Raw genomic sequence first — 111887 nt, 5'->3', positions numbered from 1 at the left:
TGAAGGAGCTCTCCTCATGACCGACTTGGCTATCGCGGCGCACGGGTTGCGCAAGTCCTACGGTGACAAGACCGTCCTCGACGGGATCGACCTGACCGTCCCGGAAGGCACGGTCTTCGCGCTGCTCGGCCCGAACGGCGCCGGCAAGACCACCGCCGTGAAGATCCTGTCCACCCTCGTCTCCGCCGACGCCGGCGACCTGCACGTCGGCGGTCACGACTTGGCCGCCGAACCGCAGGCCGTACGTGCCGCGATCGGTGTCACGGGGCAGTTCTCCGCCGTCGACGGCCTGATCACCGGCGAGGAGAACATGCTCCTCATGGCCGACCTGCACCACCTCTCCCGCAGCGAGGGCCGCCGGGTGGCCGCCGAGTTGCTGGAGCGCTTCGACCTGGTCGAGGCGGCGAAGAAGCCGGCCTCCACCTACTCCGGCGGCATGAAACGCCGCCTCGACATCGCCATGACCCTCGTCGGCAACCCCCGGATCATCTTCCTGGACGAGCCGACCACCGGCCTCGACCCGCGCTCGCGGCACACCATGTGGGGCATCATCCGCGAACTGGTCACCGATGGCGTCACCGTCTTCCTCACCACCCAGTACCTGGACGAGGCCGACGAACTCGCGGACCGGATCGCTGTGCTGAACAACGGGAAGACTGCCGCGGAGGGCACGGCCGAGGAGCTGAAGCGGCTCATCCCCGGCGGACACGTCCGCCTGCGCTTCACCGACCCCGCCGCCTACCAGAACGCAGCCGGCACCCTCGACGAGGCGACCCGCAACGACGAGGCGCTGTCGCTGCAGATCCCCAGCGACGGCAGCCAGCGCGAGCTGCGCTCCATCCTCGACTGGCTGGACTCGGCCGGTATCGAGGCCGACGAACTGACCGTGCACACCCCCGACCTCGACGACGTCTTCTTCGCCCTCACCGCCACCACCGTGCCCACCCAGCCCAAGGAGACTGTCCGATGAGCTCCCTCTCCCTCGCCGTGCGCGACTCGTCCACGATGCTGCGCCGCAACCTCCTGCACGCCCGCCGCTATCCCTCGCTCACCCTGAACCTGCTGCTGACCCCGGTCATGCTGCTCCTGCTGTTCGTCTACATCTTCGGCGACACCATGAGCGGGGGCGCGGGCCGCTCCGCCTACATCGCCTACATCGTCCCGGGCATCCTGCTGATGACCATCGGCTCCACCACCATCGGCACCGCCGTGTCGGTCTCCACCGACATGAACGAAGGCATCATCGCCCGCTTCCGCACCATGGCCATCCACCGCAGCTCCATCCTCTTCGGCCACGTCGTCGGCAGCGTCCTGCAGACCGTCATCAGCGTGATCCTCGTCGGCGCCATCGGTGTGGCCATGGGCTTCCGCTCCACCGATGCCAGCGTCCTGGAATGGCTGGCAGCCTTCGGCCTGCTCGCTTTCTTCGCCCTGGCCTTCACCTGGATCGCGGTCGGCATGGGCCTGGGCAGCCCCAACGCGGAGGCGGCCAGCAACAACGCCATGCCGCTGATCCTGCTGCCCCTCATCTCCAGTGCCTTCGTCCCCCTGAACAGCATGCCGGGCTGGTTCCAGCCGATCGCCGAGTACCAGCCCTTCACCCCCGCCATCGAGACCCTGCGCGGACTTCTCCTCGGGACCGAGATCGGCAACAACTGGTGGATCGCCCTCGCCTGGTGCCTGGGCCTGACCATCCTCGGCTACCGCTGGTCCAAGGCACAGTTCAACCGCGACCCCAAGTAACCGCCATGACAGTGCGGGCCACCCCCGCCACCCGAACCGCTCCAGGGCGGCGTACACCGACACCGCGTCGGTCGTGCGCCGCCCCTTTCGCGTCCACGAACGACGTGGATGCACCCCTGGCCATTGACGCCTACCTGCTCACTTGAGTTGGCCACTGTCAGCGGCTACCGCGTGGGTGGCGAAGGTGGTCAGGTCCTGGACAGAGAAGCGAAGTGCAGCACCTTGGGAACCCGCTGCGATTCAGGCGGTGTCGGGATCAAAGGTCCCCGATGCGTTTGCTTGCCGGGCCTGACGGTAGCGCTCCCCGGCCTCGTTGAGTCGCCGGAAGTCATCAGCGGAGAACTGTCGGACACGGGCGCGGTGCCGCCGGGCATTGGCGATCACCTGAGTGATTACTCGGACTACGCCTTCGCATACGAGGATTACGACGGCCCCAGAAGCAATGTAGAAGGCCGTCTTCGCCAGGTGGGGGTCCTGGGCGGGAGTGTGTGTTGCAGACCACTTGAGCACCTTGATCTGGGTGATCACCAGCACGCAGCAGATGGCAACCCACGCCGCGCTCGCAAGGTAGGTGCCCCACCTTCGGTTCCTCCCGACCACGCGCGCGAACAGGTCCGTGAAGTACTGGTCGAGCGCAGCCAGGTCCTCAGCTCTCGGATCTCGGTTGCCGTGAAGTGCCTGTGCCACCCTTTCGAGCAGAGCAGCATGTGAGTCGTCAGCCTGGGGCATGGCATCCGCGTAGGACTTGATCAGCGTGTACAGCTGGACCGTCCCGATCAGCAGAACGGCCAGAATCACGGTCGTGATGAGAGCGGCGTAGTCGTCGCTCATGGCCCATTTCATGTGTCCCCCATCGATCAACCAGCAGCGGTTGAAGTTACCGGCTGCCACGGGGACCCAGCATCTGGATCCATGGCCCCCAGGCGCTCAACGGTGCCTGGTCCGACGTCCTGGACCAGGCCGGCCGCGTGCTGCTTGCCCGGGTCGAGGAAGCCGCCGCCGGCGGCGAGGACAGTCCGCTGCAGAACATGCTGGCGATGTTGGCCGTGGCCTGTCGGTCCGCAGCCAACGGCAAACCCGGGGTGGCGGCAACAGCCCTGGGCTACTGCGAGACGATCGCCCTGAACCTGCAGCCGCTGCTGCTCGCTGCACCCGGCGACTGCCCGGCGCTGCTGCTCGTCCTCCTGGTCCTGCCGCACGGTGGGTCTCGCGTGCAGCGCAGCATTCGCACGAACCAGACGGCACACGGCTGCTGCTCGTGCAGCAGGCCGGCCCCGGCCGGGGCAGCGGCGGGCAACTGCTGCTCGCTGCACGGGTGCCCTGCTGCTTGCCGCGAGCACAGCTCGCAGGGCGGCAGCACGGCTGCTGCATGCAGCGCCCGCACCCATGCTGCTCACCTGCGCGTTTCCCTGTGAGTTCTCATTGATGTTGTGGTCAGTGCGAGGCTCTGACCTGTACTCCCGTAGACGTAGTGAGACGTCTGTGAAGGGTGGAAGGGGGGTATGAGGGCCTGTGACCTGGGGTGCCTCGTGGGGCCTCGACCACTGCGACGTCCTGGCGGCTCGCTTCGGCATCGACGTCATGGATCTGCCGGCCGGCCCCGCGCCCGCGTTCCAGGCCTTGCAGCTGGGTCGCGCGCAGAACGCGAACTGCTGAACAATCGCTCCTCCTCGGCTGGCAACGGACGATACCTACGTATCCCGCAGACCGGTGGCTACCACCGTTCAGACGGCACTGGTCCGCACCTGCGGTGCCAAGTGGTTGGCCCGTAGCGTTTAGCCTGGTGTCCTGGCGTGTGCTCCAGTGGTGGTGCCTTGCTCACGAAGCAAGGAAGAAACACCGGAGTGCCCACGTCAATCCGCTCCAGCAGCGCCGCGCGCAACCTTTGCCTCAAGCTGCTCATGAAGGGTCGAGACGGTCTGCCGCACGGGCGCGTCCGACCGTGGGAATAGGGCCGGGCGGCCTCGCGGGCGCCACTGCGCGAACGAGGCGGTTCTGTCGGACTCGGCGTTGAGCCGGGCCCCTTCAAGGATGGCGTCGAGCAGCCCCGGGTAGCGGGTCGATGACCGCCTTCGGGCGGTCTCCCTTCCGGGAGCCGGCCACCCCCTCCGGCATGCCGGAGGGGGTGGTGGTGGAGCCGGGCGAACAGCCGGGCGTTGCCCCGGTCGGACAGTGAGGTGGGCACGGAGGCCCTCGTCGAGGGGACCGGCACGGCGCCGGTCATGAGGTACTCCTGTCGGTTCCCCGGAACGGAAGAGGAGGCGCGTGGGCGCCGCCTCTCTGCTTCGTGCGGGTGCGGTGCCTGCGACGCGTCAGCGCGAGAGGATCAGTGAGGTCACTGTCGCGGTGAACGGTGCATGGTCGCCCTGGCGGGCGGTGATGCGTACGGTCTCGTGACCGGGCGTGGAGGCGGCGTTCGGCTCCGCCTCGATCCAGCACAGGGCGTCGAATTCGACGAATCGCGTGAATGTGGCGTCGATGCTGGTCATGACGGTCTGCCGGGGGTGCAGCGTGGAGTGGGCCGCCTGACGGGCCGCTTCCAGGAGCAGCATGCCGGGGATGTGGTCGACCGGGTGGTCGAACAGGACGGGGTGTGTCACGTCGACGCGAAACTGCCAGTGCCGGTCCGCGTTCCCGGGGGCGAGGACGACGTCCTGCGGGTCGATCCGGCCGACCTGGTCGGGCGCGAGCGGTGCCGGCAGCGGGACGGCGTCGGCCATGGCGCGGGCGGCGTCGCAGCGCGGGCCGCGCAAGCGCCTGTAGATGGCGGGTGCCTGGTTGGTGAACCGGGTCTCGGCGACCCCCATGCGACGCCCGCCCCGGACCGCCGTGGCCCGCAGTGCCATCCCGCCGAGGCGTCCGGCGCGCTTGACGATGTCGGCACACGTCAGGTGCATCTCCAGGTCGGCGGGCAGCCGCTCGTGCCGCAGCGCTTCGGCGGAGATGGTGCAGCGGAAGCGGTCCCATATCTGGCGGTGGTCCATGGGTGCCCCGTAACCGGCGTGGCTGACCAGGGGCATCGCCTGGCGGACGCTCTCGGCGAAGAGCATCGGGTCGTGCAGGCCGTGGGCAGGGGCGTAGAAGCTGTGGGACCGGGGCCACTGGGCAGGGGCGAGAAAGGAGTCCTCCCCGTTGTTCTGCCAGCCGCAGAGCAGGACTTCGGCCTGGGCGGTCTTGTGTACGTACTGACGCGGGATCGCTTTGAGAGCGGAGCTGGGACGAACGGGTTCAACGGTGGTGACAGTCACGGAACGGCCTCTCTGAGGATCTCGTACTGACGTCGGACGGCTGTGGGCACCGCAGCCGGCAGGGCATAACCTAGAGAGCGCTCTGTTTCTTTGTCGAGGGAGGATTCATGACACGCCCACAGCAGGAGCGTGCGGTAAAGACGAGGGCGGCCCTCGTCAGGGCCGCCGCGGAAGAGTTTGACCTGCACGGATTCTCCGGAACCAGCACCACCAAGATCGTCAAGCGGGCTGGTTCGACTATGGGAGCTCTTTACTTTCACTTTGACTCCAAGGACGACCTGGCCCGGGCCGTGATGGCCGAACAAGACGCAGATCTACCGGAGTTGGGAGGAACGAGCGGACTGCAGCACGTGATCGACCTCACGCTCGCCCTGGCGCGGGAGCTGCAGCGCAACGTCCTGTTTCGCGCGGGTGTGCAGCTGGCCGTCGAACAGGGCGCCTTCGGTCTGCAGGACGATGCCGCGTACCAGCTATGGATCACCAACTTCGAGGAAGAGCTCATGGTCGCCCAGGCGCTCGGTGAACTGCGTGAGGGCGTCGACCCCGCGCAGTTCGCCCGGGTCCTGGTCGGGGCCTACACCGGAACGCAGCTGCTGTCCCAGATCAGCACGGGCCGCAAGGATCTGACCGGGCGCATCGTGGAGTTGTGGTCGTACTTCCTGCCGGCCGTCGCCGCGCCCGAGGTCGTCGAAAGCCTGGACCTCACGGGCCGGGCGCCGGAGGTGTCCGAATGAGACCGTGGACCGTCGCGCTGACCGGGGCCACCGGTTTCATCGGCGCCGCCGTGCTGCGGCAGCTGGCCGGGTGCGTGGCGGCCGACGGCCGCCCGGTGCGGGTGCGCGCCCTGGTGCGCCGCGCGGACGTCGTGCTGCCGGGCGGGGGAGCGGTCGGGCAGGTCCGGGCCGACCTCACCGATCCGACGTCATTGACCGGCGTCTTCGAGGGAGCCGACGCCCTGGTCCATGCCGTGTCGTACGTCGGCAAGGACGCCGAACGGTGCGCGGCGGTCAACCTGCGGGGCACCGCCGCCGTCATGGCGGCGGCCCGCGCGGCCGGGGTCGGACGGATCGTGCACCTGTCGACCGCCGCCGTCTACGGCACCGGTCCCCACCACGGCATCGACGTCGATGGCATCGCACCCGCGCCGGTCTCCGCGGCCAGCCGCAGCCGGCTCGCCGCGGAGGGGCCCGCCCTCGACGCGGGCGCGCTGGTGCTGCGGCCGGGCCTCGTGCTCGGCGCAGGGGACCGCTGGGTCGTCCCGGCGTTCGCCGAGCTCGCCGAGCGGGTGCCGCCCGAGTGGCTCGGCGGCACGGGGCTGCAGTCCCTCGTGGACGTGGGCGACCTGGCCCGCCTCGCCGTAGCCGCCGCGACCGCACCTGACGCCGTACGGGGCGTGCACCACGCCGCTCATCCGGTGCCGGTGCCCACCGGCCGCCTCAGAGCGGCGCTGAGCGCGCACGGCCTCGTGGCGCCCGCCACTGGCAGCGCCGACTGGCAGCAGTGCCGCGCGCTCCTCGCGCGCTCCCAGGGCCGGTACGGGGAACGGCAGCTGGAGCTGCTCGCGCAGGACCACTTCTACCTGAGTGAGCGGATCTGGCGGCTGCTCGCAATGGACCCGGGGCCCGGCCCGCTGGCTCGGCTGGACGAGGCGGCGGCCCGGTACCGGGGCTTCATGGCAGGCAGTCAGGGGGCGCTCGCGGGGCCGTCCTGAAGCGCGCCGATCCCCTGCAGCGCGGTCTGCCACAGTTCGGTGAGATGCTCCTGCACGGTGGGCGAGGGCAGGAGCGTCCTGCGGGGCTGTGGCAACAGACCCGCCTCGACTCCCGCCACCAGGCTGCCGACCAGGAGCGCGGCGGACTCCGGCCGTGTGCCGGGGCGCAGTTGGTCAAGGACCTCCGCCTGGTGGAGCCGGGTGCGCACGAGGGGCAGCCAGCTGTCGCGCCAGTCCATGCGCAGCGAGGGCCGTTCGCGGGACAGCCGGGCGGCCGCCCGCGCCACGCTTTCGTCGCTCAGCAGTGTGGCGAGGGCCCGCACGATGCCGCCGACGGACTGCAGCGGGGTCTTCCCCTGCCGATCGGCCTTGTCGACGACGGTGCGCGTGACCTCGATCCCGGCGGCGCACACGGCCTGCGCCAGGGAGGCCTTGCTGGGGTAGTGGAAGGTGAGCGCTCCCATGGTGACGCCGGCGGCCTTGCAGACACGGGACAGTGACGTGCCGTCGTAACCGTGCAGAGCGAACTCCGTCGCGGCGTTGCGTACGAGCCGTCCGCGGGTCAGCGCCGCTCGCGCCTGCCCGGTGTGCCCCGCCATGCCGTTTCCCTCCTGTCGGTTCGCCTGGTTCGTTCCCGTGGCTGGACGTGCCGCGGGACGGATCCGGGCGAGGCCGGATGTCCGGTGCGGCGGGGGATGTCCCCGGCATCGGCGCCGCGTGTCAGTGCTCGCACAGGTGGCCTGATCCGAGCCCTCATCCTCTGCGTCCCGCGGCGTCGCGTACCGGGAGGCTAGGTCAACTTTCCCATGCCGTAGTCGAGTTCTTGCCAGGTCGGGCCCGGTCACTGATCCACTGCGCGTCCCGGGGACTTGCCGAAGTGGCTCGCTTTGCCGTTGACCCAGGGACTAAGAAAGAGAGTACTCTCTATGTTTAGGTGCTGGAGATCGGATCGAGAAGAGGCAGGGGAGTGGTTGTGCGTGACATCGCCGACACCCGCCGTCGCAGGCCTGTACCGGGGGACGACGCACTCCTGTCGGGGGTCGTGGACCGTCTCTTCGGTGACCTGCCGCGAGCGGACCGACGTACCCGCTCGCACGAGTACGTGACGGGCCTTTCCGGTGACACCGGGCAAGGAATCGCTGCGCCGCGTGGCCGCCGCGGTCTCCGAGTCCCCGCACGCCTCCCAGTCCCTGCGGCAGGTCTTCAACGGCAGCCCTTGGGCCTGGCAGCTGGTGCGGCGCGCGCTCGCCGACCGGATCGAGGAGCGCCGCCCGGCCCTCCTTGGAGCCTGGGGATCGCCGTGCTGCCCGAGTGCGGTGACCACTCGGCGGGCGGGCACCGGCGCTTTGTCCAGGGCGCCGACCGTACCCTCAACTGCCGGCAGGGCATCGGGCTGTTCCTCGGCTCGGTCGCTGGCCGCCAGGACGTGCCCCTCGTCGTCGACTTCACGCAGGTCCCGTACGATCCGTCGTTCCTGTCCCCAGGGCCTGTGAAGAAACCCCCGCCTGCGCTGCGACGTCTGGCACGTACGCTCGCGGCGTTGCCGAAACGTCCGAGTAGTTCCTCCCCCGGGCTCTCGGCTTCGCCCCGGCAGGGGGGACCTCCATCCAGGACGCTCCGGCGCCTTGCGATCGCACGCACCGGACGCCGCAGCGCCCGCCCTTCGGGCGGACGACGGGGGTTTCTTCACAGGCCCTCACTCGCCGCGCTCGGCACCGGCTTCGGCGCGCAGATTTTTGGCAGCACCGTCCTGCGCCTGTCCGCAGGGCCGGGCCGGCCGGTCACCGCGGGCCAACTCCTGCGCTGCGTCTCGGTGATGCGGGGCGTCGGCTCCGGGGGCGTGCCCGGCAAGGGCGGGCGCGGTCACTCGCGCGGGCGGACCTGTGCGGCAGGCCTGGGCGCGGCGTCCAGTCGGCGCCGCCCCGGCCCTGCGCGCCGATCGCCGAGCAGCCGGTCGGCGAGCGGAGCGCCCCGCGCCCGGATCCTGTTCGGCTCGAAGAAAAACAAAGAGAGCACTCTACACGCTATGCATTCTTCTCTGAAAGAGGTTTTCGCTATGGGGGCTCCAGCGATCCTGGCGGAGGACGTCTACCGCGAGGAACTGGCAAAGATCGGCGCGGAGGACGGCCGGGTGGTGTGTGTGGAAGCTCTGCCGCGCGGCGCCCGGCACCCTTTCGAGATGGCTCACCCAGACCGGTTCTTCCAGCTGGGCAGCGTCGAGAGCGCCATGGTGAGCATGGTTGAAGGGCTGGTCACCGCCGGGTTCAGGGTGTTCGTGTGCGGACTGAGCACGGGCATCGGAGCGGCGCGGCTTCCTCGGCTGGCTCTCGCCTATCTGCAGACGGGTGCGTCGGTCGTGGTGCCGGACACCCAGGCCGATCCGGCGGAGCTGCTGCGTACACCGCGCGTACAGATCGCGGCGCCGAGTGGCGTGCAGGAGATCAGGGCGGTGGTGCGCGGTGCGGCACGTTCGGGGCGGCCGTATCACATCCGCATCGGTGCGGGGGCGCCCGCCGACGTGACGGCGGACTGGGCCGGGGCCGGTGACGGGGACATCCCCTCGGTCGTCTGGGACGTCGTCGAGGACTCGGGGCATCACGCGGACGCGGGGATCTGCATGATCTCGGTCGGTGAGGACGGCACCCGGCTCGCGTTGGCGGCCCGGGAGCGGAACGCGGGGCCCGCGCACGCGCACCTGGTGTATCTCGACGACAGTCACCTGGCCGCAGCGGCGGGTGAACTGGCCCGTCGCCACGACCGGTTCGTGGTGCTCGGCGGGCATCGGGGGCCGGACGGGGTGCGGGAGCGACTGAGCCGGCTGATGCCCGGCTGCGACGTGCTGGAGGTGTCGCTGAGCGGTGAACTTGCCGCCGACGCCGACCAGGTGCTCTCGACCGTCAAAGGGCTGAGGCGATGAGCGGGCGCCGGGGCGGCCGAACGCGGTCGCTCCGGGCGGGGCCGGATCCCGGATCAGCCGCCGCGCGGCGACTCCAGGAGTTCGGACCGGGCCAGCAGATAGGCGAGATGGGCCCGGCTGCGGCTCCCGACCAGGTCCGACGCCTTTTTGATGTGGTGGGACACGGTCCTGCTGCTGATGCCGAGGCGCTTGCCTATCCCCGCGTCCGTGTGGCCTTCGACCATGAGCTGCAGCACGGCCCGGCGGGTCTCGTCCGTCAGCAGCGGGGGCCTGCTGTGGTCCTGGCTGATGGTGACCGGCTCGGCGCGCTGCCAGGCGTGGTCGAAGACCTTGACGAGGTAGTGGATGAGCGCCGGATGCTCAACGGCCAGCGCGGTCGTCTGCTGGTCGTAGCGGGGGTCCGGGATGAAGGCGATGGAGCGGTCGTAGACGATGAGCCGGTCGACGACTTCGTCCAGCGTGCGCACCTGGGCGCCGGCGCTCGTCACCCGCTCGATGTAGGCGAGCGTCGGGCCGTGCGCGCGCACCGAGTGCTGGTAGAGCGTGCGCTGCCGCACGCCACGGCTGTTCAGCCGCAGCGTGCGGGGCAGGGTCTTGCCGAGGGCATCGGGGTCACGGGCCCCGCCGGGATGGGCTGTCAGAAGCTCTTCGCTGCAGGCCTCCGAGGCCCTTTCGAGCGCCGCGTAGATGACGTCAGCACCGTGCAGCAGGCGCACGGCCGCGGCCGAGGTGCGCTGTTGGGTGCGGTACACGTCCTCGGCCGCGGACAGCGCGTCGTAAATGCCCGCCACCGTGTGCTGCTGGGCCAGGATGGCGCGCTCCAACGGGCGGGTGAGGTCGTGGGACGCGATGTCGGGCGGCACGGCGACCCAGCGGTTGCCGGTTTCGTCCTGTCGTCGCATCAGGCCCAACTCGGTCAGACAGTCCGGGACTTCGTCGGACGTGAGGCCCTCCGCCAGCGCGCGGCGGTAGCAGTCCAGCCCTCGCTCGCACAGAGGTACGACGTTCGGTTGTGGGCTTATGTCCGGATCTCTGCACACTTTTTCCCCTTGCTGATTCCCGCAATGCGCGATCCCGAGCCTACCCGTCCATGGATTCCAGTCTTTTGCGCGCCATGCTGTTTGATGCGGAAGGGCGCGGTGCCATTTCCGTCGAGCGGAAGGGATGGAAATGCAAAGGGAGACGGTTTCGGCCTTATCGCTTCACGGGGTGTCCGCGCCTCTTGCGGAATCCGGCGACGACGAGAACTGGGGTTTCGTTCCCGAGTAGGGCGGCGGCCAGGTGAACCGGGAATCGGAATACGACACATAATTCACATTCGCGGGGGGGCAGTGGGCGTGAGCCGTGACGAGGAAACAGTTGGCATCATTCTGGCCGGCGGCAGGGGCGAGCGGGCCAAACCGATCACTCTCAAATCCTCGGACTACATCCGGAGCAAGGCGCTCATCCCGTTCGTCGGACGACGTCTGGCCGAGTGGATGATGGACGCCTGCCGAGCGCAGGGCGTGCGTCGGTTCTACGTCGTGACCCACGGCCTCGAGAACCGCAATCAGATCAAGCTCCTGCTGGGCCACGGTGAGCGTTTCGGGGTCGACATCACCTACTCGCGTTCCCGGTTCGACCGGTACAACGTGGGCTCGGCCGGTGCCACGCTGCACAACCTGGAGCAGTGGGACCTGCAGGGCCGTGCGCTGGTACTGCCCATCGACTCGCTCTTCGACTTCGACCTGGCGGCGATGGAGGCGACACACAGCGCCGAGGAAGCGGTGGTCACGGTCGCGTCCGTGGCCCGCACTGCTGCGGAGATCGCCGGCAAGTACGGCGTCATGCGGACCGACGAACGTGGTCTGGTCCAGGGCTTCGTGGAGAAGCCCGCCATCGGGGAACTGGGTTCGCTCTTCCCGCGGACGGCCGACGATCCGACCGCGACCCTGGCGACCAACGCCGGGATGTACTTGGTGGACTGCGGTCGCCTTCGGATGCTCGCCCGCGAGCCGGAGCTCTTCCGGCAGTCCCACCAGCGCCTGGACTGGGGCGGCGATCTCCTGCCCCACCTCGTCGAACGAGGTGTACCGGTGGCCACCCACATCATCGGGCGCCTGGGCGACATGGGCAATGTGCCCGACTACCTGCAGACGGTCCAGCTCGTGCTCAACGGCGCGTACGAGCAGATGAACCGGCTGATGGCAGCCCCCGACCGGACGGATCCGCGCTGCTGGATCCACGAGACCAGCCTGCAGACGAAGGACGACGTCGCCGGCACCACGCTGGCCCAGAAGATCGAGGACGGCTCGGTCGTCATCGGCCCGGGCGTCCGGATCGGCCGCGATGTCGAGATCGGACCCGGAGTGCGCCTGGAGCACACGGACGTCGGCGACGGAGCCGAGATCCGTGAGGGCGCCACCCTCGCCCGGTCGGCGGTGGGGGAGTCGGCGGTGGTCGGCAGCTGGGCCGACATCACCGACACCTACATAGGCCCCATGGCCCAAGTGCTCTCGGAGCGCGTCAGGCCACTGCGGTTGGAGCAGTTCTCGGCCATCGGCGACGGAGCCGTGCTCTGGCCGGGATCACGATTCTGCGGGGTCACCGTGTACCCCCGACTGCGGGTTCCGGCGCTGGCCGGCGTACCTGCACAGACCGAGCTCAGGCGCGCTGACGACATCCTGCGTTGGGTGTGACGGCGCTCATCCCTGGAGGGGACCATGCAAAGCCCCATTGCAGTCATCGGAGGGGCCGGCCGGACGGGCGTGATCATCACACGCCGACTGCTCGAGGAAGGCCACCAAGTACGAGTGATCAGCCGCGACCCGGAGCGCGCAGTGCTGCCACTCGGAGTGGAGAAACACCGTGCCGACGTGCGGTACACGGACTCACTGGGCCCCGCGCTGCGTGGATGTTCCGGCATCGTGTTCACCGTCGAGCCGGGCACCGCCGACTCGGGTCCGCACAGCCCCGAGACCACGGTCTACGACGGGGTGCGCAACGCGCTCGCCGCGGCCGCCGACGGCGGACAGCGCCCGCACGTCGTGCTGGTCAGCCAGATCTTCGTGACGCGACGCGAGCACCCGATGAACGCCTACGGACGGCTGCTCGACTGGCGGCTGCGCGGCGAGGACGAGGTGCGTGCCTCGGGGCTGCCCTACACCGTCGTACGTCCCAGCTGGCTGACGGACAGCGACGTCGCGGGCTCCCGGGTGCGTCTGGAGCAGCACGACCGCGGTAACGGCTGGGTCTCGAGGAAGTCGGTGGCGGAGGCATGCGTGCAGTCCCTGCGCCTGCCGGCCGCGGGTGGCAGGACCTTCGAGCTCTACAACGAACCCGGGGGGGAGCCCACCGACTGGGGTCCACTGTTCGACCGGCTGATCCCCGACCGGATCCCCGCGTATCTGGGACCGGTCCACTGACGGACGCCTGAGCGCCCCCTGCACGGCGAGGCGGAGCCCCTGATCGGCTCGCCCCGCTCAAGACCTGCCGGGCATTCCCCCGTCACCGGCAGGCAGGGACACGGGGCCGGTGCGAGTGCCGTCGCACCGCCCGCCGGCCCCGTGTCCACCTCCGCGCTTTTCAGCTTTGGCCGCCATTGTTGCGCCGTCGCCTGCCCATGCCCGGCACGCGGCTGTGAGGCCTGCCCGGATTCGGTGGTCCTCGGTTCCCGCAGCACGGATCTGTGGCTCACCGGGATGTGGCTCACATATTTGATGGAGAGGGGAGAACGGTGTCCGCAGAAGACCAGCAGACGCTTCCCGACGACATTTCACAGAATGAATTCACTGAGGTTCTGTCTGCGCTGCGTTCAATTCCGCGAAGTGATCAGAGGCGCTGGGGAGAACTGTACGTGCGCGGGCTGCTCGCGGTCCGGGGAAAGAAGACCATGCGTGCTCTCGCCAATGGCGCGGGCAGTGGGGCCGAGCAGAGCCTGTACCAGTTCATCAGTAAGTCGCCGTGGGACGTCGATCCGGTGCGCGGTGACCTGGCGCGGCTGCTCATCGAGCGCGCGCATCCCCGCGCCTGGGTGGTGCAGCCCCTCGTGATCACGAAGGTGGGCCAGCACTCGGTCGGCGTGGAGCGGCAGTGGGTCTCTCAGATCGGACGGATCGTCAACTGCCAGCAGGCGATGAGCGTCTGGCTCGCCGGGGACCGGGGGAGCTGCCCCGTGGACTGGCAACTGGCGCTGCCCGAGTGCTGGACGGACCAGGAGGACATGCGCCGCCGTGCCTCCATCCCCACCGATGTCGGATCGTGCCCGCCCGAGCAGTGTGCCGTCGACTCAGTGAGCAAGATGTCGCAGGAGTGGGGGCTGCGCGGCCGGCCGGTGGTGATGGATCTGCGGGAGACGGCACCTCATCCGGTCTGCGCAGAGCTGGTGGCCCGTCAGATCCCGTTCGTCGTCCGGGTCGACCCGTCCTCCATCGCGCCGGTGCCACCCGGCCCGAAGCCCGCGCCGGGCGGGCCCGCCGACAAAGCGGGCGGATGGGTGGGCTCGGCCGGGCTGCTCTCCGCGCTGCACAAGCAACGCATGCCGGTGGAATGGTTCGACCACACGGCGCAGACCATGCGCGCCACCTCGGTGGGCGCTGCCCGCGTCGCGCTGCGCAAGGGCTCCACCGCTCTCGGGCAGCCGGAACGGCTGGACCTCGTGCTGCTGGCTGCCTGGGCGGACCCCGGCCGGCGTTCCCCGAGCGAATTCTGGCTCTCCAACCTCGCGCAGTCGCAGCTCGGCACCGTGTACCGCACGGCCATGCTCTCGCGGCGCGTGGAGCGCGATCTGGCGGAGGTGAGCGACGGCCTCGGCATCCGCGACTTCGAGGGCCGGTCGTACCGAGGCTGGCACCACCACATGACGATGGTGTCCCTGGCGCATGCCGTCACGGTGCTCTCGCCGTCCCGCGCGCAGGACCCGCTCCCGCCCACGGACCGGGCCGCGCTCGCACCGGCACGAGACACGAAAGTGAGCGCCGTATGACCGGGACCAGTCATCGCACCGTGACGCCCTGGCGATCCGACGGGCTGACCGCCGAGGACCTGGACCTGATGGTCGACGAGCTGTGCCGGCTCCTGCCGACCTGGCTGCCCGGCCAACGCTGGTACGCAGGCAAGGGCCATGGCCTCTGCGAGGTCCGGCCCATCCTCGCGGAGGTCGTCGTACCTGGCACACCCGCGCTGTTGCAGACCGTGTTCCGAACCGACGACGGCGAGTGCTACCAGCTTCTCGTCGGCGCTGGGCCCGGCCCGGCCGATGCCGGCACGGGTGTGTCCGCCGAATCCGTCATCGGCAGCAGCCGCACGTCGGACGGGCTGCGGGTGACGCTCTACGAGGCGAGCTCCGACCCCGATCTGCTGTCCGGACTGCTCAAGCGCTTCGTCGCGGCCGAGCCGTGCGGAGCGCTCGAGTACCACCACGTCCCCGGGGCGACGATCCCGGCCGGACTGCGGGCCAGACCGCTCACCGGGGAGCAGTCCAATACTTCGGTGGCCTTCGGCGACCGGGCGATGCTCAAGGTGCTGCGCCGCGTCATGCCGGGTGCCAATACCGAGCTGGAGATGCTGGCCGCACTGGAGCGGGCCGGCGACGTGCCGAGCGCGGCGCCGCTGGCCTGGGCGCAGACCGCCGGGCGCTACGGCGCGGAGCCGACCACGCTGTGCATCCTCCAGGAGTTCGTGCCCTCGCGCGGGGACGGCTGGAGCATCGCCACGGCGGAGGCGGAAGCCTGCATTCGTGGAGCGTGCGAATCCGTCGCGCCGCTGGGAGGCTTTTCGGACGATGCGTTCGCCCTGGGGCAGGCCACGGCCCAGGTGCACAGGGCGCTCGCACAGCAACTGGAGGCCCGCCCCCTGAGCCTGCCGGAAGCCGTGGAGCTGACCGACGCCCTCGTGGCCCGGCTCGACGACGCTCTCGTCGAGGTGCCCGACATCACTCCCTACGCGCGCGGGCTGCACACGGCGTATCAGGACCTGCGCGAGGTGGTGCGGCGCGGCAACCCGCTGCCGATCCAGCGCATCCATGGCGACCTCCATCTGGGACAGGCACTGCGGGCCGCGGACGGGTGGGTTCTGATCGACTTCGAGGGCGAGCCGGGGCATCCCTTCGAGGAACGGCGCCACCTGCAGCCGGCGGTCCGCGACGTCGCCGCCATGCTGCGGTCCTTCGACTACGCGGCGCATCACGCGCTCGGTGAGATCCTCGGCATCCCGCCCGGGGAGCAGACCTCTCGCGATCTTCGGGGCACGCGCCTGGCGCGCAGGGCCTCGGCCTGGGCCGTCCACAGCCGGCGCGCCTTCTGCGCCGGCTATACCGCGGCAGGTGGTCAGGATCCGCGCACGAGCCCCGTGCTCCTACGGGCGTTCGAGGCCGACAAAGCCGTGTACGAGGCGCTCTACGAGGCCCGCAACCGACCCGAGTGGCTGCCCATACCGCTCGCCGCGGTGCGCCGGCTCGCGCACGGCAGCCGGTTCGTGGGCTGACTTTGCGGCAGCGCCGGCGAGAGGAGAGGGACGTGGCAGTGGCCACAGACACGAACGACCTGGACGGCGCAGACGTCGCGGTGGTCGGAGGCGGCCCTGCCGGCCTGTCCGCCGCGCTTCAACTAGCGCGCTACGGACGCCGGGTGCTGGTCTTCGACACCGGGCAAGGGCGCTCGACCCATCACCAGACGAACCGCAACTACCTCGGGTTCCCCGACGGCATCGCCACCACGGAGCTGCGCGACCTGGGCAGGCGCCAGCTGGCCCACTACCCGCACGTCCGCATCGCCGCGCACCGCGTGACGGGTGTGGTGGGCGATGCACGGCGGGGTTTCACGGTCCAGGCGCAGGGCCATGTGTGGTGGGCCAGGACGGTGGTGCTCGCCACCGGTGTGCTCGACCACTTCCCGCACTTCCCGGACTGGCAGGCATACGTGGGCCGCTCGATGTTCTGGTGCATTGCCTGCGACGGCTACGAGAACCGTGGGCGCCGCATCCTCGTCGTGGGACACACCGACGCGGCCGCGGGTGAGGCCATGCAACTGCACAGCCTCACCGAACAGGTCCGGCTGCTCACCAACAGCCGCAGGGACGACATCAGTCCGCGCTTCAGACGCCGGCTCGCCGCTGCGGGTGTACCGATCGTGCACGACCGCATCAAGGCGGCCGAGGGTACGGACGGCCGGCTGTCGGCCATCGTGACGCGGGGCGGTGAACGCCTCCCGCTGGACGCCCTGTTCTCCATCCAGGGCGCCACACCGGAGACGGCCGTGGCCCGCGGTCTCGGTGTCCGGCTCAACGCGCAGGGCTATGTGGAAGTGGACACGGAGCAGTACACGTCGGTCCCCGGCGTGTACGCGGCGGGGGACATCACAGCGCCGCATTCCCACCAGGTCTCGGCGGCGGTGCAGGAAGGGGCGCAGGCCGCCTCCGCGGCCAACTACTTCCTATATCCACCGGAGTTGAAGGCTAACTGAAAGCGGTGACGCCTCCGGAGCGACAGTTCAGAAAGTCGTTTTTCCTTCTTTGCCCTTCTCGATGGCCGCTGGACATGATGAATGGGCCCGTCCAAAGGAGAATCCGATGATCCACCAGTTCATTCTGGCGGCGCCCAAGCCGGGCATGACCGCACAGGAATTCCAGGACTACTGGGTAAATGTCCACGCGGTGCAGTACGCATCAAAGATTCCGCAGATCCGCAAGTACATGGTCGACACGGTGGTGGACATCGAGGGAAACCTCGGTGAGCCGGCGCTGCCCCACCAGGGCATCGCCGAGATCTTCCTGGCCAACGGCGAGGAGCAGTTGGCCTCGCTGCAGACCGAGGAGTTCCTGCAGGGCGCCCGTCTCGACGAGCCCAACTGGGCCGCGTTCTGGCAGACCATCGTCGTCGACACCACCGCGCACGAGATCGTTCCCGGCCCGCCGCCGGCCAGGGGGCAAAAGTGGGTCAAGCTCACCGTGCTGCAGAAGAGGCGCCCGGGCCTCTCCCTCGACGACTACCGCAAGCAGACCCTCGACTCGTACGCCTCGGTCGTCAAGGGCAGCCCGGGGCTGCGGCGCTACCTGCACGCCCACACCGTGGACGGCGCCTACGTCTTCGGTGAAGCGGCCTTCGACAGTGTCGAGCAGCTGTGGTTCGACGACGTGAACGCCCTTGAGGAAGCGCTGCGTTCGCCCTACTTCACCGAGCAGGTGAAGGCCGCGCGCGACGAGATCGTCGACGAGAAGTACGTCTTCTCCCTCGCGGCGAAGGAGAACTGGATCATCGGCCCGCAGGCCCGCTGATCCCCCTGATCCGGTGGCTGAGGCGCCGCCCCCTTCCGTCGCGGCGCCCGGCCACCCATCCCGAACCGATGACCGAAGGAGTCGGCGTGCCCAGGAAGAACGCCAAGAAGATCCTCGTAATCCTGTCGGAGTACGGCTACTGGGGCGAGGAGCTCGTCGGGCCCCTGCACCACTTCGACCAGCGGGGCTACGAGGTGGAGTTCGCCACCCCGACCGGGAAGCGTGCGCACGCGCTGCCGCCGTCGATGGACCCCGAGTACATCGACCCGCCGCTCGGCCGCTCGGTCACCTCCGAGGAGGTCGCGAAGCTCACCGGGGAGGTCGACGCCTCCGAGCGCCTGGACGACCCGATCGACATCTCCAGCTGGATCCCGGAGCGTCCCTACACGGCGGACGACGACTACCTGCGCAAGCTGGAGGCCCACCACCGGGCAATCGACGTGGTGGCGCAGGAGCTCGAGGACTACGACGCGCTGCTCATCGTCGGCGGTTCGGGCCCGGTCGTGGACCTCGCCAACAACGAGCGGGTGCACCAGATCATCCTGTCCTTCCTGCGCGCCGACAAGCCGATCGCGGCCGAGTGCTACGGCGTCGCGCCGCTGGCCTTCGCCCGCGACTGGGAGGACCGCACGTCCATCATCTGGGGCAAGCACGTCACGGGCCACTGCAAGGAGTACGACTACAAGGACGGGACCGGTTTCCTCGGCACCGACTTCGTGATCGGCCCGCCGCCGTACCCGCTGGAGTACATCCTGCGCGACGCCACCGGCCCCGAGGGCCGCTACCACGGGAACTTCGGCAAAGAGACCTCGGTGATCGTGGACTACCCGTTCATCACCGGGCGTTCGACGCCGGATTCCTATCTGACCGGAGAAAAGGTCGTCATGGTGCTCGAGGACGGCCTGCGCCGCTTCGGCTGGTAATTCGCGGCAACGATTGAGAAATCGAGAGAAGGCAGACATGGCCAGGCAGGGCAATGCGGCGATCATCGAGCAGTTCATCGCCGATGGAATTCCCTTCATGTTCGGCAACCCAGGAACGGTCGAGCAGGGATTCCTGGACGCGCTGGAGGACTATGACGACCTTCAGTACATCCTGACCCTGCAGGAGACCGTTGCGGTCGGAATCGCGGACGGCTACGCCCGCGCCACGGGCCGGCCCGCGCTCCTGCAGCTGCACAGCGGGGTCGGTCTGGGCAATGCCATCGGCATGCTCTATCAGGCCAAGCGCGGCCACTCGCCGATCCTGACGATCGCGGGTGAGTCGGGCGTCCAGTACGAGTCCATGGACGCCCAGATGGCAGCCGATCTGGTCGCCATGGCGAAGCCCGTGACCAAGTACGCGACTCGGGTCACCGACCCGCGTTCGGTGCTGCGGGTGCTGCGGCGGGCGATGAAGATGGCGATGACGCCTCCGATGGGCCCGGTCTTCGTGGCGCTTCCTCTCGATGTGCTCGACGCTCTCAACACCGAGCAGATCGTGCCGACTTCCGCTCCCCGTACCCGCAGCGCCCCGGCCGACACGCTCGTGGCGCAGGCGGCGCGGTTGCTGACCGGTGCCGAGAGGCCGGTCGTCCTCGTGGGCGACGGCGTCTCGGCATCCGGTGCCCAGGAAGAACTGGTGCGGGTGGCCGAGCAGTTGGGCGCCGACATATACGGCGTCAACTACTCCGAGGTGAACCTGGACGTCACGCACCCGCTCTACCGCGGAGACCTGGGCCACATGTTCGGCGCCGTCAGCACGGCCGCAGTCAAGGACGCCGACGTGGTCCTGATCGTCGGCACGTACACCTTCCCCGAGGTCTTCCCAGACACCGGTGACCCCTTCCGTGCCAACGCCCGGATCGTCCACATCGACCTCGACGACTACGAGATAGCCAAGAACCACCCGGTCACTCTCGGTCTGGTCGCCGATCCGAAGGAGACGCTCTCCGCACTCTCCGCGCAACTGGTCGAGAAGCTGTCCGAGCTCGACCAGGTGGCAGCGTCCGAACGTCTCCAGACCCGCCGCAGGGAACTGCCCACCGAGGTGACGGACGACGGGTCGCTGCTCCACGCCTTCCTGCGGGAACTGGCCGGCCAGGTCCCCGACGACGTGGTGATCTTCGACGAGGCACTGACCGCCTCCGGCGCGCTCAACGCCCATCTGCCGGGTCGCCGGCCGGGCCACTGGTTCTCGACGCGCGGTGGTTCGCTCGGTGTCGGCATCCCCGGAGCGATGGGGATCAAGCTGGCTCACCCGGACAAGACCGTGATCGGCTTCACCGGCGACGGCGGCTCCATGTACACCTTCCAGGCGCTCTACACCGCCGTACGGCACGGCATCGGCGCCAAGTTCGTCATCTGCAACAACCGCAGCTACAAGCTGCTCGACAACAACATCGAGCAGTACTGGCGGGAGCGGGACGTCGCACCGCACGCGTACCCGACGCCGTTCGATCTCTCCCACCCCGATCTGGGCTTCGCGCAGATCGCCGAGGGATTCGGAGTCGAGGCCCTGCGGGTCGACGACCACGGCCAGGTCGACTACGCGGTCAAGCGGATGCTCGCGGACGACAAGCCGTTTCTCATCGACCTGCGGACCACCGAAGGGGGAGACCGTGGCTGACGTACCGTCCCGTGACGGGGTGCTCAGCGGGCGGAAGATCGCGATCCTGGCGGAGAGCGACTTCTATGAGCCCGAAATCGCCTACTACCAGCGCCGGTTCGCCGAGGAAGGCGCTCAGGTCGACTTCGTCACCAGGATGTGGGGAAACAAGTCGATCACCTTCACCGGCCATGAGCACCGGGCTCCGCTGACGGTGACACGCAGCCTGGAGGACCTGAACGATCGGCGGCTGCGCGAGTACAGCACGCTGATCGTTCCTTCCGGCATGGTCGCCGACCGGCTGCGCTACACCGAGGACGTCGAACAACTCGCGCCTGCCACGGACTTGCTGCGCCGGGCCTTCGCCCGGTCGGGAGTGGTCAAGGGGATCATCTGCCACGGCATGTGGCTGGCCTCGTCGATTCCGTATGTCGTCCGCGGACGCAAGGTGGTCTGCCACAACAACCTGCTCGGCGACGTACGGAACATGGGCGCCAACTACGTCGACCAGGACGTCGTCGTCGACGGGGACCTGGTGACTGCCCGCACAGGCGACCACTGCCATCTGTTCGCGAGGACCATCATCGACGAACTCGTACTGCGAGGGGCGTGACAGCCATGTCAAAGAGTGCCAGGAACGTCGACTTCACCTTCTCGGACACCATTGCGGGACAGGTGTCCGGCTTCGACAGCAAGGCCCGTGTCTTCTCCGTGGTCACCGCCGACGGCCGGTCCTTCGACGTCAGCCTCGACGGTGGTCCCAGCGCGGAGCTGCTGCACAATCTGGGTGAGCCTTATCAGGACGCCACGAGCCATGTCGACGAACTGCTCACCCAGGACGCCTTCGTCCTCGCCCACGGCATCTTCTATCCCCACAGCGATACGCTGCGCTTCGAAGCCAAGCGGCTGATCTTCGTAGGGCGCGGCCCCGAGGACTTCCGCTTCGAAGAGGCGGGCTGGTGGATCCGGCAGATCAAGGAGATAGCCGGCTTCTACCGCAAGGCCCAGTTCGGCGACGGTCCCGTCGACTTCGGGGACTATCGCACGGAGATCCGGCTCGGCGGCGACAAGACCGCAAGCCACGTCCAGGAGACGGACACCATCTCGCGGCTCGTCTACGGCATGGCCTCCGCCTTCCTGCTCACCGGTGACGACGAGTACCTGGAGGTCGCCGAGCGCGGCACCGAGTACCTGCGTGAGCACATGCGGTTCGTGGACACGGACGAGAACGTCGTGTACTGGTACCACGGCCTCAAGGTCGACGGTGACGTCGAGACGAAGCTGTTCACGTCCGAGTTCTCCGACGACTACGACGCGCTTCCCGCCTACGAGCAGATCTACGCGCTGGCCGGGCCCGTGCAGACCTACCGGATCACCGGTGACCCGCGGATCAAGGCGGACGCGGACGCCACCATCCGGCTCTTCGACCGCTTCTACCTGGACCCCGAAGAGGGCGGCTACTTCTCGCACATCGACCCGATCCTGCTCAGCCCCCACCACTCCTCGCTGGGGCCCAACCAGGCACGGAAGAACTGGAACTCGGTCGGTGACCACGCGCCCGCGTACCTGATCAACCTGTACCTGGCGACCGGTGAACAGAAATACGCCGACATGCTGGAGTACACCTTCGACACGATCGTCGAGCACTTCCCCGACCTCAAGAACAGCCCGTTCGTGCAGGAACGATTCCACAAGGACTGGTCGCACGACACCACCCACGGGTGGCAGCAGAACCGCGCGGTCGTCGGGCACAACCTGAAGATCGCCTGGAACTTGATGCGCATGAATGCCCTGCGCCCCAAGGACGTCTATCTGCAGACGGCCGTCTCCCTCGGCGAGTCCATGCCCGAGGTCGGCAGCGACCGCCAGCGGGGCGGCTGGTACGACGTGGTGGAACGCGTCAAGGCGGACGGCGAGGAAAGGTTCCGCTTCGCCTGGCACGACCGCAAGGCATGGTGGCAGCAGGAGCAGGCGATCCTCGCCTATCTGATCCTGCACGGCGTCACCGGGCGTGTGGACTTCCGCTCCGAGGCGCGTGACGCCCAGTCGTTCTACAACGCGTTCTTCCTCGACCACGACGAAGGCGCCGTCTACTTCAACACCATGGCCAGCGGCCTGCCCTACCTCCTCGGGGTGGAGCGCCTCAAGGGCAGCCACTCGATGTCGATGTACCACTCGGCCGAGCTGTGCTATCTGGCGGCCGTCTACAACAACCTGCTCGCCAACGGCAAGGCGATGGACCTCTGGTTCAAGCCCGACCCCGCCCTGGTCGAGGACCGCGTCCTACGGGTCGCTCCCGATCTGCTGCCGGCCGGAGCCGTGCACATTGCGGCCGTGGAAGTCGACGGTGAGGAGCACACCGATTTCAACGCGCAGGCCCTGACCGTCCGGCTGCCCGAGACCTCGGGCCGGGTCAAGGTCAAGGTCCACCTCGAAGCCAACTCCCGCACGGAGGTGACGGGATGACTGTCAAGGTCAGCTCGCAGGTGCTCGCCGGTGCCACCGTCGTCGCCCTGGAGGGCGAGATCAACTCCACCACCTCCGGCCAACTGCAGTCCCAGCTGCTGCCGTTCATCGGGCAGGGCTCCGTGGTCCTGATCGACCTCACCGGGATCTCGTACATCTCCAGTGCCGGCCTGCGCACCCTGCTCATCGTGCACCGCCACGCCCAGCAGCTGGACGCCGAGATCACTCTGGTCGGTCTCTCCGAGGAGGTCTCGTTCGTCATGTCCGCCACGGGGTTCCTGGAATTCTTCAGGATCGCCGAGGACCTGGACGCCGAGCTGGAACGTGCGGGCCGATGAGCACACAGGACGTCCAGGAGCGCATCGACGCCTTTCCGACGCACCGGATCGGCCCGTACCCGGTCAGGGCGGGCCGGCCCTTCCCGTACGGCGCCACCCCGGTGCCCGGCGGTGTCAATTTCTCGGTCTACTCCGACGGCGCGACCACGATGAGCCTGGTGCTCTTCGAACGAGGCGCCACACAGCCCAGTGCCGAACTGGAGTTCCCGCCGGATTTCCGCATCGGCAGCGTGTACGCCATGACGGTTTTCGGGCTCGACGCGGAGAACCTGGAGTACGGGTTCCGCGCCGACGGCCCCTTCGACCCGGAGCACGGCGACCGCTTCGACGCCGCCAAGGTGCTCAGCGACCCCTACGCGCGCCTGGTCTCCGGGCGCGAGGTGTGGGGGCGCGAGCCCGACTGGGACAACGTCTACCACTACCGCGCACAGGTGCTGAACGACGACTTCGACTGGGGCGGCGACCGGCCGCTGCGCATTCCCGCCGAGGACCTCGTGATATACGAGACGCACGTCCGCGGCTTCACCCGGCACGCCTCCTCGAAGGTGTCGGCGCCGGGCACGTATGCCGGAATGCGGGAGAAGATCCCGTATCTGCAGGAGCTGGGCGTCAACTGCCTGGAACTGCTGCCCGTGTTCGAGTTCGACGAGCTGGACAATCCGCGCACCGATCCGGTGACCGGTGAGCGGCTGCACAACTACTGGGGCTACAACACCGTCTCGTTCTTCGCACCCAAGGCGGGCTACGCCGCCACCGGCCCCTTCGGCATGCAGGCCGACGAGTTCAAGTCGCTGGTCAAGGAGTTGCACAAGGCCGGGATCGAAGTCGTACTCGACGTGGTCTTCAACCACACGGCCGAAGGAAACGAGCAGGGTCCGACCATCTCGTTCCGTGGTCTCGACAACGCCACGTACTACATGTTGACGCCGCGCGGCGAGTACTACAACTTCAGTGGCACCGGCAACACCGTCAACTGCAACCACCCCGTGGTACGGGACTTCGTGCTCTCCTGCCTGCGCCACTGGGTCGCCGAGTACCACATCGACGGGTTCCGCTTCGACCTCGCGGCCATCCTCGACCGCGCTCCGGACGGCACCCCGCTGCCCAACCCGCCGCTGCTCGAACAACTGGCGCACGATCCGATCCTGCGGCACACGAAGCTGATCGCCGAGGCCTGGGACGCGGCCGGGCTGTACCAGGTGGGCAACTTCCCCAACTACGGCCGCTGGTCGGAGTGGAACGGAAAGTACCGCGACACGGTCCGGCGCTTCGTCAAGGGCGAGCCGGGACTGGTCGGTGAGCTGGCGACCCGGATGGCCGGCTCGCCCGACCTGTACCAGGGCCGGACCTCGTCCGCGTCGGTCAACTTCATCACCGCCCACGACGGATTCACCCTGGCCGACCTGGTCTCGTACAACGACAAGCACAACGAGGCCAACGGCGAGAACAACAACGACGGAGCCAACGACAACAACAGCTGGAACTGCGGAGAGGAGGGGCCCAGCGCCTCCTCGCACGTCCGCGAGCTGAGGATGCGGCAGATGAAGAACCTGCTGACCATCCTGCTGACGAGCCAGGGCATTCCGATGATCCTGGCCGGCGACGAGGTCGGCCGCACCCAGCTCGGCAACAACAACACCTACTGCCAGGACAACGAGCTGTCCTGGTTCGACTGGGGGCTTGTCGAGGCCAATGCAGAACTCCTGGAATTCGCAAGGATGTTGATCGCCTTCCGGCACTCACACCCGGTACTGCGCACCAGCGACCACCCGACCGGTATGGACCGGGTCGGCAGCGGCTATCCCGATGTCAGCTGGCACGGTGTCCGCGCCTGGGCTCCGGACTGGGCCGACCACGGCCGGGTGCTCGCGATGATGCGGTGCGGCAGGCACGCCAAGGGGGGCAGCGTGGCCGACGACCACGTGTACGTCGCCGTGAACGCGCACTGGGACGCGCACGACCTGGAGTTGCCCGCCCTGCCCGACGGGCAGCGTTGGCACCTCTTCGCCGACACGGGCACCGCTGTTCATCCCCTCGGTGCCGAGCCGGAGCTCCAGCACCCCGGGCGCTTCCACCTGGGATCCCACTCCGCGGTCGTCCTCGTGGGACGCGCGGCTCATCAGACGACCGCTTGACCCAGAAGGAGAACCATCGTGGCTTTCGACGTGAGGCTGAGGATCAACGACAAGGTCGCCACCATCGAACTCGAGGGTGAGCTGGACGCCTCGACGGCAGGCGAGTTCCACGACACCGTCGGCCAGGCGGCCGGGGCCGGCGCCGTCGAACTGGTCATCCGCGCCGAGCAGCTCGGCTACCTGTCCAGTGCGGGCCTGCGCTCCCTGGTCTTCGCCCGCCAGAAGATGGGCGACGAGGTGCGCATCGCCATCGTGGGCGCGTCCGAGCCGGTGGCGCGGACCATCCGGCTCGCCGGATTCGACCACAGCATCGATCTCGTGGACGCCTGAAGGGACGAACCGAGATGACGTTCGACTTCGAGGCCGCAGGGGCCGGAAGGGCAGCGGGCGTTGCGCAGGCGCCCGAGTGCGGCAGGGCGAACGCACTCCGTGTTCCCGCGACGATCGATTCGCTCGAGCCGGTATCCGACTTCGTTCTCGGCCTGGGCAAGCAGGCCCGCCTTCCGGAGAGTTCTCTGTACCGGTTCCGCCTCGCCGCCGACGAACTGGCCACGAACATCGTCCTGCACGGATACCGCGGCGAGCCCGGTGAGATCACCGTGGACGGCGGGATCGACCCGGGCGAGGTATGGGTCCGCTTCCAGGACGACGCCCCGGCGTTTGACCCGAGGCAGGGCATGCGGGCGCCCGCGCTCGACATGCCGCTCGCGGAGCGGCAGATCGGCGGCCTGGGCGTTTTCCTGGCGTTCACAGCGGTGGACACCTTCGAGTACGAGCTCGTCGCGGGGCGCAATGTGAGCACCCTCGTGATGCGCCGGCCGGCAGTGGAGTAGACGAGGCGGAGATGGCGCAGACGAAAGTGCTGATACTGGATGAGCGGCGGGACGTTCCAGCGGGGTTGTCCAAGGCGCTGGACGCCGTGGGCGCCGAGGCGCACACCTGTACACCGGGCGACGTACTGGCGGCGTCGCCCGGCCGGATGCCGGTGGTGACCGCTCTGCTCGCGAACGCGACGTTGTCGCCCCACACCGTCAGGTCGGTGGCCCGAAGGCTGGCGGACGAGGGACAGCAACCCACCGTGGTGGCGTACGCGGAGCACGATCTGCACCTCCTCGACAGCCATGTACGCGCGGGCTCGGACTATCTGCTCCCGCCGTTCCATCCCGTCCTGGTGGAGGCGCGGCTGCGTGACTGCCATCAACACGCCGAGCTCAACCGGAACATGGAGGAGGTCGCCGCACACGCTGAACTGCTCAGCTATGAGCGGGAGCTGGAGATAGGCCGGGAGATCCAGCTGGGGTTCCTGCCGGACTCGCTGCCCAGTCCCGACGACTGGGACATCCGGGTGCGCTTCCGGCCCGCGCGGACCGTGGCCGGGGACTTCTACGATGTCTTCGAACTGGTCAACCGGCGTCGGCTGGCCCTCGTCGTGGCCGATGTATGCGACAAGGGGGTCGGCGCGGCCCTGTTCATGGCGCTCATCCGCTCGCTGCTGCGACACACCGCGGAGCAGAGCGGCCTGCAGAACCTCATCGCGGCGGACCTCATGGGGGAGGAGCCCGGTGGGGCCGAGCACACGCGGGCCATTCCGGTCGTGGGCGCCACCCCGCTGCTGAACGCGGTCGTGGGCACCAACAGCTATCTGACCCGCAACCACATCAAGCAGGGGTACTTCGCCACCATGTTCTTCGGCGTCCTGGACCCGATCACCGGCAACCTCGTCTACATCAACGGCGGACACAATCCACCCGTCCTCGTGAGCGGAAGCGGTGCCGAACCGGTGCTGCTCCAGCCGACGGGGCCGGTCGTGGGCGTCATGCCGGACTGCACCTTCTCGCTGGGGTACACGCAGATCAGCCCCGGGGACACGCTCTTCATCTACACCGACGGGGTCACCGAGGCCCGCTCGGAGACCGGGCGCTTCTTCGGCGAGGACCTCCTCATCCAGCAGCTGACCGAGGCCACCGTGCGCGGCGAGGAGCTGCTCGACCACATGGACGGCGCGCTCAGCGGGTTCGTCGGCCAGGCCGAACAGTCCGACGACATCACGATGCTGGCCGTGCACTGGCAGGCGCCGGCCGCAGCCGTCGACTGACCGGCACCGCTCACCGGCCGGCGTGCCCACTCTCAGAAACCGTCAGGTGGAGAACATGTCGCAGATCATCACGGTGCACTCCTACCGAGGGGGCACCGGCAAATCCAGCACGGCCGCCAACCTCGGGTTGCTGCTGGCCTCCTCGGGCCTGCGGGTCGCTTTGGTGGACACCGACATCCAGACACCCGCTCTGGACGTGATGTTCGGCGACGTGGCGGCCCCCGCTCGGCGCTCGCTCACCGATTACCTCATCGGCCGCTGCGAGATCGAGGACGCGGCGTACGCCATCGATCAGACCGTCGGGCACGACGGGTTCTTCCTGGTTCCGGCCAGGAGCCAGGCCACGGGGGTCAACGAAATCATGGGCCGTGGCTATGACGTGGGCCTGCTGCGCGAGGGCTTCGACCGGCTCATCGACACCCTGGCGCTCGACGTGCTGCTGCTCGACACGCATGCGGGCTTCAACAACGAGACCGTGACCGCGATGGCGAGTTCGGACGCGCTCGTCGTCGTGACCCGCGCCGACCGCCTGGACCTCGCGGGTGCCAAGGAGACGACGGCCCTGGCAAGCCGGCTCGGGTTCGGCGCCATGAGCATCGCCGTGAACATGGCCCCCGACGGTGCCGTGGGCGACCGCCTGCGCGGCGATGTGGAGACCGCGTACAACACCCGCATCACCACTGTGCTGCCGTACGCGCCCGAGATGGCGTTGCTCGCCGGGGAACGAGTGTTCTCCACGGCGTACCCGCACCATCCGCTGGTGTCGGGATACCGCCGGATCATCTCGGAGGTCAGCAACGGGACCACCGCGATCCGACGCTGACCGCGGCCGCCGACCGACGCGAACCGCTCGCACCACCGAGCACCTACTGTCCAGCGACCGCACCCCGGTGCGAGGAGGCACGAGCACTATGGAGGGCAAGCCCATGCAGCGCGACGCGACGCGCCCGACCGCCAAAGCCGCACCGCCGGCCGCCGGGCCGATGGGCCGACGGGGATCCGAGCCAGGTGTGGGCCGTATCCCCATCGTGGACGTGTCGCCCCAGGTGGACGGCGGCCGCACCCCCGCCCGCGCCATACCCGAGGAAGAGTTCGAGGTCTCGGCCACCGTCTTCCGGGAAGGGCATGACGCGGTCGGCGCCGGCGTCGTGCTCACCGATCCCCACGGCAATGCGGGCGGCTGGATCCCGATGCGCCTCGTGGCCCCCGGGACGGACCGCTACACCGCGTGGATCACCGCCGGACGGGAGGGCGACTGGACCTACCGGGTGGAAGCGTGGACAGACCCCTGGGCAACGTGGCGCCAGGCCGCCGAGATCAAGGTTCCGGCCGGGATCGAAAACGAACTGGTCCTGGAGGAAGGCGCGTTGCTCCTGGAGGAGGTGGCCGGCACAATCCCGGCCGACGGGGCAGGGCAGCTGACCGAGGCGGCCAGGCTGCTGCGGGACGGGCGCCTCGACGCGCAGGAGCGGCTCGCCGCTGTCACCGGTTCTCCCGTGACCGCCCTGCTCGCCGCCCACCCGCTGCGCAGGCAGCTCACCCGCTCGCCGGAACTGCCGCTGCGGGTGGACCGGGAACGCGCTCTGTACGGCGCGTGGTACGAGTTCTTCCCCCGCTCCGAGGGGGCCGTCGTCCCCGCGGCGGTGGACGCAGTGGCGGAGCCTGTGCGGTCGGGCACTCTGCGGACCGCGGCCAAGCGGTTGGAGGCCGTGGCGGACATGGGCTTCGACGTGGTCTATCTGCCGCCGGTCCATCCGATCGGTACCACCCACCGCAAAGGCGCGGGCAACTCGCTCGAGGCGGGCCCGCACGATCCCGGCTCACCCTGGGCGATCGGATCGGCCGAGGGCGGACACGACGCGATCCACCCGGACCTGGGAACCCTTGAGGACTTCGACCACTTCGTGGCGCGCGCCGGTGAACTGGGGCTCGAAGTGGCCCTGGACTTCGCCCTCCAGTGCTCCCCCGACCATCCGTGGGTCACGGAGCACCCCGAGTGGTTCCGGCACCGTGCCGACGGTTCGATCGCGTTCGCCGAGAACCCGCCGAAGAAGTACCAGGACATCTACCCGATCGACTTCGACACCGATCCGGACGGACTGCACACGGAGTGCCTGCGCGTGCTGCGGCACTGGATGGACCACGGAGTACGAATCTTCCGCGTCGACAATCCGCACACCAAGCCCGTCGCATTCTGGGAACGGCTGATCGACACGGTGCACGCGAGCGACCCCGATGTGATCTTCCTCGCCGAGGCGTTCACCCGCCCGGCCATGCTGCACGCCCTGGCGCGCGTAGGGTTCCACCAGTCGTACACGTACTTCACGTGGCGCAACTCCAAGGACGAGGTGGAAACCTACCTCGCCGAACTGGCCGGCCTCGGCGGCGAGGAGAGCTCGGCCTACCTGCGGCCCAATCTCTTCGTGAACACACCCGACATCCTCAACGCCTACCTCCAGTACGGCGGCAGGGCGGCCTTTGCGGCGCGTGCGGTGCTCGCCGCGACGGCCGGTCCGACGTGGGGCGTGTACGCCGGGTACGAGCTGTACGAGAACGTGCCCATAGGGCCCGGAAGCGAGGAGTACCTGGACTCCGAGAAGTACCAGCTGCGTCCTCGCGACTGGGCGGGTGCGGAGACCGCGGGTGACTCCCTGGCCCCCCTGATCCGTGCGCTCAACGACATCCGGCGTGCCCACCCGGCCCTGCACCAGTTGCGCAACCTTCGCTTCCACCGCACCGACAACGACGCGGTGATCTGTTTCTCCAAGCGGGCCGCCGGGGGCGACTGGGTCCTCGTCGTACTCAACCTCGACCCGCACGAAACGCGCGAGGCGACGGTCACCCTCGACCTGCCCGCGCTGGGACTGGAGCGCTCGGAGACCTTCGAGGTGCGCGACGCCCTGTCGGGCGAGAGCTACCGCTGGGGCCGCGACAACTACGTACGCCTCGATCCACAGCATCGAGTGGCCCACATACTCACGGACGGGACTTCGCAGTCGTGACCACCGCACAGCGCCCAACGGCCCTGGCCGTCACCCCTCTCGAGCGGCTCACCACGGGAGACCTCAGTGATCCGCACGCGCTGCTCGGCCCGCACCCTGCCGCCGAGGGCGTGACCGTGCGGGTGCTGCGGCCGCTCGCCGACCAGGTGTGGCTGACCGCGCCGTCGGGCGAGCCGCTGGCGGAACTCGAGCACCAGGGCGAGGGGGTGTTCGTGGGCAGGTTGCCGGGCACGGTCGTTCCCGACTACCGGGTGCGCGTCCACTATGGCACCGACGTGTTCGACTACGACGATCCCTACCGCTTTCTGCCCACCCTCGGTGAACTCGACCTGCACCTGATCCGCGAGGGCCGGCACGAGCAGCTGTGGCAGGTGCTCGGGGCCCAGGCGTGCGAGCACGAGTCCGGCTGGGGCACGGCCGCCGGTACGGCGTTCGCCGTGTGGGCCCCGAACGCCCGTGCCGTGCGTCTGATCGGCGGCTTCAACCACTGGGACGGCAGGACCCACCCGATGCGCTCGCTCGGCGCCGGCGGGGTGTGGGAGCTGTTCGTCCCCGGCGTCGGCGAGGGCTGCCGGTACAAGTACGAGATCCTCACCCCGGACGGCCGCTGGATCCAGAAGGCGGACCCCCTCGCCACCTCGGCGCAGGCGGCACCGGGCACGGCCTCCATCGTCTTCCGCTCCCGCCACGCCTGGGGTGACGACGCCTGGATGGCCCGGCGCGGCGAACGCACCGTGGACCGGGCCGCCATGAGCGTCTATGAGGTACACCTGGGATCGTGGCGGCCGGGCCTCGGATACCGCGAGCTCGCGACCGAACTGCCCGCCTACATCAAGGCGTTGGGCTTCACACACGTCGAGTTCATGCCGGTGGCGGAGCATCCGTTCGGGGGCTCCTGGGGCTACCAGGTGTCCTCGTACTACGCCCCGGCGGCAGGCCTCGGAAGCCCCGATGACTTCCGGGCCCTGGTCGACGCGCTGCACCGGGCGGGCATCGGCGTCATCGTGGACTGGGTCCCCGCCCACTTTCCCAAGGACGACTGGGCCCTGGCCCGCTTCGACGGGACCGCGCTGTACGAGCACCCGGATCCGCGCCGCGGAGAACACCCCGACTGGGGGACGCTCGTCTTCGACTACGGGCGCAACGAGGTGCGCAACTTCCTCGTCGCGAACGCGGTGTACTGGTGCGAGGAGTTCCACATCGACGGCCTGCGGGTCGATGCCGTCGCCTCCATGCTCTACCTCGACTACTCGCGCGCCGACGGCGCATGGCTGCCGAACGTATACGGCGGCCGCGAGAACCTGGAAGCGGTGGAGTTCCTCCAGGAGATGAACGCCACGGTGCCCCGGCGCTGCCCCGGAGTGCTGACCATCGCGGAGGAGTCCACGGCCTGGGACGGCGTCACCCGGCGCACCGACCACGGAGGGCTCGGCTTCGCCCTGAAGTGGAACATGGGCTGGATGCACGACTCGCTGTCGTACATGGCCGAGGACCCGGTGCACCGGCAGTACCACCACCACTCCATGACGTTCCCGATGGTGTACGCGTACGCGGAGAACTACACCCTGCCGATCAGCCATGACGAAGTGGTGCACGGCAAGGGTTCGCTCCTGACGAAGATGCCTGGCGACCGCTGGCAGCAGCTGGCCAACCTGCGCGCCTTCCTCTCCTTCATGTGGGCATTCCCCGGCAAACAACTCATCTTCATGGGGCAGGAGTTCGCCCAGGACACCGAGTGGTCCCACGACCGCGGCCTGGACTGGTCCATCCTCCGGCACGGCTCGCATACGGCCGTGCGTGACCTGGTGCGCGACCTCAACCTCAGCTACCTCGACGACCCGGCGCTGTGGAGCCTCGACACCCGGCCGGAGGGCTTTCGCTGGATCGACGCGGACGCCGCCGAGGACAACGTCTACTCCTTCGTGCGGCACGGAGAGGGGGGCGAGTTGCTGGTGTGCGTCTTCCACTTCCAGCCCACGGTCCGGCGCGACTTCCGCCTGGCGCTGCCGGAGACAGGCCACTGGACCGAGGTGCTCAACACGGACGCGGCGCAGTACGGAGGCTCCGGGGTCACCAACCCCGGGCGTATCCACGCCGTTCCCGAACCCCGGCAAGGCCTGCCGGCCAGCGCGAGCGTGGTCCTGCCGCCGCTGGGCGGCGTGTGGTTCCGCAAGCAATGACGCAGCCTGCAGCATAAGGAGACACCATGCCTGCTCCCCGCCTGAGGACCACCCCGTTGCCCGGCATCGGGGTGCAGTACGAGCTCACCACGCGGCGGCACGACACGCTGTCGGTGATCGCGCACCGTGACAGCAAGCGCACCCTGAACGTGCATCACGACGACGATCCGGACTCGGCGGGTATCTCCCTGGTGCTGACCGGCGCGGAGGCCCTGTCCCTCGCCGACGCCCTGCTGCCCGGCCACAACAACCCGAACCTGCTGCACACCAGCGACTTCGGGCTGCTGGCCGAGCAGGTCACCGTCACCGGCACCTCGTACTGGAACGGGCGCACCCTGGGGGAGACGAGGATGCGCACCGACACCGGGGCCTCCATCGTCGCCGTCATGCGCCGGTCCCACGCGATCCCCTCACCAGGACCCGACTTCCGCCTGCACGGGGGCGACATCGTGATCGTCATCGGTACCCGGGAAGGTGTGGACGGCGCCCACGAGATCCTCGAGCGGGGCTGATCACGTGCACTCCGCAGTCTTTCTGATCGAGTTCGGTGCGGTCGTGCTGGCGCTCGGCCTGCTCGGCCGCTTCGCCGTACGCCTCAAATTCTCACCGATCCCGCTCTATCTGCTGGCGGGACTGCTGTTCGGCGCGGGCGGCGTCGTCCCGCTGGGCGGCAGCGAGGAGTTCATCGAGGTCGGCGCCGAGATCGGCGTCGTGCTGCTGCTCCTGATGCTCGGTCTGGAGTACACGGCGGCCGATCTCGTCGTTCACCTCAAGACCCACGCCCCCGCGGGAGGGGTCGACTTCCTGCTCAACGCGGTTCCCGGAGCTGCCGCGGCGCTGCTGCTCGGCTGGGGGCCGGTGGCCGCCGTGGTGCTCGCGGGCGTCACCTGGGTCTCGTCGTCCGGCGTCATCGCGAAGGTGCTCGGCGACCTGGGCCGGCTCGGCAACCGGGAGAGCCCGGTCATCCTCAGCATCCTCGTTCTCGAGGACCTCGCCATGGCGCTCTACCTGCCGATCCTGACGGCGGTGCTGGCCGGTTCGGGCTGGCTGGCGGGCGGGCTGACACTGGGCATCGCACTCGCCGCGGTCGGCACCGTCCTGCTCATCGCGGTGCGCTACGGGCGGGTCATCTCGCGTTTCGTGTCCAGCGACGACCCGGAGAAGCTGTTGCTCGTCGTCCTGGGTACGACGCTGCTCGTCGCCGGTGTCGCCCAGCAGTTGCAGGTCTCGGCGGCAGTGGGTGCGTTCCTCGTGGGTATCGCCCTGTCCGGCGAGGTGGCCGAGAACACCCATCATCTGCTGATGCCGCTGCGGGACCTCTTCGCCGCGGTGTTCTTCGTGTTCTTCGGTCTGAGCACCGACCCCAGCACCATCCCGTCGGTGCTGCTGCCCGCGCTCGCGTTGGCGGTACTCACCATCCTGACGAAGATCGGTACCGGGTACTGGGCCGCCAAGCGCGCCGGCATCGCGGAACGTGGCAGGTGGCGGGCCGGCGGCGCCCTGGTCGCGCGGGGCGAGTTCTCCATCGTCATCGCCGGACTCGCGGTCTCCGCCGGTGCGGTCGACCCCTCCCTCGGGCCGATGGCCACCGCGTACGTCCTGCTGCTGGTTGTCATGGGCCCCCTGGCGGCCCGCTTCACGGAGCCGATCGCGCAGCGGATCATCCTGTGGCGCGGCAAGGAGTATCCCGCGGCGAGTCCCGGACGGCGGTCCATGGCGCCCCGCCCGGCCGAGCCGGAGCCCACGGCCGCAGCATCCGAATGATGCCGTGGCCGGGGCCGGTCTCCTCCCGAGGCCGAAACGGAAGCTTCCCCACCATGCGGAACTTCGTCCATCACCTACCAAAGTCGCCGTCTTCCCGTAGGTGATCTCAGACTCAACCACACTCCCTGACAGTGCAGTTCACCACGGTCTTTCCGTTCCGTTCACAACATGGGGCCCTTCGGGGCCCCAACTCCGGTTCGGATCCAGCCATATGGTCCTCGACGCCCGCCGGGGCACGCCCGGCGTCTGCGTAGTTCCGAAACGAGGACCCATGGATCTGACATACGCCTGCCGACGGTTCACCGCCTGCGCTCTCGCCCTGGCCTCCGTACTCGCCGTCGGGATCACGAAACCGGTCACCGACGCCCGCGCGGACGCCTCAGGTGCCCAGGCCCTGACCGTCACCCGGGCCATCGCTCTGCCCGGCAGCCAGGCCTATCCGGAAAGCATGGCCACCGACCCGAGAACCGGCGACCTCTACGTCACCTCGTTCTCCACCGGAGCGGTCTACCGCGCACCCGCCGACCAGAGGGAGGCCACTGTCTTCCTGCCCCAAGGGACGGACGGCCGGACCCAGGCCATGGGCACCGAGGTCGACACGCACGGCCGGCTCTGGGTCAACGACGCGGACGGGGTGTCGGTGTACGACACGGCGAACAGCAGGCGCCTGGCCCGCTTCCTCAGCCCGACCCCCGGCAAGTCGCTGCTCGACGACATCGACCTGACGCCCGACGGCACCGCGTACGTCACCGACTCGCTGCTCCAGCTCGTCTACCGCCTGCCCGCCACCACCATCGAGGACACCATCGCCTCGGGGGGCACCGCCACCCTGACCACCGGGTTCGACCTGAACGACGTCGTCGCCCCCCACCCGGAGGGTGCCATCACCCTGAACGGCATCGAGTCGGACGCGACCGGCACGTACCTGATCACTGCGGACATGGCATCCGGTGACCTGTTCCGGCTCGAACCCGCCACCGGGGGCGTCCGCAAGCTGACGGTGACCGGCGGCAGTCCCATCTCCGCCGACGGCCTGCTCTGGGAGAAGGACCAGTTGTGGGCCGTCCAGTTCGGCTCGGACGGCATCAGCCGGCTCACGCTGTCCGCGGACCGCACGTCCGCGTCCGTCGCGAGTCACGTCACCGACCCGGCCCTAGAACACCCGACGGCGCTCATACGCAAGGGCGCATCCCTGCACGTGCTCCGCTCACAGTTCGGTTCCGCCACCCTCGACCTGCCGTTCTCGGTGGCCCGGGTGAGCGGTATCTGAACGACGAAGCCCGTTGCCGCGGCGCCCGAAGACGCCACGGCAACGGGCCCGGCCGGTTCCGTCGACAAGAGACCCAGGCACTCCTGGGACCTCGGCGGTGAGCTCAGCTCAACTGCCAGTGGAAACGGGCGTGTTGTCGCTCGCGGCAGCCGGTGCGGAGCCGGTCACCGGGGCCTGGGCGACAGGCACCTTGAGGAACCGGGTGGCCCATACCGCGGGCAGTGCGAGGACAGCGAAGACCAGCGCGGTCAGCGGGACGTCATCGACACCGAAGGAGGCCAGGGCCCAGCCGCCGACCGCGGCGCCCGAGGCGACACCCACGTTCGCGGCGGACGCGCCCAGAGTGGCGGCCAGATCGGCGCCCTCCCCGGCCAGCGAGATGACGCGCAGCTGGAGCGACGGGGTGACACCGAAACCGACGATGCCCCAGACCGCCAGGGCCACACCGACCAGCGGCGGGCTCTCCCGGAAGAAGTACAGGCCGAGCAGGCCCACGATGAGGACGCTGTTGCCCACGAGCAAGGTCCGCGAGGCGTTGATGTCGGCGAAGCGCCCGCCCGCGAATGTGCCGATCGCGCTGAACACGCCGAAGATCATCAGGAAGACGCTCACCATGGCGCCCTTGATGCCGGTCACGTCCTCCAGGAACGCCGCCAGATACGTGAAGGCGATGAACTGCGAGCCCATGAGCAGCACTTCGGCCCCCAGCATGGCCAGCACTCGGGGGTGGAAGGCGTGTTGGACCTGGGAGCCCAGGCCGCCCGAGCCGCTGCTCGCGACGGACGGCACCCAGATCATGATCACGGCGAGGGCGATGAGCCCGAGGACGGCCACACCGGCGAACGTGGCCTGCCAGCCGAGGTTCTGGCCCAGCAGGGTACCGAGCGGCACACCGAGCACCGTCGACACGGAGATGCCGCCGAAGACCAGGCCGACGGCCTGACCGCGGTGCTCGGGGGCGACCAGACCGGTGGCGACGGCGGAGGCCGCACCGAGGAACAGGCCGTGCAGGGCACCACAGAGTACGCGCGCGACGACCAGCAGGCCGAAGACCCCGGCGAAGACCGCGGCGAGGTTGCCGAGGACGAAGACGACGAGCGCTCCGCACAGGAGAGTGTGGCGCGGCACCTTGATGGTCGCCGCTGTGACGATCGGGCCGCCGATGGAGATGCCGAGCGCGTAGGCGGTGACCAGCAGGCCCGCCGTGCTCAGCGAGACGTCCAGATCGTCGGCGATGAGATTGAGAACGCCGACGATGACCAGTTCGGCAGTGCCGATGACGAAAGCGCCCAGGCCGAGGGCGCCCAGGGCGAGCTTGTTGCGGGTCTCGCCGGGCCCCGATGCGGTGGCGGAACTCATGGGAGAGCCACTCCTTGGGAAGGGGACGGAAGCAGGGTGCGAAGGCGCGGTCAGGCGTACTGCAGGTTGAGCCTGGCTATACGACCGTCGCGGACGTCGAACTCGTAGTTGGCCTCGAAGCCGCCGGTGCCGCCGGGGGCGAAGCGCACGAGCAGCGTCGTGCCGTTGCTCTTGGGGGTGTTCTTCAAAACGGTGAGCTTGCCGCCGATGACCTCGTTGCGGGCCCAGTCGCGGATCGCGTCGTGACCCGTGAACTTCCGGTCCACATCGATGAGTTGAGCATCAAAATGGAATGCGTACACCAGCGCCTCGAGGTCCTTGTCGGCCACGGCGTCGACATAGGCCTGGGCGGCGGGGGCCACTGCTGTGTCCTTCCGGTCTTCGTTCACGGTGTCGTCGGGGGCCTGCTCGGTCGTCCCCTTCGTCGAGTCCGGTCTCACGGCCTGCTGGGTGGTGCCCGGTGGGCTGTCGGCCTGCTCGGAGCCTTCAGAGCAGCCGGCCAGCAGCAGGGCGGCCAGAGCGAGGGCAAACATCAGGGGGCGGTACGGCACGGCGGTCTCCTCGGGGTGACGGCAGGTCAGGCGTAGCGCAGGGTGATCCGGGTGATCACGTCGTTCTCGACATCGAACGTGTAGCGGGCCCGGAAACCGGCCATGAACCCCTCGGGGTCGAAGTGCAGCAGCACCGTGGGGCCTTCGGGTCCGGTCGTGGTGCGCAGGACGGTGAGCCTGCCGCCGATGACCTCGTCGCGGGCCCAGTCCCTGATCGCCGCGCGGCCGAGGAAGCTGCGCCCGGTGTCGTTGACGGTGGCCTGCGGTGCGAAGACCGTGACCAGGGCGTTCACGTCCCGGGAGTCGACAGCGTCGACATAGCCGCGCACGGCCGGTTCCAGCGCGGCCAGGGCCGCCGGGTCGTGCTCGTCGGGGGTGTCGCGGGCGGCTTCCCTCGCCGCGGCGCGTACGTAGTCGCTGGCCGCGACCGTTACGGCGAGGACGAAGACGACAACAGCCGTCACGACCGCAACGAAACGGACCGCGGTCACCAGTCGATCCTTCTGCGGTTGCGGAAGAACCCCCCGGTGGGCCCGGAGTCCGGCAGGCGCGCCAGCCAGGTCACGGTGTCGGCGCCCTGCTCGACGCTGGTCGGCGCCCCACGGCCCCCCATGTCGGTACGGACCCAGCCTGGACAGACCGCGTTGATCTTGACGGTCTGCGGCACCGCGGCGGACACCACCAGGGTCAGCGCGTTGAGCGCAGCCTTGGAGATGCCGTAGGCCGCCGGGGACGGCACGTTCTCGGTGAGGGCGCCGAGCCCGGAGGAGATGTTCACCACCCGGCCGTAGCCACGCTGCGCCATGCCGGGGCAGAACGTCTGGCAGGTGTGGAACGCTCCCATGAGGTTCACGTCCAGGGCTCGGCGCATGATGTCCTCGTCGAGCGAGAAGAACGAGACGGTCGGGTAGATTCCGGCGTTGTTGACCAGGACATCGACTTCGACCTTGTCGTCGGCCAGCCGCTCCGCGCATGCCGCGACGCTCTTGGCATCGGTGACATCCAGCTCCTCCACCCGGATGCGTGGGCTGCCCAGCGTGCGCGCGGCCGCCCGGCCGCGCGCGAGATCACGCGCGGCCAGTACGACGTCGAGGCCGGCCAGATCCAGCTGACGGACGGTCTCGAGACCGATGCCGCGGTTGGCGCCCGTGACGAGAGCGGTGCGGTTGCGTTGCCGGTTCACGTTCTCGAACTCCTCGCCGCGGTCAGACCTTGTAGCGCTGCTTGACGTCCTCGGCGAATCCGAGGTAATCGCGCAGCGGCCAGACGGTCTCGAACTCCAGGTACTCCCGCATGGGGAGCCGGCCAAGAGCGGTGCGGTCGAGCTCCTCGGCATCCGGCGAGTCGATGATGGCGATGACACGCTTCTGCGCGGCGACCTTCCAAATGCCCACGCAGAAGCCGGAGTCCACCGTCTCCTGAGCGTGCGCGGCTTCGTCCTGCTCGAGCTCCCACAGCTCGTCGAGGGTGATGCGTCCCTCGTGCTTCCACTTCATCTGGACGTAGAACAACATGCTTCAACTCCGTATCTGTGGACGGCTGTTGGACGCTGGGCAGTCAGCGGGCGCTGCGGGAGCGGATCAGCTCGGTGAGCGCGTGGTCGGCGCCGAAGACCTCGACGGCAAGGTCGAGCGGTGTCTTGCCGTCGTGGCCGAGGAGGTCGAGCCGGGCGCCGGACTCGACGAGCGTGCGTGCACAGTCCTCGTAGCCGTGCCACAGCGCGTCGTGCAGCGGGCTGTAGCCGTTGGTCGCGCCCTGGTAGTCGAGGTCGATACCGTCCTGGCGGACCAGGTCGGCGGTGATGCCGGCGTGACCGTTGTAGACGGCCTTGTGCAGCGGCACGGCGCCGAAGGTGGGCTCGACGGCGTTCACGTCCGCACCTGCCGCGAGCAGCAGGCGCACGATCTCGTCGTGACCGTCGCGGCAGGCCACGAGCAGCGGGGTGTGACTGTCGTTGAAGCCGCTCAGGTTGGGGGAGCGCTCGTCGACCGGGGCGCCACCGGCGAGCAGCTTGCGCACCCGGTCTGTGTCGCCCTCCGCGGTCGCCGCCATCAGTTCCTGGTCGGCCACCGCGCGCTCGTCCCCGGCCTGACGGGCGTTGAGGTGTTCCTCGGCCTTGAGCAGCTTGTCCTTGCCGAACGTGTTGACGTTCAGCTCGTACGCGAAGTGCTGCTCCAGCGAGAAGCCGTAGTGCGTGTAGACCTGCAGCGCGGTGCCCTGGGCCAGCAAGTACTCGGCGATGTCCGGGTACTTGTACCAGAGAGCGTCCATCAGGGCGGTGTGCCCGGTGGTGGGTGCCACCGCGTCCACGAAGGCACCGGCTTCGACGAGAGCCTTCACCACCTCGACGCTGCCGCCCTGGCAGGCCTTGTGCAGCGCGGTCGCGCCGGCCCGGGTGTCGGCGGTCAGGACATCGGCACCGCCTTCGATCAGGGCACGGACAGTGGGAGCGTCCGCCTGCCCCGCCGCGATCATCAGGGCGGTCAGCCCGGTGTCGGGCTCGCGGTGGCGTGCGTCGGCGCCGGCCGTGAGCAAACCGGTGACCCGTGTGGTGTCCCGGTTCCGTACTGCGGCGATCAGCTCGGAACTCATCAGGCGGCCTCCTGCCCCGACGTGTCGCCCCGCAGGGCCCGGATGATCTGCGACGGGTCCGTGTAGGACTTCCAGCGCACGATCTTGCCGTCGCGGACCGTCAGCCACTGGATGAACTCGATCTCGAACTCGACGCCGGTGCCCCGCACGGTGGACATCTCGTGGATGACCCCCGCCGCCTGGTCGCCGTCGACGACCAGGTTCACCAACTTCTCGAAGCGGACGTCCACGGCACCGGTGAAGATCTTCAGGGTCTCGAGGACAGCGTCACGGCCGCGGTAGCTGCCGATCCACTTCATGTCGTCGTTGTAGCCGGGCACCGGCGTGTAGTTGATCCACTCGACGTCCTCGGCGAGTGTGTCAAGGGCGGTTTCGAAGTCGCCCGATGTCAGTGCGTCGAACCACCGCTGAACGACTTTCCTGGTTTCTTCCGTGGCGTTGCTCATGAACTCTCCTAGAAATGGAAGGAATCCCAGGGAAATCCTGAGTGAGATGCTCAGGAGCCAGCAAGAAATGGGTGGTTGACTTTCTGATATCGCCGCTCAGGAATCGGCGGACTGAGCCTGCGCGGCGCGGGCGAGCAGATGCTGGTTGCCGTCGGCCCAGGTGGCCGTCATCACGATGCCGTTGATCCGCCAGCCGTCCGCCGTGCGCTCCAGGTCGATGCGGTAGGTGCCGCCGAGCGTCCACAGCGGGCCGCCGTGGTCGTTGGGCATGCGGTGGGTCGCCTGGAACATCGCGGTCGTGACAGCGGTGTCGCCCTGCACGTCGACCAGGAAGTTGCTGAGTAGGTGCTGGGTGGCGGCAAAGCTGCCGAGCAGGCCCGACCAGGCGTTGACCAGGTCCTTGCTGGACACGGGTCCCGGTTCGCCGCCGTTGAGGCTGGTGTAGTCGAGCATGATCTCGTCGCTGAAAACATCCCCCAGCGACTCCCACTCGCGCTGGTCGATGTACCAGCACATGCGGGTGCACGTCTCGATGATGTCCAGCCGATCGGCCACAGAACTCATGGAGTTTTCTTCTTTCATTGATAGAGGTGTGCCATCTTCTTGGTCCAGCGATGGTCGCTGAGCAGGGCGGCGCCGATGAGGACACCGAGCAGTACGACTTCGGACACTGCCGTTCCGAAATGTCCCACGGGAATTGCCGTGACGGCGAGCAGTGCGGCGGTGAAGTGGAAACGCTGTGGACCGATCTTCAGAATTCCGTGGAACCAGGCAATGCCGCCGAGATACAGCGCGACACCACCGGCCAGCGCGACGGACGGGGCCACCGCCAGCGGTTCGTAGGGGTGCACGATGGTCTTCTTGACGGCCGCCGCGATCAGGATCAGTCCGAGCAGCATCGGTACGTGGGCGTAGAAGAACGCGGCGAGAGCCAGCCGCGAGCGCTGGACCGCGTCCTGCCGCTCCAGGGCGAGTTCGGCCCGCCGGGCCTTCTCCGACTCATCGAAGTACACCCACCACAGACAGGCCGGGATGACGAAGATGAGGACCGCCGTGGTCACGACCGACGGCCCGGCCTGGCCGCCGTTGGTGCCGATGCCGAGCGCCAGGAACGAGTCTCCGAGCGCGATGATCATGAGCAGTCCGTGCCGTTCCACGAAGTGGCCCGGTTTCAGCTCGAAGCCCGACACACCCGTCACCACCGGCGCGGTGATCTCCAGTGCGACGGCTGCGGCCCACAGTGCGTACACGGCCCATCCGTCGAGGAAGCCGGCGCCGATGATGAGGAGCGCGCCCAGTGTGTGGAACGGCGCGATGCGCAGCATGTTGCGGGCTGCTCCCGGGCCGCCGAACGCGAAGAGCGCGGCATGCACGGTGACGATCAGCAGGTACCCGATACCGAACGCGACGCCGTCCCCGTGGAAGGCGTTGGGCGTGGCCAGGCCGATGACCAGAAAGGAGGCCATGCCGAGCAGCAGCAGGATCCGGTGGTGCCTGCGATGAGGCGGAAGGTGGTTGGTGAGCCACGCGTATCCGCCGTACATCCACCACAGGAGCCAGAAAATCAGAAGTACTTGAATGACTCCTCGCAGCGTCATGTCCCGGCTGAGCACCCGGGCGAGTTGCGTGAAGTTGAAGACGAACGCGAGGTCGAAGAACAACTCCAGGGTCGTGACCCGGGCCTCGCTTTTCGGGGCGGCATCCACGGACAGCGCAGCAGACCCCCCGGATTCCATTGCCCCGCTCTCGGACAGGGAGCTGTCGTGCGTGGACCTCGAATGCTCCGGGACGCCTTCTACATGGTGCGCGGAAGTCGTTTGAGACATGTCTGCGAAGGTAGCGGCGGCAGAGGTGGTCCGGTCAACGAAATCAAACACACATCATGAAGTCGGGGCACGGGGCCTGTGCGGTCAGCGATCCAGCACGGAGCTGTAGACGGCGTGCGCCCGCTCCGCTGCCACGTCCCAGCCGAATTCCTTTTGCGCTCGCGCCAGGCCGGCCGCGCCGAGCCGGGCGGCGTGCTCCGGGTCGGCGAGGAGCTGGTTCACCGCGGCCGCAAGGTCGGAGGCGAAGCGTCGGGGGTCCAGGGGTGTGCCGCTGCCGTCCTGCTCCTGCTCGATGGGCACCAGAAGTCCCGTCTCGCCGTCCGCCACGACCTCCGGGATGCCGCCCGTCGCGGTGGCAACGACTGCTGTGCTGCAGGCCATGGCCTCCAGATTCACGATGCCCATCGGTTCGTAGAGAGACGGGCAGACGAAGACGGACGCATGGGTGAGGAACTGCAGGAGGGAGGTCCGATCGAGCATCCCGTCGATACGGACGACTCCGTCCCGCACCCGGCGCAGCTCGTCGACCAGCGCCACGGTCTCGGCTCCGATCTCGGGCGTGTCGGGTTGCCCGCAGCACAGCAAGATCTGGGCGCGGGGATCCAACTCAAAGGCTGCATGCAGCAGTTGTGGCAGTCCCTTCTGCCGGGTGACGCGGCCGACGAACAGGACGATGGGCCGGTCGGGGTCCACCCCGTGCCGCTCCAGCGCCGCGGTGCCGTGGTCGGGACGGTATGCCCGGGTGTCGATGCCGTTGTGGACCACGTGCACCCGCTTTGGATCCACGTCGGGATAGACGCGGAGGATGTCTTGACGCATGCCGTGTGACACGGCGATCAGCGCGTCGGCGCTCTCCAGTGCCGAACGCTCCACCAGGGACGACAACGCGTAGCCACCGCCCAGCTGTTCGGCCTTCCAGGGGCGTAGCGGTTCGAGGCTGTGGGTGGTGGCGACATGGGGGATGCCGTGCAGCATCTGCGCGAGCCGGCCCGCCGCGTTGGCGTACCAGGTGTGGCTGTGGACCAGGTCCGCTCCCGCGCATGCCGCGGCCATCTCGACGTTCACCCCGAGCGTACGAAGGGCGGGGTTCTGCTCTCCCGGCAGCACGGGTTCCGCATAGGCGGTCACGTTCTGCGCGTCGCGCGGCGAACCGAAGCAGCGCACGTGCAGATCGACCAGTGCGCGCAGTTCCTCGGCGAGTTCAGCGACATGGACACCGGCCCCTCCGTATATCTCCGGAGGGAATTCCTTGGTGAGCAGATCGACGCGTATTCGGGACGAATGAGCGGGCTGCTGCACATGCATGGCGACTTCCTGAGGTCCGTGGACGGTGACGGGCTTCCAGCACCGGCCGCGGCGCCGACTGCCTTGAAAATAAGGCAAGTTGGGCGCCGCTCTGGCAGGTCCTCCACTCAGGCTACTGAAACTTGGCCGCCGGGGATCCTCGATACCCACCACGGGGACGACGGAGACAAGTCGGCCACTGCCGAATGGCGCGGATTGCGGCTCTGGTGTGCGGCGCCCATCGGCGCAACATTCGAGAATGGTGGCAAAACCCTGAAACAACGGCTGCGCGTCCTGCGCTCTCGACGGTGACGCGCAGTCTGCCCCTCGTTCGTCGAAGAGGCGCGTGCCGGAGGTAAGTGCTCCGGGCCGAACGGTTCTTGCGGCCAGGGCACCAGCGCCCGGTCCCGGCCGATGCGCACCAACCAGGAGAAGGAGGCGCCGCGCGGGCAGCCCCTGGGCTCGTAGTCCGGCCATCCCGTGCAGTTCACCCGCGCTCAAGGAGGGCCGGACCGGATCGCGGACTTCTCGCCGATCCCGGCGATGTCGATGGCTTCGCACGCCCTCGGAGGGACGCGGCACACCTAGACGGAGGAAGGCGGCATGATCACGGGCCAACCCCGCTCCTGAGCAAGCCTGCTGCTGTCTGCGCTACAGGCAATGACGCGCGGGTTGCCGACGACACTGAGCAAACCTGTCCCGGCGCACAGGTCCCCGTAGCCGAAGCAACTGACCGGGTCGATACACAGGCGGGTCATGGCTTCGACGACCGTCGTGCACTTGTCCATGTCGCAGGTGGCGGACGGGGGAAGCCGCAAGAGGGTCCCCTCGGTGGACATCCGCTCCGGCAACCGCCGGTGGGCATCCACGACCAGGACGACAAGGTCCCCCTTGGCCCGGTGGTCTTCGAGCGCATCCCGAATGGCCACATCCTCGTTCGGAGGGCGTTCTGGATGGGTGAGGTCGAAGAAGGCTGCACGCCGCATCGGTCGGAACATGCCCCACTCCTGTCTCGAACCCGCATGCGCTTGCAACCAGCCCAAATCCTTCATGCGGTACTTGCAGATTCACCGTCACCCTGACAGCCGCGCGAAAAGCACTGCCGTCACTCGGCGTGACCTTAGCCAAGGCCGGGGGAAGACCGTGAAAATGGACTTTGTACATCCTGAAGTTGCCGTGCCCGGGTCGTGAAGTGGGACGCGACCGTGGTCGGTACGCGTCCCTCGTCGAGGCCGCGCCTTCTTCGGCGCCTGCTCGCATACTCCGCTGCGCGTCCGCTCTTCTCCCTGGCTGCAGCAGAGCAGAAGCTGTGACTTCCTTCACCGGTGATAGCGACATTTGTCAAACTTCCTGTAAATTTTCTATCACCCCGCCGACAGCACACCAGCAGGCCCCGAGGAGACACTGTGGACAGCACCGCCGAAGACGGTGAAGGCACCGGCCGACGGCTACGGGAACTCCGCCGTGCTCGTGGTCTCAAGCAACAGGACCTCGCCAGCGACGACGTCTCGGTGAGCTACATCTCGCTGATCGAGTCGGGCAAACGAACTCCCTCAGCAGCTGTCGTGACTCTCCTTGCCGAGCGCCTCGGATGCACCACCAGCTACCTGCTCACGGGCCAGGACGGCACACGAACACGCGAGTTGGAGCTCAAGGCGGCGTTCGCTGACCTCTCCTTGCACAACGGTGCGAACGGGGAGGCGCTGCAGGCCTTCAGCGAGCTCCTCGCCTCCGCGCCCGTCCTGCCCGAGGCCACCGTGCGCCGAGCACGGCTGGGACAAGCGCTCGCCCTGGAGCAACTCGGCCGGCTGGAGGCCGCAGTCCAAGCCCTCACCATGCTGTACGAGGACCCCAAGTGCATCGCCGGCTCAGCGGAATGGAGCCAGTTGGCCACAGCGCTCTGCCGCTGCCACCAAGCCCTCGGCGACCAGGTCCTCAGCGTCGAGATCGGAGAGCGGGCACTGCGCCGGCTGGACCAGCTCGGCCTTGAGGCCACGGACGATCACATTCAGCTCGGAGCAGTGCTGGTCAGCTGCTATCGGATCCGCGGCGATCTGGCCAAGGCCCGCCTCGTGGCCGAACGTCTGATCAGGATCGCCGACGATCGCGGAGACCGGACCGCACAGCGGGAGACCTACTGGAACGCTGCTCTCGTAGCACAGTCCCAGGGCCAGATCGACGAGGCTCTGGCGCTGGCCGAACGCGCACGCGCGCTGCTGGTCGAGGGCGACAACGTGCGCCACCACGCACTGCTCTCCGGCGTCTACGGGATGCTGCTGCTCTGCTCCGATCCCGGTGACCCTGAACGAGCCCATCAGCTGCTCGAACAGTCGCACGCCCAGCTGGTGGAAGTTGGTACGGCAGCCGAACAGGCATCAGCGGAGAGCAGTCTCGCGGTGGCGTGCCTGCGACTGAACCAGGCTGTCGAAGCCCAGCAACACGCATCCAGGGCGCTGGGACTGTTGCGCAACGAGCCGCGCCGGGAGTCGGTCGAGGCTCGTGCCGTGCTGGCTCAGGCCCAGTTCAGCGCGGGGGAGAGCCAGCGGGCACAGGAGACTCTCCGTGCTGCGGCGACGCAGCTTCGCCAACTGCCCCCGGCCCGCTCGTCGGCTGCCGCGTGGCGCCAGATCGCAGATATCTGGCAGCAGTACGGGTACATCGCCGAGTCGACCGCTGCCTACCAGCAGGCCCTGAACGATGCGGGGCTGCCCGGCCTGCTCACCTCCACCGGCCAGGTCGGCGTCCCCGGCGCGTTCTAGCTGGGCCGGGCCGCCTCGGCTCGTTCACCGTGCCTGGTCAGCGGGCCTGCTGAAGGGTGTCGTGGGCACCGATGAAGACACTGGCCATGACGGCCGGTTCGGTGCTGCGATTGGACCAGGCGTGCCGGTTGCCGCGGAGGACGACGCAGCTGCCGGGCGTCAGCCGGGTCTCGGAGCCGTCCTCCAGTCGGAGCCAGAGTTCGCCTTCGAGGACGATCGACATGTCCACGGTGTCAGTTGCGTGGTGTCCCTTCTCGTCCGGCGCCAGGGCCTGGAGCAGTCCGGGGAAGACCTGCTCGACCTCGGCGGAGAGCAAGTCGGGATCACCTACCGGGCCGCGCTCGGTCTCCGGGGGCCAGCGCAGTATCACGAAGCGAGTCCCGTTGGCCTCGGGGAAGTAGGGGATGAAGGCTGCTTCAGCGCCGCCGTCGCCTATTGCTGGAGCATCGTTGCGCCCCCAGACCTGATAGAACTCGACGCCGGGCAGCGCGCCCACGGTCATGGGGGCGACCGGCCCGTTCGCCTCGACCACCGAGGTGCCGTCGGGTCGGCAACCCGCGACAAGACGCGAAATCGCATGGATCATGGTGTCTCCAAGTCTCTTGGTGTGCCGAGGAGCGAGCCCCCTCAGGCGGCAAGGACCGTGGCACGAGGGTTGATTGAGCTTCCGGGGCCTACCGCATGCGCTCGCGCGAGGGAGGCATCACCGTGCGGCGGGGAGCGCAACCGGAGCGAGTTCACCCAGTGCTTCCTCGACTCGGGCAAGGGAGCCGACGGGGTCTGCCTGAGGACCGACGATCTGCGGATCGAAGTTGAAGTCGAGGAAGACCTCGGTGGCTCCAGCATCATGCATCTGCTCGATGTCAGACCGAATCTGAGCAATCGAACCGTGGAAGGGGGTGCGCCCAGAACCGTTTTCGGGGCCGAGGAAAACGGTGGCGCGCACGACGATGCGCAGGTCGTCGGGGGCACGCCCGGCGCGTTCGGCGGCCGCGCGGACCCCGGACGCGGCCTCGGCGACCTCCGCCACGGTGACAAAACCTGGACTGACCCAGCCCCGAGCCAAGCGCCCCGCACGCGTCCAGGCCTTCTCGGTGGAGCCACCGAGCAGCAGGGGGAAGACCGGCTGGACCGGGCGAGGGCGGACCAGGGTGCGGGGCAGCTCGGTGAACTCGCCCTGGAACTCCGCCTGATCCTGCTCCCACATCCGACGGAGCACCTCTATGTACTCCAGAGTGCGGGCCACTCGCCGCTCCATAGGCAGGCCGACGGCCCGGAACTCCTCCTCGGACCAGCCCTGAGCCAGCCCGGCGTCGAGCCGTCCGTTCGACACCCGGTCGAGCTGGATGAGCTGCTTGGCCAGAACCGCAGGGGCGAAGAACGGCGCGTTGAGTACGGACATACCCAGCCGGATCCGTTCGGTGCAGCCGGCCAGATATCCGAGGGTGATGAGCGGTTCCGCCACGCCGTAGTGGAAGGCCGGCTGGAAGTCGGACGACCATTCGGCATCGTTGCTCTGCATCGGGAAGAGCAGGCGGGTGAAGGTCCACAGGGACTGGTAGCCGAGCGCCTCGGCCTGCCGGGCAATCCGTACCTGGGTGGCGGGTGTCGCCCAGGCTCCGGAGAGCGGGGCTCCCACACCAAGGGCACGGGTGGCGGTTCCAGGCATCCCGCTCACCCCTCGTCGGTGGTCGGGAACATAGCCCGACGTGCCTCAAGGGGCACCTGCTCTGCGAACCGGTAGGTGTCGTAGAGCTCCCGGAATTGCTTGATCTTCCCGTCCACGACCCGGAACAGGCCGTGGTAGGCGTTGGTGTACTCCTGACCGCCGGGCTGCACGATCCGGCCTGTGTACTCGACCAGTGCCCACTCGGGGTCGGCGAACGGCCAAGTGGTGCTCACCGGGAGCTCGATCGACAGGGCCGCGTTCACGACTCCCGTGTACAGGCTGCGCAGCGCGTCGGCACCTTCCAGCCGGGTCGGGCTGCCCGGTGGGGCGAACGGCATTTCCATCACCACATCGTCAGCCAGACAGGCGAACGCGGCTTCGAGATGCCCACCGCCGATCTGGTCCAGGAAGTAGCGCCCCACTGACTGGGCGTCGCGCGGCGGGGCGAGCTGATCCTGCGTCATAGTCGACTCCTTGGTCGGTGATCGATCGAGAGTGACTCCGAGACGGACGGAATGTCAACAAGACTGTCATTTTTGATCAAGAAAAAATGACTCAATACTTGACAGCTGGTCAAATCCTTTGGTTACCATGCATCGCGGAGCGCAGCGAGCGCTGGCAGGACCTGGAAGGGAGACTCATGTACCCCAACGGTGATGTGCGTGTCGAGGGGGTGGCACTCCCCAGTGAAGGGGTCGAACTGGTCGGCGACCTTTACCGACCTGCGTCGCAGCCGGCGGGGGATGCTTCTCCCGCAGTGGTCGTGGTCGGCTCGTGGACCACTGTCAAGGAACAGATGGCGGGCCGCTACGCCGCCGGACTTGCTCAGCGAGGCCTGACCGCGCTCGCTTTCGATTTCCGCGGATACGGGGCATCCAAGGGTGATCCGCAGAACTTCGAATCGCCGGAGCGCAAGATCGCGGACATCGTCAGCGCCGTCGACTACCTCAAATCCCGGCCGGATGTGGACTCGTCCCGGATCGGCGCGCTCGGCATCTGCGCCGGCTCCGGGTATGTCGCGGTCGCCGCCTCACGGAACCCAGAGATCCGTTCCGTTGCCATGGTGGCTCCGTGGCTGCACGACCGAACCTTGGTCCTGGACATCTACGGTGGCCCGGAAGGCATTCGTGAGCGGATGACTCAGGGCGAGGCAGCCCGGGAGAAGTACGAGTCGACAGGCGAGGTCGACTACATCCCCGCAGCCAGCGACACCGAGGCGCAGGCCGCGATGTACGGGCCGTTCGACTACTACCTGAACGCCGGTCGAGGGGCTGTCCCGCAGTGGCGCAACCGGTTCGCCGTCATGAGCTGGCCGCAGTGGCTGACCTTCGACCCCATCGCGGTCGCCCCCCAATGCACGGCACCCACTTTCATGCTGCACAGTCCGGACGCCGCCGTTCCGGACGGCGCCCGTCGCTTCCATGACGCGCTGACGGCACCCAAGGAACTGCAATGGACGACGGGTACCCAGTTTGATTTCTACGACCAGGAATCGACAGTGGTGCCGGCACTGGACTCGGTTGGGGCCCACTTCGGAAGGACACTGTGAGCAGGCGACCTGCCGCTGGTTCTTCCTCCGGGGCAATGGCGGCTGATGTCCGGCCGAGGTTGAGCCCCAATGCCACCGTTCTCGTGGCCTGTCTGGCGTTTTTCGTGATCACGTTGGACACGACGGTGGTGAACGTTGCGCTGCCGAGTATCGGTGCGCAGTGGGACGGTCAGGTCTCGGCGCTGCAGTGGGTGGTGACGGCGTACACCCTGCTCTTCGCGGCGCTGTTGTTGTCGGCGGGCGCGATCTCGGACCGGATCGGCGCGAGCCGCGCTTTCACGATCGGCCTGTCCGTCTTCACCCTGATGTCCGCGCTGTGCGGGCTCGCGCCCAGCCTCGAGGTGCTCATCGTCGCGCGGGCGATCCAGGGGGCGGGGGCGGCGGTGATGATGCCGGCTTCGCTCGCTCTGGTCCGCCAGGCCTACGACGACCCGTCCCTGCGCGCCCGCGGGATCGCGTGGTGGACGGCGGGCGGCGGCGCGGCGGTCGCTGCGGGTCCGGTCGTCGGCGGAGCACTGACGACTGGGCTTGGCTGGCGCTGGATCTTCTTCATCAACATCCCCGTCGGCATCGTTGCCCTCATCGGCATGCTCCGCGCCCCCCGATCCCCGCTCGGGCGGGCTCCGATGGACCCGGCAGGCCAGGTGACGGCCGTCCTGGCCTTGGCGGCTCTGGTCTTCGCAGTGATCAACGGAGGCTCCAACGGCTGGACGAACTCGGCCACCGTCGCCGGCTTCGCGGTCGCGGTCATCGCCGCAGCCGTGTTCCTGGTGGCCGAGTCCCGCCAGAGCAATCCGGCGGTGCCGCTGACAATGTTCCGCAACCCCGCGGTGGCCGTGTGCACCAGCGCGGGCCTGGCCCTGAACCTGGGCTACTACGGCCTGGTTTTCGTCTTCACGATCTTCTTCCAGGAACACCGCGGCGCCTCGGCCCTGATGGCAGGCCTGATGTTCATCCCGATGACGGCCTTCACCACCCTGGTCAACCTCCTGGCCGGCAAACTCACCAACCGCCACGGACCGCGCTTCCCGCTGATCCTCGGCCAGATCATCCAGACCTTGGGCATCCTGGGGTTGCTTTTCGTCTCCCAGGACACCCCAACTCCCCTGCTCCTGGTGTTGCTTGTCCCGCTGGGCATCGGCGGAGGCCTGGCGATCCCGCCCCTGACGACGGCGATGCTGGAGTCGGTCCCGCACGAGCGGGCGGGCCTGGCCTCCGGAGTCCTCAGCGCGGCCCGCCAGTTCGGCGGAGCCATCGGCGTAGCCCTACTGGGCGCACTGATCGCCGACTCGGCCCACTTCATGACGGGCATGCGCATCAGCCTGATCATCGGGGCCGCGGTCCTGGTGGCCACGACGCTGGGCGTGGCCCGCTTCCTGCCCGCCGGCCATCAGCACGTGGACTCATCGGGGCCCGCGCCGAGAAACGCTGAGGCCAACGCAGTCTCCGCTCATCCCGATGGACCGCAGCCACAATGACGGACGAGACAGCTGGGATCACACAGCCCATCGCCGTCGCTTTCCATTCCCACAGGGAGCCCACGAGCCCCTGCTCGGCGCCATCCGGCCGTACGGCATATCGAACAACTCATTCAAGGAGGACTTCCATGGATTTCATGATCCACCTCGACGGTTCCCGCGTCTACGAGCTGCCGGCCGAAGAACGCGATGAGGTCATCAAGCGCGAGCACGCACACGCGCATGAACTCATGGCCACAGGCGTACTCAAGCACATCTGGCGGCTGCCCGGTCAGCGCGGCAATGTCGGCATCTGGTCGGCCGCCGACGCGGATGCGCTGGAGAAGGTGTTGTCCTCCCTGCCTATCCGGCCTCACGCGGATATCCAGGTGACCCCGCTGGCCACCCACCCCCTCACAGTGGAACGGTGAGGATGGCGCCCTGAGCCTGGTCGAGTACCTCGGTCGGGCAGGCCGGGACCGTCCGGCCGAACAGACCGCAGCCGTGCGCGGCCTTATCCGCACTGCCATGCCTACCCGACCACAACTGTCCGGGCTGCCCGGCTCCTGCAGTCCATCCCGGCCGGTGAACTGGAACCGGCCACCATCCTGATCGTCCCTGTAAGCAATCCCGCATTCCGCAGCGTGCTGGAGTACTGGAAGACCCATGCCCCGGCCGACCCGGACCGGATCAAGCGCGCCCTGGAGATGGCCCTGGGCGCAGGAAGCCGTCCCTGATGGGCACAAAAGGCTCCTACGCCGGAAACGGCACACCGGCCAGCAAGTAACTGCAGCAGAACGTCACGCAGTAGCTCGACGCCCTGGCCGCCTCCGGCCCCGGTGCGCCCCCGCAACACCTCAGCCCGGACCAACTGCTGCATGCCCTCGGCCTGTTCAGGCCCTTCGGCAGGCACGCAGACGGCCTTGGCGGTGGAGCGGGCGGCGCCGGAGCCGGCGGCGGAGGTGGCCGTGCCGGTGGAGCACAGCGCACCACCGCTCAGTCCTCCCGCACGGCGGGCCGCGCGGCAGCCGCGGCCTACGCCTACCGCACCGGCAATGCCCAGGCCCTGCAGGAACTCGGCCTGGACCAAGCGGAACTGCAGGCCGCAGCCGGCGACCCGACCGACTGGACCCGCCGGATCGTGGACGCGGCCTGCGGGCCGCTGTCCGACGGCACCATCGAGGACCAGGAACGCCGCTTCGTCGCCGGCGAGGTGACCCAATGGGTCTTGGAAGCCGGCACCGACAGCGCACCACCCAGTCCCGAGGAAGCCGTCCGGGAAACCCTGGCCCTGATCATCTTCGAGGCGGTCATCGGTGAAACCGCACCGTCCTCGTCGGCGGCTCCCGATGCGACCAGAGGCGCGACCGGAAGCGCGACGTGAGACGCGACCAGGAGTGCGACCAGAGCTGCGACCGGAAGCGCGACCTCGGCGAGTGGTGGAGGCCCCGCGTTCTCTCCTACGCGACCCTGCGCATCATCACCCGCTTCTGCCACTCCGTAGACCCAGCCCTCGCCGCCCACCACGTCCCCAGACTGCGCAGCCTCGAAGACGCCGACTGCCACAGCGAACTGGCCTCAGTGGTCGTGCCCTTCGCCCGCAAGGCATGGGCCGACCTCCAGAACCCCGATGCCGGCGCCGTCCGCTTCGACCACGACCACTACCTCAAAATCTGGTCACTGACCAAACCGAAGATCCTCTCGGACTTCCTCCTCCTCGATGAAGCCCAGGACACCAACCCCGTGGTCGAGCAGATCTTCAACGCCCAGCGGGACCACGCCCAACTCGTCATGGTCGGAGACTCAGCCCAAGCCATCTACCAGTGGCGCGGCGCCCGCGACGTCATGACCGCCTTCCGCGGCACGGCCCTCACCCTCACCAGGTCCTTCCGCTTCGGCCCCAGACTCGCCGCCGAAGCCAACCGCTGGCTCACCATCGCCGATGCGCCCCTGCGCCTCGCAGGCACCGACATGATCCCCACCGGCCTCGGACCGGTCCAACATCCCGATGCCATCCTGTGTCGCACCAACGTCGGCGCCATGCGCGAAGTCATGCAGCTGCTCGAGACGGGAAGCCGCGTAGCCCTGACCGGGGGTGGCGAATCCCTGCGAGCACTCGCTCGCGCGGCCGACGACCACATCCAGCAAGACCTTGCCCGGGTCGTGCACGGCCCGGGGCTTGCGCCACGGCGCCATTGCCGCCGATATCGCGGTGTCCAGGCCGGACTTACGGACCGTCTCGACCAGCAGTACCGCCCCGGCCTGCGAGACCACTCCGCCGCCACCGCCCTCGACGCGGACACGCGGATACAGCCCGATACGCTTGCTCACCTGGGGAGTGCTTCTTTCCGTGCAGCCGACAGGACCCTAGACAAGTCCCATCGTTGCAGGTCAGAAGCACTCTCCACTTATTTGATCAAGGCATGGACGAGCAGGTTCATGAAAGCGCGAGCTAAATGAGGCTCGAACCTGTCCGTTGAGATCCACCCGCAGCGGGCTCTGCATCAACGTCATCGAGTGGTGTGGTCAGGTTCCCAGGTCGGCGTCTCGTGCCAGCAGTGCGGCCTGCACTCGGTTCTGGCAGTCCAGCTTGGTCAGGATCCGGCTCACGTACGATTTGACCGTGGCCTCGCTCATATGGATCCGCTGACCGGCGTCCGCGTTGGACAGGCCCTCACCCAGCAGCGCCAGGACCTCCAGCTCGCGGTTGGTCAGCGCGTCCAGCCGGCGGCGGGCCTGCTCGGCACGGTGAGCGCTCTGGCTGGACGCCAACGAGTCCACGACACGGCGGGTGGCACCCGGCGACAGGTACGCGTCTCCGGCCGCGGCAGCCCGGACCGCGCGCATGAGTTCCGCGGGCGCCGAGTCCTTGAGTAGAAAGCCCACGCTGCCCCCGGTCAGGGCGCGCAGTACGTTCTGCTGTTCCCCGAAGGTTGTCAGGATCAGCACCCGCGTGTCAGGCACGGTCCGGTGCAGCTCGGCCAGGGCCGTCAGTCCGTCCATGACCGGCATCTGGATGTCGAGCAGCACGACGTCCACGCGGCGGGTCTGGGCCAGTTCGACCGCCTCACGGCCGTTCTCCGCCTCGGCGACGACTTCGATGTCGTCGGCGGAGGAGAGAATCATCCTGACGCCTGCCCGGATGAGCGGCTCGTCATCCGTGACGAGAACCCTGATCATGAATCCCCTGCGCGGTCCTTGAGTGTCTACCTGCGGTCACTCGCCATCATCCCTGATCGAGCGCCCGACACTCCTCAGTTCCTCACCTCGAAGGACTTCTTCTCGGTCAACTTGCCGTCCTTGAAGCAGAACCGGAAGACCGGCTCCATGTCCGGATTGTTGCTCGACTCCGTGGAAGTCAGGCTGAGGCACTTCGCGCCCTTGGGCACGGGCGGCGCACCCATTTCCAGGCCGTCGGTCAGGAAGCGGTTCTCCTTGGGCAACTGCTTGCGGATCTCTGCCTCGGACTGGCCCACCTTCACCGCGTCGTACTGCTTCGGCTCGATCCTGGCCTTTTCCGCCTTGCCCAGGAGGACGTATCCCCCGACGCCGACGGCGGCGATCACCAGCAGCAGAGGGATCAGTACCGCCATCCCGCAGCCGATGGCTATGCCGCTTCCGTTCTTCCTGCTCATTGCCTTCGCCAGCTCCTTCAGACCGTTCCCGTTCATGACAGGACCACCCTCGTCCAAGGAGTCCCCCGGGGTCTGCTGCCAAAAGGCGCCTGTTGGATCAACGAACGTCGTCGCCACGTTGCCGGGCGCGGGGCTCGGGACACCGCCTTCCGGCGATGTGTACGGCAGCACGCCCGCCAGCCGGAAGCCGCCGTCCGCCGTCGGGCCCGCGTGCGCCATGCCCCCGATGAGCCGGGTCCGCTCACCGAGCCCGGTCAGCCCCTGGCCGCCGCTCACCACGCCCCGGCCGTTGTCCGCCGTCCCGGTTGCGGGTCCGTTGGCGACCTCCACGACCAGCGAGTCCGGCTCATACCGCAACTCGACGGTGATCGGGGCGCCCGGGGCGTGCTTGTGGGCGTTGGTCAGGCCCTCCTGGACGATGCGGTACGCCGCGTGATCGGCGGTCGGGGGGAGCGGGCACGGCTCGCCGGAGTGCCGCAGCTCCACGGCCGCGCCCGCGCTCCGGGACGTTCCTACCAGGCCCTCGATGCCCGCCACCCCGCGCGACAGCGCCGTGGTGTCCTCCGCCGCCGCAGCCGCGACGCCTGGGGTGGTGCGGTCCTCGTGTGGGGCCTCCGTGCTGTCGCGCATCACCTGTACCACCTCGCGCAGCTCGTGCATCGCGGCCACCGACGCCTCGCGCAGCACCCCCACTGCCTCCCGCTGCCGTCCGGTCAGCTCGCGGTCCACCTCCAGCGCGCCCGCGTGCACCGAGATGAGCACCAGCTGATGGCCGAGGCTGTCGTGCATGTCCTGCGCAATGCGCTGACGCTCCCGCGCCCGGGCCTGTCCGGCGATCATCGCGCGCTCGCGTTGCTGCTGGGCGTCGTACTCCCGGAGGGTGTCGGTCAGCGTATGGTGCTGCGACCGGTAGCGGCCGGCCAGGCCGGGCGCGATGATCGCGACCAGCGGCCACAGGACGTCGAAGACCAAGCGGGGCAGTGAGAGGTGAGGCAGCGCCTGCACGACTGCCAGGCCGAGGCTGAGGACGTATGCGAGGGCGAAGGTGCCGACGGCCTTGCCGACCCCGTCGATCCGCCGCCCCGCCGACCATGCGGCGACAAGGACCAACGGAGCGAGACCGCCGAACAGGACAGAGCCGACGGCGGTCACCAGCAGCACGGTCGCGGGCAGCGTCCGGCGCAAAAGTGACAGCGCTGCGATCGCCAGCCCGGCGGCAGCGATCCGTATGGTGCCGCCGTGGTCCAGGGCCGCGAGACCTGCTCCCAGCAGCCCGAACGCTACGCTCAGCAGCGATTCGCCCACGATGCGCCAGGGAGACCACATTCCGGGAGCCAAGAAAGCCCTGCCCGGGGCAGCCAGCCGCGGGGTCGCCGAACGCAGCCTCGCCGCCAGTGCCTGGCGAGCCGATGCTTTAAGGGCCGTAGATTCCACACGAGTCACCCGGCTACGTTAAGACCTTCTCAACCCGCTCCGAGTCGGCCATTGGTCGCGACGGCCAACGACGAAAGTCCAACCTGGCGCGGCGGCCCGGCATCCGTGGGCCACTCACAAGACCCCGGCCGCAGCAGAGCGCCGACGGGCTCGCCGGACCCTGCCCGGCCGTGGTCGACGAACGCGAACAGCGGGTGATGGCCGAAGGCCTTCCGCCAGGTCGCGGCCGCGTGTTCCTTCTGCGAGTGCGCGAGGACCAGGACCCCGTCGATGTCCACGATCACCTCGCCGCCCGCGTTCGGGGCCGCCTGGCCCGCCAAGCGCCAGGCCCGCTCGCGGACTTCGTTTCGCGCGCGTTGGATGGCCGCGAGCGCGCGGGGACCGGCCGCGGCGAGCGTGTCGAGGGAACGGGAGACGGTCTGATCGGACGCGATCGGTCCGAAGACGGCGGGCTCGGCCCGCAGCAGGCGGCAGTCGCCGCCCGGAGCGACGCCGAGTGCGATGACCGGCAGGATCTTGCCGGGGTCGTGCACCGCTCTGGACTTGCGCCAGGGCGCGAGCGCTGCGGACAACCCGGCTGTCGCCGCGATCGACCTGGACCGCGAGCCGGAGGAGATGGGCGGCATGCCCAAGAGCGCGGGCCGCTCGGGCGCCTCCCACCCGATGACGGTGCCCGACCTGGACCTGGTCGCGGGGGAGCCGGCCGAAGCGGTCGCCGCCGCGCAGGCTGCCGTCGACGCTCCCAAGGGGATCGGCACCATCACCTCCTACGCCACCGAGGTCGCGCTCCCGGTGAAGGGAACCTGGAAGAACCCCGCGATCGGCAGCGCCCGCGCCGACATCGTCGTGATCGCCCCGGACGATGGTGTGCCGCTGCTGTTCATCGAGGCCGACAACTGCACCGAGGACGCCGTCCTCATCGCCGCGAAGTTCGACAAGTACGCCCGGTTCTTCAAGCGGAAGGAGAAGGACACCGACGGCATCGAGAAGCCGATGGGGCGCATCCGCTGGTCCGCACTCGAGTGGGAGGGACACGAGCGTGTGCACCGCCGGTCCTGCTCGTCTTCCACCAGGTCGGCAAGCGCTCCGCCAAGAATCAGATGGCGAAGGTCGCCGACCTCACCCGCACCCACTGGCAAGGCCAATGGCACCGTGAAGGCAGCTTCCACTCCTACGACGGCCGCATCCCGATCGTGGCGACCACGCTGGAGCTGCTGCGCGAGCACGGACCGGCCGGGCCCGCGCTCTGGCGGTTCGGCCGCAAGGAGCGCCAGCCGCTGCGGCCGCGCCCTGTACGACCCGCGCCCCGGCGAACCGCGCACGGCGGGCCCTGGTGTGAGCTGCCGCTTCTACTACTCCGGCGATACGCCCTGACCGGCTCCGCGCACAGATCCCGGTCCCCCGACAATGCGTCGCTCGTCCGGGGCGGGTGCCGGCGAACGTTCCCCGGCGACCCCACGGGTCTTGATGTACTGGCCCTTCGGAGAACAGAGGCAGGGGAGCGCAATGGCCGGGTACAGCCGGGGCTACAGCGTCGAGCCGCGGGGCGGCCGAGAGGACTTCGAGTGGATGGTGTGGCGGATCAACGTCGACGCCCCCGAAACGCACGTCGTCTCATCGTTCGAGTCATCCGGCCGGACGCCGGACCTGGCGGAGCGCACCCGGCAGCCGATGACGGAACTCGCGGCCTCACTGGGCTGCGTGTACGAGGACTGCTGCGACGACGACTCTTCCGAGGACGACATCCCGTACTACGCCTGGTAGGTCCGCGTGCCCCGGGCCGAGCACACCCGGCGCGGTGACAACGGCCTCCCGGCAGTCGTGGACCGGCTGCGTCAGTACCTGGCCGAGCAGCTGCCCGACCAACTGCCATGGGAGATCGCCCCCGACCGGGAACGGACCGTCGACCACACGGCCAGCAGCGCCATGCGCGACGCCTACGCCGACCTGATCACCCCGTTCGAGCGCGCCCTGATGCCGCTGAGCCAAGACGGGGCCGACGCACTCGACCCGCGGGCGAAGATCTGGAAGTGGGAGGAGAACCTCCTGGCCGGCACGTTCGACCTGTGGGCTGTGCGACGACCCGGACCGCCCGCACACCTGGCTCGTGGCCACCGTCGGGCTGTGGACCGAACCGCAGCTCTTCGACGAAGAGCCCGCAGCCGGTCTGGGCCACTTCGACTTCACCCCGCACCACCCGCTGCTCTTCCTGCCCCGCCCGTCGGCCCCGGCGACCTTCACCGCCCGCGTCACCTCCGGATCCGTCCCGAGCAGGGGCACCTCCAGAACGAAAGCCGACGACACCCTCGGTACGGCGCACCAGCGGAGTGCGAACGACCCCGTCGCCCTGGCGGAGCGGGTCGCCCGTGACCTCAAGCTGTTGTGGCCGCACCTCACCGGCCCAAGAAGGAGCTGACGATGGCCTCGTACGCGAAGGACCCCCGCTGCATCGCCATGGCCGACGCCCTGGTCCCGCTGCTGCGCCGCAGCTGCCCGGAGGGCGCCGGCGGATACGGCGGCTCGTACCAGGTGAACCTCGACGATGAAGAGGCCGTCGGCCTGGGCGGGGTGGAGCTGATCCGCGCCGCGGACTCTGTTGCTCAATTCGTCTGGGCTCGGGGACCGCTGATGTGCGAGGGTGACTTGCCCGATTCTTGACGCTCTGGTGGTGAGGCTGCGGGCACGGGAGGTGCTGACGAACCAGATGCTCAGGAATAAGGGGTTGCGCGGCGGCGGATGCGGCGTGGGCGGCGGCCCGGCTGACCGAGGCGCTTGGAGACCCGTTGCCGCGTTGCAGGCCGTTAGCCTGTCGGTATGTCAGAGCGTGTCATGCCCGGTCGCACGGACGGCCTGATCACCCTGGGTGCCGCGGACGCTCTGTGGGTCGATTTGACGGCCGACAGTGCTGTGCCGACGGCTTCTGGGGCATTCACCTGCTCTCCTGCCCATGCCCGGGTGGGGTACGTCCTGCTCGGCGGCCATGCGGTGGCGACGGTGAGGGCGAGCGGCGGTCAGTTGAGTGTTCCGGAGGCTGACGTGCGCCGGGCGGCCGCGGAACTGAACGCGGTTGGGATGGATCGGCAAGACCTCGTCCGCATCGGTCCGTTTCGTGGGGCGCCGAGGCAGGAGTGCAACGAGGAAACGCCGCTGCGTTGGCGCCGGCGCATCACGGGGGAACTGCAGGAGCGGGGCGGCCCCGAGCGGGCAGCACGACGTGAAGACGCCCGGCCGTACCATCTGGCGGGGATCGACTGGCGACAGCTACTCGTGGAGCAGACCCGCGACGGGACGCAGCGGACGTGGTGGCTGCCGCGCGCTGTGGTCAGGCTGCTCGACGCGGCCGAGCACACCGAAACGCAGTGGGTGCAAGCCGCGCGGACCCGCCAGGCAAGCGCAGCCGTCACCGAGCCGCCCTCCCACCCCCGCCAGGCCCGAGACGCCGACGGTCGGCAGACGACGAGCCCCGAGGGCCCCACCGCCTCACTGCGCCCGTACAACAAAGAGCTGGAAGGCCAGCTGTACTCGGTGCTCAGCAGGAAGCCCGGTACCTCCCGCAGGGTGGCTGGGTGGGCGTGCGCCGTCTGCCGCACTGCGCCCGCCGCCGTCCTCGACCACTGCCACGAACACGGCTACGTCCGCGCCCCCGTCTGCCAGTCCTGCAACACACAGGAACGCCCCGACCACCTGTACAGCAACGACATCCGCGTGGCGAACCGCTACACACGCCTCTTCCACACCGACACCGACGACTGGCTCCGCCACTGGCACCGCTGCCCCGGCTGCCGCGCACGCACCACCCTGCCCCTGCCGCACCTCGCCGCATGGACCGCCCACATAGCCTGCCGATCGCTGCGCCCGACCCACCGCGCCCCCCGCGGGCGCAAGCCCTGCGGTGTCCTGCGCGTGTCCTGGACGGGCAGTCAGAAGGCGCCCCGTTCCTGCCTGCTCACTGTCGCCGTCGACTTCTGCCCCTCCGGCGAGCACCGGGTCCTGGCGCGAGTCCCCTACCGCGAAGCCGCCGAGCGGTTTCGTGTCTGGTTGGCCGAGACGGCCCCTGCCGTGGCCGCCGCGGCCGGTCCTGACCGCTTGGACGGCCTCCCTGCCCAGTCCCGGCCAGTCATCGCGGACACCAGCGGCGAGGGCCTAGCACTGTTTTGAGCGAGCACCGGGAGACCTGACACCCCAACGTCACCTCGCAACTGCTGGCCCCCGACACGCTCACCCCGCACGCCCCAGCGAAATGCGCAGCAGAGTTGCCGCGATGCGCAAAGCCGCCCGCCGGCTCGGGTGGAAGGCCAACACCATTGGGATGATCGGCACTTCTCTGGGGTAGCGGGTGCGGCGTGAGGCGAGTCATGGGGACTTCGTGCAGCTCAGCGCCGATGGAACTGACATTACCGAGTGCAACAGGTGTGGTGCTATCGCTGGTTCGGGTGAGTTGTCGGAGCCAGGCGAGCGGGGTGTATTTTCCTCTCGAAGAGAGGGAAATACACGGCGGTGTGACCAGCTGAGGACGCGGATCCTGAGCAAGGCCGTGGGTCATCCGCGCTGGTTGAGGGCCCTGGTCAAGTCGCGGTTGGCGGCCCGGGAGGCTTCCAGATCGCCCTCGCGTTCCTCCAGAGTCGCGGAGAGATCGACGACCTTCTGCTCCAACCGCGTGATGGTCCGTTGGAGTTCGTCGAGGTCGAGGGGCGTTCCGAGGCCCGACTCGCGCCAGGTCTGCTCGCCCAATGCCTCGGAGAGCCGCTTCTCCAGCCGCTGGACCTGCGCGACGAGTCGCGTATTGCGGGCGTGTGCGTTGACCAGGTCGGCTTGGAGGGATGCCGGGCTCACCGGGGAAGCCCCAGCCGGATCCTGCGTGGCCGGCTCGATCTCGGCGGCGTGGACCAAGGCCAGGAGGTCTCGGTGGCGATAGAGGAAGGCGCGGTCCACTCCGGCCTGTCGGACGACGCCAGACGCGCTGATTGGGGAGCCGTCCTTGGCCGCGTTCCTGATGGCGTTGACCACGCGACGGCGCCGCCGTTCGGAGTCGGATCGGCGTCCGTCGTTCATGGCGTCGGTCATGCCGACCTCCTGGACCGGACGTCGGGCAGGGGCTGGCCGACTCGTGGCATCCCGAGCATCACGGTCCGGGTCTTGCGGACTACGGAGATGGCCTGTTCGATCTGTGTGCGCTCCTCCGTGCTCAGGTCGTCGAGGTCCGCTTTGACCCGGGTGATGAGGCGGCGGACTAGGTCTTTGCCGGCCTCGGTGTCCTCGGGTTCGTCTGGGACGTCCTCCGGGAAGATCGTGAAGTCAGGGGGCAGCCCGGCAGGGCCTGGCCCGGTCCTGTTAGGCCAAGGCCCCGGAGACGACTCAGAACTTGTCGGACACAGCGGATGGTGTTGAGCCTCTTGCGAGCGCTGATCTTGCCGTTCTCGGCCAAGAACGCAGCCCGGTTGAGGAAGTTGACGCCAGCGCCAGCGTGCGGTCCGGCCCAGGTCGCGCTGGCGAAGGCCACCGTAGCCGTGGCCGCCCTGCTGCGGGCCACTGGTTGCGGGCCGAGTCGTCCGCCGTGTCAGGGCACGGTGATTACGATCTTGCCGCGCGCGTGGCCGGAGGCGCTGACGTCATGAGCTGTGGCGGCCTCCTTCAGCGGGAACACGGCGTGCAGCGGGACGGTCAGGCGGCCGTGGTCGGCGAGGTCGGCCGCCAGCGGTAGTCCTGCCCAGCCCGGCGACTCTCCAGCTTCGGAGCGGGAGAACCGCACTCCGTGCCGGCTGGCGTCGAAGTCTGCGATGGTCACCACGCGGTGCGGGTCGCCGGCGATGGCCACCAGTTCGGCAAGAGAGCCCTTACCAGCCGCGTCCAGAACCACATCGACACCGAGCGGAGCCAGTGGAGCAAGGCGATCGGCCAGCCCCGCCCCGTAGGTGACCGGTACGACGCCGAGCTGGTCGAGGAAGCAGTGATTGCCTTTGCTCGCGGTGCCGATCACGGCGAGGCCGCGGGCCTGGGCGAGTTGCGCGGCGATGGTGCCGACGCCTCCGGCGGCACCATCGATCAACAAGGTCATGCCTTCGGCGGCTTCCAGTGCGTCCAGTACACGTGTGGCTGTGTCGATATTGCCCGCGGCGCCACCCGCTTCCTCGAAAGACCATGACTGAGGCTTGGACGCCCACGCCTCCAGCACGGCGTACTGGGCCGCGGCGCCTCCCTGATCCACGAAGGGGACGAGGCCGAAGACCGCATCTCCCACGGCGGTGCCGGTCACCCCCTCTCCCACCTCGTCGACGATTCCCGCGGCATCCATGCCGGGTATATGGGGGAAGTCCACGGTGGCGATGTCCCGCAGCATCCCTGAGCGCAGGTACCAGTCAGCAGGGGTGACGCCGGTGGCACGCACCGCGATGCGGACCTGACCGGGCCCGGCGTGCGGCTCTTCGACCTCCTCTACGCAAAGGACCTCGGAACCGCCATAGCGGTGGTACTGCACAGCAAACACGGACAACCTCCGTACACATGGCACGTCGTTCAGCAGGAGAACTCGCAGCCGCTCACCTCTGCGGCAGAGAGCTGACCGCGGGGCACCGCGGCACCAGGTCACGCTAACCCGCTAAACGGTCGGCCTCTTCCGTTTGTGATTAAGTGGGAGACATGCCTGCCCAACTGTCTCGGAACCCGCCCCCCTCCGCCTCCGGCCCCCCGCCCCGGGGCCAGAGAGCCGACGCCCGGCACAACCGCGCCCGGCTCCTCCAGGCCGCCCGCGAGGCGTACGCCCTCAACGGCACCGACGTATCTTCCAGCGCAATCGCCCGCAGAGCGGGCGTGGGTGCGGCCACCCTCTACCGGCACTTCCCGACACGCGGCTCGCTGATCGCCGCTGCGTTCTCCGAACAACTCAGCCAGTGCGTCGCAGCCCTCGACGAGGCCCTTCAGGACGACGATCCCTGGCACGGACTTCGCAACGTCCTCACCAAGGTGTGCACGATGCAGGCCCAGGACCGCGGGTTCAGCGCCGCGTTCCTCTCCCAATTTCCCGACGCGCCCGACGTCCATCGTGAGCGTGCCCGCGCCGAGGCATGCCTCGCCCAGCTAGTACAGCGTGCGAAGGACACCGGACAGCTGCGCAAGGACTTCGACCCCAGCGACGTTACCCTCCTGCTCCTGGCCAACAACGGCGTCGTGCGAGAGTCCCCGGCGGCCTCCATGGCCGCATCCCGCCGCCTGCTCGCCTACTTCCTCCAGTCCTGCCTGCCGACGGACGGCACACCCCTGCCCCAGCCCGCGCCACTCCGCCTTGACGACCTCTACAAGCCACCGCATCGAACGGGGTGACCGCCGGCGTCCGCCCGGGGGCACGCGCCCCTGACGTGGATGTTCCTCAGACCCCACCACCGCACTGCCGTCATTTCTGCTCGACATTTCGGAGCCTCATGATCGCCAACCGCCTCCGAAGACCGTCGACAAACGCTGTTCCTAGAAATCAACGAAGCCAGAGGTGGCACGTCGAACGGACCCACGCCTGGCAGAACGCCTTCCACCGACTCGCCCGCTGCTACGAACGCCGAGCCACCGTCATCAATGCCTTCTTCGACCTCGCCGACACCATCATCACCGTGCGCAGCCTGAGCCGCCGAGCGTGGACCACTCACCGCTGGGAGGACCGTCCCCGCCGCCGCCCGTGACGGACCATCATCCGCGCCAGCTCCAAGCCGCGTGCGCGAGAAGCGCTCGGCGGGAGCGGGCTTAAAACGGAGCCTTCACCGGCCACCGTGCCCGCGCCTACTCATTCGGGGAGCTTCGCAGTGGTCCATGGGCCGTACCAGTCCAGCCAGGCGGCAAGACCTGGCTGGTAACTTGACCCCATGACGGTGGCATTGATCGACTCAGGACTTGGCCTCCTTTCCACCACAGGCTGGCTTCGGCACCTCGCCCCGGAACTCGATCTGCTTCTGCTTCTGGACCCCGACGGCGCCCCCTGGGGATCGAGAACGGCCTCCTTCGTCACGGACCGTCTGTTCACCGCCGCTCAATTGGCCGTCCAGCGGGGCGCGGAGGCCATCGTGGTCCCCTGCAACACCGCCACCGTCACCGCGATCGACGCTCTGCGCGAGAGGTTCGAACCGCGCGTGCCCGTGATCGGAACCGTGCCCGCCGTGAAATCGGCCGCGGCAACCGGCCAAGGCATCGCCGTGTGGGCAACCGTCCGGACCACGTCGAGTGACTACCAGGATCGCCTGATCGCGGACTACGCGAACGGCATGCCTGTCGCGCGTGTCGCATGCCCCGGTCTGGCCGAGGCGATCGACCACGGCGACAGGGCCGCAGCAGCGGAAGCGATCGCCGACGCGGCCGAGCGAACCCCCAAAAATTGCGACTCCGTGGTGCTGGGATGCACGCACTATCCCCTGGTGGCGCCAGAGATTCTGCAGAGCCTGCCCGCCGGAACCACCCTGTACGACAGCGCGGAGGCGGTCGCTCGCCAAACACTGCGGCGATTGGACCGAACCAGGGAATCGCACAGCACCATGGGCTCCATCGACGTAGTACTCAGCGGTCGCCGCGGAAACCTCCCGGCAGGCGCCCACGCCCACCCAGTGGGCCGCGCCCTTGCCGCAGCAGGGCGGGTACCCCGCGAAATTCTCATCTCCGCCGCAACTCGCTCCCCGATGGCTGCACCGGCGATCTGAGTAAGCCCCGGACCCTCTGCACCTTCTCGGCCAGGCGTTCAGCCACTCCGCTCGAGGCAGACCCCGGGTGATCACAGAGCGTGGCAACTACGTGATCGCCCAGGGCCTGTGCCTATCTTGCGACAGGGCTCCCCACCGCACCTATCTGCGCGACCTCTTACTTGGTCGTGTGCGTGGGGTAGACCTCAACGTCGGTGTAGGCGCCCTTGATCTCCCCCGCGCCCGCGGGCCACTTCAGGCTCACGGTGTGGGTCTCGTTCGGGGGCGTCACCAGGATATTGGTCGGGTGCGCGAGGCTCTCGCCGGTCTTGTCGATGTCGTAGGCGAGGTTGAAGACAGCGGCGTCGCCGGGCTTCAGGGTGGTGACGCGCGGCTGGGCGTGGCCGCGCTCGATGGGGTTCGAGGTGTTGTCGGCGTCCTTGATGTCGACGCCCGCGAAGCCCGTCGCCGAGCAGGTGGTCGAACCCCGGTTGATCATGGTGATGTCGATCCTGCCGGAGTCCTCGTCGGGCGCGGCGTCCCTGGCGTCGATGGCCAGGTCCTCCGTCTTGCAGAACTTGACCTTGCCACCGGTCTTCATCGCGCCGTTCCCGGCGTCGGCGCGGGCCTCGATGTCCTCGCCGGAGCCCGACTTTGCGTTGCTGGCCTCCGAGCCGCCGGAGCCCGAGCCGCCCTCCGACTTCGAGCCACCGTCCGAGGACGAAGAAGACGAGGACGAGGAGCTCTTGGAGGACGAGTCCTTCCCGGAGCCGTCGCTGCCACAGGCGGTGAGCGAGAGGGTGGCGGCGACGCCGATGGCGGCGAGAGCAGTGATGCGGGTGTACTTCACGGTGTTCCCCCAGGAGTAGCGCGGTGCATGTGGTCGGAAGTATTTGTATCTCGCACCGAGTTACAGGCGGTCCTCCGCGACGTCTTCGTTCTGTCACAGGCGTATTGACCTCACGGTCCGCCCAGGCGTCACCGTACGGTCACTTGCCTGGCCCGAGCTCCGCACCACCAGAGCCTGAGCGCTCGGAGAACCTCTACCACCTGGTCGGCGGGATCGCGGCGGCCCGGGCACACAGCGGACAGCGGGTCCTGCTCCTCGAGGAAGCCGAGGACTACTGGCGCTGGACCATGAACGGCGTGTTCGACCGTCGCAGCCGGTGCCGCCGCAAGAAGGAGACCGAGCCGGCCGCCCCGCCGGAGCCGACGACCAGCACCGGTCGTGCGGCACCACGCGGCGGCTGGCGATGGCACCGTCCTGCACGGGGCGGTCCTGGCCCCGCGCACATCGGCGGGCAGCCGGAGCCCGGGCCTGGTGATGGTCGACGGGGCCGGTCCGACCAGGCAGGCGGATCTTTTGGGCGCTGCGGAAGAGTGCGCGAGGCACGGCATACCGACACTGATCTACGACAAGCGCACCGCGGATACACCAACCCCCTCCGGCCGCGGTCTGCCGCAAAAGGGACCAACCGAGTGGCGAGATCGCCCCGTTGACGCCTTCTCGCGCCGCGTGCTTGCATCCCGCCATGCCGCCGCTGGAGCCTCTGACGCGCCGCTGCGCTGTGGACCTCGGCCGCCTTCCCGGCGCGCCGCCCAGTGCGCCGGCTCGCACTGTCCTCCCCCATGTCTGTCTGCTGTCTCAACGACGAGGAAATCTCATGCCTTCACCCGTCTCCGCCGCCCGCCACGACGAATCCGCGTACGACCGCCGCAGGCTGAGCCAGTGGCTCTCCGGGGACGCCAGGGCGGACGGGGTCACCCGCCGCCGGCTGCTGACCCTGCTCGCCGCGACCGCCGCCGGGGCCGCGCTCCCCCCGCCGTACCTCGCCCACGCCGCCGATCCCACGATTGTCAAGCCGCTGCCGCCCGAGTGGTTCATCCGGCGCGACACCAACGCCGAGACCCGCTGGGAGGCGCTGCGCGGAACCGGCCACCACACCCCCAACGAAATGTTTTTCGTGCGCAACCACACCGCCACCCCTGTCCTGGACGCCGCCGACTGGCGGCTGAGGCTGTGGGGCAGCGGGCTGCGTGGCGCGCCCCGCGAGGACAGGCCGGTGGAGTTCGGGTACGACGATCTGCGCGCCCTGCCCGCCGTGACCCGTACAGCGTTCGTCGAGTGCGCCGGAAACGGCCGCAGCTACTTCACGACGCAGCAGGGCGAGACGGTCACCGGCACCTCGTGGACGCTGGGGGCAATCGGCGTCGCGCGCTGGCGCGGGGTGCGCCTGGCCGACGTCCTGCGCAAGGCCGGGCTGTCCTCGTACGCCGTGGATGTGCAGCCGCGCGGTCTGGACGCCGAGTTCTTCAGCGGCGGCGAGAACCTCGGGCGGGTACGCCGTCCGCTGCCGCTGGCCAGGGCGCTGGACGATGTGCTGTTGGCGTACGAGATGAACGGCGAGCCGCTTCCGTACGACCACGGGTATCCGGTGCGGGTGCTGGTGCCGGGGTGGGTGGGGATCGCGTCGATCAAGTGGGTCGGCGACATCGAGGTGTCCACGCAGCCGCTCTACTCGCCCTGGAACACCATCTTCTACCGTCTGTTCGGCCCCGCATACCCGGAGGAGGGCAGCGCGCCGCTGACCCGGCAGGTGGTCAGGAGCGCCTTCGAGCTTGGGAGCGGGGCGAGGTTCACGGTGGGGGAGGGGCAGGTGCTGCACGGCCGGTCTTGGTCGGGCGCGGGGGCCATCGCGCGGGTCGATGTCAGCACCGACGGCGGGGCGAGCTGGCGGCCCGCCCGCCTCCACGACCGGCCCCGTGCCAGCACCTGGACCCGCTGGTCCCTGACCTGGAAGCCCGACACAGTCGGCGACACTCACCTCCTGGCCCGCGCCACCGACACGGCCGGCCACACCCAGCCGGACACCGCCGTAGCCAACACGCAGGGCTTTCTGTTCGACGCAGTGGTGCGTCACCCGGTGACCGTGATCTGACCACCGAGCAGCAGACACCTGAGTGGAAGGCCCGCTACGCGCTCCGCTCCGGAGCGGAGGGCACCATCAACGAGTTCGCCCACGGACACGGCATGCGCCACTGCCGCTACCGAGGACGGTCGAAAACCCACCTGCAGCACGTACTCACGGCCATCGCTGTGAACATCGAACGCCTCAGCGGCCGATCAGTGACCGCGGAAGCCTCTCCACCGAGACCGCCGACCGCCTTCCAGGCCTTCCTGGATCAGAACCAGATCCCCCGGCCGAAGTCCTGGCGAATCCTCGGTAGCTGAACCCGACCACCCAAGATCCCCGACTGTGAGGATGAGGCGGCACCGCTCGAGGGTCTGCCCCGATCCCCGATTGACGCTTCGGCTGTCCTTACTCTGAATCGTCGGCCTTCCGAGCGGTGCCAATGCGTGTACCGGCCGGAGATCGTGACCTCATAGAAGCTTGACCCAAGCGGTCCCATCACAGTCGTGTCCGTCTGCCGGCCGGTGCGCGCGAGCCCACTCGCCGCGCACGGAAGGAACCCGGCCACCATGTCACAGCCCATCGAGGTGATCGGCGGGATCGACACCCACACCGACCTCCACCAGGCCGCCGTCATCGACACCATCGGCCGACACCTGGCCACCGAGGCGTTCCCCACAACGCCCACGGGCTACCGAGACCTGCCGGAATGGCTGCACTCCCACGGCCAATTACTGGTCGTGGGCATGGAGGGCACAGGCTCCTTCGGTGCCGAACTTTCCCGCTATCTCCATACCAACCAGATCACTGTCATCGAGGTGGACCGACCCGACCGTCGTGCTCGTCGCGCGGCTGGGAAGTCCGACCCCATTGACGCCTACGCCGCCGCCACCGCGGTACTCGCCGGCCGCGCCACAGGCACCCCGAAGCACCGCGATGGCGCGGTCGAGGCAATCCGCGGACTGCGCGTGGTACGCGCCAGCGCCGTCAAGGCCCGCACCCAGACCATCAACCAGATCAAATCACTGATCATCACCGCACCCGCTGCGGTACGCGAAGCACTGCGCTCGCTGACCACCACCGAGCTGGTCCGACGGCTGGCCGCCAGCCGTCCGGGCACCGACCTGGCTGCCCCGGCCACAGCCGTCAAACTGGCCCTCAAGCGTCTGGCCAAGCGCTACCGGCACTTGAGCGAGGAGAGCCGCGTAGCCTTCAGCCCTCAAGACCAAGGGCGCATTTATCACGCAACCCTTATGGCTGGCCTCGACTCGGCGGGAGCGCTGAGGCGCTGCATTCCAGGGGGCTTGCACGGTTTGACAGCAAGACAGGTGGATCGAATTCAACGAGGCTTTGCTGAATGCCCGGCAGATCGACAACGCTTCGCGGACTTAGCCGCACACCACCTACCAAGCCAAGTTCCTTTGTTCCGGCGTTGGGCGGCAATGCACTATTACACCATCCCCTTGCTGTTCGACCCTCCGGGGCGCATTCGCGAGGTACCAAAGTCCGCAGCCCTACTAGCCGATTCGGCAGGCCCAGCAGCCACACGTCGACAGTCGACGGGGGCGCGAACCGTTACCGGATTGGATGACTCCGCGCCCATCGACCCCGTGCTCCGCCAGTTACTTTTTGTGCCCACCTTGACGGAAAGTGCGGGTCCCGATGCAGTGGGACAGGTGGTGGATGCCCTGCTCGGCGTCCGTGAGCGCCATGAAGGTGCACGGAGGGTCTTCCATGGCCTGGCCGAGGACACGTTCTCAAGCGCTGCGGAGCTACGGAATGCCTTCAGTCGTGAGCTGGCGCGCCAGAGGCGTATCTCTGCCCGCGCAGGGCGTCGCGCTCGAATGATGCCGTGGATCGGGGTGGGAATCGGTCTCGGCTCCACAGTTGCCGGCCTTGGCATGTCGCCTGAGCTGTCTACGGCCCTGGGCGCGGCTACCACCCTGGTCCCCACGGCTATAGACCTTGCCATTGGCCGCAGGCAGGACAATCGTCGCCCGTGGGTGCTGGCACACGAAGACGTCACGCGAACCTTATCCGCCAAAGAAATCGCTGGTGGCACTTAACCGATTGCTTCCCGCGTAATGCACGCTGACATGTTCGCGTGCCCTCAATCCGGGTGTGCTGCTGCCGGGGGCCACCACGTGGGCAGCCCCCGGCAGCGGCGTCAATCAGCGAAAGATGCGAATGGATGAGATCTTGTTACGGGCGTTACCGAGATCGCTGCTTGCCGATCCTGCGCCAGCAGTAACCGAAGTGCCGGTGCAGTTTGACCCGTAGTAGAGCACAGCGCGGTGATAGGTGTTGTTGATGTACGACTCTGCCCTGTTGTCGAATCCCCACGCAGGGCCAAGGTTTTGACAGCCGTAATCACGGAACTTCAGCAGCCTTCCTTCGAACCCCTTTGCGTCGAACAGGCAGAGAGCCGGTGACGACGGATGCGGGAACGAGCGCGGGCACTCGCTTGCCACAGCAGACGCGGTGGGTGCCGTCACCATTCCCCCGGCGAGGAGAGCGACGGCCCCTCCTACGGACACCGCCGCCTGTGCCAGGCGCTTGCGAATGTTGATCACAGTTCTTCCTTCCTTCTGGCCGATCTCCGACGCCCGATTGGCGGCCGGACGGCTCGGTGATCGAAGCTTGGCCCGGCGCTTGATGACCTGCACCACTCTGGCGGGCCGGTCATCAACCGGTCATCAAGCCCGCTGAGAGATGGAGGCGTTGGATGGCGAGTAGGCAGGGGCGGGCGGAGCGTCCGATCAACCCCGACGACGGCCCCCTAGAGGCAATACCGGTGATTTAGGTCTTTTTCCGGGAGGTCGGGGCTGGTTTGGTGGGTCCGACGAGGGTGATGACTGGGGTGTCCAGCCTGGGCTGGTTGTTGTGTTCGGTGCGTTTGAGGGCCCAGTTGGACATCTTGCGTTTGATGACACGGGGATTGGAGCGTAACCGCCTTGGTTCCAGGAGCCGTTGACCGATTTCAAGCAGAGTCTGTGCGAGGGCCCGCGTGAGTCGGGAGGGGGGAAAAACCCGCCTGGGCGGTGACCTGGCGGCGGACAACGCGCACGGCGCGCGTGAAAGAGATCCGGTCCGGATCGTGTCCCTCCTGTCGTGCGGCTCCGTGCATGAGGTCCCGCACGGCATGGTGAACGAGGAGGAACGCGAAGATCTCCTGCTCGGCCCCGGCCGGGTGCTGGGAGCGCAAGACCAGCCGTGGCCCGCCCAGGTGGGTCTTGATCTCGTCCAGCGTGGTCTCGATCTCCCAGCGTTCGGCGTAGAGCGCGGCAAGTTCCGCCGCCGGCGCAGTGTCCGGGTCGAGGAGGGTGGTGACCAGCCGGTAGACGGTGCCGTCCTTCTCGCGTGGGCCAAGGGTGTACTCGATGACGCGGACCCGGGCCGGGTCGGCCCGCCGGTTCCTGTCACGGGCGGCGACGATCTCCGACAGGTAGGAACCATCGGGCAGCGACTTCACCACAGGCAGCACCGCGTTGCTTTTGACCCGCCAGAGCAGGTCGGCGCCGGTTGCCGCGGCGGCCCGCCACAGGTCGAATCCGAGGAACCCGCGGTCGGCCATCAGCAGCATCCCCCCGGTCAACGAAGAGAACAGGCGCCCGGCCAGCACGGTCTCGTGCACCGCCAGCGGACCGACCTCGGCAGCAAAGACCGCATGAGTGCCGCACTCGACCAGAGCCGCAACCCTGGCCTGCGGATACGCACTCCTGCCCTGACCACGACCTGTCCCCGGACGCCCGAAAGACCCGGCATTCGCCACCGTGTCCGGCAGATCGAACGTCGTCCCGTCCACAGCAACCAACCGCAGCCCCCGAAACCACGCGCCACGCGACCCCGGGACCGCCACCGGCCGACACACCCGGGCGAACAACGCCTTCAACACCTCCGGCCCCAGCCGCAGCCGCGCCCGCCCAATCGCTCCGCTCGTAGGCACCCGCCACCCCTTTGCCCAGCGGCCCTGGCGCTCCAGACCCTGCGTGAGAAGACGCCCGACCTCCTCATACCCCTGCCCCGAAAACAGGCACATCGCCAGCACGAAATACACCACCACCCGAGCCGGAAGCAGCCGCTGGCGCTGCTCAACACGCCCGCACTCCGCCACCACCTCGTCCACCAGATCCGGCGTAAACGTGCGCGTTAACACTCCGAGAGCGATGCGATCCGAAAACCGCTCGCCCCCGACCGACTTCACCTGTCCCGGCCTTGGCACACTCAACACAACGAACCGACACCCTCAAAGTCACCGGTATTGCCCCTAGAGGCATTCGCCGTGCGACTGAGGCAGCTACGGAAGGAATGCGGAGGGCCCACCTATAAGGAGATGGCGAGGCACGCGGGGTACTCATCCACGACCCTGTCCGGCGCCGCGAACGGACAGGCGATGCCATCTCTGCAAGTCACGCTGGCGTACGTGCGTGCCTGTCTGAAGTGCGCGAAGGCCGGCAGCGACCGGTTGGAAGCAGCCGTCCAAGCGTGGACGTCGCGCTGGCAGGAGCTTGAAGCCCAGCTCAACCCGGCGTCGCTCGCGGACAGCAGCACCACTCAGCAAGGCGACGCGCTCACGTCAGCCCCAGCAGGTCGCATAGGGGCACCTGACAGCGCCCATGAGGGAGAGCAGGCGACTGCCTCTCCGACCAATTCAGCTGCTGCACCGCTTGAGGAGAGCGACGCACAGGGCTTACAGAACGCCCCCACACCCCGCCGCCTCAATGTGCTTCGTCGGCGCGGTGGCCAGGTACTCGCTGCCGTCGCCGCATTGATCTTGCTGGGCGTTGCTGTGCTGATCGCGAAGAATATCGCCCGACCCGGAACTGCAGAGGCGGGATCCGACCTTCCAGAGCAGTCCCCCGACGGCCGGCACCCGAGCGTCAGCTCACCTTCTGCCCGTGGGCAGGACGATGCCGACCAGGTTCAGGTCGACCCACTCGGACCGGAAAGCCGATGCGGTCCTGGCCGCTCCGGAGATGCTGGAGTGTTGCTGCGAGGCTGTCTGCGGGTTGAAGACGAGAGAGTGCTCTTCGCCCTCAAGATCAGCAACCCCGGCGAGGAGGCTGTCGAGGTCACGGCGAAGCTCAGCTACGTTCAGTCTGGCCAGTACCACTCCTGTCAATCGGCCGACGGGCTGTGGCACGGCACCATTCCGGCCGGCGGCAGCCACGTGACCAAGCCGACAGATTGTGTCGTCCAGCGTACGCACGCTGCCTATCAGGCGGACGGGCTTCTCGCCCCCGGCGACTTGCAGAACTGGACCACGCACCAGCTCTCCCCGAACGCACATGTGTATCCGGACCGGGTCCTCTGGCGTTGCAAGGGTGACGTGCCCTGCTGAGCACGGGCTCCTTGCCCAGGAGTTCAAGCCCGAGCCTTCAAGAAACCTTCGTTTTCTGAAGATCGCTCCGCAAGGCCGCCCAGACTCCGCAGGGCCTTCAAAAGCCCCTTCAAAAACCTGGGTCGTTCAACAACCAGGCCCGGATGCGCACCATCACCGAGATGCAGCCCAATATCACCAAGTGGTTCGACCGCGATGTGTGGACCGCCGGCGCCCCTACCTGGCCGACACCAGCGGACCGGAAGGCGACTGGGACACCCACATCACCGAAGTGCAAGCCCGCACCGCGCCCGTGCCCGCCGACCTCACCGCCCTCCTCGGCCAGGTCGAGAAACGCCTCACTGATCTGGTCGCCGACGAACCGCTGGCCGCATTCCGGGCCGTCGCGGTCTTGGAACGCCTCACCGAGCGTGTGGCGACCGACGCCGCGTTCAGCGTCGACACCGCGGACGGGTCGCAGTGGGACACCGTCGCCCAGGCGCTCGGGGTTTCTTCCGGGGCGGTGGGTTTCGTCCCTACGGGTGACATCGCTCCGCGGCCGGACTGCATGGCAGGCCGGCCGCGTGGCTCTGTTCACCGTGTCCTGACAGCGAATGTTCATGGGTTTGGACTCAGCGCCGGTTGCCGGTGCTCAGTGGCGGTACGCGGCTGTCGCGATCTCGACGAAGGATCGGATCAACGGGTTGGTGTCACATTCGTTCCACACCGCGACCACTCGGCTCGGCGCCATGTCGATCAGCGGTACCACGGCCAGCTCTGCGGGCAGTTCGTGTCCGAGCGGGGCCAGGCCGACCGTGCCGTTCCACAGCACGGCCTGCAGGCATTCCTGGACGGCGCGCACCACTGGGCCCTCGCGCGGCCTGCCGCCGTTCCAGTACGACTGCCAGATGGGGTCGGTGCCCTGCGGGAACTGGAACCAGCGGCGGTCGCTCAGCTCGGCCAGCCGCAGCCGGTCGCGGCGGGCCAGCGGATCGTCGGCGCGCAGGACCACGCCGACCGGATCGCTTCGCAGCGCACGCACCGTCAGGGCAGTCTCGTCGAACGGCGCCCGGGTCAGGGCGATGTCGACCAGCCCGGCGCGCAGCCCGCACGTCGGGTCGGTCAGGTCGGTGTCGCGGATGCGGATGTCGATGCCGGGGTGGCTTCGGCGGTAGGCGGCGGCCAGCCTGGACACTCCCGGGTCGGTGCCATCGCCCAGGATGCCGACAGTGATGGTCGCGACGCCGGCCGCCGCGCTCACGCGTACACGGACGCGGTCGGCGTGGTCGAGTAGGGCCCGCGCCTCGTCAAGCAGCACCGTGCCCACCGAAGTGAGCGTGACGCCGGTGGGCGAGCGGGCGAAGAGCAGGGCCCCGACATCGGCCTCCAACTGCTTGATCGCCCGGCTCAGCGGCGGCTGACTCATGTGCAGTCGGGTGGCGGCCCGGCCGAAGTGGAGTTCCTCGGCGACCGCCACGAAGTAGCGCAAGGTCCGTAGCTCCACGCTGCAACGATACCCACGGGGTATCGGCGCTGCGGGATGGGTCTTGGACACTGGCGGGGTCCCGGCGGTGCACTCGTGAGCATGACCGAAGAAGCGAAGACCAGCGAGCCGCAGGCCGACCCCGCCGTATCGGTGGTGGGTCCCGGCGACGGCGAGACGATCGTTCTGGGCACCACGCGCATGCGCGTTCTGGAGGACGGCAGCCGCACTGGGCACCGCCTCGCGATCGCCGAGTCCGTCCTCGCCCCGCACACCCAGGGACCGCCGCAGCACCGCCACGCCCAACACGACGAGGGCTTCTACATCCTCTCCGGCACCGTGCGGTTCACCGTCGGGGACGAGGACTGCGACGCCACCACGGGCACGCTCGTGATGGTTCCGCCCGGTACCCCTCACACCTTCGCCAACCCGACCGACCAGCCCGCCGTCATGCTCAGCACATTCACCCCCGACCTGTACGTGCAGTACTTCCGAGACCTCCAGGAGGTGCTCGCCGGCGGCCGGCCGCTGACGCGACAGGCCAACATCGACGCGATGAGCCGCTACGCGACCGAGCCCGCCACCGACCTCGCCTGAAGTCGACGGATGGAACGGCCCGGCCGCCCTCCTTTCGACCGAGGCGCCGTGCCACTCCCGTCTTTCGGCGGGTCCGACCCCTCGGACGACGGACCAGGCCTTCTCCAGGGCTCTTCTGGCCATCGAAGCAATCGAGGGCCCCGTGAACCGGTGGCCCATGAACGGGAACCATGAACATCGCCTATTGGATCGTCGCGGGACTGCTCGCCCTCTTCTACTTCTACGCAGGCACGCTGAAGGTGATCCGCAGCCGCGATCAACTCCGACCGATGATGGCCTGGGTCGACCGCATACCCTTGCCCGCCCTCAGGGCGCTGGGGACGGTCGAAATACTCGGCGCGACCGGCCTGGTCCTGCCACCGCTGACCGGCATCGCGCCCTCGCTGGCGCCGGCCGCAGCCATCGGCTTCGTCCTCCTGCAGACCGGTGCGATCGCCGTCCACCTGACCGGCGAAGACCGCCGGATCGCACTCAACGTCGGGCTCACCGCCACCGCGGCCATGACCATCTGGCTGGCCACCAGGCTGTGATCGAGCACAGTCCTCGACCGGAGGATGCGAATCCGGGGCCAGCCGCCCCACGGCCGCCAGGGCGGCGTCGTTCAGAGGATCTGTCCGGGTTGATACTGGTTCAGATAGCCGGTGTGGTTGTTGAGTTCGTCGACCGGGATCGAACGGAGGCAGTCGCGGCCTCCGGGTGATCACGAGGTGTCGAGTCCCTGATCACCGCGGCGGTACTGATGCCGCCGACTTTGTTCCCGATGTGCAGTTCCCTACAGGGACATGCCGCAGTACAGGCGTCGTCGCGGCCCGGCGTCGCGGGCGAGTTCGCCGAGGCGTTCCAGCAAGTCGGCCAAGAGCCCTGGGTCCTGCCCGCCACCGTCCTCGGTGTGGGTCCATGCGGTGGCGGTTTCCAGCAGGCGCTCCGGGGTGGCCGCTGCGAGGGCGTCACGGAGGGTGTCCGTGAGCGAGACGAGCCAGGGCCCTTCGTGCTCGGGGTCGTTGAGCAGTTCGCAGAAGCGGGGGTCAGCTTCCACTTGCTCCTCGGATACTCCTGTCAGGTGGGCTTCGACGGTTCCGAGGAGCAGGTAGGGGTCTGCCCCTTTGAGGCCGAGCGTGCCGAATGGTCCATGCAGTCGTCTTCGAACAGCGCGAGGGCTTGCCTGTCGTCGGTGGCCGCGTAGTAGTCGTAGATGTTTCCCATGGCTGGATCGTGTCAGCCCGGGGGCGGCGTCGTTCAGGGGATCTGTCGGATCGGATCAGGTGATGTCGAGGGTCGTCAGGGGCCGGGTGGCGTTGCGGCTGTGTTTGCGCAGGCCGGCGGCGATGTTGTCGTAGCCGGTGAGGCGGAGGGCGCCGATGGCCAGGTTGCGCAGCGTGGCCATGGCCCGGGGTGCGGTCCCGGTGCGCATGCGCGAGGAGTCCTCGGTGAAGGTGGTGTCGCGCACGTGGTGGATCTTGTTCTCGATGCCCCAGTGTTCGCGCACGTGGTGGGCGATCTCGGGAGCGTCGGCCTGGTGGGCGGCAAGGTCGGTGACCGCGTAGACGCGTTGCAGGATGACCCTGTCGGTGGTGATGGTCCTGCGGCGGCGCACGATCTGCACGGCCTGGGCGGCGTGGGGGAAGTCCAGGCCGCGGGCGACGGTGGCGGTCTTGACTCGGCGGATCTCGTCGCGGCCGTGCGCGGTGGCGCGGGTCTTGTCCAGCAGCGGCACGTCCCGCCAGGGCATCTGCTTGAGCTGCCGGTGCAGCAGCGGCTGGTTTCCCTTGATCACGGCGATGTAGTGGGCTTTCTTGCGGCCATCTCCGTAAGGCCGGTAAACGCCTTCGCATCCGCCTACGCGGGCGCCCTGCGCGAGCGCGGAGCGATCCGCACCAGCACCGTGGAGCGGGCCTTCGCCACCGTCCCCGGCATCTGTTCCTGCCCGGCGGCTACTACACCAGCGGCAGCTTCGTCCCCGTCCCCGCCGACCCCGGCGACGACCTGCTGGACCGCATCTACTCCGACACCGCCCTGATGACCCACGTCCCCAAGTCCACCGACGCGGTCGGACGCTACAGCTCCACCTCCCAGCCCCGCGTCATCGCCGCCATGCTGGAAGCCCTCCAGCTCGCCCCCGGCACGAAGGTCCTCGAGATCGGCGCCGGGACCGGCTACAACGTGTCCCTGATCGCCGCCATCACCGGCGCCGAGGTCGTCACCATCGACGTCTCCGAGGTCATCGTCACCGAGGCCGCACGCGCAACGGAGCGGGCCGGAGAGAAGAACGTCACCGCGCTGACGGCCGACGGCTACCTCGGCCACCCGGCCAAGGGACCGTACGACCGGATCGTGGTCACCTGCGGCGTCACCGGCATCTCCCCCCACTGGCTCGACCAGCTCAGCGACGACGGCCTGATCGTCGTCCCCGTCGCCCACGGCGGCTTCCACCCCACCCTCTCCGTCACCCGCGACAAGGGCCGCATGGTGGGCCACGGGGTGATGTCCAGCGACTTCATGTCGGCGGCCGGCCCCCTCTACGCGTGGCCGGCCGGGCAGACCCCGGCCCTGACCGAACCCCTTCAGCCGCAGCCGCTGTCCACCCGTGAGAACGTCGGCCCGGCCCTGGACGGCGACGGCTACTACGACCTGTGGTTCCACCTGGGGACCCGGACCGGCCGCACCACCCGCGCGTACATCGACGGCCTCGAGGCTGCCCTGGGCATGGCCTGCCTGCACGAGCCTGGCCGGGGCACCGCCTGGATCCAGCGGACCGGCCACCTGCACCACACCGGGGACGAGGCCGTCGCCGACGACCTGACGGCCCTGGTCGAGAAGTGGGTGGAGCGGGGACAGCCGGGCATCGCCGACCACTATGCGATCCTCGAACGCGCCAGCGACGACGAGACGGTCTACTACCCGGTCGAGTGGCGCCTGCGCGAGGACGACCAGCAGCACTGACCGGCCGGTGATACGGCTTCGGGCTCGTGCCCGCCCACGGGGCGGGCACGAGCCCGTTGTTGTGTCACCTCAGCTGGGTGTAGTTCAGGATCCGCACCCAAGTGAGAACGCTTCAAGAATCCCGAAATTACGTCACGAGACCGCAGAGCGCCCGAGGAGGAACAACTTCCTGGCCACGGGCACAGGGGCTCACTCAGGGGGACTCAGGAGAACTCACGGGATGTCGCACAGCGTAGTCGGAGCAGTGGGTGGCCGGAGTGGTGTGGCCTGTGCCGGTCAGTTCCACCAGTGCTGTGGCGGACGCCGTGCACGTGAGCTGTCCGAGTGCGAGAGGGGTGAGTGTGGTCGGGCCGTAGGGGAGGGTGACGCGCAGCCGCCCGGGGGCGTTTGGGGTGGCGGTCACCTTGGCCAAGGCAGTTTCCAAGGTGCCGGTCAGGGGTGGTAGTGCGCTGGTCAGGCCCTGCTTGCGGTCTTCGGGTGAGGGGCCGGTGAGGAGGGCGCGGACGGCTTCGGTGGGTGATGTGATGCCGGCGGCGGAGCGCTCGACGGGGTGCAGCGCTCCGTCTTTGAGGAAATAGACGGCGGTGCCTGCCACGATTCCGGTGGCTGGCTCGCCGGCTCCCATGGGCTTGGACGCGTCGATCGCCGGACCGGTGCCGCAGCTTGTGAGGCCGAGTAGGAGCACAGGGAGAAAAGGGCGAAGGAGGCGGCTGCTTTGTGTCACGTACCGTCTCCTGCCGTGGGGGTGCGTGGGAATTCTGCGGTGAAGACTGCTCCGCCGTGCGGGCCGTTGGCTGCGGTCAGGGTGCCGCCGTGCAGGCGGGTGTTCTCCCAGGCGATGGCGAGGCCGAGGCCGCTGCCCTCGGAACGTGACCGGGCCTGGTCAGCTTTGTAGAAGCGGTCGAAGAGATGCGCGGCGGTCTCGGGAGACAGCCCGCCGCCGTGGTCGGTGACGTTGATCCGTACGCAATCCTCGTCGCCCTCGGATGCGGTCACCCGGACGGTCACGGGCGGCGCTCCGTGGCGCAGGGCGTTGCCGATGAGGTTGGCTATGACGACGTCGAGGCGGCGGGGGTCCAGGCGCGCGGTGACGGGGGGTTCGGGGAGGTCGGTGGAGACTTTGTCCTGCCAGCCGCGGGCGCGTAGGCAGGCACGTACGGCCTCGGCCACGTCGATGTCGTAGGCGATCAGGGTATTGGCGCCGGCGTCGAAGCGGGAGATTTCCATCAGGTCGTCGACGAGCCGTGCGAGGCGGTCGGCTTCGGTGGTGACCAGGCGGGCCGCCCGGCTCATATCCGGCTGGAGGGTGTCGGCGCTGTCGTCGAGGACGTCGCTGACGGCGACCATCGTGGCGACGGGCGTCCGCAGTTCGTGGGAGACGTCGGCGGCGAAGCGGCGGGCGGAGGCTTCCATTCTGCGGAGTTCACCGACCGTGGTCTCCAGTGCGGCGGTTGATTCGTTGAACGCCTTGGTAAGGTCGGCCAGTTCGTCGTTTCCGGTGGCCTTGATACGGCTGGTGAGATCGCCGTCGGCCATGCGTCGGGCGCCGTGCTGGAGCCGGCGCACGGGGCGCAGTACGCCGCGGGCTGCGAGCAGTGCGGGCGGCACGGCGAGGACGAGCGCGGGGATCGCGCCGTACTGGGAGGCGACCCACACGGCGGCCTTCGCGTCGCTGAGGGAGCGCAGCGGGGTGGCTCCGTAGACCTCGATGCCGGACGGTTGTCTGCTGTCGGCGAAGGTGATCGGGGTGCCGGCTGTGAGCCAGGGGGTGCCGTCCTCGGTGACGCGCTGGAAGGTCAGTTCCCGGTTGGCGGTGACATCACGGCGGAGGGTTTCGGGGATTGCAGGGCCGCCCTGGGCCGAGGTCACGGATTGGGTGCCGTAGGTGACGGTGATGATCCGGAAGCCGCTGCCGGAGGCCAGTTTTCCGGCGAAGGAGGTGAGCTGGGCGCGGGTGGGCGGGTAGGGCAGGTCGTCGGCGAACGTGGTGGTCGTGTCCCGCAGGCTGTTGAGGAGGGTGTCCTGTCCGGTCCGGAGGATCGAGATGTGCGCCTGGTAGTAGGTGAATCCCGCCGTCGCCACTACGCTGATGGCCGCGACCAGCAGGTATCCGGCGATCAGGCGGCCCCGCAGCCCGAGCGTGAGGCGCTTGACCGGCGAGGGGCGCTTCACAGCGGTCCGAAGCGGTAGCCGAAGCCGCGCGCCGTCTGTATGTAGCGGGCGGATGCCGGATCATCCTCGATCTTCGTACGAAGCCGGGCGATACCGGAGTCCACCAGGCGTACGTCGGCCGACGGGTCGTGGCCCCATACCGTTTCGAGCAGTTCCTGCCGGGCGAACACGTGACCGGGGTCCGCCGACAGGTGCAGCAGCAGGCGTAGTTCCAGCGGGGTGAGGGCGACGGGGTGTCCGTTCTTGGTAATGCTGAGGCCGGAGCGGTCCACGGTGAGCTCCTCGTAGATCTCGGTGGCTGTGGTCGCGGGTGAGGGGTCCTGCCCGCGTAGGACTGCGCGGATACGGGCGTCGAGGACCCGGCCGCGTACGGGCTTGACGACGTAGTCGTCCGCGCCCGCGTCGAGGCCGCGCACGATGTCGGAGTCGTCGCCGCGGGCCGTGAGCATGATGACGGGTACCGGCCAGGAGGCGCGGATGCGGCGGCAGATTTCGAAACCGTCGGTGTCCGGCAGCATCAGGTCGAGGACGACCAGGTCGGTGCGCGTTGTCCGCAGCGCCGTGAGACCCGCGTGGCCGGACGCAGCGGCGTGGACCCGGTGGCCCTGGTGCTCCAGGGCCAGCTGAAGGCCGTCGCGCAGGGACTGGTCGTCCTCGATGAGCAGAATCTTGGGCATAAGGAAATTATTGCTACCTCTGCCAGCAGATCCGGGCAGCTCAGGCCCTCTCCGGAAGCATTGTTACGGTCCGTCCATACTCTGCCCACAGGCGGCGGACAAGGCGCGGAAACGCTGGCTGGGTGAGCGATCATCGCCGTCGCCGAGCTGCCGCCCGCCGGAACCCCTCCGGCCAGGAGCGGCCCCCCGTACCCTCCGCACCCACAGGAACCTCCATGAACCGTACCCCTCCCCCTCCCCCTGCCCCGGACGCCCCCGCACCGGCTGTACCTCACACCTCCGCGCGCGGCTGCACACCCGCGCAGACAACAGCCGTAGTGCTACTGGTCTTCGGGGGGTTCCTGCTGCCCGTCGTCGGCTGGCTGATCGGCCTGGCCGTGTGGTTGCCGGCCCGCGGATGGAGCGGTCGCGCCAAAGTGGCGGGGGCACTGGTGTGGCCGCTGGCCGCTCTGGTGGTGATCCTCACCAGTGCCGTGGCGTACTGGCTGGTCCTGCCACTGGGCGACCCGGTCTCCTCCGTCGCCACCTCTCTGTTCCTCCTGGTGCCCGGCAGCTGGCTCGTCCTGCTGCTGCTGGCCGCCTGGGCCCTGCTCGGTGCCCGCCGCGCGGAGCAGGGCCGATGATCCGCCGCAGGACCGTCACCGCATGGCTGGGCAGCGGGCTGCTGCTCGCGGGCTGCGCACCCCTGGACGCAGTGGGGAGGCACGACCACGCAGTAGGCCCCCGCAGTACCCCCGATGCGCCCTCGATCACCCGGGCATCCGTCACCGGTAATGACCTGCCACGGGTGTCGCCGACCCCGCAGCAGATACGCCGTACCGGGCCCGATCTCTCGGTGCCGCGTCGGGTGGACCTGCTCACCGCACAGGGCACCGACGCCCGCTCCGTCGCTCTGGTGAAAGCGGCATTGCGCCGCGCGGGTGCCACCGACGTCCGTGTCTCTCCCCTCAGCGGTGCCTCGCGTCCCGCAGGGCCGATGGCCGTCGTCATCGGAATCGTCTCGGCTCCGCACATGGCCGACAAGCTGGGACGCAGCAATGCCTTCACCTCCGGGACACTGCCGCCTGAGGGCTACCAGATCACCACCAGCAGCCTCGACGGCCACATCGAAGTGCTGCTCGCGGGCGCCGACGGCGACGGTGTCCTCTACGCCGCCCAGACCTTCACTCAGCTGACCGCCGGCGGCCGGATAGCAGGCGCCACGGTCGTCGACCACCCCGCCATGCCGCTGCGCGGGGTCGTCGAGGGGTTCTACGGCAAGCCCTGGACCCACGAGGAGCGCCTGGACCAGATCGCCTTCTACGGCTCCGTCAAACTGAACACCTACCTGTACGCGCCCAAGGACGACCCGTACGAACGTGACCGCTGGCGCGAGCGCTACCCGAGGAAACTGGAACGCGAGCTGGCCGAGCTGGCCCGGCACGCCGCCGACCACCACGTGCGCTTCACCTATGTCCTGTCCCCGGGCAAGTCCATCACCTACAACGATGCGGGCGACCGCCAGGCCCTGACCGGCAAGCTCCAGTCCCTGTACAACCTGGGGATCCGGGACTTCGCCCTGGCCTTCGACGACATCCACCCGCTGCCCGTATGGAACGGTGCCGCGGACTTCGCCCGTTACGGGCCCGTCTCGGAGCAGTCCGCCGCCGCCGCTCAGGCCGACCTCACCAACCGCATGCAGCGCGAGTTTGTCGACCAGCACCGCGGCATGCGCCCGCTGCAGTTCGTGCCCACGCAGTACAGCGACCTCGCCGACACCCCGTACAAGAAGACCCTGCGCCGCGCCCTGGACGACCGCGTGCAGGTGTGGTGGACGGGCGCCGACGTGGTGCCCACCTCCATCACCACCGCACAGACCCGTCGAGCGGCCGACGTGTGGGGCCACGACGTGCTGCTCTGGGACAACTACCCCACCAACGACTACGACCACGCCGCCGGACGCCTGCTGCTCGCCCCCTACGCCAAGCGCACCCCCAGGCTCGGCGAGCACCTCAGCGGCGTCGCGCTCAACCCCATGAACCAGGCATCGGCCAGCAAGATCGCCGAATTCACCGGTGCCGACTACGCCTGGAACCCGCGCGCCTACCGGCCCACTGACTCCTGGCACAGCGCCGCGGCACACATGACCGCCCACGACCCGCAAGGCACCCACGCCCTGCTGACCTTCCTCGACACCCAGCACATGGCGCCCAGCTGGACCGGCACACCATGGCAGCCCGCAGCCCCCGCCCTCAAGGCCCGGCTGGACGCCATCGAACGATCCTGGCACACGGGCAGGAAACACCAAGCGGTCACGGCACTGCGCGCACAGACACGCTCACTCGCCGAAGCCCCCACCGAGATCCACAGAACCGTCACCGACCCGGGTTTCGCCGCCGAGACCAAGCCCTGGCTGGACGCACTCACCCTGTGGGCCAAGGCCCTTGAGCACACCTGTGACGGGCTCGAACACCGCGCCAAGGGCGAGAAGGGCAAGGCCACCCGCTCGTTCACCGCAGCGGCCGAGCTCGCGCGGGAGGCGGCCGCGGTACGCACCATCCCCGGCGCCACCCGCCCGCACGGCAACGTCAAGGTCGCCGACGGCGTGCTCGACACCTTCATACACCGAGCCGCGAAAACCCTGTAGGACACCGAGCAAAGGCAGGTGTGCGGCATGCTGACCCGACCGAGAACCCCCAACGCCGCAGAAAGCGAAGGCCAGACCGAACGGACGATGACGTTCGCAGCGGGCTACCTCGTGGCCCCGCACCTGCTGTCCGTCCTCACCCGCAGCTTGACCGACCACCACCCCACCACCTCCAGGCTTCAGCCGAGCCGGTAGTCAATCCACCGCCTGCCGGCCTCCGCCGCCCGGCCCCGGTAAGCGCCCAGAGCGCCGCCGGGGCCATGTGCGTGATGCCATGCCCAGTAGCCGGTGATCGCCACCGCGAACAGGTTCACCGCTGAGCGCGCCGTGCCACGGTCCAGGCATCCGGGCCTTCCGGGGCGGCAGCGAGCCGGTCCCAATGGCCGACCAGCAGGGACAAGGTCTCCCCGACCGGCCCCACTGCTGGCACCGGACACGGCGTCAGCTCCCGCTCCAGCGCACCGACCACGTCCAGCACGGGGGACAGGTCAGCGGACCCAGGCCGCAGATCTGGTTCCCTTCCCCGGACCGCCTCGAAAGCGTTGACGATCCAGCCGCTCGCCTCCAAAGACCACATGAGCTGCGGCGCGACCGCAGCCGGGAGATGCTCGCCGACCACCGCCTCTGCCCGGTAGTGCGATGCCATCGCCGCAGCCAGATCCGCTGCCTTGAGGAACACCTCACTGCCATCGGCGCACCTCACCCGCACGGCAAGACCCTGAGTAAAGCCACCCCCGGGATAGACGACCTCCACCACTGGCGACCCAAGCCGTGCTTGTACCAAGGCCCGCACCTCATGCGGTAAGTCCTCCCAGCGTGCCCGCACCGACGCCGCGTTCACAAGAATCTCCTTTACTTCTGACAGCAAGATCAACACCCTGCCGTTCGGATGGCGATGGGAAAACCGGTCATCAGGCCCGGTCGAGCCCGAGGGCGGCCAGCGCCCGAAGCTTCTCCGAGGTGAGCTTGCCGCGCCTGCTCTTACTGTTCGACAAAAACACCCCGAGCCTCACCTCGGTGCCGTCCTCCAGCCCGGTCGGCGGCGCTGTCACGCCCATTCGACGCCGAGCTCCCGCAGTGCGTCGCGCTGCTCCTGGGCGAGCTTGTCCCGTCTCGTTTTGGTGTTGGAGACCCATACGCCCAGCTTCACGACCACCGGTTCCGTCTCGCCGTCGGCCGTGATTTCTTCGCTGTGGCCTCTTGGCACGGGCCGGTCCGCGCCTTCCCGTTCCACCCACTGCGCGAGGGCCGTCAGGCCGCGCTGGAATGCCTGCTGCGCCTTGCTCGGCTTCGCCGCACGCGTGGCCGCCGGGGCGGGGGACGGCGCCTCAGCGGGCTGCACGCCCAGCCTGGACAGCCGCTCCTGCTGCTCGGTGGACAGCTGCGCCCAGGTGCCCGGCTGCTTCTGCTGCTCCAGCCACTTGCCGAGATCGTCACCGTCCATCAGCACACCGGGGGCGATGGCGGGCAGGTGGCCGTCGGCGTCGACCAGGTCCGCGAGGACCCGGTAGTGCCGTTGCCAGTCCAGCGGCCACGGGCAGTCCCAGTCCGTGTCGATTGCCGTCAGCTGCGCGGCCCGTGCCCCAGGAGCGGTTCGCCCTCCTCATGGAGGTCATCCGCGAGTACGTGAAGGCCGACGGCGGCCGGTTCCGGCTCGATCTGGAACCGCGCGAGAAGGAACTGTTCGCCGAGGAAGTGCAGCAGGAGGTGCTCAACCTCCTCGGCCTGATCAGCGCGAGGCAGCTCGGCCACGAGGACCGGGCCGACCACGTCGTCGCCCACCTCGGTCACGGCGAGCACGCCAAGGCCGCGATGTCGCTGGTGCCCCCGGACGTCGCCGACGACCCGGACAAGCTGTGCGCGATGCGGGACAAGCTCGACACCCAGCAGCACCAGCGGAAGCAGGACGAGCAGACGGTGGAGGACATTGCCCGCGCGAGCGGCATGACCGACGGCTGACCGGGCGCTGCGCAACCCGGTCTTGCACCCGAGGCCCTGCTCATCGGCGACTCGCGGTGCCAGTGACGCGCGACCGCTGCAGCGCTGAGAAGCTGGCGCGGACGCGATTCACGGAACACTGCCGAACGCCCCAGTTCGTCTGGCTGCAGGTTCAACCAGCAAGCTCAGTGTTCGGCTGCCGTGCGGTGGTGTTCCTGGCGGTGGGCGAGTACGTCGGTCATGTGTGTTTCGGCCCAGTCCTTGAGGCCGGCCATGACGTGGTTCAGGGACAGACCGAGGTCGGTCAGTTCGTAGGAGACGGTGACGGGCACGGTGGGCGTGACGGTACGGGTGACCAGGCCGTCGACTTCCAGGGAGCGCAGGGTCTGGGTGAGCATCTTCTGGCTGGCGCCCGCGAGCCGGCGGGACAGTTCGGAGTAGCGCATCGGCCGGGGCCCGTCTTCGTGGTCGACCCCGGGGCGGTGCGGGCCGTCGCTGCCGAGCGCCGCGAGGATCAAAGCGACCCACTTGTCGGAGATGCGGTCGAGTAACTGGCGGCTGGGGCAGCCGTCCATGAACGCGTTGTAGCTCGCTTTCGCCTCGGCCCGCTGCTGAGCCGCCGTCTGCGTTGACATCGATCGCCCCTTCGGTACCTGGAGGCAGCTTACGCACTTTCAAGTGCCTTCTTCCGCCGCGGGATCCACAAAACGAGTATGGAGCACGGAAACGATCACCCCACCGCAGAGGAACAAAGCCATGGGCACCCCCACCTTCCGCACCGCCGTCGTCCGCGTCCCGAACGGGCCCGATTCGATCGAGGTCATCGAGGTGCCCGTCGTCGATCCTGGCCCCGGCCAGATCCGCGTCGCCATCGCCGCTGCGACGGTCAACCCCACCGATCTCGGCGTCGCGGCGGGCTTCTTCCACTCGATAGGGCTGGTCGATCAGCCCGAGCACACGGGCCTGGGCTGGGAGTTCGCCGGCGTCGTGGACGCGGCCGGGCCGGGCGTCGACCTGGCCGTCGGCACCCGGGTGGCCGGTCTGGTGGCCGGCTTCGACCGCGACTACGGCACCTACGCCGAGCAGATCGTGGTCGCAGCGGCCGACGTCGCCCCGGTCCCCGACGGGCTGGACCTGCTGGCCGCGACCACGGTCCCCCTCAACGGGCTGGCCGCTGCGCAGGTCGTCGACCTGCTCGGCGACGCGCCCGCTGGGGCCGCCCGGCTACTGGTGACCGGCGCCGCGGGGGCGGTCGGAGCGAACGTCGCCGTCCTCGCCCGGGAACGCGGCTGGCAGGTGACCGGGCTCGCCCGCACCGGTGACGAGGAGTTCGTCCGCGGCCTCGGCGCCGACTTCACCATGCACGCCGAGCCGGAATGGGACGCAGTCGTCGACCCCGCCCAGTTGAATGAAGAAGCGCTCAAGCTGGTCCGCGACGGCGGAGCCTACGTCGGGCTGCGGCCAGGCCTCGAACCGCCCGCCGAGCGCGGGATCTCGGTCGCCTCCGTGGTCACCGCTTTCGACAGCGCGCGACTGGCCGACCTCCTCACCCGCACCGCCGCGGGCGAACTTTCGGCCCGCGTCTACGCGGTCGTTTCTCTGGACCAGGCCGCCGACGCCCACCGGGCCACCGCCAAGGGCGGCCTCCGCGGCCGCTACATCATCTGCCCCTGACCAGCCCGGCGCCGAGTGCGCCGCCGACCGGGCTCACCGGCACCTGCCCGCCGGAAGCCTCAAACGCCGGGGGCCGGTCCCTGCTGCGCAGCCGACCGCCGGCCCGGCCACGACATCGGCGGCATCGCCGAAACCGGCGAGCTACAGCAGCCCCAGCCATCACGACGTCGGTCGGGACAACGCCGAGACGTCCGGGGCAAGAGACGAAGTAGCCCGCCCCCTGCTGTCCGTGATGCGGTTGCGATGCCTCGCGAGGCGATGCGATGCCCGCCGCCGATCCCGTTCCGTTCTGCCCCGCCGTACGACACCCTCAGGAGATCCGCCATGACCATGAAGCGCCTAGCCACCGTCCTCGCCGTCCTCGGCGGCCTGTTCCTCCTCTACACCGGGATCAGCTTCCTGCTCGCACCGCAGGCGACGGCCGAAGGATTCGGACTGCCGACCTGGCCACAGGACCAGGGGAAGGGCTTCCTGGCGGTCAAGGGCATGCGAGACATCGGCTTCGGACTGGTGATACTCGCGCTGCTGCTGGCCGGGCAGCGCAAGGCGCTCGGGCTGGCGATGGCGGCAATGGCCGTCGTCCCGGCCGGCGACATGCTGATCGTGCTGAACGAAGGCGGCCCGGCGGCGACCGCGTACGGCGTCCACGGACTGGCTGCGGCGACGGTCGCCGTGACCGCGGGACTGCTGCTGCGCGAGCGGCCGGCAGCCGCCTGAGGTCCGCACGAAAGTGGATTTTGATCCGGGGTGGCCGTCGCGTGGGATGGGGAATCCTGACCGAGGGTCGACGGGCTGTGCCCCTTCGCGTCAAGATCAATCTCACCGATAACCGCTGTACCGATGTTCCCGAGGCCGTGATTCAACAGAGGTCCTCCGGCAGGGAAAGTGCCGGGGGACCTCTACATGTCCGAGCCTTCAGTCAATTGAGGTCAGCGGACGTCGAACGAGTGGGTCATGTACGCGTTCCCGGTGTTACAGGCGGCAACCCTGGCGTAGGTGGTGCCGGAGCCGGCGTAGGGAATCATGCACTTGCTGTGGCTCTGGTTCTTCAGCTGGTACCGATTGGCTTTGGAGGAGACCTCCATGCTGAAGATCTGCTCGTCCCACCGGGAGTCACACGGACGCTGCTGGAGGGCTTCCAGGTCGCCGCCGCCCACCGCGGTGACGCACATGTCACTGTTGAGATTGCGCAGCAGGAAGGTGCTGCTGGTGACCGGGTCGATGGCCCACTTCTGGGTCAGGTCCCCGGTGTCGGCCTGGTATTGGACCTCGGCGCCGCCGACCGTCGAATTGCCGGCGACGCCGAGGACGAGGCCGGTCTGCCAGTTGCGGACCTTGGTGCCGCTCAGCGGCCCGGTCGCGTCGGCGGTGCCCACCCCGAGTACGGTCGCACTCAGCGCTACGGCGAGCACGGCGCAGGCAGATCGAATGCGCATGAAGGACTCCTCTGTTTCACACCACTCATTACGTTCCGTGTCCGATTGGATGCGAAGCGTAATGTATCGGCTGCGGGGTCCCGTCACCGCATCGCAACGCAAGATCATCCCGTGGCGTGTTTCTGGCGCATCTAGGAACCGACGCGAATCGCATCTGATGCGAACTGGCGCCATCTTGCGCCGCGTTGTCCGGGTGGACATCGGTAAGCCGCTGATCAGCAGATAGAGGGCCCGCCGTGAGGCTGCTGAGACGGTAGCTGATGGCCGGGCCGGTGTCGTCCCGCTTCACCCGATTGGATGGCTGACCTGTCGTTCCCCTCCGGGCTTCGCATCTGATGCGAGATTCTCGCGCCGGATGCGATCTACGGAGCGTGACGAATTGGTGGGTAAGGACAGGATGGCGCCGGGAGCCGTGCGGCTGCACCTGGCCGACGGGGTGCCGCTGCTGCGGCCGGAGGATCAGGTCTTCGAGGCGATGCTGGACGGCTGGCGCAACCAGCAACTGGCCCGGAACCTTGCGCTGTCGACCATCAACGGCCGTGAGCGGAAGGTGCGGGCGTTCGCCGCGCACGCGGACGCCTTTCCGTGGACCTGGTCCTCGCAGCTGGCGGACGAGTGGTTCGGCTACCTGCGGGCGGTCCACGGCTGTGTCCGCTCGACGCTGCGCGGCTACCAGGAGGCGGTGCGGCTGTTCTGCGACTACGCCACCGACCCCGCCTACGGCTGGGCCGCCGAGTGCGAGCGGCGCTTCGGCACCCATCCGATCCAGGTGTGTCACGAGTGGGACACCGCCGTGCACATGCAGGAGTGCGAGGCCGAGTCCCCGAAACGGGCCTTCACCCGGGAGGAATTGCAGGCGTTCTTCGACCACGCCGACGACGAGGTGAGCCGGGTCCGCAGACGCGGCCGCAAGGGGTGGCTGCCCGCCTTCCGCGACGCGATGTTGTTCAAGACCGCGTACGCCTACGGGCTGCGGCGCAACGAGACGCGGATGCTCGACACGGCCGACTTCGGTCGCAACCCCGAGGGGGCGGAGTTCGGCGAGTACGGCGTCTGCTACGTCCGCCACGGCAAAGCGAAGAAGGGCTCGCTCCCGAAGCGCCGCAGCGTGCTGACCGTGTGGGACTGGTCGGCCGAGATCCTCGACCAGTGGATCAACGCGGTGAGACCCGCCATGCGACACACCGACGGGCCCGCCCTGTGGCCGTCCGAACGCGGCCGGCGCGTCGGTCTGCAACGGCTGGACTCCCGCTTCGCCGCCTACCGCGACGACCTCGGCCTGGACCTGGTCCTGGACTTCCACTCGCTGCGCAGGTCGTACGTCACCCACCTGATCGAGGACGGCTGGGACCCGCTGTTCGTCCAGCAGCAGGCCGGCCACGACCACGCGTCCACCACCTCCATCTACACCTGCGTGTCCTCCGACTTCCGCACCCGCACCCTGCGGCGGGCCCTGGACGCCACCATCGAGGCCGCGCTCAAGCCCGCGAGGAGGGCCCAATGAAACGCCAGGTCAGTTACCAGTGGCGGCTGCGCGAGCGGATGGCCGCCGCAGGGATGTTCACCACCAGCGAGCTCGCCCCACCGCTCGCCGAGCGCGGCATCGACCTCTCCCTCTCCCAGGTCCACCGCCTGGTCACCGGCACCCCCGAGCGGCTGTCGCTGCCGGTGCTGGCCGCGCTCTGCGACATCTTCGAGTGCACCCCGGCCGACCTGATTGCCACCAAGGCGGAGAACGCCACCATCCGCAAGGTCGCCACCGGCGACGCGGTCGTCGACCTGTCGGCGGTCCGTCCCAAGCGCGCCCGCATCCGGCCCGAGGGATGAGCCGCACCCGCGTCCGCGCCGAGGACCTGTTCTGCGCGCGCTGCCGCCGGGCCGTGCGTTTCGGGGCGGCGCACTGGCCCGAGGGCTATCTCTGCCCGCGCTGCTACGACCACGCGCTGGAGACCTACGGGACCTGCACCGGCTGCGGCACTGAGCGGCTGACGCCCGGCCTCGCGCCGGACGGCGGCAAGCTCTGCACCGACTGCGCCGGTGGCCTCGGCGACTTCACCTGCGAACGGTGCGGACGAGAGGCCAGGCGCTACCGGCGCGGAGTCTGCGGCCAATGCGTGCTGGCCGAGCGCCTTGGCGAACTCCTTGACGACGGCACCGGCTCCGTCCGGGCCGAACTCCTCCCGCTCTTCGACGCCCTGGGGCAGACGCGCCGCCCGAAGGGCGCCCTGACCTGGACCAGCAAGCCCCACGTCCAGCGGAACCTGCGAGCCCTGGCCCGCGGCGAAGTCCCGCTCACCCACGAGGGCCTGAGCCGGCTTACCCCCTGGCGCTCCGTGGCCTACCTGCGTGATCTGCTCATCCAGGCCGGGATCCTGCCACCGGCCGACCGGCAGCTGCTGCTGTTCCAGCGATGGCTCGCCGAGAAGCTGCCCGCCATCGACGATGCCGGGCACCGGAAATTGCTGGAGCTCTTCGCCGCCTGGCACGTCCAGCGCCGCCTGAACACCCTGGCCGGCCGCGGCCCGCTCACCGGCAAGCAGGTCCAGCAAGCCCGCGACGAGATCCGCCTCGCGACCGCCTTCCTTGATCACCTTGCCGAGCGTGGACGGTCTCTCGCCGACTGCGCGCAGGCCGATGTCGATGCCTGGTACGCCGGCGGCTACACCGCCCGACGCCTCACCCACGCCTTCCTGCGGTGGGCGATGCGGTCCAAGCACCTGCCGAAGGTTGCCATCCCACACCGCTCCACAAGCAATCCCGCCCCGCTCGCCCAGCACCAGCGGCTCGCACTGCTGCGACAACTCGTCACCCACGACGACGTGCCGCTCCAGGACCGCGTCGCCGCCGTGCTCGTCCTTCTCTACGCACAGCCGCTCACCCGGATCGCCCGGCTCGGCATCGACGACGTCCTGCACGAGGACGGCGAGGTCCTGGTCCGGCTCGGCGACCCGCCGTCGCCCGTTCCGACCCCCTTCGCCGGAATGCTGCTGGACTACCTGGGGCAGCGGCCGAACACCATGACCGCGACCGATCCGGACGCCCGATGGCTCTTCCCCGGCCGCCGGGCTGGACAGCCCATAACCCCGGAAACTCTGGAACTCCGAATCCGTCACCTGGCCTTCCCGACCCAGCGAGGACGCACCGCGGCGATCCGCCACCTCGTCCTCCAGGCCCCCGCTCCGGTGGTCGCCCGGATGCTCGGCTACCACGACGACACCACCGCCCAGCTCGCCGCCGAGGCAGGAGGAACCTGGCGTTACTACGCTCCTGGCGACCACTCACGGTCACCAGGAGCGTAGTAACGCCGCCCCGCCGAACAGTTCGGCGGGGCGATGCGATCACAGTGGAATCGAATGGGCTCAGGCTCGCTCTCGCACCTCGGTGCCGTCGTACGTCCCGCCGACGCAGGTGCCTAGCCCCGGCTCGATCTGCATAACCTGCCCGCCTCCGTCCAAGCACTGTCGCGGGAAGATCCAGGCTTCCGCGTTGGCGAATCCCGCGCTTCCGAGTGTGAGAGCAACGGTCCCGGCGCACAAGGCAACCACTGTAAGGGCACGACGCATGGGGACATCCTCGGGTCGAATCGGTTGGGCAACCAGCCAATTGGATCCCCGTTCGGTGCCTTGCTTTCGGCATTCCTCCGATTGTGGGCGCGTCACGCTCGCATCCGTCGGTTGTCGAGGAACGACTACCTGGGGTGTGAAACTGGCGACCACTCACGGTCACCAAGAGCACTCAACAGCTGAGGAATACGAGACTCCCGATTACGCGAGGTCGCCAGTTTCATGCCCCTTCTTGACCGGCTGTCACGGCACGTTGTACTTGCGCTCGGGCTCGCGCATCTTCATGCCAGCACGGCGATCACGCCGGATCGCCGCGTACAGCTCGACCTTGGACATCTGCGGCTTGACCAGGGCATTTCACCAGAAGCACCCCGATGCTGCCCTGGCAAGTACCCCAGCGCTGTCAAAACTCGGTTCTGGCACAGATCTTGGGGAGCGGTCGCGGAGGGTGACGATGTTGTTCGATTGAAAGGGTGGTCACGAACCCCGGCTGCCCGATTCAGCCGCTCACCTCGTAGCCTCCGCGCATGACTGATGATTCGTTCCAGTGCCGCTGTGTCCTCTGCCATGACTACGGTGACCGAGACGAGGCGGACCGCGCGGATCTGACGATCATCGAGAATGTGCAGCAGCACGGATGGCACGTCCAGATGGTTCCCGAGGACGAGATCGGTCCTGTATTCGCCTACGCGATCGGCCTCGCGCACACTCACGGCGGACCTGAACTCGCCATGTTCGGACTCGATATCCACGCTATGCACCGCATGCTCAACAGGCTCGGAGCGAAGTCCGCCGCGGGTGCTGTATTGGCTGAAGGCCAGAGGCATCCTGAGGTTTTCGACGGTCACCAAGTCGCGCTCAGGCAGGTCGATCTCCGCTGGTACCGAACCTTCTTCGGGCGGGCTATGGGGTTCTACCGGCGGCCTCCGTTGCCTGTGCTGCAAGTTGCGTGGCCCGATGTGGATGACCGTTTCCACTGGGAAGATCAGGCTGAGGAGAGGCATCGGGAGTCGCAGCCTCAGTTGTGGCTGCCGCCGAGGGAGCACCCTGTCGGGGTCTGGACGACCGCTCTGAACCGCCCCGGCTCGAATGGAGACTCGATTTCATGAAAGGATCGAGTCATGGCACGACCTTCCCGTTACCTCCTTGAGCTCCGCCGCTGTGCGGTGCGCATGGTCGCCGAGGTGCGCGACGACCATGCGAACGAGACTGCCGCTTTGCAGGCAGTGACCGAGAAGCTCGGCATCGGGTCCCGCGAGACGCTGCGGAACTGGGTGAAGCAGCACGAGATCGACGCGGGAACGCGACCCGGGACGACGACGGAGGAGTCCGCCCAGCTCAAAGCGTTGAGGAAGGAGAACGCCGAACTGAAGCGGGCCAACGAGATCCTGAAGGCCGCGGCGAGTTTCTTCGCGGCCGAGCTCGACCGGCCACACACGCGCTCGTAGCGTTCATCGACGAGCACCGGGACCGCTTCGGCGGCGTCGAGCCGATCTGCAGGACGCTCACCGAGCACGGCTGCAAGATCGCCCCTTCCACGTACTACGCCCACAAGAAACGCCTCGAAACTCCCTCCGCCCGTTTCGTGCGCGATGAGGAACTCAAGGAGCGGATCCAGGAGGTCTACTCGTCCAACTACCGCGTCTACGGAGCCCGGAAGATCTGGCGCGAGCTGAACCGGCAGGAACACGCCGTGGCCCGCTGCACCGTCGAGCGCCTCATGCGCGAGCTCGGCATCACCGGCGCCGTCCGCGGCAGGGAGGTGATCACGACGATCACCGATCCGGCTGCCGAGCGGGCTCCGGACCTCCTCGACCGCAACTTCGTCGCCAGTGCCCCCAATCGCTGCTGGGTCGCGGACTTCACGCACGTCGCCACCTGGAACGGGGTCGTCTACGTCGCCTTCGTCATGGACACCTTCTCCCGTCGCGTCGTCGGCTGGTCCGCCTCCACCACCAAGGAGACCAGGCTCGTCCTGGACGCCCTGGAGATGGCCCTGTGGCAACGCGATCGGGATGGATTCCCGTATGAACAGGGCGAGTTGATACATCACTCGGACGCGGGGTCGCAGTACACATCGTTCGCGCTGACCGAGCATCTGGACCGAGCAGGGATCGCGGCATCGATCGGCTCGGTCGGCGACGCCTACGACAACGCCCTGATGGAATCTACGATCGGCCTGTTCAAAACCGAGCTGATCAAACCCGGCCGGCCCTGGAAGACGCTCTCCCACGTCGAGCTCGCCACCGCCGAGTGGATCGACTGGTACTGCCACCGCCGACTCCACGGTGAGATAGGCCACGTCCCACCCGTCGAGTACGAAGCCAACCACTACATGAAATCCACGAAACCCCAGGTCACAACCACAATCTGAGATCTCTACCGAACCCGGGGCGGTTCAGACACCGGCAGGCAGCGGGCTTGCCGGTGCCCCTCCGCGCTAGGCCGTTGTCGGCTCGCTTACCCGTGCGTTTGGCGAGCTTGTACCCGGCGTCGAGGACGGCTGGCGGGGGGCTCCCGAGTCGCCGTACCAGACGAGGTCTGGTGGCATCCGAATGGTGTCGGGCGGGCGGGCCGGGGGGCGAGGGGCCCCGGAGTGCCGGGGTGTGGACGAGCTTCCCTTGCCCCCTCAAGCGTCAACTCAGCGTGCCGATACCGCTGTCGGCTTCGGAAGTGTGCAGCCCGTGGCCGACAGGTTGAGCTTGTTGCCCGTCGTGAAGCAGGCGGGGATGCCGTAGGTCTCCTGGGCGTATCCGATCCCCTTGCGGATGGTGACGGCCCCCTGCTCGTTTACCTCGCAGGGGTTGTCGAGGGTGCAGCTTTCACCGCTCTCGTTGGTGGTGTTGTTGATCGCCGTGACCTGCCCGGTCGTCGCGTCGATGGCCGGGGAGCCCGAGGTGCCCCCGATGACCTGGCACTCCGGGGTGTAGCGGACGGCGTCCTTCCATGTCCACTGGCCCTCCTTCAGGCGGTACGCGAATCCGTCGACGGAGCAGGAGTAGACCCGCTTCCAGTAGCCGGAGACCACGTCGATCGCGTGCCCCTGCACCGGGTGGGTCGCGGACAGCGTCAGCGGCGCGATTCCCGTGGACTGCTGTATCTGGGCGTAAGTCTTGGTCAGTTGGTAGAGCGTGACGTCCGTGTCGGTCATCGTCGCGTAGACGACTTTGTTCGCCTTGAGTGTTCCGGCGGTGCCGGCCGAGGCGTTGAGCAGCGTGAAGCTGCGGGTGGAGGACTGGTTGGTGATGACCTGACCCGCGCTCGGGAAGCCAGTTTCGAGGCAGTGGCCGTTCGTCATGACCAGCCCCGGGTCCGTCGCCTGCGAGTTCGGCATGCGGACCAGGGAGCCTGAGCAGTTGCTGAGCGCCACGGTGCCGGCGAAGGAGGCGGCTGTCACCGAGGCGGGCGTACTGTCAGGGTGCACGGCGGCCGTCGCGGCAGTGGGGGTCGCCCCGCTCGCGCGGTCGGGTGCTGCGGCTGCCGTGCCCGTGGTGCCTGCCAAGGCGGCAGCAGCGGTGAGGGTGGCGAGGAGAGGCTTGCGCATAGTGATGGTCGGTCCTCTCGGTTCGGCCCGGGAGCCCGGTGGCCCCCGGGCGGCGAAGGGTGACCGCATTGTCGGCGTACGGCCAAGTTCCCCGCTACCCCACCACTCCGTCCTGGCTCTTTCCGCTCCCTTGACGGCCACCGCACTGGGACTGTCTTCCTTGGCCATGGGCATACAAAGGCCGACCGTCCCGGCGCCTTGAGCTCGTCACACGGTCATGTCGAGGTGCGCTGGTGAGGTGTGACCGGTGTGACGATTCCGCCGATCGAGGGGTGTGGGGAACCGGCCGTGGATCGTGGACGACGAGTTGTGGGAGCTGATCGAGCCTCTGCTGCGGCCCTGGCCCGAGAGGGCGTCTGGCCCGAAGCCGGTGCTCGATCGGCTGTGTCCGCGGGGCATCCTGTGCGTGCTCTCCAACGACATCAGCTGGCAACTGCTGCCGCTGGAGCAGGGGTTCCGCTCCGGACGGACCTGCTGGCGCGGACTGGGCCGGTGGCATGAGGCCGACGTCATCGCCCAGCAGCACCGCCTCCTGCTCGCCGAGCTTCACGCGGCGTCCGCTCCCGTGCGTGGATCAAGATCAGGCACGTCCGCACCGCCGACGTGATCGTCGGCGGGTGGGTGCCCGGCCGCGGCCGGCTCGCCGGTCTGCCCGGCGCGCTCCTGGTGGGGGAGCGGCACGAGGGCACTTGGCGTTACGTGGCAGCGTCGGTACCGGGTGGAGCGACAGGGAGCGCACCACCCTCGCAGCCCTGCTCCACGTTGCCGCAGTCGACGAGTGCCCGTTCGACGAGGCACCGTCGGCTGCACCAGTCGCACGCCACCAGAGCCACGCCCGCACCGCCGGCATCGAGCCAGTCTCCGCCGAGGCCGTATTCAGCCTCGACGCGCTCACCGCCCGCTACGCTCAAGTCTTCGGCCGAGCCGACTACATCTGTCGGCGTACACGCCACTTTCACCTGTACGCCGGCAACATCGAAACAGGAGCGGCCTGTGCGTCACTGGCTGCCTTGGTCAGATGTCTGCCGGTACGGTGCTGTCGTGGGGTTCGGTCCCGACGATGAGTTCGCCGTGTCCTGTGCCCGCTGCGAGCGATGCTTTCCAGATTCGTTCCTCCCACTCCGGTGGCCAGCTGGTTGACGCGTCCCATCGGATTCCGTCGAGATCGAGTCCGTCCAAGTCCATTGAGCGCAGGTCTGCGCCGCGGAAGTCGGTACAGGCCTGCTCGACCGCAGCCACCGCTGTGGACAACGACACGGCCTCCCTGTGAGCCAGATCGACGTCGTCCGCCAGGTCCTGCGACACCTCGAGCATGCCCAGCCACGAACGTGCGACCGCATCGAGTTGGGGGAGGAGCTCCCTGTCGAGCAGGTGCTTCGAGTGGAGGGCCTCCGCCACGAGCCGGGAAGCGAAGGTAGACAGGCAGTCCTCCACTTCCAGCACGTAGTCGTAACCCCCCCAGTGCCGGTGGCGGCTGCGCAGGTTGCCGCAGTGCGGACAGCCTGCCCAGGTTGCGACTCACTCGCAGGAGATTGTCGCGGGCCGCGTCTGGCAGCGTCTCCTCCTCCAGGGCGGCGATGAGTTCCTGCACCGTGTCCACCGCATCCCCCGTCACGTGCACCGCATTCAGTGGCCAGTACTGCCGAGCACAATCCATTGCCTGCTCGCGGTACTTGAGCCGAACCGATACCGACCGCCGCATCAGGAGAGCATCGGCTGGCGCTGTCCCGCCTGCTACGGCATGTCCGGCAGGTTCCCTACGGTGCCGACGCGCCAGACGGCCTGTCACCGCCTCTCCTGTCCGGCGGTGTGCGGCTGCAAGCAGCCGGCCCAGTACCTGGTCGGGATCGCGGAGCTCAGGTGGCCCTCCGCCGCCCGTCAGGCCGTCGTAGACGGCGATTCCCAGCTGCTTGTGTGCACGTGCCAGCAGAGCTTCGAGACGTTCGGCAGCCTGATCGCTGCTCATCGCTCCTCCTCCACAGTCCTGTCGTCCGACTCCGCAAGTCCCATGCGGACCTTGAGCGTTGCCCGTGCGCGGGAGAGGTTCTGACGGGCGGCCTCAGGCGAGATCCCCATGGCCTCGGCGCTCTCCTGCGCCGTGAAACCGTCCAGAGTCCAAGCCATCGCAGCACGCTGCTTGGCCGGTAACGTCAACAGCAGTTCGATCACACGCCGTTCCTCGCCCCCGAGTTCTGCGGCGTGCGCGGGAGACTGCCAGTGCTCCGTCGGCGCGTCGGGAACCTCCGCGCACGGTTCTTCCCGCACCTGCTGTCGTAACCAGGAGCGCCAAGCCACCTTGCGTAACCACGCCTTGGGATGCCGGACACTCGTCCCTGGCCGGCACATCTGGGTGAATGCGTCCTGAGCCGCGTCTTGTGCCTCGTTCCAGGACGCTCCGTGCAGCAGCAAGAAACGAACCAGGCCGGGGTATTCAGCGTGATGCAGTTCCTCGGCCAGATCCCGGCCCTGGAGGACTGCGGGCGGCAACTGCTCCGGTGGATCGCTGACACGAACCTCAGCGCTCGCCGCGTCCTCCATGACGGCTCACCCCGGCTTCTGCCATGCAACCGATGCCGCAGGACCCAGAACGTGACAACAGCCTGCTTTGAGCGTGGTCGTTGAGCAGACGCGACACATGACGCCCCACTTCCTGCTCCAGCCGCTTTTGAGTGAACCGCAGGGCGCTGCTGGCAGCCCCCACAAACACGACCGCCTCGCTTGCCACCAAAACCGGATCCACCCTTGTCCTCCTGTGTGCTCTGTTGCTGATGCCGTGAATGAGCATCGCCCTGTCTAGGTTCTGTCCGGCGGATCATGTGACTGCCTCGCGTTGGGATCATTGTTCTGGTCATGGGGCGGGGCGATCTGACGAACGACGAGTGGGCGCGAATCGCGCCGCATCTGCCGAGGTCTGGGAACCGGGGTGGGTGTTGGAACAATCATCGGAAGGTGATCAACGGCATTCTTTTCCGGATCCGCACGGGTGTTCCGTGGCGGGATCTGCCGGAGCGGTTCGGGAGCTGGAAGACCGTGTATGAGCGCCACCGCCGCTGGTCAGCGGACGGAACTTGGGACGGGATCCTCCAAGCTGTCCAGGCTGATGCCAGCGTCCAGGGGCGGGTCGACTGGAGCATGGTGAGCGTGGACTCCACCTCGTGCCGGGCTCACCAACACGCCGCCGGGGCGCCGCGCAGAGCGCCACGGATCGCGAAAAGAAGATCAACGCCTCGGCAACACCGCCCCGACGAAGGACTCGGTCGTTCCCGGGGCGGTCTGACCTGCAAGATCCATCTTGCAGGGGAAGGCGGCCTCCGCCCGCTTGCCCTGCTGATTACTCCCGGCCAATGGGCCGACAGCCCGCAGTTGATCCCCGTCCTCGAACGCATCCGGGTTAAACGACCCGGTGGTGGTCGCCCGCGCACGCGCCCCGACCACCTGGGCGGCGATAAGGCGTACAGCTCCCGCCGAAACCGCCACTACCTGCGCAGACGCCAGATCAAGCACACCATCCCCGAGCCGAAGAACCAACGAGCCAACCGCCAGCGCCGCGGCAGCCGAGGAGGCCGACCCGCAGGCTTCGATAAAGCGATCTATAAGCGCAGGAACGAAGTTGAGCGGACGATCAACCGGCTCAAGAACTTCCGGGCCGTGGCCACGAGATACGACAAACGTGCCTACGTCTTCCACGGCACCGTCACAGTCGCCGCAATCCGACTCTGGCTTCAGACCTCACCCGTTCTCCACGCGTCATTGTGAAGACGACGACCCGGCCGCAGGACGCCATGCAGCTGGCCAGACCACGTCTCGGGCAACGGCCCCTGACACACCGAGGCTCGACCGAGCGTGTTCAACATAGCGACTCCGCGCATCCCGGAACTCCAGATACGCCTGATCCCAGTTCTGTTCGACTTCTGTGGCGATGCCCCGAGCCAGGCACTCCAACCGCCACAAGCAGTGGTCCAGGGTCTTGGACGCGGTGTTCGTCTCCGTGTCACCAAGCAGCCCGAGCGTTTCCGAAAGCGCAGAACGGCGAGACTCCAACTGGCCGAGATCCGACAGCACTTCGGGTGTCGGTTCCAATGGCATGGGCCCTGACACCAACCCGCGGGCGGCAGCGATCATCTGACAGCGAGCCGCTAGCTCTTTGACGGCGTGAGCGTACTCGGCATAGGCCGTCAAGCGGTGCTCGTCCCATCGTACGGCTTGTTGTCTGCGCCACCTCGTACGCTCGTTCGCGCTGCTCACCAGGAACGACGTGACAGCCCCCAGGGCGACACCCACGAGCGGAAGTATCTGGCCGGTCAGACTCACAATGGACTCCCGATCAAGTAGTACAGCAACTACCCAATCCTTTCCACGGCAGCCGGGCAGCACAACACCCATCAGGGCAGCCGACGGTGATCCGCCGGACAGGACCTAGCCCGCTCACCATCTTGTGCGTCCGGAGAGCCATGAAGTGGCGTGGTCGCGGGTTGGAGTCGAACTCGCGGATCCAGTGCCGTGGAGCACGACGACGGACCCCTGGGTTCCCACCGAGAACCGTTCAGTTTCCCTGAACTCACGGGGGTCAGGGGGTGTAGCCGAGATACGCATCAAAGGGGCAATGAGTTGATCTTGAAGCCCTGAAGGGCCGGACCCGTCACAACGCCCTGGACATCGCCGAGATCGTCCGCCAGCTGCTGGACGAGGGCTGGACCATCGAGCCGGAGGACCTGGCGCATATCTCGCCGTGTCTGAGCGAGCACATCAACCGGTTCGGCAAGTACTCCACGCACGAGTTCGGCATCCGCCCGAGGCGTACGACGACCCGAGCTGAATGTCGACCTCACTCGCTGCACGAGCAGGACCCGAATCCGCCGCCCCCAGCCGGAGATTTGCCCTCACAGGCCCGGCACGTTACCCGAACGGCGCCCCCGTGGCCCTGGCGCTACCGCACCGGCGTCTCGTAGATGTGAAGGAGGACGCATTCCACGTGGGAGGGACACCGTGCGGCATCACACGCAGCGCAGGGGCGATGGCAAGGAGACCGAACCGTCGGCGACCCGCACGGCCGCGGCCGGCCGGGACGCGCAGCCGTCGGACATGCTCCGCCTCCAGAGCGCGGTCGGGAACGCCGCCGTCGTGCAGATGCTGCGCAGGGCCGGGTATGTGCAGGAGTACGAATACGAGGAGGAGCACCGGCACGGCGCGGACTGCGGTCACCCCGCCGGGCAGGCGGCGGTGCAGCGCTCGACGGTGCACGACGTGCTGCGCTCGGGCGGACGCCCGCTCGACGAAGGCACACGCGCCGAGATGGAGAGCCGCCTCGGCGCCGACTTCTCCGACGTCCGCATCCACGACGACAGCGGCGCCAGGGCCTCGGCGGACAGCATCGGGGCCCGCGCGTACACAGCGGGCCACCACGTGATCATCGGTGAGGGCGGCGCCGACAAGCACACCCTGGCCCACGAACTCACCCACGTCATCCAGCAGAGCCAGGGTCCGGTGGCCGGTACCGACACCGGGGCCGGGTTCCGGATGTCCGACCCGGCAGACCGCTTCGAGCGCGAGGCGGAGAGCAACGCGCGCCGCGTGATGCGTGGCCCGGTGCCGCGGGCCAGGGAGGCGGAGTCGGCCACGCAGTCCACCATGCAGCGGGCCCCTGGGGGGACGGTCCAGCGCTGGGCGGCCCAGCAGACGCAGAACCAGGAGGCGATGAAGGTTTCCGCGGGCGCGTTGTTCGCGGTCGCCGCCGGGAGTCCCTCATCGGTCTGGGTGAAGGTCGGCACCCCGTCGCAGCAGGTCTCCCCCTCTCTGCGGGCGACGAGCACCCCGGCGCAGGACCTCTTCGGCACGGGGGCGTACCAGGAGCACGAGCTGGCCCGGCAGATTCTGGACGACTGCCTCCACACGGCGGAGGAGATCATGCATAACGCCGTCGGGGAGCTGACCGAGGGTGTGAACAGCAACATCCGCACGAAGGTGGGCACGAAGGTGGGCACCAAGCCGTTCGGGGTGGCGGACGAATCGAACCGTGAGCGCGCGGCGGCCTACGTGGGAGAGCCGGACCGCCGGGCCGCCCCGGTGGTCGGCCAGGCGTACCTGATGATCGCGATGAACCCTGGCGAGACGGTCATGTCGCAGTACCACGCGGCGGCGGTCGTCGGCCTGGACGGCGTTGACACGGTCACGCTGGAAGCCTTCGCCGGCAGCGGGCAGACCGCGCCCGACACCGGTACCTACACGGTCGGCTCGGCGTCCTCGTTCCACGACTACTGGAAGGACGGCTACTACAGCCTCCACTACCCGCACGTGACCATGAAGACGGTCGTCATCGGCCGCCGCGGCAGGGGGACCCGGGGGGCCCCGGGCGAGGAGCGGCCGGCCAACCCGAACGTGGCCTGAGTCCCCGCCTCCGGGAGGACGTCGGTCACCCCTGCGTCATGCTCGTGCTCTGGTACGACGGCGCCCTCTCGGGGCCACGGTGGTCCGGCAACCCGGCGAGGACGCCGGGACCGGCTGACGACGCGGGCCCGGACCTTGGGCCCCGGGTCGGGCGGCCTGGCTGAGGGGCGGCGGATTCGGGTCCTGCTCGTGCAGCGGGTGAAGCCGGCATTCAGCTTCGGGTCGTCGTACGCCTCGGGCGGATGCCGAACTCGTGCGTGGAGTACTTGCCGAACCGGTTGATGTGCTCGCTCAGACACGGCGAGATATGCGCCAGGTCCTCCGGCTCGCCGGGTGGTCCGGGGCCAGGTCAGCTGGCGCATCAGGCGCTCCCAGGAGGCCCCGTAGGGGGCGCCCATGTAGCGCTGGAGGCGTTCGTTGTTCACCACGGCGCGCTGCGTGTCCAGGTTGGGCTGGCTGAGGGCCGCTGGCAGGCTGCGCATGCGGTCCGCCTCGAGCCAGAGCGTGAGCTCCAGCGCCTGTGAGGGAAACGCCTGGAAGTAGCTGGTCCGTTCGAATCCGGTCGTCGCGTTGACGGCTCCGCCGATGTTCTCCAGGGCTTGTGCGTGACCGCCCGGCGGAACATTCTCCGATCCCTGGAACATCATGTGCTCGAACAGGTGGGAGAGGCCGGTCTTCCCTCGGTTTTTCATCGCGGGAGCCCACGCGGTAACACATGCTCGTGGCTGCTATCGGATAGAGGTGTTCCTCCGACACGGCTATCCGCAGCCCATTCGAGAGCGTGTGCTCGTGTACGCGTATGAAAGGCAAAGGATTCAGCCCCCTGTCGGCCGGAAGTTACTCCTGGCCACTCGCCCGGTCATGTCGTTCACCCTGCTGGGCACCTCGCGCATCGTCAACTTTCGCGAATAGCGCATCAGGGAAATATCGGGCGGTTTGGTTGTCTCAGAATCACGAATCGTCGCCTCATTTGCCCTGGTGCGCCTCGTTTTCTCCCGTGCTCGAGCCTCTGAGGATTCGGCTCCGGAGCAGAGACCTCCGGCGCATCAATTGAGACAGTGACTTCCACGCCAACCCCTTGCGGGATGGCGCATTCTGGTACGTCTCGTGAACCTGATCGGCTACGTTGAAGCCATGGTTCGAGCAGAGACGACACACCCCCCGACATCCCTGGAAGAAAGGGAACATGCGGCATCACTCCGCAATCTGAGAATGCGCTACGGTGACGTCGACGTATTGCACGGATTCGACCTCAATATTCACCGTGGTGAAGTTCTCGCTCTCCTCGGACCCAATGGCGCAGGGAAGAGCACGACGATCGAGATCATGGAGGGGTTCCGGATCCGCTCCGCTGGCGAGGTGAACGTCCTGGGCGTCGACCCGGGCCGTGCGGACGACGACTGGCGCAGCCGTATCGGAATCGTCATGCAGTCGTGGCGCGATCACGCCCGCTGGCGCGTCGGCGAACTCGTCAGCCATGTCGCCGCCTTCTACCCCGACCCACGCGACCCCTCCACCGTGCTCGAACTGGTCGGCCTGACGGAACAGGCCGACCAAGAGAGCCAGAAACTTTCCGGCGGCCAGCGCCGCCGCCTCGACGTCGCGCTCGGCATCGTCGGCCGTCCCGAGCTGCTCTTCCTGGACGAGCCGACAACCGGCTTCGACCCCGCCGCACGCCGGTCCTTCCACACCCTGATCAAACGGCTGCGGGCCGAGGAAGGCATGACCGTCCTGCTGACCACCCACGACCTGACCGAGGCGGAGGCCCTGGCCGACCGGATCGCGATCCTCGTGAACGGCAAGATCGCTGCACTCGGCTCGGCTCACGAACTGGCCCACCAGGTTCAGACACAGGCAGAGGTGCGCTGGCAGGAGAACGGTACCGCGCACCGCGAACTGACACTGGACCCCTCCCGGTTCGTCTGGGACCTGCAGAACCGGCTCGGCGGCCCCGTACCCGAGCTCGAGGTGCGCAGACCCTCCCTCGAGGACACCTACCTGAAACTCGTCTACCAGCAGGAGACCTCGTGACCTCGCCCACGCACACCCTGTGGCTCGGGACGCAGCGCGGCCTCCTCGAGCTGGCACACCTCGCCAGGACCAAACGCGAACTGTGGTCGCAGCTCGTCGGAAACCTGGTGGTCCTCCTCGTCCTGGCCAGCACCATCGGCGACGGCCAGGTCTCCGGCGCGCCCGTGCCCAGCTCCCACCTGTACGTGGCCGGGTTCATCTCCATGGGCGTCTTCCAGACCTGCCTGATCTCGCTGCCGCAGATCCTGGCCACGGAACGCGAGGACGGCACCCTGCTGCGGATGCGGGCGGTACCCGGTGGGGTGTCCGCCTACCTGGTGTCCAAGGCGGTGGTGGTCACCAGCATCGCCATGGCCAACGCAGTGGTCCTGCTGGTCGGTGGAGTGCTGGGCGCCGGGGCACCGTGGCCCAAGGGATTCGGCGGATGGATCACCCTGGCATGGGTGCTCGTGCTCGGCCTGATCTCGGTGGCCCCGCTCGGCGCGGCCGTCGGTGCGGTGCTGCCCAACGCACGCGAAGCGATCGCCCTGGTGACGCTGCCCATGCTCGGACTGCTCGTGGTATCCGGCATCTTCTTCCCGGTGACCGCCCTGCCCACCGCCCTGCAGTGGACCGGCGAACTCTTCCCTCTGAAGTGGATCGCACAAGGCGTCCGATCCGCACTGCTGCCCGACGCACTGCTGCCCACCGAAACCGGACACAGCTGGCAGCACCTGCAGATCCTCGTGGTGCTGTCTGCCTGGACAGTGGCCGGAGCACTGCTCGCACCACGCCTGCTGCGCCGCATGGCGCGCCGTGAGTCCGGTTCCCGTCTCGCCTCGCGCCGCGAGATGGCCCAGCAGCGCGTGGGCCCCTGACAGCACGTCACTTCCCCTGTCCGACAGGCTTCCTAGCTTCCATCGGAGATACAGCGATGACCACTGCCACGGGGGCACTGCCCCTGCCGGCCATTCTCTTTCCCAGCCAGCCCGACTCACCCAAGACAGTCGCGCCGTTCGCCGCCCTGATCCAGCAGATCGGTGCCCGCCGGCTGTGGATGGGCCAGTCCCTCAAAGCCGAGACCCACCAGGTCCTCGCCCACCTCGCCGGGATGGGCCACAGCGTGCCCGTCGGCACGAGCGTCACGCTGATGCCGCTGCGCCACCCTTACGAGGCGGCCCTGCAAGCACGGTCGCTCGCACTCATCACGGGACACGCGGTCGTCGCGGGCTACGGCGCCAGCGCACCGGGATTCGTACGCAGCCTGACAGGCGCGCCGTACGCCAGCCCTCGCAGCGCCGCTCGGGACTACCTCACCTCTGTCCGCTCCCTGCTGGACGGCGAGATCGTCGAGCTGCCCGGACCTCAATTGCCTCCAAGGCCGTTAGCGGCCGCCCGGCGGGCAGACCCGGTCCGGCAGCCAGACGGGTAGGCCCCGGCGTTCGTTCTCGGAGAGGTCACGGCCGAGGGTGTCGCACAGCTCCTTCTTCCAGAGCGCCGGGTCGAGGTGGAGGATGCCCACGGTGTTCTTGTCGACGGTGCGAAGCAGCGTCCTGCCGTCGCGGGAGACCGCCAGGAACTTCTGCTCCTCTGCGAACACGTAGGACTCGCCGCGGTCCTCGGGGTCCGCCGCGTCCTGGAACCGTATGGAGTTCCCGTTGGCCAGGAAATGCACCGAGCTGTCGTCCCGGAAGCCCTGCCGGTACACCCAGGGGTTCAGGGGTCCCATCGGGCCGAGCACCCGCTGCGGGGGCTTTCCCGTCCGCCCGACCGACCACAGTCCCATCATGGACCCTTTGGTCCGCACGGCGGCGAAGTTCCCGGTCCGGTCGAGAACCGAGGAGTCTGTTTCCGGCCCCAGGTCGATGCCAAGTGCCTTGTTCTCCCGGCCCGTGCGCAGTGAGAAGGCGTGGAGGAACCCTTGGCCGTACATCGCGAGCTGCACGTGTCCCGGCTCCGGGTGGAAGGAGGCGGTGAAGCTCGGGGGGTCCGTTCGCGTGAGCCCCAGGTCGCGAACGTCGAGCGGTTTCGACAGGCGCCGGCCGTCCCGGGCGTTCCAGTGCTCGATGGTGGAGCCGGAGACGGTCAGCATCTCGTCCCCGGGGCCGAGATGCAGCCCCACACCTTCCTTCGGCGATCGTCAGTTCGGTGCGGCCCAGCACGCCGTCGTCCATGATGGCCATCACGTCCAGCGGCGTGGTGTCGATCTGCACCTGTTCGCCGGGGCGGGCCGCGACCGTGGCGGTGAACACCCCGGCCGGCCGGTTGGCCGTCTGGCGGCGGGTGACGGCCGAGCCGAAGGTGTGGCGACCTGCCGACAGCGCGTCGACCAGGCGGTAGAACGTCGCCCGAGAGGGCATCGCGACCGCTTCTCCGTACTCGTCGTGCACGAAGCGCTCGACCTGCCGCAGCATCCGGGCCTTGGTGCCCGTGGACGCGTCGGTCTGGGCCTCGATCGCCGCGATGGTGGCCTCCACCACGCGGGAGTCCACATTCCCCGTCGGCTTCGGCCTGGGCGCATAGCGGCCGTCGACCAGACCCCACAGACCCTGGTCCCGGTAGCGGCGGCGCATCCGCTGGATCGTGCGCAGGCCCGTCCGCTGCCCGGCCGCCGACAATTCGGCGGCCTTCGCCTTCTCCCGCTCGGCCAGAGACCGTGACGCCGGGTCATACTCCGGCCGCGGAACGGCTCCGGCCGGTGCGTCCGGCGGCAGCCCGGTCTCGATCTCCACCAGGTGGCATTCCCACCGGCAGGCCGCCTCGGCGACCTTCTTCGGCAGCCCTTCCAGCAGCCCCTGAGCGGTCAGCGACGGCACCGGCGCGGAACCGACCACCTCGAAATCCGGTGCCGCGAACAGATAGGCCACCAGCACCGTCGACGGCTCACCAGCAGCCGACAGCAGCCGACAGCAGCCGCACCGTCGTCCCGGCGACGGCCACCACGGTGTGCTCCAGCCCGCCGAAGACCACCCGGTCCCCGACCTTCAGCAGCGGACGCGGCCTCACCGCACGTCCTCCACCGCGAGACGCACCACCGTGCGGTCACCGAGCAGCACCGACAGGTCACAGAGCAGTTCCTGGCGCCACATCAGATGGAACAGCACCGGCAGCACCGCGATCGGATCGCCGGCCTCCTCGGCACCCTCCATCAGCAGTCCGGGGGCCGCGAAGAACTCCCGCAGCCGTGCGGCAACTTCGGCTTGAAGCAGCGCGAGTGCCGGTAACCGGCCAGCCAACGCAGGTTCGCGGACTCCACCGGGTCCAGCTCGCCCCACAGGGCATAGCTCCAGCCGATCTCAGCGCAGGCATGCTCGGTCGCGGCGAACTTCGCCAAGTCCCGTGCGGGACGCCGGTTCTCCGGCCGGGAATCCACCAGCAGCACCGAGCCGTCGGCACGGCGTACGAAATAGTCCGGCGCATGCGAGACCGCCTTGCCCCGCTCGTTATCCCAGAACAGCCACAGAGGCTGCGAGGCCAACGCGGTCACAACCGGGTCGAAGTCCAGGGCCATCGCGTGGTCCCGCTCCAGCCACGACTCGTACCCGACATGCGTGCCAGCCGTCGCCGACCAGTACAGGCCCGGATAGTTCCGCTGCCCGCGATACGAGGGGAACTCGCGCACCGGCCGCCCGTCCTCGAACCGCACCCCTGCGGCCCTGGCCAGCGGAACCCGGCGTTCCACCCCGTCACCTCCCAAGTAGCCCACCTCGAAGCCCTCGACCCGGGCGGGCGCCGCCCCGGAGACAGCCGGCAGCCGCGTCACTGGACATCACCCCCGCTCGGCGGAGCCGTCCAGGACATCGCCAAGGCAAAGCCGAGATCATCGAACCGGGCCCCGGGGAAGACACTCCCGTAGAGCTCGCGGAACTGCTCGCGCGACAGGTAGTGGTCACTGAGCAGGTGCGCCAGCCACGGCTGGCTGTGCCAGAAGCGCAGCTGGAACCACGCGTCGCGAAGCCCCACGCGTCGGATCTCACTGGGGAAGCTCCACAGCGCGGGCCAGGTGTACGCCTTGCGCGGCGGCGTCGGATACGGATCACATACGTTGTCGATCAGCGCGACGGTGCCGCCGGGCCGCACGAGGCTCTTCAAGTGCTCCAAGCCCGCGCGGTAGTCCTCCAGGTGGTGCAGCATCGTGTGGCTGTAGACCAGGTCGAAGCCGTCTTTGTCTTCCAGGTCGAACAGGTCCTCTACCACGTAGCGCACGTTGGGCCGTGCCCTCTTGGCCTTGGCGATCTCGATCAGGGGAGCACTCAGGTCCAGGCCGATGACTTCCTCGAAGTCGTCCGCCAGAGCCTCGACCGCGTGCCCCGAACCGCAGCCAGCATCCAGAGCACGCTCGCCCTTCAAGCCCAGCCCGAGCAGCCAGGCGGTGTTCTGCCCCGGAAGCAGACTCACGAAGCGGTCGTAGTCGAGGGCGAACCGGTCGAAGGACTGAGGATCAGCTATCTGCGTCATACCTCTCCCGTACACGGCATGGCCCCACGAGCGCAGAGGATCGACCGAATCCTCGCCAGATCGAATGAGAACTCGCCACGGTTCTCGCCAGATCACGTGCGCACTCGCCACATCACACGCGACCCGACAGTTTCGGCCGCCATCCCCGGCAACGCCACACAGCATACATGCGCCGAACGGGTTAAAAGTAAGGGCTAAATTGAATCTTTCGTCAGGGTTAAAGCATGCTAGTGTTCAGGGTGGAGGTAGACAGATATGGCATCTGAGGAAGAGCTGTTCGCGAACATCGACGCCCTGCTGGCAGAGGAGCCGCAGCTCCCGCCCCCGGCGGAGCGCGCCCGGCTCCGTGAGGCCGCCGGCATCACGCAGGCCCGTCTCGCTCAGGCCCTGAAGTCGACGACCCAGACGGTGAAGAACTGGGAGAACGGCCGGAGCGAGCCGAAGCCGCCGCGCCTGGAGGCGTACCAGCGGCTGCTGAACGGCTGGGCGGCGAAGTACCCCGCACACGGCGCCCCCGCCGCCCCGGCCCCGGTGGCCGCGCCGCAGCCGGAGGTACCGGAGGCGTTCACCGGCCCGGCCGCGCCCGACGCCACCGAGACGGAGACCGCCGCACCGGTTCAGGTCCCGGCCGTCCAGACCGCTCCCGAGCGTCCGGCGACGTCGTCGCGCCGCCCGGCGGCGAAGAAGGCGGCGAAGCCCGCGATCGACCCGCGGTTCCCGCACGGCCCGCTCGCCGTGCTGGACGGCGACGGCTCCGCGTACGGCATCGACGGCATCGTGCTCGACTGCCCGGCCACCACCGTGCCGGAGCTGGTGGAGTGGACCCTCAAGGAGTCCGGCCTCGGCGCCGCGAAGCTCAACCGGTACGGCAAGGACAGCGACCCGCTGATCGTGCTCACCGCCGCGGCCGCCGTGAAGCTCGGACTGCCCGAGCGCCTGGAGGGCCACGAGCAGCGCCGCTCCCTGCGCCTCCCGGAGGACCACCCGGTCGTCAAGCAGGTCGCGAAGGCGAAGTGGCAGCTCACGCAGCGCGGGTTCGGCCCGTGGGCCCGCATCTACCGCAAGGCGCAGGGCCGCGAGCGGCAGTGCGTGCAGCTGGCGATCCTGTCGTGGGACGCCCTCGATGAGCGGTCCTGGCCCGGCGTCGCCGAGATGGAGCCGGCCGACATCGCCCGCGTCCTCGGCATCTACGCCCAGCGGGTCATCACCCCGCGCGGCTCCACCGCTGTCTCGGGCCTGGAGCTGATGACGGCGCTGCGCCCGCCGACGAAGGCCGTGCAGGACCCGGAGACCGGGAACTGGGTGTCCGGCCACAACGCGGGCTCGCTGGGGACGGAACCGATGGACCCGGCGCCGCCGGAGACCACCCCGGAGCACCCCGTCGTCGTGAACTCCGGCTGGACCGGCGGCTTCCTCAACGAAGAGGCGTACCAGTGGGTGCGGTCGGTGGACTCGCTCAGCGATGAGGAGTGCACGCTGCCCTTCGCGGTCGGCCTCGACTTGAACACGGCGTTCCTCGCCGCCGCGGCCCGCCTGGTCGTCGGCCTCAGCGCGCCCGACCACTTCCACGCCCCGAAGTTCAACCCGAAAATCCCCGGGAGCTGGCTGGTCGACCTCTCCCACATCGAGCTGGACCCGCGCCTCCCCAGCCCGTTCACACCGGACGGCACCCGGCCGACCGGCCCGGCCTGGTACCAGACGCACACCGTCGCCTACGCCCAGGAGCTCGGGCACGACGTCCACCCGATCGAGGCGTACCTGCGCCGGGAGACCGGCGCGTACCTCGACCCGTGGCACGACCGCCTCAAGACGGCGTACGTCGACACCCTCGCGGACATGGGCGTCACCAAGGACCTCTCCGACGTGGAGTTCCTGGCGGCGATGGAGCAGCACAAGCAGAAGGACCCGGCCCTGGCCGCCGTCCTGTCCGCGATCAAGGCCACGGTCAAGGGCGGCGTCGGCAAGCTCCGCGAGCGCCCCCAGGGCAAGCACTACAAGGAGGGCGAGACGTGGCCGGCCCTCCAGCGGCCCACCTGGCGCCCCGACATCCGGGCCGCCGTCATCAGCAAGGCCCGGGTCAACATGCACCGCAAGCTGCGCAACATGGCCGCGATGACCGGGCTGTTCCCGCTCGCCGTGCTCAGCGACTGCGTCGTCTACCCCTCGCCGGGGGAGAGCCCGCTCGACTTCCTCCCGTACGCCGCGTCCGGCAAGCCGCAGCCCGGCGGGTTCCGCCTCGGGCCCACGCCCGGCCTGGCGAAGCTGGAGGGCGTCCAGTCGATGCTGTGGGCGGTCGACCTGATGGAGAAGGGCCTCAACCCGGCCCGCCACATCAAGGGCGGCGACGCCGTCCTGGACGAAGGGGAGTAGGCCATGGGGGAGATCGAGGACGCCATCGAGCGGGCCGACCGGGAGTCGTTCACCCGGGAGCCGCCCAAGACCCTCCAGGGCCGCATCAACTTCCTGATGAAGCAGCTCAAGACGACCAAGGCCGTCGCCCAGGAGCTCGGGGTCAGCCAGCGGTCGGTGGAGCGTTACCGCAAGGGCGAGCGGAAGCACCCGCCAAAGGACATCGCCGCGAAGATCGACGACGCCGTCCGGTCCCGCTGGCAGCCCCAGGTCCGCAAGCGCCGGCGGAAGCAGGCCGCCGCCACCGGGATCACCGTGGAGACGCGGGCCCGCTTCGGCTACACCGCGCCGGTCGGCACGACCGACGACGGCCGCTTCCGACGCCTCACCGTCCGTCTCCCCGCGACGTACGCGCAGCGCCTGTTCGACGCCCGCGACGTGGGGGAGAGCGACCAGAAGATGCGTGAAATCATCGCCGAAGGATTTAAGGACGTGTATTTCCAGGACAGTGGTGGCCGCGCTATGGGACTGTCGGAGGTCGAAATCAACGACATCGACTACCTGGATCTCGACTACTGAATTCGGAGCCCTTTTATGGCGAGCATCAATCACTGTGGCTGAGCATCCGAGTTGGCGAGTGCGCACTTCATCCGGCGAGTTGAGCACGGTATCGTGGCTGGTCAGCTGGGTGATCACCCCCTGGCGGCTGGCAGTGGATATCGCGCCGCGGAGCTGGTGACCTTGGCGATGATGCAGGCAATGCTCGGCTTCACCTCCGAGACCCGTTCGCTTCGGCACGCCCGCGCCCACCTGCGGCACCTGTTCCCCTACCCGCCGAAGCAGCCCGGTCTGGTCGCCTGAGCCGAAGCACGATAGGTGTCACAAAG

114 protein-coding genes and 7 pseudogenes are annotated in these 111887 nt (G+C 68.5%); 71 read left to right on the top strand and 50 right to left on the bottom strand.

Going from position 1 to position 111887, the window contains the following annotated elements; translation table 11 throughout:
- The first annotated feature begins 16 nt into the window (after positions 1 to 16).
- Both NRF20_RS01170 and NRF20_RS01165 read left to right on the top strand, forming a co-directional pair.
- Positions 17 to 970, top strand: coding sequence for an ATP-binding cassette domain-containing protein (locus NRF20_RS01170; protein ID WP_398633582.1), 954 nt, complete (start codon positions 17 to 19; stop codon positions 968 to 970).
- The gene (locus NRF20_RS01165) at positions 967 to 1743 is read left to right on the top strand and encodes an ABC transporter permease (protein WP_398633583.1); all 777 of its coding nucleotides are present in this window, start codon (positions 967 to 969) and stop codon (positions 1741 to 1743) included. The genes NRF20_RS01170 and NRF20_RS01165 overlap by 4 nt, the downstream gene beginning before the upstream one ends.
- A gap of 240 nt (positions 1744 to 1983) precedes the next feature.
- Here NRF20_RS01165 and NRF20_RS01160 read toward each other — a convergent pair whose 3' ends face one another.
- Complete coding sequence (locus NRF20_RS01160) at positions 1984 to 2574, bottom strand: hypothetical protein (RefSeq protein WP_398633584.1); 591 nt, start codon at positions 2572 to 2574, stop codon at positions 1984 to 1986.
- Positions 2575 to 2711: 137 nt separating this feature from the next.
- Between NRF20_RS01160 and NRF20_RS01155 the strand changes: the two genes are divergently transcribed.
- The gene (locus tag NRF20_RS01155; RefSeq protein WP_398633585.1) at positions 2712 to 3158 is read left to right on the top strand and encodes a hypothetical protein; all 447 of its coding nucleotides are present in this window, start codon (positions 2712 to 2714) and stop codon (positions 3156 to 3158) included.
- Positions 3159 to 4055: 897 nt separating this feature from the next.
- Here the strand turns inward: NRF20_RS01155 and NRF20_RS01150 are convergent.
- The gene (locus NRF20_RS01150) at positions 4056 to 4991 is read right to left on the bottom strand and encodes a ScbA/BarX family gamma-butyrolactone biosynthesis protein (RefSeq protein ID WP_413751795.1); all 936 of its coding nucleotides are present in this window, start codon (positions 4989 to 4991) and stop codon (positions 4056 to 4058) included.
- Between the two features lie 107 nt (positions 4992 to 5098).
- Here NRF20_RS01150 and NRF20_RS01145 point away from each other — a divergent pair, with 107 nt between their 5' ends.
- Positions 5099 to 5725 carry a ScbR family autoregulator-binding transcription factor gene (locus tag NRF20_RS01145; RefSeq protein ID WP_413751794.1) on the top strand — a complete coding sequence of 209 codons (627 nt, stop codon included), beginning with the start codon at positions 5099 to 5101 and terminating at the stop codon, positions 5723 to 5725.
- The gene (locus NRF20_RS01140) at positions 5722 to 6702 is read left to right on the top strand and encodes an NAD-dependent epimerase/dehydratase family protein (RefSeq protein WP_398633588.1); all 981 of its coding nucleotides are present in this window, start codon (positions 5722 to 5724) and stop codon (positions 6700 to 6702) included. Before NRF20_RS01145 ends, NRF20_RS01140 begins: the two co-directional genes overlap by 4 nt.
- On the opposite strand, the gene NRF20_RS01135 is transcribed toward NRF20_RS01140, so the two are convergent.
- Both NRF20_RS01135 and NRF20_RS01130 read right to left on the bottom strand, forming a co-directional pair.
- Positions 6675 to 7301 carry a TetR family transcriptional regulator gene (locus NRF20_RS01135; protein WP_398633589.1) on the bottom strand — a complete coding sequence of 209 codons (627 nt, stop codon included), beginning with the start codon at positions 7299 to 7301 and terminating at the stop codon, positions 6675 to 6677. The two genes, NRF20_RS01140 and NRF20_RS01135, sit on opposite strands and share 28 nt — an antisense overlap.
- Positions 7302 to 8565: 1264 nt before the next feature.
- Positions 8566 to 8718: a hypothetical protein gene (locus tag NRF20_RS01130; RefSeq protein WP_413751793.1), complete on the bottom strand. Its 153-nt coding sequence runs from the start codon at positions 8716 to 8718 to the stop codon at positions 8566 to 8568.
- 40 nt (positions 8719 to 8758) lie between these two features.
- On the opposite strand from NRF20_RS01130, the gene NRF20_RS01125 reads away from it, so the two are divergent.
- Positions 8759 to 9619 (top strand): transketolase, encoded by an 861-nt coding sequence (locus tag NRF20_RS01125; RefSeq protein WP_398633590.1) that lies wholly within the window; start codon positions 8759 to 8761, stop codon positions 9617 to 9619.
- Between the two features lie 53 nt (positions 9620 to 9672).
- Here NRF20_RS01125 and NRF20_RS01120 read toward each other — a convergent pair whose 3' ends face one another.
- Positions 9673 to 10659 carry a LuxR C-terminal-related transcriptional regulator gene (locus NRF20_RS01120; protein WP_413751792.1) on the bottom strand — a complete coding sequence of 329 codons (987 nt, stop codon included), beginning with the start codon at positions 10657 to 10659 and terminating at the stop codon, positions 9673 to 9675.
- A gap of 297 nt (positions 10660 to 10956) precedes the next feature.
- On the opposite strand from NRF20_RS01120, the gene NRF20_RS01115 reads away from it, so the two are divergent.
- The 21 genes from NRF20_RS01115 to NRF20_RS01015 all read left to right on the top strand — a co-directional run bounded on the left by NRF20_RS01115 (position 10957) and on the right by NRF20_RS01015 (position 35705).
- Entirely contained in the window at positions 10957 to 12297 is a 1341-nt protein-coding gene (locus tag NRF20_RS01115) for a sugar phosphate nucleotidyltransferase (protein ID WP_398633592.1), read from the top strand.
- A 24-nt stretch (positions 12298 to 12321) separates the two neighbouring features.
- Positions 12322 to 13023: an SDR family oxidoreductase gene (locus NRF20_RS01110; protein ID WP_398633593.1), complete on the top strand. Its 702-nt coding sequence runs from the start codon at positions 12322 to 12324 to the stop codon at positions 13021 to 13023.
- A gap of 263 nt (positions 13024 to 13286) precedes the next feature.
- Complete coding sequence (locus NRF20_RS01105; RefSeq protein ID WP_413751791.1) at positions 13287 to 14582, top strand: IS701 family transposase; 1296 nt, start codon at positions 13287 to 13289, stop codon at positions 14580 to 14582.
- Entirely contained in the window at positions 14579 to 16081 is a 1503-nt protein-coding gene (locus NRF20_RS01100; protein ID WP_413751790.1) for a maltokinase N-terminal cap-like domain-containing protein, read from the top strand. Before NRF20_RS01105 ends, NRF20_RS01100 begins: the two co-directional genes overlap by 4 nt.
- Before the next feature lie 32 nt (positions 16082 to 16113).
- Positions 16114 to 17058 (top strand): NAD(P)/FAD-dependent oxidoreductase, encoded by a 945-nt coding sequence (locus NRF20_RS01095; protein WP_398633596.1) that lies wholly within the window; start codon positions 16114 to 16116, stop codon positions 17056 to 17058.
- Between the two features lie 106 nt (positions 17059 to 17164).
- Positions 17165 to 17869, top strand: coding sequence for an EthD domain-containing protein (locus NRF20_RS01090; RefSeq protein WP_413751789.1), 705 nt, complete (start codon positions 17165 to 17167; stop codon positions 17867 to 17869).
- Between the two features lie 86 nt (positions 17870 to 17955).
- On the top strand, positions 17956 to 18792 hold the full coding sequence (locus NRF20_RS01085) for a type 1 glutamine amidotransferase domain-containing protein (RefSeq protein WP_413751788.1): 837 nt from the start codon (positions 17956 to 17958) through the stop codon (positions 18790 to 18792).
- A gap of 37 nt (positions 18793 to 18829) precedes the next feature.
- Positions 18830 to 20476 carry a thiamine pyrophosphate-binding protein gene (locus NRF20_RS01080; protein WP_398633599.1) on the top strand — a complete coding sequence of 549 codons (1647 nt, stop codon included), beginning with the start codon at positions 18830 to 18832 and terminating at the stop codon, positions 20474 to 20476.
- Positions 20469 to 21068 (top strand): DJ-1/PfpI family protein, encoded by a 600-nt coding sequence (locus NRF20_RS01075; protein ID WP_398633600.1) that lies wholly within the window; start codon positions 20469 to 20471, stop codon positions 21066 to 21068. Before NRF20_RS01080 ends, NRF20_RS01075 begins: the two co-directional genes overlap by 8 nt.
- 5 nt (positions 21069 to 21073) lie before the next feature.
- A complete protein-coding gene (locus tag NRF20_RS01070) occupies positions 21074 to 22921 on the top strand; it encodes an AGE family epimerase/isomerase (RefSeq protein WP_398633601.1) in 1848 nt (615 codons plus the stop codon).
- Positions 22918 to 23259, top strand: coding sequence for an STAS domain-containing protein (locus NRF20_RS01065; protein WP_398633602.1), 342 nt, complete (start codon positions 22918 to 22920; stop codon positions 23257 to 23259). Before NRF20_RS01070 ends, NRF20_RS01065 begins: the two co-directional genes overlap by 4 nt.
- Positions 23256 to 25394: a glycogen debranching protein GlgX gene (glgX, locus tag NRF20_RS01060; protein WP_398633603.1), complete on the top strand. Its 2139-nt coding sequence runs from the start codon at positions 23256 to 23258 to the stop codon at positions 25392 to 25394. Before NRF20_RS01065 ends, glgX begins: the two co-directional genes overlap by 4 nt.
- An 18-nt stretch (positions 25395 to 25412) precedes the next feature.
- Positions 25413 to 25724, top strand: a complete 312-nt coding sequence (locus NRF20_RS01055; RefSeq protein ID WP_398633604.1) for an anti-sigma factor antagonist — start codon at positions 25413 to 25415, stop codon at positions 25722 to 25724.
- A gap of 14 nt (positions 25725 to 25738) precedes the next feature.
- Positions 25739 to 26227, top strand: coding sequence for an ATP-binding protein (locus NRF20_RS01050; protein ID WP_413751787.1), 489 nt, complete (start codon positions 25739 to 25741; stop codon positions 26225 to 26227).
- A gap of 11 nt (positions 26228 to 26238) precedes the next feature.
- Positions 26239 to 27489 (top strand): PP2C family protein-serine/threonine phosphatase, encoded by a 1251-nt coding sequence (locus tag NRF20_RS01045; protein ID WP_398633606.1) that lies wholly within the window; start codon positions 26239 to 26241, stop codon positions 27487 to 27489.
- Positions 27490 to 27544: 55 nt separating this feature from the next.
- Positions 27545 to 28312: an AAA family ATPase gene (locus tag NRF20_RS01040; protein ID WP_413751786.1), complete on the top strand. Its 768-nt coding sequence runs from the start codon at positions 27545 to 27547 to the stop codon at positions 28310 to 28312.
- A 160-nt stretch (positions 28313 to 28472) separates the two neighbouring features.
- Positions 28473 to 30491 carry a maltotransferase domain-containing protein gene (locus NRF20_RS01035; protein WP_398633642.1) on the top strand — a complete coding sequence of 673 codons (2019 nt, stop codon included), beginning with the start codon at positions 28473 to 28475 and terminating at the stop codon, positions 30489 to 30491.
- A complete protein-coding gene (glgB, locus tag NRF20_RS01030) occupies positions 30488 to 32671 on the top strand; it encodes a 1,4-alpha-glucan branching protein GlgB (RefSeq protein ID WP_413751785.1) in 2184 nt (727 codons plus the stop codon). The genes NRF20_RS01035 and glgB overlap by 4 nt, the downstream gene beginning before the upstream one ends.
- 26 nt (positions 32672 to 32697) lie before the next feature.
- Complete coding sequence (locus NRF20_RS01025; RefSeq protein ID WP_398633609.1) at positions 32698 to 33183, top strand: cation:proton antiporter regulatory subunit; 486 nt, start codon at positions 32698 to 32700, stop codon at positions 33181 to 33183.
- A 4-nt stretch (positions 33184 to 33187) separates the two neighbouring features.
- Positions 33188 to 34435 carry a cation:proton antiporter gene (locus NRF20_RS01020; RefSeq protein ID WP_398633610.1) on the top strand — a complete coding sequence of 416 codons (1248 nt, stop codon included), beginning with the start codon at positions 33188 to 33190 and terminating at the stop codon, positions 34433 to 34435.
- Between the two features lie 271 nt (positions 34436 to 34706).
- Entirely contained in the window at positions 34707 to 35705 is a 999-nt protein-coding gene (locus NRF20_RS01015) for an SMP-30/gluconolactonase/LRE family protein (protein ID WP_413751784.1), read from the top strand.
- Positions 35706 to 35813: 108 nt separating this feature from the next.
- On the opposite strand, the gene NRF20_RS01010 is transcribed toward NRF20_RS01015, so the two are convergent.
- The 11 genes from NRF20_RS01010 to NRF20_RS00960 form a co-directional block, all read right to left on the bottom strand.
- A complete protein-coding gene (locus NRF20_RS01010; RefSeq protein WP_413751783.1) occupies positions 35814 to 37064 on the bottom strand; it encodes an MFS transporter in 1251 nt (416 codons plus the stop codon).
- A 50-nt stretch (positions 37065 to 37114) separates the two neighbouring features.
- Positions 37115 to 37615 carry a nuclear transport factor 2 family protein gene (locus NRF20_RS01005; protein ID WP_413751782.1) on the bottom strand — a complete coding sequence of 167 codons (501 nt, stop codon included), beginning with the start codon at positions 37613 to 37615 and terminating at the stop codon, positions 37115 to 37117.
- A 26-nt stretch (positions 37616 to 37641) separates the two neighbouring features.
- A complete protein-coding gene (locus NRF20_RS01000; RefSeq protein WP_398633614.1) occupies positions 37642 to 38106 on the bottom strand; it encodes a nuclear transport factor 2 family protein in 465 nt (154 codons plus the stop codon).
- The gene (locus tag NRF20_RS00995) at positions 38103 to 38798 is read right to left on the bottom strand and encodes an SDR family NAD(P)-dependent oxidoreductase (RefSeq protein ID WP_398633615.1); all 696 of its coding nucleotides are present in this window, start codon (positions 38796 to 38798) and stop codon (positions 38103 to 38105) included. Before NRF20_RS00995 ends, NRF20_RS01000 begins: the two co-directional genes overlap by 4 nt.
- A 22-nt stretch (positions 38799 to 38820) precedes the next feature.
- Positions 38821 to 39129 (bottom strand): muconolactone Delta-isomerase, encoded by a 309-nt coding sequence (locus NRF20_RS00990; protein ID WP_161304493.1) that lies wholly within the window; start codon positions 39127 to 39129, stop codon positions 38821 to 38823.
- Positions 39130 to 39172: 43 nt separating this feature from the next.
- A complete protein-coding gene (locus tag NRF20_RS00985) occupies positions 39173 to 40207 on the bottom strand; it encodes an ankyrin repeat domain-containing protein (protein WP_398633616.1) in 1035 nt (344 codons plus the stop codon).
- Positions 40207 to 40653 (bottom strand): nuclear transport factor 2 family protein, encoded by a 447-nt coding sequence (locus tag NRF20_RS00980; protein WP_413751781.1) that lies wholly within the window; start codon positions 40651 to 40653, stop codon positions 40207 to 40209. The genes NRF20_RS00985 and NRF20_RS00980 overlap by 1 nt, the downstream gene beginning before the upstream one ends.
- A 96-nt stretch (positions 40654 to 40749) precedes the next feature.
- Entirely contained in the window at positions 40750 to 41217 is a 468-nt protein-coding gene (locus tag NRF20_RS00975; protein WP_398633618.1) for a nuclear transport factor 2 family protein, read from the bottom strand.
- A 14-nt stretch (positions 41218 to 41231) separates the two neighbouring features.
- Positions 41232 to 42389, bottom strand: coding sequence for a low temperature requirement protein A (locus NRF20_RS00970; protein WP_413751780.1), 1158 nt, complete (start codon positions 42387 to 42389; stop codon positions 41232 to 41234).
- A 174-nt stretch (positions 42390 to 42563) separates the two neighbouring features.
- Positions 42564 to 43784, bottom strand: coding sequence for a glycogen synthase (gene glgA / locus NRF20_RS00965; RefSeq protein ID WP_398633620.1), 1221 nt, complete (start codon positions 43782 to 43784; stop codon positions 42564 to 42566).
- A 563-nt stretch (positions 43785 to 44347) separates the two neighbouring features.
- Entirely contained in the window at positions 44348 to 44815 is a 468-nt protein-coding gene (locus NRF20_RS00960; protein ID WP_398633621.1) for a hypothetical protein, read from the bottom strand.
- 354 nt (positions 44816 to 45169) lie between these two features.
- Here NRF20_RS00960 and NRF20_RS00955 point away from each other — a divergent pair, with 354 nt between their 5' ends.
- The gene (locus NRF20_RS00955) at positions 45170 to 46522 is read left to right on the top strand and encodes a helix-turn-helix domain-containing protein (RefSeq protein WP_398633622.1); all 1353 of its coding nucleotides are present in this window, start codon (positions 45170 to 45172) and stop codon (positions 46520 to 46522) included.
- Between the two features lie 37 nt (positions 46523 to 46559).
- On the opposite strand, the gene NRF20_RS00950 is transcribed toward NRF20_RS00955, so the two are convergent.
- The 3 genes from NRF20_RS00950 to NRF20_RS00940 form a co-directional block, all read right to left on the bottom strand.
- Positions 46560 to 47108: a cupin domain-containing protein gene (locus NRF20_RS00950; RefSeq protein ID WP_398633623.1), complete on the bottom strand. Its 549-nt coding sequence runs from the start codon at positions 47106 to 47108 to the stop codon at positions 46560 to 46562.
- Positions 47109 to 47225: 117 nt separating this feature from the next.
- The gene (locus NRF20_RS00945; RefSeq protein WP_398633624.1) at positions 47226 to 48191 is read right to left on the bottom strand and encodes a TIGR03619 family F420-dependent LLM class oxidoreductase; all 966 of its coding nucleotides are present in this window, start codon (positions 48189 to 48191) and stop codon (positions 47226 to 47228) included.
- A gap of 5 nt (positions 48192 to 48196) precedes the next feature.
- Positions 48197 to 48655 carry a nuclear transport factor 2 family protein gene (locus NRF20_RS00940; protein WP_398633625.1) on the bottom strand — a complete coding sequence of 153 codons (459 nt, stop codon included), beginning with the start codon at positions 48653 to 48655 and terminating at the stop codon, positions 48197 to 48199.
- Positions 48656 to 48831: 176 nt separating this feature from the next.
- Between NRF20_RS00940 and NRF20_RS00935 the strand changes: the two genes are divergently transcribed.
- From NRF20_RS00935 to NRF20_RS00915, 5 genes and pseudogenes are all read left to right on the top strand, one after another.
- Positions 48832 to 49740, top strand: coding sequence for an alpha/beta hydrolase (locus NRF20_RS00935; protein ID WP_398633626.1), 909 nt, complete (start codon positions 48832 to 48834; stop codon positions 49738 to 49740).
- Positions 49741 to 49775: 35 nt separating this feature from the next.
- Entirely contained in the window at positions 49776 to 51218 is a 1443-nt protein-coding gene (locus tag NRF20_RS00930; RefSeq protein WP_398633627.1) for an MFS transporter, read from the top strand.
- Positions 51219 to 51346: 128 nt separating this feature from the next.
- Positions 51347 to 51628 (top strand): muconolactone Delta-isomerase family protein, encoded by a 282-nt coding sequence (locus tag NRF20_RS00925; protein WP_398633628.1) that lies wholly within the window; start codon positions 51347 to 51349, stop codon positions 51626 to 51628.
- Between the two features lie 710 nt (positions 51629 to 52338).
- Positions 52339 to 52581 carry a hypothetical protein gene (locus NRF20_RS00920; RefSeq protein WP_398633629.1) on the top strand — a complete coding sequence of 81 codons (243 nt, stop codon included), beginning with the start codon at positions 52339 to 52341 and terminating at the stop codon, positions 52579 to 52581.
- 65 nt (positions 52582 to 52646) lie between these two features.
- Positions 52647 to 53333, top strand: a pseudogene (locus tag NRF20_RS00915) (UvrD-helicase domain-containing protein); the annotation flags it as partial.
- Here NRF20_RS00915 and NRF20_RS00910 read toward each other — a convergent pair.
- The 4 genes and pseudogenes from NRF20_RS00910 to NRF20_RS00895 all read right to left on the bottom strand — a co-directional run.
- Positions 53319 to 53528, bottom strand: a pseudogene (locus tag NRF20_RS00910) (transposase); the annotation flags it as partial. The pseudogenes NRF20_RS00915 and NRF20_RS00910 overlap by 15 nt on opposite strands.
- Before the next feature lie 195 nt (positions 53529 to 53723).
- The gene (locus NRF20_RS00905) at positions 53724 to 54377 is read right to left on the bottom strand and encodes a response regulator (RefSeq protein WP_398633630.1); all 654 of its coding nucleotides are present in this window, start codon (positions 54375 to 54377) and stop codon (positions 53724 to 53726) included.
- A 74-nt stretch (positions 54378 to 54451) separates the two neighbouring features.
- Positions 54452 to 56158 carry a sensor histidine kinase gene (locus NRF20_RS00900; RefSeq protein WP_398633631.1) on the bottom strand — a complete coding sequence of 569 codons (1707 nt, stop codon included), beginning with the start codon at positions 56156 to 56158 and terminating at the stop codon, positions 54452 to 54454.
- Positions 56159 to 56385: 227 nt separating this feature from the next.
- Positions 56386 to 56838, bottom strand: a pseudogene (locus NRF20_RS00895) (transposase); the annotation flags it as partial.
- Between the two features lie 52 nt (positions 56839 to 56890).
- Here NRF20_RS00895 and NRF20_RS00890 point away from each other — a divergent pair.
- The 5 genes from NRF20_RS00890 to NRF20_RS00870 all read left to right on the top strand — a co-directional run bounded on the left by NRF20_RS00890 (position 56891) and on the right by NRF20_RS00870 (position 60424).
- The gene (locus tag NRF20_RS00890) at positions 56891 to 57640 is read left to right on the top strand and encodes a replication-relaxation family protein (RefSeq protein ID WP_398633632.1); all 750 of its coding nucleotides are present in this window, start codon (positions 56891 to 56893) and stop codon (positions 57638 to 57640) included.
- A 132-nt stretch (positions 57641 to 57772) separates the two neighbouring features.
- Positions 57773 to 58030, top strand: coding sequence for a hypothetical protein (locus tag NRF20_RS00885; protein ID WP_413751779.1), 258 nt, complete (start codon positions 57773 to 57775; stop codon positions 58028 to 58030).
- A 343-nt stretch (positions 58031 to 58373) separates the two neighbouring features.
- A complete protein-coding gene (locus NRF20_RS00880) occupies positions 58374 to 58682 on the top strand; it encodes a hypothetical protein (RefSeq protein WP_413751778.1) in 309 nt (102 codons plus the stop codon).
- 2 nt (positions 58683 to 58684) lie between these two features.
- On the top strand, positions 58685 to 58924 hold the full coding sequence (locus NRF20_RS00875) for a hypothetical protein (RefSeq protein ID WP_398633635.1): 240 nt from the start codon (positions 58685 to 58687) through the stop codon (positions 58922 to 58924).
- 156 nt (positions 58925 to 59080) lie between these two features.
- Complete coding sequence (locus NRF20_RS00870) at positions 59081 to 60424, top strand: endonuclease domain-containing protein (protein ID WP_413751777.1); 1344 nt, start codon at positions 59081 to 59083, stop codon at positions 60422 to 60424.
- Between the two features lie 381 nt (positions 60425 to 60805).
- On the opposite strand, the gene NRF20_RS00865 is transcribed toward NRF20_RS00870, so the two are convergent.
- Together NRF20_RS00865 and NRF20_RS00860 are read right to left on the bottom strand one after the other, a co-directional pair.
- Positions 60806 to 61330 carry a DUF6262 family protein gene (locus NRF20_RS00865; RefSeq protein ID WP_398633637.1) on the bottom strand — a complete coding sequence of 175 codons (525 nt, stop codon included), beginning with the start codon at positions 61328 to 61330 and terminating at the stop codon, positions 60806 to 60808.
- Between the two features lie 493 nt (positions 61331 to 61823).
- Complete coding sequence (locus NRF20_RS00860; RefSeq protein ID WP_398633639.1) at positions 61824 to 62750, bottom strand: NADP-dependent oxidoreductase; 927 nt, start codon at positions 62748 to 62750, stop codon at positions 61824 to 61826.
- Positions 62751 to 62902: 152 nt separating this feature from the next.
- On the opposite strand from NRF20_RS00860, the gene NRF20_RS00855 reads away from it, so the two are divergent.
- The 3 genes and pseudogenes from NRF20_RS00855 (at position 62903) to NRF20_RS00845 (ending at position 64938) form a co-directional block, all read left to right on the top strand.
- Positions 62903 to 63583, top strand: coding sequence for a TetR/AcrR family transcriptional regulator (locus NRF20_RS00855; protein ID WP_398633640.1), 681 nt, complete (start codon positions 62903 to 62905; stop codon positions 63581 to 63583).
- Positions 63584 to 63732: 149 nt separating this feature from the next.
- Positions 63733 to 63933, top strand: a pseudogene (locus NRF20_RS00850) (IS5/IS1182 family transposase); the annotation flags it as partial.
- Between the two features lie 180 nt (positions 63934 to 64113).
- Positions 64114 to 64938, top strand: coding sequence for a glutamate racemase (locus NRF20_RS00845; RefSeq protein WP_398633641.1), 825 nt, complete (start codon positions 64114 to 64116; stop codon positions 64936 to 64938).
- Positions 64939 to 65095: 157 nt separating this feature from the next.
- On the opposite strand, the gene NRF20_RS00840 is transcribed toward NRF20_RS00845, so the two are convergent.
- Entirely contained in the window at positions 65096 to 65767 is a 672-nt protein-coding gene (locus tag NRF20_RS00840; protein ID WP_413751776.1) for a DUF4232 domain-containing protein, read from the bottom strand.
- A gap of 814 nt (positions 65768 to 66581) precedes the next feature.
- On the opposite strand from NRF20_RS00840, the gene NRF20_RS00835 reads away from it, so the two are divergent.
- From NRF20_RS00835 to NRF20_RS00825, 3 genes are all read left to right on the top strand, one after another.
- Positions 66582 to 67856: a sulfite oxidase gene (locus NRF20_RS00835; RefSeq protein WP_398634599.1), complete on the top strand. Its 1275-nt coding sequence runs from the start codon at positions 66582 to 66584 to the stop codon at positions 67854 to 67856.
- On the top strand, positions 67853 to 68149 hold the full coding sequence (locus tag NRF20_RS00830) for a transposase (protein WP_398634601.1): 297 nt from the start codon (positions 67853 to 67855) through the stop codon (positions 68147 to 68149). The genes NRF20_RS00835 and NRF20_RS00830 overlap by 4 nt, the downstream gene beginning before the upstream one ends.
- Positions 68150 to 68398: 249 nt before the next feature.
- Complete coding sequence (locus NRF20_RS00825; protein ID WP_413751775.1) at positions 68399 to 69895, top strand: IS110 family transposase; 1497 nt, start codon at positions 68399 to 68401, stop codon at positions 69893 to 69895.
- Positions 69896 to 70000: 105 nt separating this feature from the next.
- Here the strand turns inward: NRF20_RS00825 and NRF20_RS00820 are convergent, their stop codons facing one another.
- Both NRF20_RS00820 and NRF20_RS00815 read right to left on the bottom strand, forming a co-directional pair.
- Positions 70001 to 70498 carry a peptidase inhibitor family I36 protein gene (locus NRF20_RS00820; protein WP_413751774.1) on the bottom strand — a complete coding sequence of 166 codons (498 nt, stop codon included), beginning with the start codon at positions 70496 to 70498 and terminating at the stop codon, positions 70001 to 70003.
- A gap of 311 nt (positions 70499 to 70809) precedes the next feature.
- On the bottom strand, positions 70810 to 72051 hold the full coding sequence (locus tag NRF20_RS00815) for an IS4 family transposase (RefSeq protein ID WP_413754503.1): 1242 nt from the start codon (positions 72049 to 72051) through the stop codon (positions 70810 to 70812).
- A gap of 60 nt (positions 72052 to 72111) precedes the next feature.
- Here NRF20_RS00815 and NRF20_RS00810 point away from each other — a divergent pair, with 60 nt between their 5' ends.
- Positions 72112 to 73170 (top strand): helix-turn-helix domain-containing protein, encoded by a 1059-nt coding sequence (locus tag NRF20_RS00810; protein ID WP_413751773.1) that lies wholly within the window; start codon positions 72112 to 72114, stop codon positions 73168 to 73170.
- A 631-nt stretch (positions 73171 to 73801) separates the two neighbouring features.
- On the opposite strand, the gene NRF20_RS00805 is transcribed toward NRF20_RS00810, so the two are convergent.
- Positions 73802 to 74653, bottom strand: coding sequence for a LysR family transcriptional regulator (locus NRF20_RS00805; RefSeq protein WP_398634595.1), 852 nt, complete (start codon positions 74651 to 74653; stop codon positions 73802 to 73804).
- 81 nt (positions 74654 to 74734) lie between these two features.
- On the opposite strand from NRF20_RS00805, the gene NRF20_RS00800 reads away from it, so the two are divergent.
- Together NRF20_RS00800 and NRF20_RS00795 are read left to right on the top strand one after the other, a co-directional pair.
- The gene (locus NRF20_RS00800) at positions 74735 to 75229 is read left to right on the top strand and encodes a cupin domain-containing protein (protein WP_398634594.1); all 495 of its coding nucleotides are present in this window, start codon (positions 74735 to 74737) and stop codon (positions 75227 to 75229) included.
- A gap of 170 nt (positions 75230 to 75399) precedes the next feature.
- A complete protein-coding gene (locus NRF20_RS00795) occupies positions 75400 to 75759 on the top strand; it encodes a DoxX family protein (protein ID WP_383080052.1) in 360 nt (119 codons plus the stop codon).
- A gap of 242 nt (positions 75760 to 76001) precedes the next feature.
- Here the strand turns inward: NRF20_RS00795 and NRF20_RS00790 are convergent, their stop codons facing one another.
- From NRF20_RS00790 to NRF20_RS00775, 4 genes and pseudogenes are all read right to left on the bottom strand, one after another.
- Positions 76002 to 76265 carry a hypothetical protein gene (locus tag NRF20_RS00790; RefSeq protein WP_413751772.1) on the bottom strand — a complete coding sequence of 88 codons (264 nt, stop codon included), beginning with the start codon at positions 76263 to 76265 and terminating at the stop codon, positions 76002 to 76004.
- A 20-nt stretch (positions 76266 to 76285) separates the two neighbouring features.
- Positions 76286 to 76432: a hypothetical protein gene (locus NRF20_RS00785; protein WP_413751771.1), complete on the bottom strand. Its 147-nt coding sequence runs from the start codon at positions 76430 to 76432 to the stop codon at positions 76286 to 76288.
- 55 nt (positions 76433 to 76487) lie between these two features.
- Positions 76488 to 77012: pseudogene (locus NRF20_RS00780) on the bottom strand (ISAs1 family transposase); the annotation flags it as partial.
- Positions 77013 to 77065: 53 nt separating this feature from the next.
- A complete protein-coding gene (locus NRF20_RS00775) occupies positions 77066 to 77254 on the bottom strand; it encodes a hypothetical protein (protein WP_398634592.1) in 189 nt (62 codons plus the stop codon).
- Between NRF20_RS00775 and NRF20_RS00770 the strand changes: the two genes are divergently transcribed.
- Positions 77246 to 78169 carry a protein-L-isoaspartate O-methyltransferase gene (locus tag NRF20_RS00770; protein ID WP_398634591.1) on the top strand — a complete coding sequence of 308 codons (924 nt, stop codon included), beginning with the start codon at positions 77246 to 77248 and terminating at the stop codon, positions 78167 to 78169. The genes NRF20_RS00775 and NRF20_RS00770 overlap by 9 nt on opposite strands.
- A 193-nt stretch (positions 78170 to 78362) precedes the next feature.
- Here the strand turns inward: NRF20_RS00770 and NRF20_RS00765 are convergent, their stop codons facing one another.
- The 3 genes from NRF20_RS00765 to NRF20_RS00755 all read right to left on the bottom strand — a co-directional run bounded on the left by NRF20_RS00765 (position 78363) and on the right by NRF20_RS00755 (position 81018).
- A complete protein-coding gene (locus NRF20_RS00765; RefSeq protein WP_398634590.1) occupies positions 78363 to 78764 on the bottom strand; it encodes a hypothetical protein in 402 nt (133 codons plus the stop codon).
- Between the two features lie 125 nt (positions 78765 to 78889).
- Positions 78890 to 80341: an ATP-binding protein gene (locus NRF20_RS00760; protein WP_413751770.1), complete on the bottom strand. Its 1452-nt coding sequence runs from the start codon at positions 80339 to 80341 to the stop codon at positions 78890 to 78892.
- Positions 80338 to 81018, bottom strand: coding sequence for a response regulator transcription factor (locus NRF20_RS00755; protein WP_322110659.1), 681 nt, complete (start codon positions 81016 to 81018; stop codon positions 80338 to 80340). The genes NRF20_RS00760 and NRF20_RS00755 overlap by 4 nt, the downstream gene beginning before the upstream one ends.
- 215 nt (positions 81019 to 81233) lie before the next feature.
- Here NRF20_RS00755 and NRF20_RS00750 point away from each other — a divergent pair, with 215 nt between their 5' ends.
- Genes NRF20_RS00750 through NRF20_RS00740 form a run of 3 tightly spaced genes read left to right on the top strand, consistent with a single transcriptional unit; the run spans position 81234 to position 83839 of the window.
- Positions 81234 to 81641 carry a hypothetical protein gene (locus NRF20_RS00750; protein WP_398634588.1) on the top strand — a complete coding sequence of 136 codons (408 nt, stop codon included), beginning with the start codon at positions 81234 to 81236 and terminating at the stop codon, positions 81639 to 81641.
- Positions 81638 to 83644, top strand: a complete 2007-nt coding sequence (locus NRF20_RS00745; RefSeq protein ID WP_413751769.1) for a beta-N-acetylhexosaminidase family protein — start codon at positions 81638 to 81640, stop codon at positions 83642 to 83644. The genes NRF20_RS00750 and NRF20_RS00745 overlap by 4 nt, the downstream gene beginning before the upstream one ends.
- 27 nt (positions 83645 to 83671) lie before the next feature.
- A complete protein-coding gene (locus NRF20_RS00740) occupies positions 83672 to 83839 on the top strand; it encodes a hypothetical protein (RefSeq protein ID WP_398634586.1) in 168 nt (55 codons plus the stop codon).
- Positions 83840 to 83954: 115 nt separating this feature from the next.
- On the opposite strand, the gene NRF20_RS00735 is transcribed toward NRF20_RS00740, so the two are convergent.
- From NRF20_RS00735 to NRF20_RS00725, 3 genes and pseudogenes are all read right to left on the bottom strand, one after another.
- Positions 83955 to 84353, bottom strand: coding sequence for a hypothetical protein (locus NRF20_RS00735; RefSeq protein WP_413751768.1), 399 nt, complete (start codon positions 84351 to 84353; stop codon positions 83955 to 83957).
- Positions 84354 to 84555: 202 nt separating this feature from the next.
- Complete coding sequence (locus NRF20_RS00730) at positions 84556 to 84702, bottom strand: hypothetical protein (RefSeq protein ID WP_398634584.1); 147 nt, start codon at positions 84700 to 84702, stop codon at positions 84556 to 84558.
- Positions 84693 to 85223, bottom strand: a pseudogene (locus tag NRF20_RS00725) (helicase associated domain-containing protein); the annotation flags it as partial. The gene NRF20_RS00730 and the pseudogene NRF20_RS00725, both read right to left, overlap by 10 nt.
- Between NRF20_RS00725 and NRF20_RS00720 the strand changes: the two are divergent.
- Positions 85223 to 85603 carry a hypothetical protein gene (locus NRF20_RS00720; protein WP_398634583.1) on the top strand — a complete coding sequence of 127 codons (381 nt, stop codon included), beginning with the start codon at positions 85223 to 85225 and terminating at the stop codon, positions 85601 to 85603. The pseudogene NRF20_RS00725 and the gene NRF20_RS00720 sit on opposite strands and share 1 nt — an antisense overlap.
- A gap of 164 nt (positions 85604 to 85767) precedes the next feature.
- Here the strand turns inward: NRF20_RS00720 and NRF20_RS00715 are convergent, their stop codons facing one another.
- Complete coding sequence (locus NRF20_RS00715) at positions 85768 to 86217, bottom strand: winged helix-turn-helix transcriptional regulator (protein ID WP_398634582.1); 450 nt, start codon at positions 86215 to 86217, stop codon at positions 85768 to 85770.
- A gap of 121 nt (positions 86218 to 86338) precedes the next feature.
- Between NRF20_RS00715 and NRF20_RS00710 the strand changes: the two genes are divergently transcribed.
- Positions 86339 to 87256 (top strand): alcohol dehydrogenase catalytic domain-containing protein, encoded by a 918-nt coding sequence (locus NRF20_RS00710; RefSeq protein ID WP_398634581.1) that lies wholly within the window; start codon positions 86339 to 86341, stop codon positions 87254 to 87256.
- A 324-nt stretch (positions 87257 to 87580) separates the two neighbouring features.
- Positions 87581 to 87973 carry a DUF4267 domain-containing protein gene (locus tag NRF20_RS00705; RefSeq protein WP_398634580.1) on the top strand — a complete coding sequence of 131 codons (393 nt, stop codon included), beginning with the start codon at positions 87581 to 87583 and terminating at the stop codon, positions 87971 to 87973.
- Positions 87974 to 88185: 212 nt separating this feature from the next.
- On the opposite strand, the gene NRF20_RS00700 is transcribed toward NRF20_RS00705, so the two are convergent.
- Entirely contained in the window at positions 88186 to 88692 is a 507-nt protein-coding gene (locus tag NRF20_RS00700; protein ID WP_398634579.1) for an RICIN domain-containing protein, read from the bottom strand.
- Positions 88693 to 89089: 397 nt separating this feature from the next.
- Here NRF20_RS00700 and NRF20_RS00695 point away from each other — a divergent pair, with 397 nt between their 5' ends.
- The 5 genes from NRF20_RS00695 to NRF20_RS00675 all read left to right on the top strand — a co-directional run bounded on the left by NRF20_RS00695 (position 89090) and on the right by NRF20_RS00675 (position 94629).
- Positions 89090 to 90196, top strand: coding sequence for a tyrosine-type recombinase/integrase (locus NRF20_RS00695; protein WP_413751767.1), 1107 nt, complete (start codon positions 89090 to 89092; stop codon positions 90194 to 90196).
- Complete coding sequence (locus NRF20_RS00690) at positions 90193 to 90519, top strand: helix-turn-helix domain-containing protein (RefSeq protein WP_398634577.1); 327 nt, start codon at positions 90193 to 90195, stop codon at positions 90517 to 90519. Before NRF20_RS00695 ends, NRF20_RS00690 begins: the two co-directional genes overlap by 4 nt.
- The gene (locus NRF20_RS00685; protein ID WP_398634576.1) at positions 90516 to 91991 is read left to right on the top strand and encodes a hypothetical protein; all 1476 of its coding nucleotides are present in this window, start codon (positions 90516 to 90518) and stop codon (positions 91989 to 91991) included. Before NRF20_RS00690 ends, NRF20_RS00685 begins: the two co-directional genes overlap by 4 nt.
- Positions 91992 to 92782: 791 nt before the next feature.
- A complete protein-coding gene (locus NRF20_RS00680; protein ID WP_398634575.1) occupies positions 92783 to 93364 on the top strand; it encodes a DUF4262 domain-containing protein in 582 nt (193 codons plus the stop codon).
- A 12-nt stretch (positions 93365 to 93376) separates the two neighbouring features.
- A protein-coding gene (locus NRF20_RS00675; RefSeq protein ID WP_413751766.1) for an IS3 family transposase occupies positions 93377 to 94629 on the top strand; the annotation gives its coding sequence in 2 pieces (ribosomal slippage) (positions 93377 to 93659 and positions 93659 to 94629; 1254 coding nt in all).
- 267 nt (positions 94630 to 94896) lie between these two features.
- Here the strand turns inward: NRF20_RS00675 and NRF20_RS00670 are convergent.
- Positions 94897 to 95799 carry a S1 family peptidase gene (locus tag NRF20_RS00670; protein WP_413751765.1) on the bottom strand — a complete coding sequence of 301 codons (903 nt, stop codon included), beginning with the start codon at positions 95797 to 95799 and terminating at the stop codon, positions 94897 to 94899.
- Positions 95800 to 96073: 274 nt separating this feature from the next.
- Here NRF20_RS00670 and NRF20_RS00665 point away from each other — a divergent pair, with 274 nt between their 5' ends.
- The gene (locus tag NRF20_RS00665; protein WP_413751764.1) at positions 96074 to 96406 is read left to right on the top strand and encodes a transposase; all 333 of its coding nucleotides are present in this window, start codon (positions 96074 to 96076) and stop codon (positions 96404 to 96406) included.
- Positions 96352 to 96608, top strand: a pseudogene (locus NRF20_RS00660) (ATP-dependent DNA ligase); the annotation flags it as partial. The gene NRF20_RS00665 and the pseudogene NRF20_RS00660, both read left to right, overlap by 55 nt.
- 205 nt (positions 96609 to 96813) lie before the next feature.
- Here NRF20_RS00660 and NRF20_RS00655 read toward each other — a convergent pair.
- A complete protein-coding gene (locus tag NRF20_RS00655) occupies positions 96814 to 97242 on the bottom strand; it encodes a hypothetical protein (RefSeq protein ID WP_398634960.1) in 429 nt (142 codons plus the stop codon).
- Positions 97243 to 97761: 519 nt separating this feature from the next.
- The gene (locus NRF20_RS00650) at positions 97762 to 98337 is read right to left on the bottom strand and encodes an RNA polymerase sigma factor (RefSeq protein ID WP_413751763.1); all 576 of its coding nucleotides are present in this window, start codon (positions 98335 to 98337) and stop codon (positions 97762 to 97764) included.
- Positions 98338 to 98649: 312 nt separating this feature from the next.
- Between NRF20_RS00650 and NRF20_RS00645 the strand changes: the two genes are divergently transcribed.
- The 3 genes from NRF20_RS00645 to NRF20_RS00635 all read left to right on the top strand — a co-directional run bounded on the left by NRF20_RS00645 (position 98650) and on the right by NRF20_RS00635 (position 102183).
- Positions 98650 to 99555, top strand: a complete 906-nt coding sequence (locus tag NRF20_RS00645; RefSeq protein WP_398634958.1) for an IS5 family transposase — start codon at positions 98650 to 98652, stop codon at positions 99553 to 99555.
- A gap of 866 nt (positions 99556 to 100421) precedes the next feature.
- Entirely contained in the window at positions 100422 to 100748 is a 327-nt protein-coding gene (locus NRF20_RS00640; protein WP_398634964.1) for a Tn3 family transposase, read from the top strand.
- 37 nt (positions 100749 to 100785) lie between these two features.
- On the top strand, positions 100786 to 102183 hold the full coding sequence (locus tag NRF20_RS00635; RefSeq protein WP_398634957.1) for a DUF4157 domain-containing protein: 1398 nt from the start codon (positions 100786 to 100788) through the stop codon (positions 102181 to 102183).
- Here NRF20_RS00635 and NRF20_RS00630 read toward each other — a convergent pair.
- Positions 102081 to 102875 carry a M16 family metallopeptidase gene (locus NRF20_RS00630; RefSeq protein ID WP_398634956.1) on the bottom strand — a complete coding sequence of 265 codons (795 nt, stop codon included), beginning with the start codon at positions 102873 to 102875 and terminating at the stop codon, positions 102081 to 102083. The genes NRF20_RS00635 and NRF20_RS00630 overlap by 103 nt on opposite strands.
- A 520-nt stretch (positions 102876 to 103395) precedes the next feature.
- Between NRF20_RS00630 and NRF20_RS00625 the strand changes: the two genes are divergently transcribed.
- From NRF20_RS00625 to NRF20_RS00615, 3 genes are read left to right on the top strand one after another with little or no spacing between them, the layout of a single operon-like run.
- The gene (locus NRF20_RS00625; RefSeq protein ID WP_398634955.1) at positions 103396 to 104214 is read left to right on the top strand and encodes an ABC transporter ATP-binding protein; all 819 of its coding nucleotides are present in this window, start codon (positions 103396 to 103398) and stop codon (positions 104212 to 104214) included.
- Positions 104211 to 105071 carry an ABC transporter permease gene (locus NRF20_RS00620; RefSeq protein WP_398634954.1) on the top strand — a complete coding sequence of 287 codons (861 nt, stop codon included), beginning with the start codon at positions 104211 to 104213 and terminating at the stop codon, positions 105069 to 105071. Before NRF20_RS00625 ends, NRF20_RS00620 begins: the two co-directional genes overlap by 4 nt.
- Before the next feature lie 56 nt (positions 105072 to 105127).
- Entirely contained in the window at positions 105128 to 105625 is a 498-nt protein-coding gene (locus NRF20_RS00615) for an LLM class flavin-dependent oxidoreductase (RefSeq protein WP_398634953.1), read from the top strand.
- On the opposite strand, the gene NRF20_RS00610 is transcribed toward NRF20_RS00615, so the two are convergent.
- The gene (locus NRF20_RS00610) at positions 105578 to 106315 is read right to left on the bottom strand and encodes a hypothetical protein (protein WP_398634952.1); all 738 of its coding nucleotides are present in this window, start codon (positions 106313 to 106315) and stop codon (positions 105578 to 105580) included. The genes NRF20_RS00615 and NRF20_RS00610 overlap by 48 nt on opposite strands.
- A gap of 50 nt (positions 106316 to 106365) precedes the next feature.
- Between NRF20_RS00610 and NRF20_RS00605 the strand changes: the two genes are divergently transcribed.
- Positions 106366 to 106533: a hypothetical protein gene (locus tag NRF20_RS00605; RefSeq protein WP_413751762.1), complete on the top strand. Its 168-nt coding sequence runs from the start codon at positions 106366 to 106368 to the stop codon at positions 106531 to 106533.
- Positions 106534 to 107076: 543 nt separating this feature from the next.
- Here NRF20_RS00605 and NRF20_RS00600 read toward each other — a convergent pair.
- The 4 genes from NRF20_RS00600 to NRF20_RS00585 are packed head-to-tail and all read right to left on the bottom strand — an operon-like array spanning position 107077 to position 108651.
- Positions 107077 to 107199, bottom strand: coding sequence for a hypothetical protein (locus NRF20_RS00600; RefSeq protein WP_398634950.1), 123 nt, complete (start codon positions 107197 to 107199; stop codon positions 107077 to 107079).
- Entirely contained in the window at positions 107196 to 107342 is a 147-nt protein-coding gene (locus NRF20_RS00595; protein WP_398634949.1) for a hypothetical protein, read from the bottom strand. The genes NRF20_RS00600 and NRF20_RS00595 overlap by 4 nt, the downstream gene beginning before the upstream one ends.
- On the bottom strand, positions 107342 to 107956 hold the full coding sequence (locus NRF20_RS00590; protein ID WP_398634948.1) for a TnsA-like heteromeric transposase endonuclease subunit: 615 nt from the start codon (positions 107954 to 107956) through the stop codon (positions 107342 to 107344). Before NRF20_RS00590 ends, NRF20_RS00595 begins: the two co-directional genes overlap by 1 nt.
- Positions 107953 to 108651 (bottom strand): class I SAM-dependent methyltransferase, encoded by a 699-nt coding sequence (locus NRF20_RS00585; RefSeq protein WP_413751761.1) that lies wholly within the window; start codon positions 108649 to 108651, stop codon positions 107953 to 107955. Before NRF20_RS00585 ends, NRF20_RS00590 begins: the two co-directional genes overlap by 4 nt.
- 255 nt (positions 108652 to 108906) lie before the next feature.
- Here NRF20_RS00585 and tap point away from each other — a divergent pair, with 255 nt between their 5' ends.
- From tap to NRF20_RS00570, 3 genes are all read left to right on the top strand, one after another.
- Positions 108907 to 111021 carry a telomere-associated protein Tap gene (gene tap, locus NRF20_RS00580; protein ID WP_413751760.1) on the top strand — a complete coding sequence of 705 codons (2115 nt, stop codon included), beginning with the start codon at positions 108907 to 108909 and terminating at the stop codon, positions 111019 to 111021.
- A gap of 3 nt (positions 111022 to 111024) precedes the next feature.
- On the top strand, positions 111025 to 111579 hold the full coding sequence (tpg, locus tag NRF20_RS00575; protein ID WP_398635375.1) for a telomere-protecting terminal protein Tpg: 555 nt from the start codon (positions 111025 to 111027) through the stop codon (positions 111577 to 111579).
- Positions 111580 to 111672: 93 nt separating this feature from the next.
- A complete protein-coding gene (locus NRF20_RS00570) occupies positions 111673 to 111861 on the top strand; it encodes a hypothetical protein (RefSeq protein ID WP_398635376.1) in 189 nt (62 codons plus the stop codon).
- The last annotated feature ends 26 nt before the right edge of the window (positions 111862 to 111887 follow it).

The organism is Streptomyces sp. R-74717 (genome assembly GCF_047305335.1).
GTDB classification, from domain to species: domain Bacteria; phylum Actinomycetota; class Actinomycetes; order Streptomycetales; family Streptomycetaceae; genus Streptomyces; species Streptomyces atratus.
Note: the sequence above shows the minus strand (reverse complement) of the source record. Positions and strands in the feature narration are given on the sequence as shown.

Bases quoted from the DNA above. Each gene is read 5' to 3' on its own strand.
- NRF20_RS01170 (WP_398633582.1), top strand. From the start codon at position 17: ATGACCGACTTGGCTATCGCGGCGCACGGGTTGCGCAAGTCCTACGGT.
- NRF20_RS01165 (WP_398633583.1), top strand. From the start codon at position 967: ATGAGCTCCCTCTCCCTCGCCGTGCGCGACTCGTCCACGATGCTGCGC.
- NRF20_RS01160 (WP_398633584.1), bottom strand. From the start codon at position 2,574: ATGAGCGACGACTACGCCGCTCTCATCACGACCGTGATTCTGGCCGTT.
- NRF20_RS01145 (WP_413751794.1), top strand. From the start codon at position 5,099: ATGACACGCCCACAGCAGGAGCGTGCGGTAAAGACGAGGGCGGCCCTC.
- NRF20_RS01140 (WP_398633588.1), top strand. From the start codon at position 5,722: ATGAGACCGTGGACCGTCGCGCTGACCGGGGCCACCGGTTTCATCGGC.
- NRF20_RS01135 (WP_398633589.1), bottom strand. From the start codon at position 7,301: ATGGCGGGGCACACCGGGCAGGCGCGAGCGGCGCTGACCCGCGGACGG.
- NRF20_RS01125 (WP_398633590.1), top strand. From the start codon at position 8,759: ATGGGGGCTCCAGCGATCCTGGCGGAGGACGTCTACCGCGAGGAACTG.
- NRF20_RS01110 (WP_398633593.1), top strand. From the start codon at position 12,322: ATGCAAAGCCCCATTGCAGTCATCGGAGGGGCCGGCCGGACGGGCGTG.
- NRF20_RS01100 (WP_413751790.1), top strand. From the start codon at position 14,579: ATGACCGGGACCAGTCATCGCACCGTGACGCCCTGGCGATCCGACGGG.
- NRF20_RS01090 (WP_413751789.1), top strand. From the start codon at position 17,165: ATGATCCACCAGTTCATTCTGGCGGCGCCCAAGCCGGGCATGACCGCA.
- NRF20_RS01080 (WP_398633599.1), top strand. From the start codon at position 18,830: ATGGCCAGGCAGGGCAATGCGGCGATCATCGAGCAGTTCATCGCCGAT.
- NRF20_RS01070 (WP_398633601.1), top strand. From the start codon at position 21,074: ATGTCAAAGAGTGCCAGGAACGTCGACTTCACCTTCTCGGACACCATT.
- NRF20_RS01065 (WP_398633602.1), top strand. From the start codon at position 22,918: ATGACTGTCAAGGTCAGCTCGCAGGTGCTCGCCGGTGCCACCGTCGTC.
- glgX (WP_398633603.1), top strand. From the start codon at position 23,256: ATGAGCACACAGGACGTCCAGGAGCGCATCGACGCCTTTCCGACGCAC.
- NRF20_RS01050 (WP_413751787.1), top strand. From the start codon at position 25,739: ATGACGTTCGACTTCGAGGCCGCAGGGGCCGGAAGGGCAGCGGGCGTT.
- NRF20_RS01045 (WP_398633606.1), top strand. From the start codon at position 26,239: ATGGCGCAGACGAAAGTGCTGATACTGGATGAGCGGCGGGACGTTCCA.
- NRF20_RS01040 (WP_413751786.1), top strand. From the start codon at position 27,545: ATGTCGCAGATCATCACGGTGCACTCCTACCGAGGGGGCACCGGCAAA.
- NRF20_RS01035 (WP_398633642.1), top strand. From the start codon at position 28,473: ATGGGCCGACGGGGATCCGAGCCAGGTGTGGGCCGTATCCCCATCGTG.
- NRF20_RS01025 (WP_398633609.1), top strand. From the start codon at position 32,698: ATGCCTGCTCCCCGCCTGAGGACCACCCCGTTGCCCGGCATCGGGGTG.
- NRF20_RS01015 (WP_413751784.1), top strand. From the start codon at position 34,707: ATGGATCTGACATACGCCTGCCGACGGTTCACCGCCTGCGCTCTCGCC.
- NRF20_RS01010 (WP_413751783.1), bottom strand. From the start codon at position 37,064: ATGAGTTCCGCCACCGCATCGGGGCCCGGCGAGACCCGCAACAAGCTC.
- NRF20_RS00990 (WP_161304493.1), bottom strand. From the start codon at position 39,129: ATGTTGTTCTACGTCCAGATGAAGTGGAAGCACGAGGGACGCATCACC.
- NRF20_RS00985 (WP_398633616.1), bottom strand. From the start codon at position 40,207: ATGAGTTCCGAGCTGATCGCCGCAGTACGGAACCGGGACACCACACGG.
- NRF20_RS00980 (WP_413751781.1), bottom strand. From the start codon at position 40,653: ATGAGCAACGCCACGGAAGAAACCAGGAAAGTCGTTCAGCGGTGGTTC.
- NRF20_RS00975 (WP_398633618.1), bottom strand. From the start codon at position 41,217: ATGAGTTCTGTGGCCGATCGGCTGGACATCATCGAGACGTGCACCCGC.
- NRF20_RS00970 (WP_413751780.1), bottom strand. From the start codon at position 42,389: ATGGAATCCGGGGGGTCTGCTGCGCTGTCCGTGGATGCCGCCCCGAAA.
- glgA (WP_398633620.1), bottom strand. From the start codon at position 43,784: ATGCATGTGCAGCAGCCCGCTCATTCGTCCCGAATACGCGTCGATCTG.
- NRF20_RS00960 (WP_398633621.1), bottom strand. From the start codon at position 44,815: ATGAAGGATTTGGGCTGGTTGCAAGCGCATGCGGGTTCGAGACAGGAG.
- NRF20_RS00950 (WP_398633623.1), bottom strand. From the start codon at position 47,108: ATGATCCATGCGATTTCGCGTCTTGTCGCGGGTTGCCGACCCGACGGC.
- NRF20_RS00945 (WP_398633624.1), bottom strand. From the start codon at position 48,191: ATGCCTGGAACCGCCACCCGTGCCCTTGGTGTGGGAGCCCCGCTCTCC.
- NRF20_RS00940 (WP_398633625.1), bottom strand. From the start codon at position 48,655: ATGACGCAGGATCAGCTCGCCCCGCCGCGCGACGCCCAGTCAGTGGGG.
- NRF20_RS00935 (WP_398633626.1), top strand. From the start codon at position 48,832: ATGTACCCCAACGGTGATGTGCGTGTCGAGGGGGTGGCACTCCCCAGT.
- NRF20_RS00930 (WP_398633627.1), top strand. From the start codon at position 49,776: ATGGCGGCTGATGTCCGGCCGAGGTTGAGCCCCAATGCCACCGTTCTC.
- NRF20_RS00925 (WP_398633628.1), top strand. From the start codon at position 51,347: ATGGATTTCATGATCCACCTCGACGGTTCCCGCGTCTACGAGCTGCCG.
- NRF20_RS00905 (WP_398633630.1), bottom strand. From the start codon at position 54,377: ATGATCAGGGTTCTCGTCACGGATGACGAGCCGCTCATCCGGGCAGGC.
- NRF20_RS00900 (WP_398633631.1), bottom strand. From the start codon at position 56,158: ATGTGGTCTCCCTGGCGCATCGTGGGCGAATCGCTGCTGAGCGTAGCG.
- NRF20_RS00890 (WP_398633632.1), top strand. From the start codon at position 56,891: ATGCCCAAGAGCGCGGGCCGCTCGGGCGCCTCCCACCCGATGACGGTG.
- NRF20_RS00885 (WP_413751779.1), top strand. From the start codon at position 57,773: ATGGCCGGGTACAGCCGGGGCTACAGCGTCGAGCCGCGGGGCGGCCGA.
- NRF20_RS00875 (WP_398633635.1), top strand. From the start codon at position 58,685: ATGGCCTCGTACGCGAAGGACCCCCGCTGCATCGCCATGGCCGACGCC.
- NRF20_RS00870 (WP_413751777.1), top strand. From the start codon at position 59,081: ATGTCAGAGCGTGTCATGCCCGGTCGCACGGACGGCCTGATCACCCTG.
- NRF20_RS00865 (WP_398633637.1), bottom strand. From the start codon at position 61,330: ATGACCGACGCCATGAACGACGGACGCCGATCCGACTCCGAACGGCGG.
- NRF20_RS00855 (WP_398633640.1), top strand. From the start codon at position 62,903: ATGCCTGCCCAACTGTCTCGGAACCCGCCCCCCTCCGCCTCCGGCCCC.
- NRF20_RS00845 (WP_398633641.1), top strand. From the start codon at position 64,114: ATGACGGTGGCATTGATCGACTCAGGACTTGGCCTCCTTTCCACCACA.
- NRF20_RS00835 (WP_398634599.1), top strand. From the start codon at position 66,582: ATGCCTTCACCCGTCTCCGCCGCCCGCCACGACGAATCCGCGTACGAC.
- NRF20_RS00825 (WP_413751775.1), top strand. From the start codon at position 68,399: ATGTCACAGCCCATCGAGGTGATCGGCGGGATCGACACCCACACCGAC.
- NRF20_RS00800 (WP_398634594.1), top strand. From the start codon at position 74,735: ATGACCGAAGAAGCGAAGACCAGCGAGCCGCAGGCCGACCCCGCCGTA.
- NRF20_RS00795 (WP_383080052.1), top strand. From the start codon at position 75,400: ATGAACATCGCCTATTGGATCGTCGCGGGACTGCTCGCCCTCTTCTAC.
- NRF20_RS00785 (WP_413751771.1), bottom strand. From the start codon at position 76,432: ATGGGAAACATCTACGACTACTACGCGGCCACCGACGACAGGCAAGCC.
- NRF20_RS00770 (WP_398634591.1), top strand. From the start codon at position 77,246: ATGACCCACGTCCCCAAGTCCACCGACGCGGTCGGACGCTACAGCTCC.
- NRF20_RS00755 (WP_322110659.1), bottom strand. From the start codon at position 81,018: ATGCCCAAGATTCTGCTCATCGAGGACGACCAGTCCCTGCGCGACGGC.
- NRF20_RS00750 (WP_398634588.1), top strand. From the start codon at position 81,234: ATGAACCGTACCCCTCCCCCTCCCCCTGCCCCGGACGCCCCCGCACCG.
- NRF20_RS00745 (WP_413751769.1), top strand. From the start codon at position 81,638: ATGATCCGCCGCAGGACCGTCACCGCATGGCTGGGCAGCGGGCTGCTG.
- NRF20_RS00740 (WP_398634586.1), top strand. From the start codon at position 83,672: ATGCTGACCCGACCGAGAACCCCCAACGCCGCAGAAAGCGAAGGCCAG.
- NRF20_RS00730 (WP_398634584.1), bottom strand. From the start codon at position 84,702: ATGGGCGTGACAGCGCCGCCGACCGGGCTGGAGGACGGCACCGAGGTG.
- NRF20_RS00715 (WP_398634582.1), bottom strand. From the start codon at position 86,217: ATGTCAACGCAGACGGCGGCTCAGCAGCGGGCCGAGGCGAAAGCGAGC.
- NRF20_RS00710 (WP_398634581.1), top strand. From the start codon at position 86,339: ATGGGCACCCCCACCTTCCGCACCGCCGTCGTCCGCGTCCCGAACGGG.
- NRF20_RS00705 (WP_398634580.1), top strand. From the start codon at position 87,581: ATGACCATGAAGCGCCTAGCCACCGTCCTCGCCGTCCTCGGCGGCCTG.
- NRF20_RS00700 (WP_398634579.1), bottom strand. From the start codon at position 88,692: ATGCGCATTCGATCTGCCTGCGCCGTGCTCGCCGTAGCGCTGAGTGCG.
- NRF20_RS00695 (WP_413751767.1), top strand. From the start codon at position 89,090: ATGGCGCCGGGAGCCGTGCGGCTGCACCTGGCCGACGGGGTGCCGCTG.
- NRF20_RS00690 (WP_398634577.1), top strand. From the start codon at position 90,193: ATGAAACGCCAGGTCAGTTACCAGTGGCGGCTGCGCGAGCGGATGGCC.
- NRF20_RS00685 (WP_398634576.1), top strand. From the start codon at position 90,516: ATGAGCCGCACCCGCGTCCGCGCCGAGGACCTGTTCTGCGCGCGCTGC.
- NRF20_RS00680 (WP_398634575.1), top strand. From the start codon at position 92,783: ATGACTGATGATTCGTTCCAGTGCCGCTGTGTCCTCTGCCATGACTAC.
- NRF20_RS00670 (WP_413751765.1), bottom strand. From the start codon at position 95,799: ATGCGCAAGCCTCTCCTCGCCACCCTCACCGCTGCTGCCGCCTTGGCA.
- NRF20_RS00650 (WP_413751763.1), bottom strand. From the start codon at position 98,337: ATGGAGGACGCGGCGAGCGCTGAGGTTCGTGTCAGCGATCCACCGGAG.
- NRF20_RS00645 (WP_398634958.1), top strand. From the start codon at position 98,650: ATGGGGCGGGGCGATCTGACGAACGACGAGTGGGCGCGAATCGCGCCG.
- NRF20_RS00630 (WP_398634956.1), bottom strand. From the start codon at position 102,875: ATGAAAAACCGAGGGAAGACCGGCCTCTCCCACCTGTTCGAGCACATG.
- NRF20_RS00625 (WP_398634955.1), top strand. From the start codon at position 103,396: ATGCGCTACGGTGACGTCGACGTATTGCACGGATTCGACCTCAATATT.
- NRF20_RS00615 (WP_398634953.1), top strand. From the start codon at position 105,128: ATGACCACTGCCACGGGGGCACTGCCCCTGCCGGCCATTCTCTTTCCC.
- NRF20_RS00605 (WP_413751762.1), top strand. From the start codon at position 106,366: ATGATGGCCATCACGTCCAGCGGCGTGGTGTCGATCTGCACCTGTTCG.
- NRF20_RS00595 (WP_398634949.1), bottom strand. From the start codon at position 107,342: ATGGAGGGTGCCGAGGAGGCCGGCGATCCGATCGCGGTGCTGCCGGTG.
- NRF20_RS00585 (WP_413751761.1), bottom strand. From the start codon at position 108,651: ATGACGCAGATAGCTGATCCTCAGTCCTTCGACCGGTTCGCCCTCGAC.
- tap (WP_413751760.1), top strand. From the start codon at position 108,907: ATGGCATCTGAGGAAGAGCTGTTCGCGAACATCGACGCCCTGCTGGCA.
- tpg (WP_398635375.1), top strand. From the start codon at position 111,025: ATGGGGGAGATCGAGGACGCCATCGAGCGGGCCGACCGGGAGTCGTTC.